This is a genomic window from Nocardia sp. NPDC004123 (assembly GCF_053603795.1).
The window spans coordinates 319250-434592 of record NZ_JBSGGG010000002.1; the positions used below are offsets into that span (position 1 = coordinate 319250).

At 69.6% G+C, this 115343-nt stretch carries 83 protein-coding genes and 1 pseudogene (1 of these 84 cut by a window edge); 21 read left to right on the forward strand and 63 right to left on the reverse strand.

Annotated features, from left to right (window positions below; all coding sequences use genetic code 11):
* Positions 1-972, reverse strand: a 972-nt coding sequence (locus ACWEQQ_RS03775) for a hypothetical protein (RefSeq protein ID WP_452347017.1), incomplete at its 3' end; no start/stop codon positions are given.
* 157 nt (positions 973-1129) lie between these two features.
* Between ACWEQQ_RS03775 and dtd the strand changes: the two genes are divergently transcribed.
* On the forward strand, positions 1130-1573 hold the full coding sequence (gene dtd / locus ACWEQQ_RS03780; protein WP_452338527.1) for a D-aminoacyl-tRNA deacylase: 444 nt from the start codon (positions 1130-1132) through the stop codon (positions 1571-1573).
* 12 nt (positions 1574-1585) lie between these two features.
* On the forward strand, positions 1586-2209 hold the full coding sequence (locus ACWEQQ_RS03785) for an AAA family ATPase (RefSeq protein WP_452347018.1): 624 nt from the start codon (positions 1586-1588) through the stop codon (positions 2207-2209).
* A gap of 9 nt (positions 2210-2218) precedes the next feature.
* Here the strand turns inward: ACWEQQ_RS03785 and ACWEQQ_RS03790 are convergent, their stop codons facing one another.
* The 12 genes from ACWEQQ_RS03790 to ACWEQQ_RS03845 all read right to left on the reverse strand — a co-directional run bounded on the left by ACWEQQ_RS03790 (position 2219) and on the right by ACWEQQ_RS03845 (position 10309).
* On the reverse strand, positions 2219-3037 hold the full coding sequence (locus ACWEQQ_RS03790) for an SDR family NAD(P)-dependent oxidoreductase (protein WP_452347019.1): 819 nt from the start codon (positions 3035-3037) through the stop codon (positions 2219-2221).
* Between the two features lie 52 nt (positions 3038-3089).
* A complete protein-coding gene (locus tag ACWEQQ_RS03795) occupies positions 3090-3503 on the reverse strand; it encodes a nuclear transport factor 2 family protein (RefSeq protein WP_452347020.1) in 414 nt (137 codons plus the stop codon).
* 264 nt (positions 3504-3767) lie between these two features.
* Complete coding sequence (gene map / locus ACWEQQ_RS03800) at positions 3768-4568, reverse strand: type I methionyl aminopeptidase (RefSeq protein ID WP_379381583.1); 801 nt, start codon at positions 4566-4568, stop codon at positions 3768-3770.
* Entirely contained in the window at positions 4569-5114 is a 546-nt protein-coding gene (locus ACWEQQ_RS03805; protein ID WP_379437318.1) for an adenylate kinase, read from the reverse strand.
* Entirely contained in the window at positions 5111-6433 is a 1323-nt protein-coding gene (gene secY, locus ACWEQQ_RS03810; protein ID WP_354830507.1) for a preprotein translocase subunit SecY, read from the reverse strand. The genes ACWEQQ_RS03805 and secY overlap by 4 nt, the downstream gene beginning before the upstream one ends.
* Positions 6434-6601: 168 nt before the next feature.
* Positions 6602-7045: a 50S ribosomal protein L15 gene (rplO, locus tag ACWEQQ_RS03815; protein ID WP_452343469.1), complete on the reverse strand. Its 444-nt coding sequence runs from the start codon at positions 7043-7045 to the stop codon at positions 6602-6604.
* Positions 7042-7227, reverse strand: a complete 186-nt coding sequence (gene rpmD, locus ACWEQQ_RS03820; protein ID WP_364605587.1) for a 50S ribosomal protein L30 — start codon at positions 7225-7227, stop codon at positions 7042-7044. Before rpmD ends, rplO begins: the two co-directional genes overlap by 4 nt.
* Before the next feature lies 1 nt (position 7228).
* Complete coding sequence (gene rpsE, locus ACWEQQ_RS03825) at positions 7229-7873, reverse strand: 30S ribosomal protein S5 (protein ID WP_452343470.1); 645 nt, start codon at positions 7871-7873, stop codon at positions 7229-7231.
* A 31-nt stretch (positions 7874-7904) separates the two neighbouring features.
* Positions 7905-8312 (reverse strand): 50S ribosomal protein L18, encoded by a 408-nt coding sequence (gene rplR / locus ACWEQQ_RS03830; RefSeq protein WP_452343471.1) that lies wholly within the window; start codon positions 8310-8312, stop codon positions 7905-7907.
* A gap of 3 nt (positions 8313-8315) precedes the next feature.
* Positions 8316-8855: a 50S ribosomal protein L6 gene (gene rplF, locus ACWEQQ_RS03835; protein WP_452343472.1), complete on the reverse strand. Its 540-nt coding sequence runs from the start codon at positions 8853-8855 to the stop codon at positions 8316-8318.
* A gap of 14 nt (positions 8856-8869) precedes the next feature.
* Positions 8870-9268 carry a 30S ribosomal protein S8 gene (gene rpsH / locus ACWEQQ_RS03840; RefSeq protein WP_213558035.1) on the reverse strand — a complete coding sequence of 133 codons (399 nt, stop codon included), beginning with the start codon at positions 9266-9268 and terminating at the stop codon, positions 8870-8872.
* Between the two features lie 264 nt (positions 9269-9532).
* On the reverse strand, positions 9533-10309 hold the full coding sequence (locus ACWEQQ_RS03845; protein ID WP_452347021.1) for an LppU/SCO3897 family protein: 777 nt from the start codon (positions 10307-10309) through the stop codon (positions 9533-9535).
* Between the two features lie 172 nt (positions 10310-10481).
* On the opposite strand from ACWEQQ_RS03845, the gene ACWEQQ_RS03850 reads away from it, so the two are divergent.
* Positions 10482-10850, forward strand: a complete 369-nt coding sequence (locus ACWEQQ_RS03850; protein WP_452347022.1) for an alpha/beta fold hydrolase — start codon at positions 10482-10484, stop codon at positions 10848-10850.
* 226 nt (positions 10851-11076) lie between these two features.
* Here ACWEQQ_RS03850 and ACWEQQ_RS03855 read toward each other — a convergent pair whose 3' ends face one another.
* Genes ACWEQQ_RS03855 through rplN form a run of 4 tightly spaced genes read right to left on the reverse strand, consistent with a single transcriptional unit; the run spans position 11077 to position 12519 of the window.
* Positions 11077-11262, reverse strand: coding sequence for a type Z 30S ribosomal protein S14 (locus ACWEQQ_RS03855; protein WP_029923637.1), 186 nt, complete (start codon positions 11260-11262; stop codon positions 11077-11079).
* A gap of 3 nt (positions 11263-11265) precedes the next feature.
* Positions 11266-11832, reverse strand: a complete 567-nt coding sequence (gene rplE / locus ACWEQQ_RS03860) for a 50S ribosomal protein L5 (RefSeq protein WP_354830525.1) — start codon at positions 11830-11832, stop codon at positions 11266-11268.
* Between the two features lies 1 nt (position 11833).
* Entirely contained in the window at positions 11834-12148 is a 315-nt protein-coding gene (gene rplX / locus ACWEQQ_RS03865) for a 50S ribosomal protein L24 (protein WP_040804283.1), read from the reverse strand.
* A 2-nt stretch (positions 12149-12150) separates the two neighbouring features.
* Complete coding sequence (rplN, locus tag ACWEQQ_RS03870; protein ID WP_033090674.1) at positions 12151-12519, reverse strand: 50S ribosomal protein L14; 369 nt, start codon at positions 12517-12519, stop codon at positions 12151-12153.
* Positions 12520-12864: 345 nt separating this feature from the next.
* On the opposite strand from rplN, the gene ACWEQQ_RS03875 reads away from it, so the two are divergent.
* Positions 12865-14904, forward strand: coding sequence for a M13 family metallopeptidase (locus ACWEQQ_RS03875; RefSeq protein WP_452347023.1), 2040 nt, complete (start codon positions 12865-12867; stop codon positions 14902-14904).
* Positions 14905-14982: 78 nt separating this feature from the next.
* Positions 14983-17037: a M13 family metallopeptidase gene (locus ACWEQQ_RS03880; RefSeq protein ID WP_452347024.1), complete on the forward strand. Its 2055-nt coding sequence runs from the start codon at positions 14983-14985 to the stop codon at positions 17035-17037.
* A gap of 30 nt (positions 17038-17067) precedes the next feature.
* Here the strand turns inward: ACWEQQ_RS03880 and ACWEQQ_RS03885 are convergent, their stop codons facing one another.
* From ACWEQQ_RS03885 to ACWEQQ_RS03895, 3 genes are read right to left on the reverse strand one after another with little or no spacing between them, the layout of a single operon-like run.
* Complete coding sequence (locus ACWEQQ_RS03885; protein WP_452347025.1) at positions 17068-17403, reverse strand: MmcQ/YjbR family DNA-binding protein; 336 nt, start codon at positions 17401-17403, stop codon at positions 17068-17070.
* Positions 17404-17438: 35 nt separating this feature from the next.
* Positions 17439-18803: a SagB family peptide dehydrogenase gene (locus ACWEQQ_RS03890; RefSeq protein WP_452347026.1), complete on the reverse strand. Its 1365-nt coding sequence runs from the start codon at positions 18801-18803 to the stop codon at positions 17439-17441.
* Positions 18800-19795: an ABC transporter substrate-binding protein gene (locus tag ACWEQQ_RS03895; protein ID WP_452347027.1), complete on the reverse strand. Its 996-nt coding sequence runs from the start codon at positions 19793-19795 to the stop codon at positions 18800-18802. Before ACWEQQ_RS03895 ends, ACWEQQ_RS03890 begins: the two co-directional genes overlap by 4 nt.
* Positions 19796-19985: 190 nt before the next feature.
* Here ACWEQQ_RS03895 and ACWEQQ_RS03900 point away from each other — a divergent pair, with 190 nt between their 5' ends.
* Positions 19986-21080: an AMP-binding protein gene (locus ACWEQQ_RS03900; RefSeq protein WP_452347028.1), complete on the forward strand. Its 1095-nt coding sequence runs from the start codon at positions 19986-19988 to the stop codon at positions 21078-21080.
* A gap of 97 nt (positions 21081-21177) precedes the next feature.
* On the opposite strand, the gene ACWEQQ_RS03905 is transcribed toward ACWEQQ_RS03900, so the two are convergent.
* From ACWEQQ_RS03905 to ACWEQQ_RS03925, 5 genes are read right to left on the reverse strand one after another with little or no spacing between them, the layout of a single operon-like run.
* Positions 21178-25770: an amino acid adenylation domain-containing protein gene (locus ACWEQQ_RS03905; protein ID WP_452347029.1), complete on the reverse strand. Its 4593-nt coding sequence runs from the start codon at positions 25768-25770 to the stop codon at positions 21178-21180.
* Positions 25767-30827: an amino acid adenylation domain-containing protein gene (locus ACWEQQ_RS03910; RefSeq protein ID WP_452347030.1), complete on the reverse strand. Its 5061-nt coding sequence runs from the start codon at positions 30825-30827 to the stop codon at positions 25767-25769. The genes ACWEQQ_RS03905 and ACWEQQ_RS03910 overlap by 4 nt, the downstream gene beginning before the upstream one ends.
* An 18-nt stretch (positions 30828-30845) precedes the next feature.
* Positions 30846-34175 (reverse strand): SDR family NAD(P)-dependent oxidoreductase, encoded by a 3330-nt coding sequence (locus ACWEQQ_RS03915; RefSeq protein ID WP_452347031.1) that lies wholly within the window; start codon positions 34173-34175, stop codon positions 30846-30848.
* Positions 34168-35475 (reverse strand): beta-ketoacyl [acyl carrier protein] synthase domain-containing protein, encoded by a 1308-nt coding sequence (locus ACWEQQ_RS03920; RefSeq protein WP_452347089.1) that lies wholly within the window; start codon positions 35473-35475, stop codon positions 34168-34170. The genes ACWEQQ_RS03915 and ACWEQQ_RS03920 overlap by 8 nt, the downstream gene beginning before the upstream one ends.
* Before the next feature lie 5 nt (positions 35476-35480).
* Positions 35481-36236, reverse strand: a complete 756-nt coding sequence (locus ACWEQQ_RS03925) for a thioesterase II family protein (RefSeq protein ID WP_452347032.1) — start codon at positions 36234-36236, stop codon at positions 35481-35483.
* A gap of 158 nt (positions 36237-36394) precedes the next feature.
* Here ACWEQQ_RS03925 and ACWEQQ_RS03930 point away from each other — a divergent pair, with 158 nt between their 5' ends.
* On the forward strand, positions 36395-37051 hold the full coding sequence (locus tag ACWEQQ_RS03930; protein WP_452343485.1) for a GNAT family N-acetyltransferase: 657 nt from the start codon (positions 36395-36397) through the stop codon (positions 37049-37051).
* Here the strand turns inward: ACWEQQ_RS03930 and ACWEQQ_RS03935 are convergent.
* Positions 37006-38322, reverse strand: coding sequence for a SidA/IucD/PvdA family monooxygenase (locus ACWEQQ_RS03935; RefSeq protein WP_452347033.1), 1317 nt, complete (start codon positions 38320-38322; stop codon positions 37006-37008). The genes ACWEQQ_RS03930 and ACWEQQ_RS03935 overlap by 46 nt on opposite strands.
* 136 nt (positions 38323-38458) lie before the next feature.
* Here ACWEQQ_RS03935 and ACWEQQ_RS03940 point away from each other — a divergent pair, with 136 nt between their 5' ends.
* A complete protein-coding gene (locus ACWEQQ_RS03940; RefSeq protein WP_452343487.1) occupies positions 38459-38923 on the forward strand; it encodes a hypothetical protein in 465 nt (154 codons plus the stop codon).
* 79 nt (positions 38924-39002) lie between these two features.
* On the opposite strand, the gene ACWEQQ_RS03945 is transcribed toward ACWEQQ_RS03940, so the two are convergent.
* The 3 genes from ACWEQQ_RS03945 to ACWEQQ_RS03955 form a co-directional block, all read right to left on the reverse strand.
* Positions 39003-40739, reverse strand: coding sequence for an ABC transporter ATP-binding protein (locus ACWEQQ_RS03945; RefSeq protein ID WP_452343488.1), 1737 nt, complete (start codon positions 40737-40739; stop codon positions 39003-39005).
* Entirely contained in the window at positions 40736-42730 is a 1995-nt protein-coding gene (locus ACWEQQ_RS03950; protein WP_452347034.1) for an ABC transporter ATP-binding protein, read from the reverse strand. Before ACWEQQ_RS03950 ends, ACWEQQ_RS03945 begins: the two co-directional genes overlap by 4 nt.
* A 94-nt stretch (positions 42731-42824) precedes the next feature.
* Positions 42825-43682 (reverse strand): DUF4190 domain-containing protein, encoded by an 858-nt coding sequence (locus tag ACWEQQ_RS03955; RefSeq protein ID WP_452343490.1) that lies wholly within the window; start codon positions 43680-43682, stop codon positions 42825-42827.
* 95 nt (positions 43683-43777) lie between these two features.
* Here ACWEQQ_RS03955 and ACWEQQ_RS03960 point away from each other — a divergent pair, with 95 nt between their 5' ends.
* Positions 43778-44746: an RluA family pseudouridine synthase gene (locus ACWEQQ_RS03960; protein WP_452347035.1), complete on the forward strand. Its 969-nt coding sequence runs from the start codon at positions 43778-43780 to the stop codon at positions 44744-44746.
* Between the two features lie 46 nt (positions 44747-44792).
* Positions 44793-45557, forward strand: coding sequence for a CPBP family intramembrane glutamic endopeptidase (locus tag ACWEQQ_RS03965; protein WP_452347036.1), 765 nt, complete (start codon positions 44793-44795; stop codon positions 45555-45557).
* Between the two features lie 133 nt (positions 45558-45690).
* On the opposite strand, the gene ACWEQQ_RS03970 is transcribed toward ACWEQQ_RS03965, so the two are convergent.
* From ACWEQQ_RS03970 to ACWEQQ_RS03985, 4 genes are all read right to left on the reverse strand, one after another.
* Positions 45691-46101: a hypothetical protein gene (locus ACWEQQ_RS03970; RefSeq protein WP_354830556.1), complete on the reverse strand. Its 411-nt coding sequence runs from the start codon at positions 46099-46101 to the stop codon at positions 45691-45693.
* Positions 46102-46312: 211 nt separating this feature from the next.
* A complete protein-coding gene (locus ACWEQQ_RS03975) occupies positions 46313-48475 on the reverse strand; it encodes an MMPL family transporter (protein WP_452343494.1) in 2163 nt (720 codons plus the stop codon).
* A 35-nt stretch (positions 48476-48510) separates the two neighbouring features.
* On the reverse strand, positions 48511-49074 hold the full coding sequence (locus ACWEQQ_RS03980) for an EXLDI protein (protein WP_452343495.1): 564 nt from the start codon (positions 49072-49074) through the stop codon (positions 48511-48513).
* 269 nt (positions 49075-49343) lie between these two features.
* On the reverse strand, positions 49344-50330 hold the full coding sequence (locus ACWEQQ_RS03985; protein ID WP_452347037.1) for a LysR family transcriptional regulator: 987 nt from the start codon (positions 50328-50330) through the stop codon (positions 49344-49346).
* 60 nt (positions 50331-50390) lie between these two features.
* Here ACWEQQ_RS03985 and ACWEQQ_RS03990 point away from each other — a divergent pair, with 60 nt between their 5' ends.
* The gene (locus tag ACWEQQ_RS03990; protein ID WP_452343497.1) at positions 50391-50810 is read left to right on the forward strand and encodes a DUF5997 family protein; all 420 of its coding nucleotides are present in this window, start codon (positions 50391-50393) and stop codon (positions 50808-50810) included.
* 59 nt (positions 50811-50869) lie between these two features.
* Here the strand turns inward: ACWEQQ_RS03990 and ACWEQQ_RS03995 are convergent, their stop codons facing one another.
* Both ACWEQQ_RS03995 and ACWEQQ_RS04000 read right to left on the reverse strand, forming a co-directional pair.
* On the reverse strand, positions 50870-54244 hold the full coding sequence (locus ACWEQQ_RS03995) for an FAD/NAD(P)-binding protein (protein ID WP_452347038.1): 3375 nt from the start codon (positions 54242-54244) through the stop codon (positions 50870-50872).
* A gap of 79 nt (positions 54245-54323) precedes the next feature.
* Positions 54324-54641, reverse strand: a complete 318-nt coding sequence (locus ACWEQQ_RS04000; RefSeq protein ID WP_452347039.1) for a hypothetical protein — start codon at positions 54639-54641, stop codon at positions 54324-54326.
* A 495-nt stretch (positions 54642-55136) separates the two neighbouring features.
* Between ACWEQQ_RS04000 and ACWEQQ_RS04005 the strand changes: the two genes are divergently transcribed.
* The 3 genes from ACWEQQ_RS04005 (at position 55137) to ACWEQQ_RS04015 (ending at position 58315) form a co-directional block, all read left to right on the forward strand.
* A complete protein-coding gene (locus ACWEQQ_RS04005; RefSeq protein ID WP_452347040.1) occupies positions 55137-55553 on the forward strand; it encodes an effector-associated constant component EACC1 in 417 nt (138 codons plus the stop codon).
* Positions 55554-55558: 5 nt separating this feature from the next.
* On the forward strand, positions 55559-57817 hold the full coding sequence (locus tag ACWEQQ_RS04010) for a caspase family protein (RefSeq protein ID WP_452347041.1): 2259 nt from the start codon (positions 55559-55561) through the stop codon (positions 57815-57817).
* Positions 57818-57919: 102 nt separating this feature from the next.
* Positions 57920-58315 (forward strand): VOC family protein, encoded by a 396-nt coding sequence (locus tag ACWEQQ_RS04015; RefSeq protein WP_452347042.1) that lies wholly within the window; start codon positions 57920-57922, stop codon positions 58313-58315.
* A gap of 66 nt (positions 58316-58381) precedes the next feature.
* On the opposite strand, the gene ACWEQQ_RS04020 is transcribed toward ACWEQQ_RS04015, so the two are convergent.
* From ACWEQQ_RS04020 to ACWEQQ_RS04080, 13 genes are all read right to left on the reverse strand, one after another.
* Entirely contained in the window at positions 58382-58972 is a 591-nt protein-coding gene (locus ACWEQQ_RS04020) for a hypothetical protein (RefSeq protein ID WP_433564532.1), read from the reverse strand.
* Between the two features lie 263 nt (positions 58973-59235).
* The gene (gene rpsQ / locus ACWEQQ_RS04025) at positions 59236-59532 is read right to left on the reverse strand and encodes a 30S ribosomal protein S17 (protein ID WP_354830578.1); all 297 of its coding nucleotides are present in this window, start codon (positions 59530-59532) and stop codon (positions 59236-59238) included.
* A complete protein-coding gene (rpmC, locus tag ACWEQQ_RS04030) occupies positions 59529-59768 on the reverse strand; it encodes a 50S ribosomal protein L29 (protein ID WP_040855205.1) in 240 nt (79 codons plus the stop codon). Before rpmC ends, rpsQ begins: the two co-directional genes overlap by 4 nt.
* The gene (gene rplP, locus ACWEQQ_RS04035) at positions 59768-60184 is read right to left on the reverse strand and encodes a 50S ribosomal protein L16 (protein ID WP_040804212.1); all 417 of its coding nucleotides are present in this window, start codon (positions 60182-60184) and stop codon (positions 59768-59770) included. The genes rpmC and rplP overlap by 1 nt, the downstream gene beginning before the upstream one ends.
* A gap of 3 nt (positions 60185-60187) precedes the next feature.
* Positions 60188-60994, reverse strand: a complete 807-nt coding sequence (gene rpsC, locus ACWEQQ_RS04040) for a 30S ribosomal protein S3 (RefSeq protein ID WP_354830580.1) — start codon at positions 60992-60994, stop codon at positions 60188-60190.
* A complete protein-coding gene (gene rplV / locus ACWEQQ_RS04045) occupies positions 60995-61396 on the reverse strand; it encodes a 50S ribosomal protein L22 (protein WP_040855202.1) in 402 nt (133 codons plus the stop codon). It lies immediately after the preceding gene.
* Positions 61393-61674: a 30S ribosomal protein S19 gene (gene rpsS / locus ACWEQQ_RS04050; protein ID WP_019931198.1), complete on the reverse strand. Its 282-nt coding sequence runs from the start codon at positions 61672-61674 to the stop codon at positions 61393-61395. The genes rplV and rpsS overlap by 4 nt, the downstream gene beginning before the upstream one ends.
* Positions 61675-61688: 14 nt before the next feature.
* Positions 61689-62519: a 50S ribosomal protein L2 gene (rplB, locus tag ACWEQQ_RS04055; RefSeq protein ID WP_452343505.1), complete on the reverse strand. Its 831-nt coding sequence runs from the start codon at positions 62517-62519 to the stop codon at positions 61689-61691.
* A 33-nt stretch (positions 62520-62552) separates the two neighbouring features.
* Positions 62553-62858 carry a 50S ribosomal protein L23 gene (gene rplW / locus ACWEQQ_RS04060; RefSeq protein ID WP_014981657.1) on the reverse strand — a complete coding sequence of 102 codons (306 nt, stop codon included), beginning with the start codon at positions 62856-62858 and terminating at the stop codon, positions 62553-62555.
* The gene (gene rplD / locus ACWEQQ_RS04065) at positions 62855-63526 is read right to left on the reverse strand and encodes a 50S ribosomal protein L4 (protein WP_379381510.1); all 672 of its coding nucleotides are present in this window, start codon (positions 63524-63526) and stop codon (positions 62855-62857) included. The genes rplW and rplD overlap by 4 nt, the downstream gene beginning before the upstream one ends.
* Positions 63523-64188 (reverse strand): 50S ribosomal protein L3, encoded by a 666-nt coding sequence (rplC, locus tag ACWEQQ_RS04070; protein WP_452343506.1) that lies wholly within the window; start codon positions 64186-64188, stop codon positions 63523-63525. The genes rplD and rplC overlap by 4 nt, the downstream gene beginning before the upstream one ends.
* A gap of 14 nt (positions 64189-64202) precedes the next feature.
* The gene (gene rpsJ, locus ACWEQQ_RS04075; protein WP_003938093.1) at positions 64203-64508 is read right to left on the reverse strand and encodes a 30S ribosomal protein S10; all 306 of its coding nucleotides are present in this window, start codon (positions 64506-64508) and stop codon (positions 64203-64205) included.
* Between the two features lie 494 nt (positions 64509-65002).
* Complete coding sequence (locus ACWEQQ_RS04080) at positions 65003-65425, reverse strand: hypothetical protein (RefSeq protein ID WP_452347043.1); 423 nt, start codon at positions 65423-65425, stop codon at positions 65003-65005.
* Between the two features lie 204 nt (positions 65426-65629).
* Here ACWEQQ_RS04080 and ACWEQQ_RS04085 point away from each other — a divergent pair, with 204 nt between their 5' ends.
* Positions 65630-66106 (forward strand): hotdog fold domain-containing protein, encoded by a 477-nt coding sequence (locus tag ACWEQQ_RS04085; protein ID WP_379381504.1) that lies wholly within the window; start codon positions 65630-65632, stop codon positions 66104-66106.
* 73 nt (positions 66107-66179) lie between these two features.
* A complete protein-coding gene (locus ACWEQQ_RS04090; RefSeq protein WP_452347044.1) occupies positions 66180-66725 on the forward strand; it encodes a hypothetical protein in 546 nt (181 codons plus the stop codon).
* Positions 66726-66806: 81 nt separating this feature from the next.
* Here ACWEQQ_RS04090 and ACWEQQ_RS04095 read toward each other — a convergent pair whose 3' ends face one another.
* On the reverse strand, positions 66807-67130 hold the full coding sequence (locus ACWEQQ_RS04095) for a hypothetical protein (RefSeq protein WP_452343509.1): 324 nt from the start codon (positions 67128-67130) through the stop codon (positions 66807-66809).
* 173 nt (positions 67131-67303) lie between these two features.
* Here ACWEQQ_RS04095 and ACWEQQ_RS04100 point away from each other — a divergent pair, with 173 nt between their 5' ends.
* Entirely contained in the window at positions 67304-68575 is a 1272-nt protein-coding gene (locus tag ACWEQQ_RS04100; protein ID WP_452347045.1) for a lycopene cyclase family protein, read from the forward strand.
* A gap of 21 nt (positions 68576-68596) precedes the next feature.
* On the opposite strand, the gene ACWEQQ_RS04105 is transcribed toward ACWEQQ_RS04100, so the two are convergent.
* The 4 genes from ACWEQQ_RS04105 to ACWEQQ_RS04120 all read right to left on the reverse strand — a co-directional run bounded on the left by ACWEQQ_RS04105 (position 68597) and on the right by ACWEQQ_RS04120 (position 72363).
* A complete protein-coding gene (locus tag ACWEQQ_RS04105; RefSeq protein WP_452347046.1) occupies positions 68597-69625 on the reverse strand; it encodes an SDR family oxidoreductase in 1029 nt (342 codons plus the stop codon).
* A 70-nt stretch (positions 69626-69695) separates the two neighbouring features.
* Positions 69696-70559 carry an ABC transporter permease gene (locus ACWEQQ_RS04110; protein ID WP_452347047.1) on the reverse strand — a complete coding sequence of 288 codons (864 nt, stop codon included), beginning with the start codon at positions 70557-70559 and terminating at the stop codon, positions 69696-69698.
* Positions 70556-71368, reverse strand: coding sequence for an ABC transporter permease (locus ACWEQQ_RS04115; protein ID WP_452347048.1), 813 nt, complete (start codon positions 71366-71368; stop codon positions 70556-70558). The genes ACWEQQ_RS04110 and ACWEQQ_RS04115 overlap by 4 nt, the downstream gene beginning before the upstream one ends.
* A complete protein-coding gene (locus ACWEQQ_RS04120; protein ID WP_452343514.1) occupies positions 71365-72363 on the reverse strand; it encodes an ATP-binding cassette domain-containing protein in 999 nt (332 codons plus the stop codon). The genes ACWEQQ_RS04115 and ACWEQQ_RS04120 overlap by 4 nt, the downstream gene beginning before the upstream one ends.
* 331 nt (positions 72364-72694) lie before the next feature.
* Between ACWEQQ_RS04120 and ACWEQQ_RS04125 the strand changes: the two genes are divergently transcribed.
* Positions 72695-74176: an aldehyde dehydrogenase family protein gene (locus tag ACWEQQ_RS04125; protein ID WP_452343515.1), complete on the forward strand. Its 1482-nt coding sequence runs from the start codon at positions 72695-72697 to the stop codon at positions 74174-74176.
* Between the two features lie 25 nt (positions 74177-74201).
* On the opposite strand, the gene ACWEQQ_RS04130 is transcribed toward ACWEQQ_RS04125, so the two are convergent.
* Entirely contained in the window at positions 74202-75452 is a 1251-nt protein-coding gene (locus ACWEQQ_RS04130) for a TetR/AcrR family transcriptional regulator (RefSeq protein ID WP_452343516.1), read from the reverse strand.
* A 129-nt stretch (positions 75453-75581) separates the two neighbouring features.
* Here ACWEQQ_RS04130 and ACWEQQ_RS04135 point away from each other — a divergent pair, with 129 nt between their 5' ends.
* On the forward strand, positions 75582-76376 hold the full coding sequence (locus ACWEQQ_RS04135) for an enoyl-CoA hydratase-related protein (protein ID WP_452343517.1): 795 nt from the start codon (positions 75582-75584) through the stop codon (positions 76374-76376).
* A gap of 9 nt (positions 76377-76385) precedes the next feature.
* On the opposite strand, the gene ACWEQQ_RS04140 is transcribed toward ACWEQQ_RS04135, so the two are convergent.
* The 7 genes and pseudogenes from ACWEQQ_RS04140 to ACWEQQ_RS04170 form a co-directional block, all read right to left on the reverse strand.
* Positions 76386-77636, reverse strand: coding sequence for an Nramp family divalent metal transporter (locus ACWEQQ_RS04140; RefSeq protein WP_452347049.1), 1251 nt, complete (start codon positions 77634-77636; stop codon positions 76386-76388).
* Positions 77637-77767: 131 nt separating this feature from the next.
* The gene (locus ACWEQQ_RS04145; protein WP_452343525.1) at positions 77768-78760 is read right to left on the reverse strand and encodes an alpha/beta hydrolase; all 993 of its coding nucleotides are present in this window, start codon (positions 78758-78760) and stop codon (positions 77768-77770) included.
* 417 nt (positions 78761-79177) lie between these two features.
* A pseudogene (locus ACWEQQ_RS04150) lies at positions 79178-93793 on the reverse strand (amino acid adenylation domain-containing protein); the annotation flags it as partial.
* A 325-nt stretch (positions 93794-94118) separates the two neighbouring features.
* A complete protein-coding gene (locus ACWEQQ_RS04155) occupies positions 94119-101474 on the reverse strand; it encodes an amino acid adenylation domain-containing protein (protein ID WP_452347050.1) in 7356 nt (2451 codons plus the stop codon).
* Positions 101475-101735: 261 nt separating this feature from the next.
* Positions 101736-109166, reverse strand: coding sequence for an amino acid adenylation domain-containing protein (locus tag ACWEQQ_RS04160; protein WP_452347051.1), 7431 nt, complete (start codon positions 109164-109166; stop codon positions 101736-101738).
* A gap of 216 nt (positions 109167-109382) precedes the next feature.
* Positions 109383-110363 (reverse strand): LuxR C-terminal-related transcriptional regulator, encoded by a 981-nt coding sequence (locus ACWEQQ_RS04165; protein WP_452343521.1) that lies wholly within the window; start codon positions 110361-110363, stop codon positions 109383-109385.
* Between the two features lie 59 nt (positions 110364-110422).
* A complete protein-coding gene (locus tag ACWEQQ_RS04170) occupies positions 110423-111262 on the reverse strand; it encodes a M23 family metallopeptidase (RefSeq protein ID WP_452343522.1) in 840 nt (279 codons plus the stop codon).
* A gap of 198 nt (positions 111263-111460) precedes the next feature.
* Here ACWEQQ_RS04170 and ACWEQQ_RS04175 point away from each other — a divergent pair, with 198 nt between their 5' ends.
* Both ACWEQQ_RS04175 and ACWEQQ_RS04180 read left to right on the forward strand, forming a co-directional pair.
* A complete protein-coding gene (locus ACWEQQ_RS04175) occupies positions 111461-112519 on the forward strand; it encodes a nitronate monooxygenase (protein WP_452347052.1) in 1059 nt (352 codons plus the stop codon).
* A 57-nt stretch (positions 112520-112576) separates the two neighbouring features.
* Entirely contained in the window at positions 112577-112969 is a 393-nt protein-coding gene (locus tag ACWEQQ_RS04180; protein ID WP_354830660.1) for an SCO5389 family protein, read from the forward strand.
* 80 nt (positions 112970-113049) lie between these two features.
* Here the strand turns inward: ACWEQQ_RS04180 and ACWEQQ_RS04185 are convergent, their stop codons facing one another.
* Positions 113050-114549: a protein kinase domain-containing protein gene (locus ACWEQQ_RS04185; RefSeq protein WP_452347053.1), complete on the reverse strand. Its 1500-nt coding sequence runs from the start codon at positions 114547-114549 to the stop codon at positions 113050-113052.
* A gap of 121 nt (positions 114550-114670) precedes the next feature.
* Positions 114671-115343 carry the final stretch of an acyl-CoA synthetase gene (locus tag ACWEQQ_RS04190; protein ID WP_452347054.1) on the reverse strand. The gene runs 947 nt beyond the window's last position, so only the last 673 of its 1620 coding nucleotides appear in the window; its start codon lies off the right edge, out of view — the gene reads right to left on this strand; the stop codon is at positions 114671-114673.

The following is a 115343-nucleotide window of genomic DNA, read 5'->3' on the forward strand; positions in this document are numbered from 1 at the left end:
GTTGTCCTGCACAGCAGTCGGCGACGGAACCACCGCCATCACGGAGGCGCAGTTCGACACGCCCGTGAGGTAGTCGTCTTGGAACTTATTGCGCTTATCGTCCAGGTCGTCATCGGAGCAAGAGCCCGTGTCCTGCTTCTCGTGGTCGGGCATGTCCACCATGGTGTTGCCCATCCACTGGGACGCATACCGGAGATTGACCGCGACCTCTTTCATCGTGTCGACCAGCGGTTTCAGGTCATTCGCATACTGGGTGGACGCATCCTTCGCACCACCGGCACCCGCCCCGGTCCAGTCGAGCGCTTGAATCTTGTTGTTGAATTCACCAACCCGCGTGTCGACCTCACCGGCAAGGTACTTCCACGTCTCTCCGGCGTAGTAGTAGTCGTTGATGGCGTCCGAAATGTTCTGGCCCAGATGGTAAAGGTCGGACCACGACTGCTTGTCCTTGTTCTCCAAGTGGATGGACAAGGACGCCTTCTTCTGGTCCTTCCACGGACCCTTCACGTCATCGTCGAAGCTGACGCCATTGGTGAAGTCGTCAAGGTCCTTCGGCGCGGTCAGGCCGAGGTTCGTCGCTGACTTGGGAATCGACACGTCGGCCAGCTTGTCGAACACGTCCTTCGACTGGTTTTCGGCGTGCGCGTAGGCCCGGCCCGCGGCCCGGAAATACTCGGCCATATCGGTCAGAGCGGCGGCGTGCATGTCGAAGGCATTGAGCAGCGCCTGACCCTGGTCGTTGAACCCTCGCGTCAGGACCCCCGACGACGAATACTGCGCCTTGGTGAAATCCTTCAGGCCGGCAAGGTTATTGGCGTCCGCGAACTGGCGAAACCCCTTCATCACACCCACCATGTCGGCGCACGCCTGAGCGCCGGTCACCGCCTGCGAGGAATCGAACTTCAAGGTTCCCGCTTCGGCCTGCGTCCGCAACCCCGCCCAGACCGTGTTGTCTTTAGTGTCAGATGCCATCGGTAACTACTGCCGCTCCGCCCAGTTTTCCGCTATCCGTGCCAGCACAGCCTACTGTCGTGAACTCCCGATGGCGCACAAGGAAATTCGGGGCATGCGCGGCCGTCCCAGGGTAGCCAAGCGAGCACGGCGCGGCCATCTGAGAAGATCGATGATCATGCGAGTACTGGTGCAGCGTGTGACATCGGCTCAGGTGACCGTCGACGGCGAGGTGGTCGGACGGATCGATCCGGCCGCGCACGGCGCGCCCCACGGGCTGGTGGCCTTGGTCGGCGTTACCCACACCGACACCGAGGACACGGCGAAAGCGCTGGCCGACAAATTGTTCCGATTGCGGATTCTGGACGGCGAACGCTCCGCCGCCGACCTGTCCGCGCCCATTCTGGTGATCAGCCAATTCACTCTCTACGCCGATACCGCCAAGGGCCGTCGCCCCTCGTGGAACGCCGCCGCCCCCGGGCCGGTCGCGGAACCGCTGGTGGACACGTTCGCCGCCACCCTGCGCACACTCGGGGCGACGGTCGCTACCGGACGGTTCGGGGCGCATATGCATGTCGAGCTCGTCAACGACGGTCCCGTCACCATCCTGCTCGAAAGCTGACCAGGGACAGCAATGCCCGCGGCTAGGGTGGCGGGCATGCTGCTGTGGATCAATGGGCCTTTCGGCGGAGGGAAGACGCACACCGCGTTCGAGTTGCATCGGCGGCTGCCCGGAAGTGTGGTGTGCGATCCCGAGGAGGTCGGGTTCGGGCTGCATCGGGTTATCCCCAAGGAGTTCCGGCCCGACTTCCAGGATCTACCGGCCTGGCGACAGGGCGTCTTCGAGACACTCGATCTGGTGTTGAGCAAACACGGCGGGCCGGTGATCGCGCCGATGACGGTGGTCGAGCCGGTCTACTTCGCGGAAACAGTGGGGCGGCTGCGCGAAAAGGGCCACGACGTACGGCATTTCGCGCTCATGGCGCGTCCGGAGACGGTGGTGCGGCGGCTGCGGGAACGGGCGCTGGGCGGGCTGCGGCACGAGAGCTTCGCCATCGACCGGGTGGATCATTGTCTGAATGCCCTGGCCCGACCGGAATTCGCCGAACACATCCACACCGACGAGCTCTCGCTGCGTGAGGTCGCCGACCACATCGCTGCCGCCTCCGGCCTCACCCTGACCCCGAACACCGACGGTAGACTCCGCAGCGAGCTACGTCGGATCCTGGTGGGGGTCAGGCATATTCGACTGTTCTGAACCCCGCTGTCAACGGACCCACTTCGAGGTCAGGCCCGCGACGATGGAACCGTCGAGGTCCGAGAGGCTGTCGGCGACGAAAGCCCGGGCGAAGTCCGAAGTCTGCCAGCGGAAGACGATCGGGTAGGCGGTGAGGGCGGACAGGACCACCTCGGCGACCTGGTCGGCGGTTTGGGCGGTGCGGTAGGCGCCGCGGGTGCGGTTGATGTAGGCCTCCAGCGCGGGGGCGTAGGGACCGGCGGCGTCGATGGCGGCGGGAATGTCGATTTGCGCGTTGTTGACGAATTCCGTTGTCACCGCGCCAGGTTCGATGACGCTCACCCCGACGCCGACCGTGGCCGCCACCGGCTCCAGGCTCTGCATGAACCCCTCGACCGCGAATTTCGCCGCGCAGTACGCCTCGTTGAACGGCTGGCCGACCGCGCCGCCGACGCTCGTCACCGTCACCACACGACCCTTCGACGCGCGCAGATGCGGCATGGCGGCCTTGGTCACCTCGACCACTCCGAAGTAGTTGACCTCCATGGCCCGGCGGATGTCCGCCATCGGCAGGTGCTCCAGGGTGCCCAGCACCGAGATGCCCGCGTTGTTGACCAGGGCGTCCAGCCGGCCGTAGTCGCCGACCACGCCCGCCAGGCACTCCGCGACGGAGACAGGGTCTGTGACATCCAGGCGCCGCACGTCGGCCCGGGTGTCCCGGACCCGCCCGGCCTTGTCCAGATTGCGCAGTGTCGCCACGGTCCGGTACCCCGCCCGCACCGCCGCGGCGGCGACCGCCAGCCCGATCCCGCTGGAGGTCCCGGTGATGAGAACAACCCTCTCGGCCATCACTTCATCGAACCAGAAGCCGCCCCGGGTCCCCGCCGCCACGCCCGACGGATCAGGACGTGGGCGTGAGCAGCTTCAGGACCCGCTCCACCAGGGCCGTGTCGCAGTGCTCCACCACCTCGGTGATCAGGCCGTTCGCCATGGTGAACAGCAGGCAGTAGGTCTGGTGATAGGGCTCGCCGGCGAGGGTGGTGGCGTAGCCGCGGGCCTGGACCACCACTCGGTCGCCGTCGGCCAGGATCAGATCCGCCTCCATGCGGTAGGCGTCGGCGAACTGGCCCATCAGGGGACGCAGGAGACCTTGCACCACAGCGGTTTTCGGACCCCAGGTGCCCGACCAGGACCACGATCCGGGAAAGGTCCAGCGGCAATCGTCGGCCATCGCGTCGGTCAGGGCGCGACCGTTGCCCAGGGCCAGCTGCTCGAAGACGACCCGGATGAGTTCTCGGTTGTCCGTGGTGCTCATACGCTCGACGCTACGGGCGGTGCGGGCATGCGAACAGCGAGAATCCCGCATACCCGGTATGACCGACCCGCATGGGTCGGACGCCGGAAACACCCTGCGGCAGAGCCGCTTCGGCCAATTCGATTGCGGAAACCGTTGGCAGACTCCGCGGATCGATCGCGTGAAGGGAGCCATCGGGGGACATCGGCCGGCAGAGCGGGCCGGAAACGACCGCACCCGCCTCGGCCTGGGGCTGAAGCGGGTGCGGAAAGTGTTGTGCGGAGCCTACTCCGGGCGCAGGGTCAGGATGCGCGGGCCGTTCTCGGTGACCGCGACCGTGTGTTCCCAGTGGGCGGCTCGGGTGCCGTCGTCGGTGACAACGGTCCAGTTGTCGTCCAGCTCATGGGTTTCCGTGGTGCCGAGGGTGAGCATGGGCTCGATGGCGAGGACGGAGCCGACGCGGAGTTCGGGGCCCTTACCGGGCGCGCCCTCGTTGGGCAGGAACGGGTCCATGTGCATTTCGCGACCGATGGCGTGGCCGCCGTAACCGGAGACGATGCCGTACTTGCGATCGTGCAGCTTCTCGGCGGCGTAGGTGCCCTGCTCGATGGCGTGCGAGACGTCCGAGAGCCGGTTGCCCGGGAGCATGGCGGCGATGCCGGCCTCCATGGACAGCCGGGTCGCCTCGCTGAGCAGGCGGTCCGCCTCGATGATGGTGCCGACGCCGAAGGTCCACGCCGAATCGCCGTGCCAGCCCTCGAGGATGGCACCGCAGTCGATGGACACCAGGTCGCCCTCGGCGAGGACCTCGTCCTTGGACGGGATGCCGTGCACCACCCGGTCGTTCACCGACGAGCAGATGGAGCCCGGGAAACCGTGGTAGCCCTTGAAGGACGGGATCGCCCCGGCCTCACGGATGACCTGCTCGGCCACCTCGTCCAGCTCCCAGGTGGAGACGCCGGGCGCGGCGGCGGCTCGCACCGCCACCAGCGCGCGGCCGACTACAGCGCCGGCCGCCGCCATGGCGTCCAGTTCACCGGCGGTGCGGAAGGGCACCACCCGCTTGCTCTTGCGTCCGAAGACCATTCAGCGGCCCAGGGCCTTCAGCGCCCGCTCGTTGACCTCGGCGACGTCGCCGATACCCTCGACCGAGACGACCTGGCCGTCGTAGTGCTCCAGCAGCGGCTCGGTCTCCTCGCGGTAGACGCGCATGCGGTTGCGGATGACCTCTTCGGTGTCGTCGCCGCGGCCGCGGGCCAGCATGCGCTCGACCACCACGTCCTCGTCGACCACGAAGGAGATGACGGCGTCGAGCTCCTTGCCGGCCTCCTTGAGCATCTTCTCCAGCGCCTCGGCCTGATCCACGGTGCGCGGGTAGCCGTCCAGGATGAAGCCGTTGACGGCGTCCGGCTCGGCGATGCGCGCCTCGACCATGCGGTTGGTCACGTCCGACGGGACCAGGTTGCCGGCGTCCAGGTACTGCTGCGCCTCGCGGCCCAGCGGAGTCTGCTCCGCGATATTCGTGCGGAAGAGGTTCCCGGTGGAGATGTGCGGAACACCGAGCTTTTCCGACAACAGTTCGGCCTGGGTGCCTTTACCGGCACCGGGCGGTCCGAGCAGTACGAGTCTCACTTCAGGAACCCTTCGTAGTTTCGGTTCATCAACTGGCTCTCGATCTGTTTCACGGTATCGAGGCCGACGCTCACAATGATCAGCACGGAGGTACCACCGAACGGCAGGCTGGACACGCCGCCACCTCCGGAGCCGATGCCCAGCAGCAGGTTCGGTAGCACCGCAACAGCGCCGAGGTAGAGCGAGCCGGGCAGGGTGATCCGGCTCAGGACGAAGTTCAGGTAATCGGCGGTCGGCCTGCCCGGGCGGTAGCCGGGAATGAAGCCGCCGAACTTCTTCATCTCGTCCGCGCGCTCCTCCGGATTGAAGGTGATCGCGACATAGAAGTAGGTGAAGAACACGATCAGGGCGAAGTAGATCGCCACGTAGACCGGGTTACTCGGGTTGACCAGGTACTTCTGGATCAGCTCCTGCCACTTGGCAGGGTTACCGGAACTCTTCTGGGTCAACTGCGCCAACAGGTTCGGCAGATACAGCAGCGAGGAGGCGAAGATGACCGGGATGACACCCGCCTGGTTCACCTTCAACGGCAGATAGGTCGAGGACCCGCCGTACATCTTCCGGCCGACCACGCGCTTGGCGTACTGCACCGGAATCCGGCGCTGGCCCTGCTCGACGAAGATGACGCCGACGATGACCACGAATGCGGCGAAACCGACCAGGATGGTGGTGAGCAGGCCACGGCTGTCGTAGATCTGCTTGCCCTGCGACGGAACTCGCGCCGCGATACCCGCAAAGATCAACAGCGACATGCCGTTACCGATGCCGCGCTCGGTGATCTGCTCGCCGAACCACATGACCAGGGCCGCGCCCGCGGTCATGACCAGCACGATGATGATCATGCCGAAGATCGAGGTGTCGTCGAGGATGTCCTTCTGGCAGCCACGCAGCAGCTGACCGCGGGAGGCGAGCGCGACCAGACCGGTCGACTGCAGCACGGCCAGCGCGATCGACAGATACCGCGTGTACTGGGTCATCTTGTTCTGACCCGACTGGCCTTCTTTGCGCAGTTCCTCGAACCGCGGGATGACGACCGTCAGCAGCTGGATGATGATGCTCGCCGTGATGTACGGCATGATGCCGATCGCGAACACGGACAGCTGCAGCAACGCGCCGCCGGAGAAGAGGTTGATCAGCTGGTAGATACCGGCGTCATTGCCGCCGTTGACCAGGTTGATGCATTCTTGAACGTTCTTGTAACTGACGCCCGGCGAGGGTAGCGACGCACCGAGCCGGTAGAGCGCGATCAGTCCCAGCGTGAAGAGAATCTTCCGCCGTAAGTCCGGGGTCCGGAAAGCCGACACGAAGGCGGAAAGCACAGATCCTCCTGGCTAACGACATGGGTCAGGCCACGGATTCAGCGATGGGCTGGTTTAGCCGAAAAACGCCGAGAACCATGACGGTGTTGGCAGACAACACTTGAACTCTAACAGCGGCACCGGGCGAGCTCGCGACTCGCCCGGTGCCATTGCTATTTCAGGTTACCGTCAGGCCAGCTCGGTGGCAGTGCCACCCGCCGCAGTGATCTTCTCCTTGGCGGAGCCGGAGAACTTGTCGGCCGAGACCTGAACGGCCACACCGATTTCGCCCTCGCCGAGCACCTTCACGAGCTCGTTCTTGCGAACGAGGCCGTTGGCGACCAGCTCGGCCTTGCCGATGGTGCCGCCCTCGGGGAACACCCGGGCGATGTCACCGACGTTCACGACCTGGTACTCGGTGCGGAACGGGTTGGTGAAGCCCTTGAGCTTGGGCAGACGCATGTGAATCGGCATCTGACCGCCCTCGAAGCGGACCGGGACATTCTTGCGAGCCTTCGTACCCTTGGTACCGCGGCCCGCGGTCTTGCCCTTCGAGCCTTCACCGCGACCCACACGGGTCTTCTCGGTCTTGGCACCGGGGGCAGGACGCAGGTGGTGCAACTTGATGGTCATGCGGAAACCTCCTCAACAACAACGAGGTGGCGCACGACGTTGATCAGGCCGCGGTTCTGCGAGTTGTCCTCGCGCACCACGGTCTGGCGGATACCGCGCAGCCCGAGGGTGCGCAGCGACTCCCGCTGGTTCGCCTTGGCGCCGATGCTGGACTTGATCTGGGTGACTTTCAGCTGTGCCATATCAGGCTCCCTGTCCCGCACGCGCACGCAGCATGCCCGCCGGAGCCACGTCCTCGATCGGCAGACCGCGGCGCGCGGCAACCTCTTCGGGACGCTGCAGCATCTTGAGGGCAGCAACGGTGGCATGCACAACGTTGATGGCGTTGTCGCTACCGAGCGACTTGGCCAGAACATCATGGATACCGGCACATTCGAGCACGGCACGGCACGCGCCACCGGCGATCACACCGGTACCGGGCGAAGCCGGACGCAGCATGACGACACCGGCGGCCGCCTCACCCTGAACCGGGTGGGTGACGGTGGAGCCGATCATCGGAACGCGGAAGAAGTTCTTGCGAGCCTCTTCGACGCCCTTCTGGATGGCCGCGGGAACTTCCTTGGCCTTGCCGTAGCCGACGCCGACGAGACCGTTGCCGTCACCGACGATCACGAGGGCGGTGAAGCTGAAGCGACGACCACCCTTCACGACCTTGGAGACGCGGTTGATCGCGACGACGCGCTCGAGCTGGTTCTTCTCGGCGGCAGTGTCGCGACGGTCGCCACCGCCGCGGCGGTCGCGACCGCCACCGCGCTGATCGCGGTTGTCGCTGCCACCATTCTGTCCGGCGGGACCGTTTCCGCCGTCGCGCCGCTGACGTCCCGGCATCAGACGTTCCTTCCGTTCGCAGTGTTGATCATCAGAACTTCAGCCCACCTTCACGGGCGGCGTCAGCGAGAGCCGCGATACGGCCGTGGTAGTCGTGACCACCACGGTCGAACACGACCGCCTCGACGCCGGCAGCCTTGGCGCGGGCGGCGATCAGCTCGCCGACCTTGGCGCCCTTGGCGGACTTGTCACCCTCGAGAGCGCGCACATCGGCCTCGATGGTCGACGCGGCGGCAATGGTCTTGCCGGCGGAGTCGTCGATCAGCTGGGCGTGGATGTGGCGCGAGGAGCGGTTGACCACCAGGCGCGGACGCGTGGTGGTGCCGACGACCTTCTTGCGCAGACGGAAGTGACGACGCGTCTTGGACAGGCGGCGCGCGGTCGAGGCGTCCTTGCCGATCGGCTTGCGAGCGGCCTTCTGCTTTTCGGTTTGTGCCATGGCTTACTTACCCGTCTTTCCGACCTTGCGGCGAACGACCTCGCCGGCGTAGCGGATGCCCTTGCCCTTGTACGGGTCGGGCTTACGCAGGCCGTGGATCACCGCGGCGATCTGGCCGACCTTCTGCTTGTCGATGCCGGACACCGAGAACTTGGTCGGGGACTCCACCGCGAAGGTGATGCCCTCGGGCGCGTCGACCGGAACCGGGTGGCTGTAGCCCAGGGCGAACTCGAGGTTCGAGCCCTTGGCCTGCACGCGGTAACCGACGCCGAAGATTTCCATCTTCTTCTCGTAGCCCTGCGTCACACCCACGATCATGTTGCTGATCAGGGTGCGGGTCAGACCGTGCAGGGAGCGGTTCTGGCGCTCGTCGTTGGGACGAACCACCTCCAGCTCACCGGACTCGGCCTTGGCGACGGTGATCGGCTCGGCGATCACGTGCGAGAGGGTGCCCTTGGAACCCTTCACCGTGATGCTCTGGCCGTCGATGGTCACCTCGACGCCGGCGGGAACCGGGATCGGCTTCTTACCGATACGCGACATTGTTCCTACCTCCCTTACCAGACGTAGGCGAGGACTTCGCCGCCCACGCCCTGCTGCTTGGCCTGACGGTCAGTGAGCAGACCCGAGGACGTGGAGATGATCGCCACGCCCAGGCCGCCGAGCACCTTGGGCAGGTTGGTGGACTTCGCGTAGACCCGGAGGCCCGGCTTCGACACGCGGCGCACACCCTGCAGGGAACGCTCACGGCTCGGGCCGTACTTCAGGTCGACGATCAGGTTCTTGCCGACGGGCGCATCTTCGACGCGGAAGTCGGCGATGTAGCCCTCGCGCTTGAGGATCTCGGCGATGTTCACCTTGAGCTTCGAGTGCGGAGCCTTCACCTGATCGTGGTACGCCGAGTTGGCGTTGCGCAGACGGGTCAGAAAGTCTGCGATCGGATCAGTCATGGTCATGTGTTTGACCGGTACCTTCCTGCCGCGGTTCCCATTCAGCACCGTCTGAGATCGGCGGTCGTGGGCCTACGACAATTCGGGGCGGTCCAGCCGGGAACGCCCGACTGGAGAAAACGCTTGCGCCCGGAGCAAAAAGGCCGCACACGCGAGGCGCATGCGGACACAGGTGTGCCCGAGCAACCGGTCTAGTGTAGACAAGGGCTGATCAGCGGCCAAATCGAGGCCGCCGTCACACCCGACGACGCCCGCTCCCGACGCCGCGGATCAGTGGGCTGCGCCGAGGCATAGAGCCTTGGGGATGTCGCCGGGGCGTTCGTATGAGTAGGTGGCGATGGAGCCCTTGATGTGGTCGCACATGGACTTGTCGAGGAGCGAGGCCAGCAGTTTGTATTCGGCGTCGGGGCTGGTACAAGGGGTGAGTTCGACATCGTTGGCGCCCGACTTCCGCAGGCAGTCGCCTTCCTTGGCGTTGTCGACGGTGCGCGTCGCGTCGGAATCCTTTGCGATCAGGCAGAAGACGATACCGGTGCCGAATGCTCCGATCCCCTTCTTCGCCTTCAGCAGGTAGCTGTAGGTGGTCTGGGTGCCGGGGACGTCCTTGCAGGCCATGTCGGTCATGAACTCGGACCCGTCGGGGCGGGCCAGGACGCGGTAGACGGCGGTGCGGTCGCCGCAGTCCACCTTCTGCACGGTGCTGCCGGCGGTGTCGGTGAGGCAATCGCCCTTCTGGGCGGCGTTCGCGGCGTGTGCCGGGTCGGCGCCCTTGATGCCGACGCAGATGGAACCGCTTCCCTTGTCGGTGTAGACGTATTCGGTGCCGGCGACGTCTACGCAGCGGTCGTGGGCCTTGCCGGTGCCGGCTCGGTCGAGCACGACGAATCCGACGTCCGATGCAGAGCAGGAGACCTTGTCGAAACCGTTGTCGCCGGCCTTCTTCAGGCAGTCGCCCTGCTGGACGGCGCTCGCGGAACCGTCGATCAGGCCGCATCCACTCGTGAACAATGCCAACAGCAGCGCGGAAACGGCCACCACCCAACGCATTCGGAATCCTCCCCCGATTCAAACCCGTCATTTCCGACGAATCGCCACGGTAGCGTGCTGCGGCGACGACCACCAATCGCCGATCCCCGCTCTGCCATGCCGCGCGAAGTGCGTGGCGGTTGATCTGACGGTTCCGCACGCGAATTCGATGGAATGACAAGGGGGTTGGCCGGTGCCCTATGTGACCACCGACGAGGGGACAACGGTCCACTACCTGGGCACCGAGACCGACGGACCGGCCCTGGTGCTGGGGCACGGGTTCTTCATGGACGGCGAGATGTGGCTGCCGCAGTTGGAGGGGCTGGCCGATCGGTATCGGGCGATCGCGGTGGATGTGCGGGGGCACGGCAGGACCGAGGATGCCGGGAATCCGTTCACCTATTGGGATCTCGCGTGGATGCGTGGAAGGTCGTCGTCGATCGGCACCGCGCCCCCGACCCAGCTCTCGAGGAGGTGGCCAGGCCTTCAGCCATGGCCACATGCAAGGGCTCGCAACAGGATTGGGCGGTCCGTAGCCCACAACCCCGCAAAATGGATTTGATGATCGCGGCCATCGCCTCGGCGAATGACCTGCCTCTGTTCACCCGCAATGCCGACGATTTCAAAGGACTGGAACCGCTGCTGACCGTCGTACCGGTGTAGGTGGCGATGGAGCCGGAAACGATGTCCGAACGACGTTGGCGCGAAGAACGCCGAAGGCCCCCGCCGAGTCGGAACTCGGTGGGGGCCTTCGGGTTTGGTATTACCAGGTCACCAGGACCGGTAAGTCACCAGGACGACTTGTGGACGCCCGGGAGTTCGCCGCGGTGGGCCATCTCGCGCAGGCAGACACGGCACAGGCCGAACTTGCGGTAGACGGCGTGCGGGCGGCCGCAGCGCTGGCAGCGGGTGTAAGCGCGCACCGCGAACTTCGGCTTGGCGTTGGCCTTGTTGATCAGAGCCTTCTTAGCCATGGATCAGTTCTCCTTGAACGGGAAGCCGAGGTGCTTGAGCAGGGCCCGGCCTTCTTCGTTGTTGGTGGCGGTGGTCACCACGGTGATGTCCATACCACGCGGACGGTCGATCTTGTCGACGTCGATCTCGTGGAACATGGACTGCTCGGAGAGACCGAAGGTGTAGTTGCCGTTGCCGTCGAACTGCTTCGGCGACAGACCGCGGAAGTCGCGGATACGCGGAAGCGCGATCGAGATCAGACGGTCCAGGAACTCCCACATCCGGTCGCCGCGCAGGGTGACCTTCGCGCCGATCGGCATGCCCTCACGCAGCTTGAACTGCGCGATGGACTTGGTCGCCTTGCGGATCTCGGGCTTCTGGCCGGTGATCAGGGTGAGGTCGGCGACCGCACCGTTGATCAGCTTGGCGTCACGGGCGGCGTCGCCGACACCCATGTTGACGACGACCTTCACCACGCCCGGGATCTGCATCACGTTGGCGTAGTTGAACTCGTTGTTCAGGGCCGGCTTGATTTCCTCGCGGTAGCGGGTCTTCAGGCGCGGCTGCACCTTGTTCTCAGTAGAAGTCATCTCAGATGTCCTTCCCGTTGCGACGGGAGATGCGGACCCGCTTGCCGTTCTCATCGGTGCGGTAGCCCACGCGGGTCGGCTTGCCGTCGGAGTCGACGACCATCACGTTGGAGGCCTGGATCGGCGCTTCCTGGGTGACGATGCCGCCCGAGCTGGCGCCACGCTGGTTCGCGGAGTTCGCGACGTGCTTCTTGATGCGGTTCACGCCCTCGACGAGGACCTTGCCGGTCGCCGGGTAGGCCTGGATGACCTTGCCCTTGGCGCCCTTGTCCTTGCCCGAGATCACGATGACCGTGTCGCCCTTGTGCACCTTCATGGTTACAGCACCTCCGGGGCCAGCGAGACGATCTTCATGAAGCGCTTCTCACGCAGCTCACGGCCGACCGGGCCGAAGATGCGGGTGCCACGCGGATCGTTGTCCGCCTTGATCAGCACCGCGGCGTTCTCGTCGAACTTGATGTACGAGCCATCCGGGCGACGACGCTCCTTGACGGTGCGCACGACGACGGCCTTGACGACCTCGCCCTTCTTGACGTTGCCGCCGGGGATGGCGTCCTTGACAGTGGCGACGATGATGTCACCGATGCCGGCATAGCGACGCGACGAACCACCGAGAACGCGGATGCAGAGGATCTCCTTGGCACCCGTGTTGTCGGCGACGCGCAGCCGCGACTCCTGCTGAATCACTTCAGCTCCTCCTAGACCTGGACGATATGCACGCCGGATTGCCGACCCGACGGGCATGGTCAGTTGCCCTTCAGCTGAGCCAATGGCCCGCTCCGCGGGTACGCGGGGCAGCGCCTGCCAGCGGTTTTTCACCGAACAGGAGAACAACCACTGTGGGTTCGCGGCCGAAGTGCGGGCATAGCTCCCGCAGGCAACCGGAACAGTTTAGCGAAGACCCTGCTCAGGGTGAAATCGGGGGCGGAGCCGATGGCTCGGCGCGGATTCAGATTTTCCTCAGTCGGGTCAACTAGCGTCGGCGCGAGCAACGTCCGAGCTGTTCCGATCATCCGGTAGAGGAGATTCGCGTTGTCCGAGCGCCCCATCGCTCTCGACCGCCGTACGTTCCTGATCGCCCTGGGCCTGGCGCCCGCGGTGGCCGTATTGCCCGCCTGCTCCCCGGAATCCCAGTCGTCGAAACCGCCGACGGGCCCGGACATGTCCGGGTCGGATCCGACGGTGCGGCCGCAGGACGATCTGTACCGGTTCGTCAACGGGAAGTGGCTGCAGGAGTATCAGCTGCCGCCGGACAAGTCGTCGTTCGGGACCTTCGACGACGTGCAGGAGCGCGTCCAGGGTCAGCTGAGGGAGATCATCGAGGGGATCCGCGATCCCAAGGCCGGGTCGGACGAGCAGAAGATCCGCGATCTCTACGACGCGCGGATGAACCGGGACGAGATCGAGACGCTCGGCATGACGCCGCTGCAGGATCTGTTCGATCAGATCGACAAGGCCGCGACCAAGCCGGATCTCGCGCATGTGATGGGCGGATTCACCAGTGTGGGTCTCATCGGCCTGAGCGTGGGCCCGGACCCGAAGAACTCCAATGCCTATCTCCCCTCGGTCGAGCAGTCCGGGCTCGGCATGGGCGAGCAGTACTACCGCAAGCCCGAATACGCCGCCCGGCTCGCCGCGTACCGGACGTTCATGCAGCGCCTCGCCGCCGGAGCCGGGTTCCCCGACCCGACGGCGATGGCCGACCGGGTGGTGGACCTGGAGACCCGCATCGCCGGATTCCATTGGGACAATGTCAGAACCCGCGACACCGACGCGACCTACAACCTGATGGCCTGGACCGAGCTGACCGCGCTGGGACCGCAATTCGACTGGGACCCTTGGCTTTCGGGGAACACCGACCGGCCGAAGAATATGTTCGACAAGGTCGACGTGGCCGAGCCGTCGTTCGTGACCGGCGCGGGGCAGCTGTGGGCCGGCATCGACCTCGCCGCCTGGCGCGAGTACCTGAAGCTGAGCCTGGTGCGCGCGTACGCGCCCTATCTGCCCAAGGCGATCGCCGACGCCAATTTCGATTTCATGGGCAAGGTGGTCCAGGGGCTGCGGGAACAGCCGGAGCAGTGGCGGCGGGCCGTGGAAACGGTCAACGGCGCCGTGGGCCAAGCGCTCGGAAAGCAGTACGTGGACAAGCATTTCCCGGCCGAGGCCAAGCAGCGGGCACTCGAGATGGTCGACGATCTGCGCGCGGCGTACCGGGAGAACTTCCAGAATTCGACGTGGATGTCGCCACCCACCCGGGACGCGGCCATCGCGAAACTCGGGAAGATCAACGCCAAGATCGGCTACCCGGACAAGTGGGAGGACTACTCCAAACTCACGGTCACCAGGGGCAGGCTGGTCGAATCCCTGCGCGCCGCAGACGCTTTCGAGGCGAAGCGGATGTTCGATCGGCTGGGGACGCCGGTGGACAAGTCGGAATGGGTCATGCCGCCGCAGACGGTGAACGCCTACTACAACCCCAGCGGCAATGAAATCGTGTTCCCCGCGGCCTTTCTGCAGCCGCCGTTCTTCGATCCGGATGCCCAGCCCGCGGTGAACTACGGTGCGGGCGGCGCGGTCATCGGGCACGAGATCGGCCACGGCTTCGACGATCAGGGCTCCAAGTACGACGGGGACGGCAATCTGAAGGATTGGTGGACACCGGAGGACAAGGCGGCCTTCGCAGCCAAGACCAATCAGCTGATCGCGCAGTACAACGCGCTGGTGCCGGCGGGCCTGCCGCCCGATCAGCACGTCAACGGCGAGCTCACGGTCGGCGAGAATCTGGCGGATCTGCGAGGACTCGAGATTTCCCTGTCGGCCTATCGGATGGCCGAGAAGCGCAAGGGGACGGATACTCCCGACTATCGGCCGATGTTCGAATCCTGGGGCCGGACCTGGCGCACCAAGATGACCACCGAGGAGCTGCAGAGTCAGATCGCGTCCGATCCGCACTCCCCTGCCGAATTCCGGTGCAATCAGGTGGTGCGGAATCTGGGCGAGTTCTACAGCACCTATCACCTGAAGGACGGCGACAAGGAATACCTGCCGCCGGACCAGCGCGTCACCCTCTGAGAACGCGACAACCCGCGCGAGGCCGCCGTCCCCGGTAGCCTCGCGTCGGTATCGCAGCTTCGGGGAGAGGTAGTGCCTGTGAGTTCGTCGGATCGTCCGGCCGTTATGGACCGTCGTCGTTTTCTGATCGCGCTCGGTCTCGCGCCGGCCGTCGCCACGCTGGTGGCGTGTGGCAGCGATACGAAGAACACGGTCACCTCGACCCAGCTCACCGGCCCCGACATGTCCGGGTCGGACGCGACGGTGCGGCCGCAGGACGACCTGTACCGGTTCGTCAACGGCAAGTGGCTGCAGGAGTATCAGCTGCCGGCGGACAAGGTGTCGTTCGGGACCTTCGACGATGTCGCGGATCGGGTCCAGGGCCAGCTGCGCGAGATCATCGAGGACATCAAGGATCCCAAGGCGGGCACACCCGAGCAGCAGATCCGCGATCTGTACGACGCCCGGATGGATGTCGACACCATCGAGCAGCTGGGCCTCGCGCCGCTCGCCGACATGTTCGCCGACATCGACAAGGCCGCGGGCAAGCCGGAGCTGGCCAAGGTGATGGGCGCGCTGCCGATCGGCGGGCTGATCGGGCTGGGCGTCTCGGTGGACCGGAAGAACTCCAGCGCGCACATCGCCTCGGTCGGTCAGTCCGGAATCGGCTTGAGCGAGCAGTACTATCGCAAGCCCGAATACGCCGACAAGCTGGCCGGATACCAGGCCTTCCTGGAGAAGATCGCGACCGGGGCCGGATTCCCGGACCCGGTGGCCATGGCGGGCCGGGTACTGGATCTGGAGAAGCGGATCGCGGCCGGATTCTGGGACAACATCAAACTGCACGACACCGAGGCCAGCTACAACAAGATGTCGTGGACCGACATGGTGGCGCTGGCGCCGCAATTCGATTGGGATCCCTGGCTTTCCGGGAACACCGATCGGCCCAAGAGCCTGTTCGCGACGGTGATCGTCGGCGAGCCCTCGTTCGTCACCGCGGCCGGACAGCTGTGGCACGACGTGGATATCGCGGTGTGGCGGGACTACTTGAAACTGGCGGTGGTGCGGGAGTTCGCCCGGTTCCTGCCGAAGACGCTCTCCGACGCCAACTTCGAATTCTTCGGCACCGTGATGAGCGGGCAGCAGCAGCGGCCGGAGCGGTGGAAGTCGGCGGTCGGCACCGTCGACAGCACGGTGGGCGAGCAGCTCGGAAAGCTGTACGTGGCCAAGCATTTCCCGCGTGAGGCCAAGGATCGGGCGATGGACATGGTGGCCGACCTGGTCGCGGCCTACAAGGACAACTTCACCAATTCGACGTGGATGTCGCAGCCCACCCGGGACGCCGCGCTGGTCAAGCTGGGCAAGATGGGCGTGAAGATCGGTTATCCGGACAAGTGGGAGGACTACTCCGGGCTGACGATCACCCGCGGCCAGCTCGTCCAATCCCTGCGCGCCGCCAATGTTTTCGGCGCCAAGAAGATGTTCGACAAGCTGGACAAGCCGGTCGACAAGACCGAGTGGGGTATGACGCCGCAGACGGTGAACGCCTACTACCAGCCGGTCAACAATGAAATCGTGTTCCCCGCAGCCTTTTTGCAGCCACCGTTCTTCGACCCGAAGGCCGAGGCGGCGGTCAACTACGGCGCGGGCGGCGCGGTCATCGGGCACGAGATCGGCCACGGCTTCGACGATCAGGGCTCCAAGTACGACGCCGACGGCAACCTGAAGGACTGGTGGACCACCGAGGACCGGGCGAAGTTCGACGCCCGCACCAAGAAGCTCGTCGACCAGTACAACGGCCTGGTCCCCGCGGGTCTCGACCCCGCGCACCACGTCGACGGCACCCTCACCCTCAGCGAGAACGTGGCCGACAACCGCGGCCTGCAGATGGCCTTCGCCGCCTATCGCATCAATCAGAAGCGGGCCGGCGTCGAGAACCCCGACTACCAGCCCATGCTCGAATCCTGGGGCCGCAACTGGCGGTCCAAGCAGACCTCGCAGTACACCGAGAATCTGCTCGCCAACGACTCCCACTCGCCCGACGAGTTCCGTGCCAACCAGGTGGTCCGCAACCAGGCCGAGTACCACGCCGCCTTCACCACCAAGGACGGCGACAAACTCTTCCTGGCCGAGGACCAGCGCGTCACCTTCTGACCCAACCCGATCGCGGCGGGGTCCGGCCGTTCAGGCCGTATCCACCAGTTCCCGGGGTGCGGCCAGCCGCCAGGAGTCGGTGACGATGGCCGTCAGTTCGTCGTGGTCGTCCAGGGCGGCGAGTCGCACCCGCACCCACGCGTTCCCGGCCTCGTGCGGGGCGATCCAGAATTTCTCCGGCTCGGCCTGCACCAGTTCGTCCCGATCCACGATGGGGCACCGGACCGCCATGGAGGTCTCGTTCTCGGGCAGGGTCAGGAACAGTTTCCCGGCCACCCGGAAGGTGGGCATCTGCCATTCGAACTGCTCGGTGGTGCGCGCCAGCGCGAGCGCCACCGCCCGCACCTGATCCCCGGTCGCCGTCATGATCTCGATGCTCCCAGCCGGGTATGACACCCGGACTAGCAGGTCCCGGCGGGGGTGCCGAGGATCATGCTGCCCACATTGCATTCCTCCAGTTCGTCGGCACCGGTGGCGGCGGTGAAGGCGGCGGTGTCGGAGAAGCCCTGGGCCACCGCGCCGAGGTTCATGGCGGTGGCGGTGAGATAGAGGGTCTGCATGAGGACCCCGACGTGTTTGAGGATATTGGCGTAGGCGACCGACTCGTAGGACCACATGACCCGGCCCGCCCGAGCCGAGATCAGCAGCAGCAGTTGGGGTTCGGCGGCGTTGGCGAGGGTGGCCGTGGTGGTGCGCAGGAGTCGCTGGACCGCGGGGGAATCGGCGGGGGCGACGGGGCGCAGGGCGTGCTCGAAGGAGTCGTAGTGGTACATGCCGGGGGCCAGGCCCTCGACAGTGCGGACCACCGGATACAGCTCCAGTTCGTGAACGCTGCCGCCGGAAGGGTAAGGGCGGGAAGGAAGTTCGCCGCCGTCCGGGGTGGACTCCACCGAGCGGGTGCGGGCGCTGCGGTAGAGCAGTTCGGCCAGCTGGGCGACGGTGATCGGCCGGGCGTCGTCGAAGGACCGGCAGGAGCGACGGTCCTCGAGGACGGCGGTCAGGGCCGGGTCGGTGGCGCGGAGGGCGGCGAGGTCCGGCGCCGGGAGCACGATCGGGGCGCCCGGGTAGGGCGCGCGCTGCGCCGGGCGTTGCGGGAACTCGTCTTTCGCCCATGCCGTGGGACCGAAGTTGTCCCAGCTGACGGTGCGGGAGCCGAGCGTGCTGCGCCGGTGGAACCAGAGGTCGGGGGCGCTCCAGCTGCGGGTGGTGAACTCGCGGTCCTCGGCGGTGGGGTCGGCGGTGAAGCCGCCCCAGCGCAGGTCGGCGGCGATGCGGGCCGAAAGGGACTCGGGCAGGCCGAGTTCGGTGGGATCGGCGCCGGCGGCGAGGGCCAGCAGGCGGGGGTCGTGGACGCGCAGGTCGCACCACGAGGTGGGGTGTTCCAGGACCAGGCCGTCCGGATCACGGTGGATGACAGTGAATTTCGAGAGGACCGTGCGCGGCGCGCCTCCAGCGCTCGGCCGCGCGGGCGGGGTGGCGAAGGGGCGCAGGGTGTAGAGGTCCCGGTCGCCGTCGCGGACGGTGACCTCCAGCCAGCCCGCCCCGGCCAACCGGTCGAGAAGGGTTGCCACCGAGTCGGATTCGGCCGCGAGCTCGCTCGTCGTCGCCGGACCCCGATTGAGGGTCTTCAGCGCCTGGCTCTGGGCCGCGGTGAGCCCGGTCAGTTTCTCGTTGTGCGGCGGGTTCAACAGGACCGCGCCGCCGGGGACGGTCAGGCAGGTGACGCCGGGGCGGAGGGCGTAGCGGATGTCGTCGGTGCGGATCATTTGGCGGCGTTGGCGAGAGCCGGTTCGAGCTTGTCGAGCAGGTAGGGCAGGGCCAGCGGGGTGGGCTGGTTGATGGCGCTGATCTCCTGGACGGTGAGGAAAACCGCCGAGTTCTTCTTGACCGAGGGCAGCGCGCCGAATCCCGGCAGGCCGCGGTACTTCTCGTCCATGCCGGGCGAGTAGCCCGCCAGCAGCAGGTCGGAGTCGAGTTCGTCGAGACGTTCGGGCGAGAGCGCCAGGCGGCCGCCGGAGCCGCCCTGGTCCACCAGGTGCTGCGGGATGGTCATGCCGAGCTGGGTGAACAGGCGGCCGGACCCGTCCTTGGGGTCGGTGAGCACCATGAGCTGCGACGGCCCGGCCAGCCAGGAGCTGATGAAGGTCTTGTTCTGCAGGCCCGGATTGCGTTGCGCGATACCGTCGATGCGGCCGTTCAGGTCGGCGATGAGCTTGTCGGCGGCGTCGGTCTTGCGCAGCACCTGGCCGAGCGCGCGCACCTGGTCGGCCCAGGGCGTGACGGCCTCCTTGGTGAGCCCGGGCAGGGTGGGCGCGACCTTGGACAGGTCGCCGTAGGTCTTGGCGTCGGCGATGAACGGGTCGGCCAGGATCAGGTCCGGGTTCAGCGCGGCCACCTGTTCGGCGAGGTTGCCGGTGGTCTGCAGCGCGGTGGACTTTGCCAACGCGGCCGGTTCCCACGGCGGTGCGCCCTTGCTGAGCACCGCGATGTTGTCGATGTAGCCGACCGGGGTGACGCCGAGCGCCTGCGCGGTGTCGAGCCACTGATTGCCCAGCGACACGATGCGGGCCGGGGTCCCGTTCACGGTGGTCTGCCCGAGGGCGTGGGTGATGGTGACCGGTTCGCCGCCGGCGGCGGCAGAGTCGTCGGACTTCGATCCGCAGGCCGCGAGCCCGAGGGCGAGCAGGCTCACCACGGCCGCAATCGCGGCTCGCGCGGTGATCGATCGCCCGCTACGCGCGGTGAACGCCGACTTCATCGTGACTCTCCTGTCTGCCGATGCCCGCCCGTTCGGGGTGAGCGGTAGGTGAGCCTAGCCTAATTTTCTCGAGGGGCGGGGACCGTTGTCGCCGATTCGATCCCCTACGGGGTGGTCGATCGTGCCCTTGATCGATTAGGTTAGGGTTGCATAAGTTAGAAACCGGGGGTTTGGAACGATGGAGCGAGCGGTGCCGGAAACCTTGTCCGCCGTCGAGCGTCATCGGCTCGTGGACGAATGGGCCAATGGCGTCGAACTGTACGACGTGCCGTCGGTCTCCATGCTCATCGAGTGCGGGCGCCGCGTGCCCTCCCTGCGGACCGCCGTGCGCTGCGGCGATCACATCCTCACCTATGCCGAGCTCTTCGAACGCCTCGACGGCGGCGTCACCGGGACCGCCGGGCCCACGCTCGACGATCTGGCCCGCGTGCTGTGCGATATCGCCGCGGCCGCCGAATTCGGCGCGGTGCTGGCCGAACTCGGGCCGCACGGCACCGGCATGAAGCCGGTCGCGGTGGCCGCGGCCGCCGACGATCGCCGCGCGGTTGCCGCCGATCAGCGCTCCTGCCCCATCGACCGGGCCTACGGCTCGCCGGATGTGCGGCTGCTGGCCATCCGCTGGGATACCACCGACGCCGCGGTGGAACTGCTGGCCACGCTGGCCGACGGCGCGACCCTGGTGCTGGCCACCGCCGCTCAGCGCGCGGACGCGGCCGCCCTGGCCGAACTGATCGCCCTGAGCGCCTCGACCCATGTGGTGGCCGACGCCGGGACCCTCGCGAACCTGGCCTTCCTGCCCACCCCCGCGCTGCCGACCGTGCGGCGCTGGGATGTGTTCGGAAACGACTGCCCGGCAGCGCTTTCCGCCCTGCTCCGCGAACTGGCCCCCGGATCATGCACCGGATTCGCCTACACCACACCGGAATACGCGGGCGTCGCGGCGCGCGGACCGCTGGACGGCTCCGGCCGGGTGCGGCCGATCCCGGGCGCGCGGCTGCTGGTGCTGGACGAGTCGCTGCGGCTGGTGCCGCCGGGCCGCTCCGGACGGGTGTACATGGGCGGTTCCGCGCTGGCGCTGGAATTGGACGGTGCCGCCGAGGGTTTCGTGGACGACCCCTTCGTGCCGGGCGGCCGGCTGGTACGCACCGACACGCACGGCGGCTGGACCGCAGATGGCTGGCTGCTGCTGGACATGATCGAATCCGTGTCTCCCGCAGCGCCTTCGGCCACCGAGCCGACCTCCGCACCGGGCCAGGACGACACCACCGGCTACGCCGCGGCCTGACGACCCGCACCTGTCCTCGGCCGGCCGCGCAGCTTCTCCTGCGGTACCGGCCGCCCGCCTGTTCTCCCGCGGCGGACGGCCCCTACCGCCCGGGTGATCAGGACACGGCGACTGCCAGGGCGGCCAGGCTGCGCTGCCAGAGTTCGGTCAGGCGGTTGGCTTCCGCTGCGGTGAACAGGGTTTCGCTCCAGCGCCAATTGGTGCTGAGCTGCGGGCCCTCCGGGGTCGAGCCGATGCCCGCGATGACATCCAGCGCGTAGCGCAGGGGTAGGTCGGGTTCCGGGTCCAGGGGCAGCGCCTCGTTGAGCGGGCCGGTGAGCAGGGACCAGGATCGGGGGTCCTGGCCGCTGAGGTCGACTCGGCCGAGGTAGTTGAACTCGATCTGGGGGTGCCGTGCGGTGGCCAGTTCGGGCACGCGGGCGGTGTAGCGGAGCAGGCCGTAGTCCAGGCCCTGGCCGGGGATGGCGGACAGGTACGCGGTCACCGACTCCAGGAGGGCGCGGGCCGCGGCCGGATCCTGTTCCGCCCGTTCGGCATCCACCGTCTCGCCCGCGCCGAGTCGGATCGGGAACACGGTGGTGAACCAGCCGAGGGTGTTGCTGGTGTCGGCGCCGAGCAGGTCGTCGGCGCGGCCGTGGCCCTCCAGGGCGAGCAGGGCGCCGTGGGAAGGATCCTGAGCGCGCTCGCGCCGCCAGCTCGCCAGGGTGATGGTGAGGGCGGTGAGCAGTAGTTCGCGCACCCCCTCGTCGCGGGTGAGCGCGGCGAGCAGGCGGGCGGTGACCTCGACCGGGGTCACGGCGGTGGCGACCCGGAGGGAGGACCAGGTGTCGGTGTGCGGGTAGGGGATGCGGCGCCCGATGGCGGGGTCGGGCGCGGCGAGCTGGTCGCGCCAATAGTCGTGCTGTGCGCGGACTTCCGCGGACTCGGCCCGCTCCGCCATGCGGCGGGAGAACTCGCGGTACGAGGTGGATTCGGGCAGCGCGGCGCCCTCGTTCAGGGCGGCGATGAGCAGGTGCCAGGAGACCACGTCCACCGCCAGGTGGTGGATGGTGAGCAGCAGGACATCGCCGTGCTCGGTGCCGGAGAACCAGACGGCGCGCACCATATCGCCGGTGCGCGGGTCGATCTGATCCATGACCGTCCGGGCCGCGGCGTGGACCGCCGCGGCGGTGTCGGCCGGATCGGCTGTGTGCGTGAGGATGTCGGCCGCGCGGACCGTGCCCGGCGCGGCCGTGACCAGACGCGGGCCGTCGTCGGTGTCGACGAGGCGTGAGCGCAGGGTGTCGTAGCCGTCGAGGACGGCCTGCAGCGAAGCCTCGAGGGTGTCGCGGTCGATGCCGTCGGGCAGCCGGAGCAGGGCCGTCTGGGTGAAGCGGCGGTAGTTGCCGTACTCGTACATCCAGGAGACGACCGGAAGCGGCTGCACCGCACCGTAATCCGCCATCCGCTCCGCGGCGTTCGAGTCCGCGGCGTCGAGGGCGGCGGCAAGTTCGCGCAGGGTCGGAGTGGCCAGCACCATGCGCGGGGTGAGGGTGAGGCCGCGGCGGCGGGCCTTGTTGACCAGGGAGATGGCGACGATGCTGTCCACGCCGAGGGCGAAGAAGTCGTCGTCGAGGCCGGGGGTGCGGCCGTCGAAGAGTTCGGCCAGGACCTCGGCGAGCTCCTTCTCGGTGGCGGTACTGGGCGCGGCGCCCGACCCGGTGTCGGCGAGGGCGGCTTCGGCGAGCCGCGTCAGCTCGGGACCGTCGAGTTTGCCGTTGGCGTTCACCGGCAGCCGCGGCAGGGCGAGCACGCGGGCCGGAATCATGTAGGCGGGCAGGCGTTCCGCGAGCGCGGCGCGGGTGCGCGCAGGATCGACGGACTCGCCCCGCTCCCCCACGACGAAACCGACCAGGCTCGCCCCGCCCGCGCGGCGCACCACGGTGACGGCGGCGGTGTCCACGCCGGGCAGTCGCCGCAGGGCGGTCTCGATCTCGCCGATCTCGATGCGGTAGCCGCGCACCTTCACCTGCGCGTCGGCGCGGCCCAGGTAGCCGAAGCCGCCGTGGGGGAGGCGGCGGACCAGATCGCCGGTGCGGTACATGCGGCGGCCGGGCCGGAAGGGGTCGGCGACGAAGCGGTCGGATGTGGTTGCGGCGCGGCCGATATAGCCCCGGGCCAGCTGCGGTCCGGACAGGTACAGCTCGCCGACGACGCCGCCGGGGACCGGGCGCAGCCTGGAATCCAGGACATAGCCGGACATTCCGGCGTTCGCGGTGCCGATGGTCGGGGTGCCGAAGTCCGCGACCGGGGCCACCACGGCCTCGACGGTGGTCTCGGTGGGTCCGTAGCAGTTGTAGACCGCGGTGCCGGAACGGCCTTCGGACGGGGCCAGAGCGCGCAGCCGCGCCCACAGCGCGGCGTCGATGGCCTCACCGCCCAGCGCCAGCACGGGCAGCTCGCGGTCCACCAGCCCGGCGGCGTTGAGCTGCGCGAACATCGACGGGGTGGTGTCGATCATGTCGATGTCGTGGGCGATCATGCCCGCACACAAGCGTTGCGCGTCACGCATTTCCGTGGCGTCGAACAGGTGGAGGGTCTGCCCGGCGAGCAGGCCCACCATGGGCTGCCAGGAGGCGTCGAAGCTCAGCGACCAAGCGTGCGCGATGCGCAGTGGCCGGCCCAGGCGGGCCATGGCGGGCCGGTAGACCCGGTCGCGATGGTCGGCGAAGTAGGCCATGAGGGCGGCATTGGTCCCGGCGACGCCCTTGGGTTCACCCGTCGAGCCGGAGGTGAAGATGAGGTACGCGAGCTGGTCCGGGTGACGGACGACGCGCGGGAGTTCGACCGGGGCGGCCGAGGGTTGTCCGGCGGCAAGGGGATCGCCGAGGAGCAGCACCGGCACCCGATGCTCGCCGACGGCTGCGACACCTGCACCGGACCACGGGGAATCGGCGGTTTCGAGCAGATCGCGGGTGTTGTCGTCGGTGACCACCAGCGTCGGCCGCGCCTGCCGGAGGATCGACTCGATGCGTGCGGCGGGCAGCGTGATATCCACCGGCACATAGGCGCCGCCCGCCGCGAAGGCCGCGAGCACCGCCACAATCGATCGCACGGTGCGTGGGAGCACCAGCGCTACCACCGTTTCCGGGCCGATACCCTGCGCGGCGAACTCGGCGCCGAGCCGGACGGCCGCGTCGTGCAGGGCGCGGTAGGTGTAGCGGGAGCCGGAGCTGTCCTGGAGTGCAACGGCTTCCGGCGTGGCGGCCACCTGCCGCTCGAACAACTCCCAGACCGAGCCGGCGGCGGTGACCGCGGTCGTGGACCCTTCCATCGTCGCGGCGGGCGAGACGGGACTGATCGGCGCGGCGGACATCTCCTGCTCCGACGCGGTGAGCACGCTGAGCGAATCGGGCGTGGCCGCACCGGTTTCCGGTAGCTGCCGCAGCAGCGCGAGCAGCCGCTCGCCCAGCTCCGCGGCCGGGACGTAGGGCAGCGCGGCGGGCATCACCTCGAGCTGGACCAGCAGCTCGTCGCCGCTCATGTGCGCGACGACCGTGAGCGGGTAGTGCGCGAGGCTCTCCATCTCGATCGGACGGAAGCAGGCGCCGTCGGGGGCGGTGACGGTGCGGATGGCGTCGTCGATGGGGGCGTTCTCGAAGACGAACAGCGTGTCGAATAGGGTGCCGTGCCCCGCGGCGCGCTGCACGGCCGACAGGCTCAGGAAGCCGATGTCGCGCATGGCGGCGCACTCGCGCTGCAGGCGGGCGCACTGGTCGGCGATGGAGGTGCCGGAGTCCAGCTGGTGGGCGACGGGCACGGTGTTGATGAACAACCCGACCATGCCCTCCACGCCCGGAAGCTGGTCGGGCCGACCGGAGATGGTGGTGCCGTACACGATGTCGCGGCGATCGGTGAGCCGCCCGAGCAGCACCGTCCAGGCGAATTGCACGGCGGTGTTGAGGGTCAGCCCGTGCGCACCGGCCCAGGTACGGACCCGGTCGGTGTCGGCGGCGGACAGCAGCAGGCGGGTCTTCTCCGGCACGGCGTCCGGGCCGACCGGCGCGCCGTCCGCCAGCATGAGCGGACCGCTCACCCCCGCGAGGTAGTCGACCCAGCGCTGGGTGACCGCGGCGGTGTCCTGTGCGCCCAGCCACGCGATGTAGTCGCGGTAGGGACGCGGTTTCGGCAGTGCCGCAACGGTTCCGCCGGACCGGTAGACGGCGAGCAGTTCGGTGAAGAACACCGCCACCGCCCAGCCGTCCATCAGGATGTGGTGGGCGGTGAGGATCATGCGCCGGGTGCCGGTGTCGGGCACAGTGAGCAGCAGGATACGCAGGGCCGGACCGCGGCTCAGGTCGAACGGCGCGTGTCGTTCGGCCGCGGCGATGGCGTCGAATTCCGCCGGCCGCGCTTGCTTTTCGGTCCAGGGGAGTTCGGCCTGTGCGGGCACGATCTGCACCGGCCGCGGCACGTTCTCGTCCCAGAAGGCGGCGCGCAGATTGGGATGCCGGTCCAGCATGGCCTGCGCGCTGCGCCGCAGCAGCTCGGTGTCCAGCGGTCCGTCGATATCGACCACGAACTGCATGGTGTACAGGTCGAGGCCGTCGGCGCTGAGGCGCGACAGCGAGAACAGCCCCTCCTGCAGCGGGCTCAGCGCCAGCACGTCCTCGATCTGCGGTGGCGCGGTACGGTTTTCGGTGGTGGTCATCGGCCCTGCCAGGACGAGGTGAGGGCGGCGAGGGCGTCGGCGTCGAGGCCGGAGGCGCTCATGGGGGCGGATTCCTCCTGCGGGATCGACTCCGCTTGTGCGGCACCGGGTTCGGCGGCGTCTACGGCGGCGGCGAGTTCGGCGATGGTGAGGTGCTCGAACACCAGCTGCGGGCTGAGCGGCAGGCCCAGCGCGGCGGCGCGGGCCGACCACTGGATGGAGATGACGCTGTCGCCGCCGAGGGCGAAGAAATTGTCGTCGGCCTCGACCTCGCTGATATCCAGCAGCTCTTCGAGCAGTTCGATGAGCGCGCGTTCGGTCCGGGCGTGGTCGCCGGTGGCGGCGGCGCGGGTCGCCGCGGCGGGGGCGGGCGCGGCGAGCAGCCGCGCCAGCCGGTCGACGGGCAGCACCTCGAGCTCGGCCACGGTGCGGTCGGGCGCGGTGGCGTACGCCTCCAGGGTGGTGGCCAGCGCGGTCGCGATGTGCTGCACGGTCTCCGGGTCGTACAGGTCGGCATTGGCGACCACGCGCACGGCCAGGCCGCCGTCACCGGTGACGTTCACGGAGACATTGAGGTCCAGGAAGGAGACGTCGAAGTCGACCGGCAGCACGGTGGCGGTGGTCGTGCCCGCCACGGCCAGGGTGGCGGGCGCCCAGTCCGCGCCGCGGAAGTGCAGCATGCTCTGGAACAGCGGGTTCCGGGAGCGCGAGCGCGGCGGGTTGAGCGCCTCCACCAGGCGTTCGATCGGAAGTTCCTGGTGCGCCTGGGCATCCAGGACCACGTCGCGGCCGCGCAGCACGGTGTCGCGCAGGGTCGGGGTGCCCGACAGATCGTTGCGCAGCACCGCCATATTGGCGAACAGACCGACGAGCGGTGCGGTCGCATCGTCGACGCGGCAGGCCACCGGGGTGCCGAGGGTGATGTCCGTGCCGCCGCCCAGCTTGTGCAGCAGGGTCGCGACGGCGGCCTCGTACACCATGAATTCCGTTGCGCCGCAGGCTTCGGCGAGTGCGGCCAGCCCGGAGCGCAGGGCGGCCGGCGCCGCGAAGGTGGCGACCTCGCCGCGCTTGCCGAGGACCGCGGGCCGCGGCCGATCAGGGGCGACATCGATCTGGTCCGGCACACCGGCGAGGGCGGCGCGCCAGAAGTCCAGCTGCGCCCGGCCGTAGTCGCCGGGCTGGCCATCCGCACCGGAGGCGAACGCATCGTGCTGCCACAGCACGTAATCCGGGTACTGCACGGCAAGCGGGGTCCACTGGGGCGCCCGCCCGCCCTCGACCCGCGCACGGTAGGCGGCGATCAGGTCCTCGAGCAGGATGCCCAGCGACGCGTGGTCGGCCACGATGTGGTGGACCAGCAGCGACAGCACGTGTGTGCCCGGGTCGAGGACCAGCAGGCGCGCCCGCAGCAGCGGCTCCGCTTCGACCGTGAAGGGGTAGCGGCCGATCTCGGCGAGCTCGTCCGTCAACCGGTCGGCATCGATGCCGGTGACCTCGAGATCGACCGCCCCGGCGGCTCGCACCACCTGGTACGGAACGCCGTCCTGCTCCTCGAAACCGGTGCGCAGCGCCTCGTGCCGCGCTACCACATCGGCGAGGGCGGCCCGCAGCGCGGCGATATCGATGCCGCCGTCGAAGCGGACGGCGAAGGGCAGATTGCCGACCGCGCTCGGGCCCTCCATGCGGTACTGGAACCACATGGCCAGCTGCGAGTAGGACAGCGGGAGCCGGTCCGGACGCGGGCGCGCGGTGACGGCCGGACGCCCGGAAGCCGGTGTGGTCACGGCGGTCTCGGCCGTGTCCACGTCGTCGTCCATGGCATCCAGGTCGATGCCGAACTCGTCGCGGAACCGCGTGACCAGACCGGCGGCCAGCCCGGCCGGGGTCGGGGTGTCGAACACGATCCGCACATCCAGCTCCACACCGAATTCGGCGCGGATCTGCGCGACCAGGCGCGCGGCCAGCAGCGAATGCCCACCCAGTTCGAAGAACGAATCATCCGCGCCCACCGTCGGAATCCCGAACAGCTGGGTGTAGATGGCGCACAGGCGGCGCTCGGTGGCGGTGGCGGGCGCGCGGTGCACCCGCTCCACCGCGGGCGCCGGCGCGGGCAGCGCCCGCTTGTCCAGCTTGCCGTTGACGGTCAGCGGGATCTCGTCGATGACGGCGAAAGCGCTGGGCACCATGTACTCCGGCAGCGCGGCGGCGGCGTGGGCGCGCACCTGGTCCACTTCGACCGTCGCACCGGCCGCGGGCACCAGGTAGGCGGCGAGCTGTGCGCCCACGGCCGGATCCTCGGTCACGATCACCACGCAGTGCCCGACGCTCGGATGCGCGGTCAGGGCCGACTCCACCTCGCCGAGCTCGATCCGGAAGCCGCGCACCTTGACCTGCTCGTCGGCGCGGCCGACGAAGTCCAGTTCCCCGAACTCGTTGCGGCGGGCCAGATCTCCGGTGCGGTAGAGCCGCGCGCCGGCGGTGAACGGATCGGCGACGAAGCGGCTCGCGGTGAGTGCGGGCCGGCCCAGGTAGCCGCGCGCCAATTGCGCACCACCCAGGTAGATCTCGCCGACCACCCCGGCGGGCACCAGCTGCAGGGCGTCGTCGAGCACATAGGCGTGCACGTTCTGATTGGGTACGCCGATGGGCACGATCCCGGTGCCCTGCGGGCCCGCCACCGGCTGATGGGTCGCGCACACCACGGCCTCGGTCGGCCCGTAGTGATTGCGCAGTTCGGCGTCGAAGACGGCGGCGAACCGGTCGGCCACCTCGCCCGGTAGCGCCTCGCCGCCCACTGGAACATGGCGCAGCGCACGCCATTCGCTCACCTCGGGCAGCAGCAGGAAGGTGCCGAGCATGGACGGCACCATGTGCAGCACGGTCACGCCGCGGCGGGTGATCAGGTCTGCGACATAGCGGATGTCGCGGAAGGCATCGGGTTTCGGCACGATCAGCCGCGCGCCCAGCGCCAGGGTGACGAAGATGTCCAGCAGGGAGGCGTCGAAGCTCACCGAGGACGATTGCAGCAGCCGGTCGTCGGCGGTCATGCCCCATTCGGCGGTGAAGCTCACCACGTGCTCGGCGATGGCGGCGTGCGAGACCGGAACGCCCTTGGGCCTGCCGGTCGAACCCGAGGTGTAGATGACGTAGGCCAGATTCGCCGGAACCAGCGGGCGGACGCGGTCGGTGTCGGTGGGATCGGTGTCCGGCAGCCCGGCGGCGGCGTCCTCGGCGGCGTCGAGTTCGACGCGGCCCAGCACCAGGCGCGGGCCCGCGTCGGTGATCAGGTAGTCGATGCGGTCGTCCGGGTAGGCCGGGTCGATGGGCAGGTAGGCCGCGCCCGCCTTGAGCACGCCGTAGACGGCCACGATGAACTCGACCGAGTTGCTCAGGCGCAGGGCGACGATGTCCTCGCTGCCGATGCCCTCGCGAATCAGCCAGTGCGCCAGGCGGTTCGCGCGGCGGTTCAGGTCGGCGTAGGTGAGTTCGAGGTCGTCGGAGACCAGGGCCAGGGTGCCGGGTCCGGCGGCGATACTGGCCTCGAACAGGTCGACCAGGGTGGCCGGACCGACCGGCACGTCCGCGCCGCGCGACTGTTCCAGGATGGCGAGCCGATCGTCGCCGCCCAGCATGTCGAGGTCGGCGAGCCGGCCGCCCGGGGTGCTCAGCGCCCGATCCAGCAGCCGCACATAGTGTTCGAGCATGCGCTGCACCAGTGGCCGGGGCAGCACGTCCACCTGGTATTCGGCCTCGAGCGCCGCGCCGTGCGCGCTCTCGGTCACGACCGCGACGGCCAGCGGGACCTGCGCGGTGGGGGCGCCCAGTTCGTCCAGCTGGGTCGAGGTGACGCCGTCCAGCGCGAAGCCGTCGGCGCTCTTGCGGACGCTGAAGCCCAGGCGCACCAGCTGATCCATGCCGTCCCGTCCGGCGACGCGCTCCGGGTTCACCTCGCGCACCACGCGGTCGATGCCGACGGCCTGATGGGCGAAGGCGTCCAGGCAGGTGCGTTTGGTGGCCGCGACCAGGCCGGTGAAAGTCTCGGCGGGGTCGAAGGTTTCGCGCAGCAGCAGGGTGTTGCCGAAGTAGCCGATGAGCTGTTCGGCGGCCGCCGACCGGCGATTGGTGACCGGGATGGAGACCAGGAAATCGCCGGCGGCGGTGTAGCGCTGGATCAGCGCGGCGTAGCCGGCGAGCAGCACCATGAACGGGCTGGCCGCCTGCTCGCGGGCGAAGACGTCCACCCGGTTCAGGAGGTCGGCCGGCAGCGCGACGGTGCAGCGGTCGGCCCGCTTCGACGGCGCGACCACGGCCGAGCCGGGCAGTTCGAGGGGTTCCGGCAAGGGGCGCAGGGTGTTCCGCCAGTAGGCGATGTCCGCCTCGTCCTCGGCCGGGGCGTCCAGGACCTCGAGATCGACGAACTGCGCGGCCGGGGCGGCGGTCCGGGCTCCGTTGTAGGCGGCATTGAGGTCGGTGAAGAACACGCCCCAGGCGTCGTCGTCCCAGCAGCTGTGGTGCGCGGCCAGCAGCAGCACCCACTCCGCGGTTCCGGTGTGCACCAGCGTGATTCGCAAGGGCAGCTCGGTGGCCAGGTCGAAGGGGCGGCCGAATTCCCGGCGGGCCAGCACCTCCACCCGCACCGGGCGGGCGGACTCGGCCAGGTCGGTCAGATCGTGCGATTGCCACGGCAGCGTGATGTCGTCGGTGAACACCTGGAACGGCTCGCCGTCCGCGTCCGTACCGAAGGTGGTGCGCAGCACGTCGTGCCGGGCGAGCACCGCCGCCACCGCGGTCCGCAGGCGCTGCTCGTCGAGCGCGCCGGTGAGCCGGTACGCCACACAGATATTCAGTGTGGTGTCCTCGGGGTCGCGCGTCTGCAGGAACCACATGCGGCGCTGCCCGGCCGACAGCGGACGCCGCTCCCCGGCCCGGGTGCGGCGCACCGGCGCGGTGGTGGTGGCGGCGAGGCCCTGCTCGGCGAGCCTGCGCCGCAGCAGTTCCCGGCGGCGGTCCGCGACGGAGGTTCCGGCCACGGTCACGGTGGCATCGGTGTCTGACATGAAATCTGGCCCCTAGCCCTAGTTGGTGTTCTCTGCCATCAGCAGCACGACATCGTCCAGCGACGCGCCGCCCAGGATCGCCGCGACCGGCAGCTCCCGGTCCAGCGACGCCTGGACCCGCTTGCGGAAGTCCAAGGCCTGCAACGAATCCAGGCCCAGTGCGACCAGCGGCGTGGAGCGGTCGATGGTGTCGCCGGCATCGACGCCCATCACCCGTTCGAGTTCGGCGAGCACCTGGTCCGCCAGCGGGCGGTCCGGCGCCGACGCCACCGGCTGGTGATCAGCGGCAGGTACTGGCGGATTCGTCTCTGCGACAGGCTGATTCGCACCCACCATGGCAGCTGCCGTATCCGCGATACGCGACGGCGCAATCGTCTGCGGCTCCTGCACCTCCGACAGCACAGCAGCCTGGCCGAAGGCTCCCATGACGTCACGCAGGAACGGCCAGTCGGCGGAGATCACCACCGCGTCGGTCGACTGCCCGGTGAACCCCGCGGCGATGGCGTCGGCCGGATTCATGGGGTACACCCCGGCGCTCTCGACCCGCGCCATACCCGCCGCATCGAGCGGACCCGCGACACTCCACAGGCCCCACTCCAGTGCGGCGCAATCGATCCCGCGCTCGCGCAGGCGGCGGGCGAGAATATCCAGCATCCGGTTGGTGACGGCATACAGAATCTGTCCGCGCCCACCGAGTGTCGCGGCCATGGACGAGCACAGCAGCACCCGGCCGTTCGGACGCAACGGCACCGCGTCGAGCACCGCCTCCAGGCCCAGCACCTTCGACTCCGCGGCGGTGGCGACCATCTCGGCGGTGATCTCCGCGATCCCGGCGTCCACATAGTTGACCGCCGCATGGACGAGCAGGCTCGCCGGCCGCTCCCCCAGCTCTGCCGCGAGGCGCGCGACCGCGTCCGCATCGCTGACATCACAGGCCGCGACCACGATCTCGGTGGCACCGAGCGCACGCAGTCGCGCCACTTCCGCGGCGGCCGAACCGGATTCGCCGGACCGGCTCACCAGCGTGATCCGCCCGGCGCCCTGCCGCGCGAAATGCTCGGCGAACAACAGCCCGAGCTTGCCGGTGCCACCCACGATCAGCACATGATCGAGCTCAGCGGCCTCCCCCGGCACAGACTCGTCCGCGACCAGCCGCTTGACGAACACCTTTCCGCCACGCAGCGCCACCTCCGGCTCACCCGTCGTATGCAGCGCCGCGACAACCCGATTCGCCTCCCCGGCCCCGGCATCGGCCGCGAGATCCAGATGCCGGAACAGCACCCCGGGCTTCTCCACTCCGACACATCGGAACCCGGACGCCACGGCCCCGTGGAACAGCTGCGGCACCATATCCTCCGGCACCACAACTTCACCCCCGACCGTCACCAGCCAGACCTCACCGCCCGCACGCACATCCGACACCGCGGACAGCCAGGTGCGCGCGGCGAAGAACTCCGTCAGCTCCATTACCGCCTCCACAGCGGTCGACTCGGGCAGCGCGGGCCACAGAATCACCACGCTGTCGAAGTCCGCCTGCTGCGGTGATTCCTTTCCGGTGCCGCGACCCGGGCCGGACAGCGTCGAGGCGGCTTCGGCGGCCAGCGACTCGCCGAGCGCGCCCGGACCGGCGTTCTCCGCGGCGACCGCCGCCATTTCGGCCAGATCCAGCACCGTGCCGATATCGAAGCGGCCGACCGCTGTGCGGCCCAGGGATTCCCGCTCGGCGCTACCGGAAGTCGCGGCGAGCGCGGCCGGCTCGAGGGCAATGGCCGTGGCGCCGTAGCGGTCTGCCGCGGCGAGCAGGGCAGCCACCTGTTCCGCGCAACGGCCGGTCGGATCGACGAAGGCCAGGCGTCGGGGCGGGGTCAGGGAGCGGCGCTCCCACGGGGTCCACTTCTCCACCAGGCGTTGAGGTTTGGGGACGGCCGGGGTCGGCGGGTCCACCGTCTCGGGTGCGTAACCCGGGTTGGCCCACAGGCGCTTGGGGTTCATGACCGTGTGGGGGAAGTCGCGCAGTGGGAGGGCCGGGGGCGCGTCGGTGCGCAGGGCGGTCCAGTCGTAGGCGAGGTCGTGGACGGCGATGACGGCCAGGTTGCGGGTGAATTCGCGCAGGGAGGTGGCGGTGCGCAGGGAGGTGCCGAGCACCTTGAAGTCGCGGGGGCCGCGGGACGGGTCGCGCGGGACCAGGGAGAGGTTCTCCTGGAGGGCCAGTTGCAGGACGGGGTGCTCGACGACCTCGATGAGGGTGTCGATGCCGTCGGTGGCGGCGGCGACCACGGCGCGGTCGAAGCGGACCCGGTTGCGCAGGTTCCAGTACCAGTACTGTTCCTGGATCAGGTCTGCGGTGATGGGGGCGCCGAGAGTCGCGCCGTAGCAGGGGATGTCGGTGTCCCTGAAGGCCGGGTCGCTCAGCTCGCCGCCGAGGAAGCCTTCGAATTCGGTGCGCAGCTCCGCCACGATCGAGGTGTGCGCGGGGTAGGCGACGCCGATCTCGCGGGCGAAATGGCCGCGTTCGGTGGCGGTGGCGACCATGTCGGCGATGGTGTCGCGGTCGCCGGAAATGGCCATGATGTGCGGGGCGTTCACCACCGACAGCTCGGCCCAGCCCGAGTGGCGGGCCAGCAGCGCCTCGCAGTCCTCGCGGTTCATGGCCAGCACGGCCATGGCGTAGCCGCGCGGCGAGAGGCGCTCCACCAGGCGCGCGCGGTGGGTCACCACCAGCACGGCGTCGCGCACCGACATGACCCGCGAGACCGCGCCCGCGGCCAGCTCGCCCTGGCTGTGGCCGATGGTGGCGGCCGGGCGTACGCCGGCGGCCTGCCACATGGCGGCCAGACCGGCCATGTGGAACATCAAGGCGGGCTGCACCTCCCACACGGTGTCCTGGTACGCGCCCGCGGTGCCGAGCAGATAGTGCAGCGGCTGATCGTGGCCGAAGCGCTCGGCGTGCACGGCCGCGCACTCGTCGACGGCGGCCCGGTAGTGCGGCGACAGGTCGTAGTACAGCGCGCCCATGCCGGGACGCTGGCTGCCCTGACCGGGGAACACGAAGCCGATCCGGCGCGCGGTGGCGGGACCGTCACCCAGCACCACCGCGGGATGCGAGGCCCCGTCGGCGACGGCGCGCAGGGCATCGAGCAGGTCCGCACGCCCGGTGACCATGGCCAGCGCCCGGTAGCGGCGGGCCGGGCGGGTGCGGAACAGCATGTCCGCCACCCGATCCGGGGCGACGGCGGGCCGCTGCTCCAGGTAGGCCAGGATGCCGGCGGCCTCGGCGCGCACGCCGTCGGCGGTGTCGGACGAGAGCAGGACGGGGATGCTGCCATCGGGCAGCCGGTGGCTACACATCGCTTTCCTCCAGCTCGGGCAGGCTCACGAGGGCATGGGCATTGGTGCCCGCGACACCGAACGAGGACACGGCCGCGTATCGCATGCCGTCCACGGACGGCCAGGGTTCGAGTTCGGTGGCGAGCCGCAGAGTGGTCTCGGCCCAATCGATTTCGGCGGTCGGCCGGTCGGCGTGCAGGGTGGGCGGGATCTGGCCGTGCACTCCCGCCAGCAGCACCTTGATCAGGCCCAACACCCCGGAGGCGGCCTGCGCGTGACCGGCATTGGACTTCACCGAGCCCAGCCGCGGCCCCGCAGCGGACGGGAGGCCGTAAGTGGCTGCGAGCGCCGCCAATTCGAGCGGATCGCCCACCGGAGTGCCGGTGCCGTGACCCTCGATGAGCCCGACCTGTCCGGCGGAGATCCCGGACACGGCCAGGGTGTCGCGGATGAGCCGCTCCTGCGCCGCGGTGCTCGGCACCGCGATCGGCGCGCCCTTGCCATTGTGGTTCACGCGCGAACCCAGCAGCCGCCCGTACACCCGATGCCCGAGCGCACGCGCCCGCGACTCCCGTTCCAGTACAACGACTCCCGCTCCCTCACCCCACAGCGTGCCGGTGGCGTCGGCGGAGTAGGACCGGCAGTGTCCGTCGGCGGCCAGCGCATTGTTCTTGGAGAACTCGTAGAACGCGCCCGGCGAACCCATGACGCACACCCCGCCCGCCAGCGCCCACTCGCACTCCCCCGCCCGAATGGCGGCGGCCGCCTGATGCACGGCGGTGAGCGCGGACGCGCACGCGGTGTCGACGGTGACCGACGGCCCGATCAGGCCCAGCCCGTGCGAGATCCGCCCGGCCACCGCGCCCAGCGCGGTGCCGGTGGCCCGGTACCCGCTGTACTCGTTGACCGAGGCCGCCCGCGGCCCGTACTCCATGACCGAGGCGCCCATCCAGCATCCGGCCGAATCACCGTCCACCGCACCGGGATTGATCCCGGCCTGCTCGAGCGCCCGCCAGGCCACCCGCAGGCCGACCCGCTGCTGCGGATCCATGGCCACGGCCTCGCGCGGCGTGATGCCGAAGAACAGCGCATCGAAGTCGGTGGCGCCGGTGAGGAACCCGCCGGCGTCCGGCACCGCGCCCCAGCCCTCGTGCCGGTCCAGGGTCAGCAATTCCGCCAGCGGCCATTCCCGATCACGAGGAAAGGGGCCGAGCAATTCCCGCCCGGACGCCAGGGCCGCCCAGAATTCCGGCAGGGTGTCGATGCCACCGGGCGCCTCGATACCCATGCCGACGATCACAATGGGATCGCCGGAATCCAGCGCGCTCACGCGACGACGCTCTTCTCGGCTGCCAGCAGTTCGGCGATGCCGTCGACATGGTCGTTGAGATAGAAATGCCCACCCGCGAACAGGGTCACCCGAATTCCGCCGCGGCTGTGGCTTTCCCATGCGTACAGGTCACGCGGCGCGACGAATTCGTCCTCGTCGCCGCCCAGCACCAGAATGGGCGCGTCCACGGCAATATCCTGCGCGCACGAATACGCGTCGAAGGCCCGATAGTCGGCCTTCATGACCGGCAGCGCCATGCGCAGCACCTCGCGACTGCCCAGCACCTCCGCACCGGTGCCGTTGAGCGCCGACATGTGGTCGAGCAGGGCCTCGTCCTCGGTGGGATGTCCCGGCAGCGCGGCGACCCGGGCGGGTGCGGCGGCCGAGGAGGCGACCAGCAGTCGCACGCTCAGCCCCACAGCCTCGGCCAGGCGGGCGAATTCGAACGCGATCACCGCGCCCATGCTGTGCCCGAAAATCGTGAAGGGAACACCGCTTTCACGCGCCGATTCCCGGAATTCGGCGAAGGCCCCGGCCGCGATGTCGGGCAGCGTTTCCAGGGCCGCCTCGCGGGCCCGGTCCTGACGGCCCGGGTACTGGAACACCACGACATCGAATTCGGCAGCCAGTGTCTTGGCGAAAACCCGATAGGCGGAGGCGCCCGCACCGGCGTGCGGGAAGATCAGCAGCGGTGGCGCGGATTCCGCACTCGGGGCCTGAAATTGCCTGATCCAGCCGAGTTCCCGTGGCATTTCCCGCATCTCTCCTACGCAACTGCCCGACCGCATTCGGCGTCGGTTCCGCTTGTCCCCCTTGCAATGTCCGGGCAACCGTAACACCACCTACTTAGTATAGGCTAGCCTTACCAAGCAGGGTGATCAAGCTAACCGACGAACGGAGCGCCACAGCGATGAACCGGACGACCTACGTCCTCGCGCGCGAACTCACGGACCTTCCCGACCACATCCGCCGCGCGCCCGCACCGGTGCTGCCCGAGTTCGCCGCACCGTTCACGCTGCGGCCGGTGGACCTCGACTCCCGCGATCCGGAGACCATCACCGAATGGATGCACCGGCCGCACCTGCTCGAGACCTGGGAACAGGCCTGGGACGCCGATCGCCGCCGCGCCGACTGCGCGGCCCAGCTCGCCGGAACCTTCTCCCGCCCGTGCATTCTCGAATACGACTTCGCCGCCCTGGACCGCCCCGACCTGGGCAACCGCGAGGTGGCCTATGTGGAGTTGTACCGCCCAGCCAAGGACGAGATCGCGCGCCTCTACGACGCCGATGCCCGCGACATGGGCTTCCACATCGCCACCGCGGACACGACGCTGCTGGGCCGCGGCGTCATGTCGGGCTGGATGCGCCTGCTGGGGCAGGCGATCCTGGCGGCCGAACCCGAATGCCGCCGGCTGCTGTGCGAACCCGATCATCGCAACACCCCCATGCGGAAGGCGTTGGAGAAGATCGGGTGGCAGCACCTGGGCGACTTCGACATCCGGCCGGATCGGCGCATCTCGCTCTACGCGCTGCCGCGCAGCGCCGCCGACCTGCCCGAGATCCGGTAGCGCGGCGCGGGATTCACCGCCGGTTGCAGGATCCGGTCCGAAAGCTCGCCCAGGCAGCTGAGATTCGGGAATCCCGGACCCTGCGCCATGGCGGCCATGTTCGGCAGGTACAGCTTGGCGTCCAGCCCGGACACCGCCAGGTCGAAGCCGATGGCCGCCTCGATGCGCGCGGTCTCCAACGGGCCGCCCACCGCCAGTTCGAGCAGATCGGTTGCGGCCGAATCGAACAGATCCAGGAACCACAGCGGTTGACCGCCGGTGGCGTCCACCACCAGATCGAAGGTGTGCACCTGATCGGCGCGCAGGTCGTTGCGCAAAGTGAGGGCGACCCGGTCGTCCTGGTCGGCGAGGTTCACCACCCGGCCCTGCAGATGGTGAACCCGGTTGTCCCCCAGCAGGCTTTCCTGCACCCGCACCGAGAACACCCCGCGATCGGTGCGCCGGATGACATCGCGGCGCTCGGCCATGCCCAGGCCCGCCCACTTGGTCGGATCGCTGTACAGCGAGTTCTCGAAATAGCTTTCACCGCGCGTGTACAGCGTCGCTTTGGGCGAGATCACCGAGACGGTGAGCATCTCGTGACGAACCAGTTCGTCCAGCGCCGAACCCGCGGTCTCGCCGCCGCCGATCACCGCCACCCGCGAGGACGGGGGCAGTTCGCGGCGGCCCGCCAGCTCCCAGAATTCGGAGATGCTGAGTACCTTCGGGTGCTCGGCCAAGGCCCGGTCGCTGCGGCCGGGTCCGGTGATCATCACCGCGTCGCAATCGATCTCGTCCAGGTGGCCGGCGGTGTCGTCGGTGCGGCCGGCAGTGTCGGCGACCGACACCAGCCAGCCGTCGGCCGCGGCGGCGATGCCGGTCACCGTGCCCTGGACCAGATCCAGGTCGATGCGCCGGGCCACCCACTGCAGGTATTTGGCCCACACGTGATGCTGCGGGCTGGGCCGGCCGCGGTCGATCCACTCGGCGTAGGTGCCGTGCTCGACCAGGAAGGCGGTCCAGCTGAAAGCCCGCATGGCGGCGTCGATCTCGCGGTTGTGGCCGCGCGCCCAGGTCGAGTGGTACGGGAAGCCGACATCCTTCTCGGGGCTGGTGCCCAGGCGGTGCCGGCCGTCGGTCCAGCCGCCGGTGGGTAGCCAGTTGCCACCGACCGTCTGCGCCTCGACCACGGTCACCCGCGGTGCGGGCAGGCCGAGTTCCCGCAGCACATGCGACTTGGCCGCTACCGCTAGGGCTTTCGGCCCCGCACCGACCGCCAGAAGTGTCTCCACCGCTTCTCCGTCCCAGTTGCTCACTGTTGTCTGCCTCGCACAACCCGCCAACCACTTTAGGTTTGCATAGCCTTACCTTATATTGCTTGGCAGCGCTTGCGAAGCGCTCGTGACGAAAACGATTGGACTGGAAACCATGCCCCGTACCTCGCGCCTCCTCGGTGCCGCCCTCGCCACCGCCGCCCTGCTCGCCGGAACCGGCGTCAGCGCCGTCACCGCCACGGCCGCACCGGCTTTCGCCCCCGTGCGCACCGCCGCCCCGAGCACCGGCGACCTGAAGGCCAAGCTGCAGACCGCCCTCAACACCGGCGCCCCGGCCGCCACCCGGGCCGCCGAGCTCGAGGCCGGCGAGGCCGGACTGCCGCTGCTGGACCAGATCGGCACCGCCATGAACGCCGCCCCGCCGAGCTTCCGCTGGACCATCCTGGGCCCGGTCACCGAGAACGGCGACACCCTCTCGGCCACCCTGCAGACGGCCGTCGACGGTTTCGATCCGTTCACCTTCCCGCTGACCTGGAAGCTCGTCGACGGCGACTGGAAGCTGTCCCGCGAGGGCGAGTGCACCGTCGCGAGCGTCGCGATGCTGCCCTGCAGCCTCTGACCCGTCGACATGACTCTGGCAATTCGAGAGTGACCACCCCGAACGGCCCCGGACTCGCGCGGAATCCGGGGCCGTCCGGCTACGCGGGTACCGGCGCCAGACGCCAGCCGGAGGCACGGGTGCGCTCGGTCCAGAAGGCGGCGTAGCGGCCGCCGAGCGCGAGCAGCTCGGCGTGCGTACCGCGCTCGACGATGCGACCACCGTCCATGAACAGGATCTGATCGGCGTGCGCGATGGTCGCGAGACGATGCGCCACCACGAGAACGGTTCTGTCACGGGTGAGTTCGTGCACACCGCGCACCACCGCCGCCTCGTTGTGCGGGTCGAGGGCGCTCGTGGCCTCGTCCAGCAGCACGATCGGAGCAGCTTTGACCAGGGCGCGGGCAATCGAAACACGCTGGCGCTCACCACCGGACAGCGCGGAGCCACCCTCACCGACCGCGGTCTGCCAGCCGTCGGGCAGCCGGTCGGCGATCTCGTCCACCCGTGCGACCCGGGCGGCCGCGAGGACCTCGGCCTCGGTCGCGTCCGGACGGCCCGCCCGGATGTTCTCCAGCACAGAGCGATCGAAGAGGTAGACGTTCTGGAAGACCAGCGCCAGCCGGCTCAGCAGGGTCGCCGCGGGCTGCTCGCGCACATCGTGGCCGCCGACCAGGACACGACCGGAATCGGTGTCGTGGAAGCGGGCGGCCAGGCGCAGCAGCGTGGATTTGCCCGCGCCGCTGGGACCCACGATGGCGGTCGTGGTGCCGGGCACCGCGGTGAACGAGATGTCCTGCAGCACTGTCTCGTCCGGGCCGTAGCCGAAGCTGACCCGGTCGAACTCCACCTGCGGGGCGCCCGGCGGCACCGGTGAATCCGGCTGCGGCAGTGCCGGTTCCGCCAGCAGCGCGCTCACCCGATCGGCCGCCGCGGCGGCGGAGCGCAGCGCGCCACCCAGCTGCGCGGCCTGGGTCAGCGGCTCGATGAAACGGGAGCTCACCGCGATCAGGGCGATCGCCGCGGCGGCGGAGAGCGCGCCGTCGGTGGCCCGGCCCACCACCAGGTAGACCAGTACCAGGAAGACGGCCTGCACCACCAGCGAGAAGACGATCAGGCCGGGCACCGCGGCGATCAGCAGGCCATTGGCGGCCCGGCGCTGGCGGGCCAATGCCGCGTCCAGCGCGCGATTACCCGCGCCGACCGCGCCCAGCGAACGCAGCACCGGTTGCGCCTGCGCGAATTCCAGCACCCGGACGTTCGCCTCGGCGGCGGCCTCGTGCATGCGCTCATCGGCGGCGACATAGGAGCGGTTGGCCCACACATTCACCACGAACAGCACCGGGGCCGTCACCAGCATGGCCAGCGAAATACGCCAGTCGACGACCAGCATGCCCACCGCCACACCGAGCGGAACCAGCACGCCGGTCAGCATTTTCGCCAGCAGGTAGGCGATCAGGCCCTGCACCTCGCGGACGTTCTCGACCATCACCCGCGACAGCTCCCCCGCGTGCCGGTCGTCGAACCAGCCCAGCGGCAGGGCATTCAGGTGATCACCGAGCCGGGTCTGCAAACCGTGCTGCATGCCCACGCCGACGCGCAGGCCCAGCACCGACTGCAGGTAACCGAACACCACGACCCCGGCCACGGCCAGCGCCAGCCACAGCGTCCACCACCAGGCCCGGCCCAGATCCCGGTCGAACAGCGCCTGCAGGACCGGCACCAGCAACACGTAGGCGGCGGCCTGCGACAGCGCCTGGGCCACGATGGCCAGCAGCAGTCGCGGTGTCAGCCGCGCGAATTCACCCGGCACCAGGCCGAGCACCCTGCGGATCATCGATTGCCCTCCTCAGCAGCGGCGGACAGGCCGGCCTTCGTCCCGGCCCGGCCATCCCCGAGATCGCTTGCCACCGTGTCGGTTCCGTCCGACCGTGCGCCCGAAGCCCGGTCGACACTCCCGGCGGCGCGGTCGGCGCCGGCAACGGCCTCCAGGGCCGCCTCATTGAGTTCCCAGAGCCGCTGGTAGAGGCCGCCGGCGGTGTGCAGGCTGGCGTGGTCACCCTGTTCGACCAGGGTTCCGTTCTCCAGCACCAGGATTCGGTCCACGCCGGTGATGGTGTGCAGCCGGTGCGCGATGACCAGCACGGTGCGACCGGCCACCAGTTCGGCCAGCGCGTCCTGCACCGCTGCCTCGGATTCGGGGTCGGCGAAGGCGGTGGCCTCGTCCAGCACCAGGATCGGGGTGTCGGCCAGCAGGGTGCGGGCGATCGAAAGTCGTTGCGCCTCACCACCGGACAGCACAGCGTCCACCCCGATCTCGGAGTCGTAGCCGCGCGGCAGCGCCAGGATGCGGTCGTGGATGCGGGCCGCGCGGGCCGCGCGCTCCAGGGCCGCGGCATCGGCGCCGGGGCGGGCCAGGCGCAGATTGTCGGCGATGGTGCCACGGATCAGGCGGACGTCCTGGAAGACGAATCCGACCGTGCGATAGAGCTCTTCGCTCGGGAAGTCGCGAATATCGCGGCCACCGAGGGTGATCCGGCCCGCACCCACGTCGTAGAAGCGCGGCAGCAGCTTGGCCAGCGTCGACTTGCCGGAACCGCTGGGGCCCACCAGAGCGGTCATGGTGCCGGGCGCCAGCTCGAGGTCGAGGTCGCGCAGCACCTGATGGTCGGCGCGGTAGCCGAAACTCACACCCTCGAAACGGATCAGCCCGGCGGGAGCCTGCCGCGGTGCGGAATCGCCCGTGCCGGACGCCAATTCGGCGGTCTGCAGCAGATCGTGCAGCCGCAGCGCCGCGTCACCGGCCGTGCGCAGCGCCTGGGTGCCGTAGCCCAGACCCAGCAGCGAACTGCCCAGCCCGAGCCCGACCAGCAGGAACGGCAGCACATCCAGCGGCTCGATCCACTCGAGGCCCACGCCCGCGAGCCCGGCCACCACGACCAGCAGCATGACGAACACCGGCGAGACCACCGTGTCCGAGATCGACTGCACCGTCATCACCGGCAGTTTCAGCCGCCGCAGCCGCTCGGTCTGCTCCTCGACGGCGGCCCGGAACTCGCTGTGCGCCCTGCCCGCTCGCCCGAAGGCCCGCACCACCTGGATGCCGTCCACGAATTCGACGGTCGCGGCACGGGTGCGCTGCTCGGCGGCGTTGTAGGCCAGCAGGCGTTCGCGGCCGGGCTCGTCCAGCATCGCGCGCATGCACAGCGCGTAGACGACCAGCGGCAGCAGCAGGATCAGCGTCAGCCGCCAGTCCACGGTCGCCAGGTAGACCAGGGTGACCAGCGGGACCGTCACCGAACCGATGAAGTCCAGCCGCGCATGCGCCACCAGATAGTGCAGCGCCTCGACATCGTCCTGGAGGTACTTCTTCACCTCGGTGGAGGTGCGGGCGCCGAACCAGCCCAGCGGCACCCGGGTCAGCTTGTCGGCCAGCAGCCGGCGCAGGGTCAGCTGGTAGCGGGCGTCCACGGCGTGCGACCAGGTCAGCGCGACCGCCTGCAGCACCGCTCGGGCCACCAGCACCAGCACCGCGATCAACAGCAGCCGCCACACCCGGCCGGTGTCGGGCGTATCCCGCAGCAGCTCACGGCAGGCCGAGACGATCAGCAGGAACGGCAGCACCGAGCACACCGCGGCCACCGCCACGATCAGCCCGGCCACCGTGAGCGGCCCGCGCACCGGGGCGAGAATCTCCTTGCGCGCGGCGGCCTCTCGCCGCCGGCGCGCCTTCACCTCCGCTTTCGCATCGGGCCCGCCCGTGTCGGCTGCCGCCGGGCCCGGATCGATGGCGTGCGCCTCGACCGCGGGCGGTGACTCGACCGTCATCAGTCCGCCTCCCACCTTCCTCGGTCCGGCGCTCCCACGAACACCGGCGAGAAGATAGGTTAGGCTAACTTTTGCTGAACGACCATACCGTCGGTCAGCGCGGCACCTTTCCGGTCAGCTTCTTGCCGCTCGCGTCGTGGACCATGCACGTCGCGCGGCCATTGAGCTTGTTCCACTGGGTCTCGTTCGCCGGGTAGAGAATGAAGGTCTCCAGCTGGTCGTACATCGAGCTCTTGCTCAGCTGTTTGTCGATCTCGTCCAGGCAGGCGTCATTGGCCTGCTGGAACGAGGCATCCAGCGAACCCGGCCAGGAACCGGTCAGATGCACCTGGGCGATCACCTCGGCATCGTGCGCGGAATCGCAGGGCAGCACCGTCACCTTGCGAATGTGGTTGTTCTCCTCGACGGTCTGCAGGCAGTCACCGACCTTCACCTCGTCGACCGAGATGGAGGTGGGCGAATCCGGCAGGGCCGAGGTACGGGTCGTATTGTCCTGTGACGCAGAGGTATCCGGGCTGTTCACCGCGCCGACGGCGAGCAGGATCACGACGATCAGGGCCCACACGCCGGAGGCGGCCAGGCCGACGATGGCCAGCCCCTTGCCGCTCTGATTGCGCTGCTTGATCTGGGTCAGCGCGATGATGCCGAACGGGACGGCGAGCAGACACGCGCCGAGCAGACCGAGGATCAGCGTGGCGATGGCCAGGCCATTGGTGCCCTGCGGAGGCGCCGGCGCCATCGGATAGCCCGGCGGCATCGGCTGATACCCGGGCGGGTAGCCGGGCTGACCACCCTGGCTGTAATCCCACTGACCCGGCTGGCCGTAGGCGGGCTGGGCGTATCCCGGCTGCGGCTGGCCGTAGTCCGGTTGCGGGGGTTGTGGAACCTGGCCGTAGTCCGGCTGACCGGGCTGGCCCGGGTACCCTTGCGGCTGTTGGTCGTTCGGGTACACGAGACCCCCCGATCACTCGTTTCGACCCGGACATTCCGGGCGTTGGCCAACCGTACCCCCTGGTCCGGACAAACTCGGGGACTAGGGTTTGGCGAGTGAGACGCAGGCAGCAACCACCGCTACCCAAGCGGCACGGGCTGGACCCGGCCCGGTTGCGGCTACCCGAGGACGGCCACTGGACGACCATTCGCGACCACCTCGTGGAGCGATTGCCGCGGGTGCGCCCCGAACGCATCGACGAACTGCTGTCCACCGGCGGCATCGTGGATCTGGACGGCCCGATCACCCTCGACACGCCCTACGCGCCCGGCGGCGCGGTGTGGTTCCACCGCGATCTGCCGGACGAGACCGAGGTTCCGTTCCCCATCGGCATCGTCTACCGCGACGACGACATCCTCGTCGCGGACAAGCCGCACTTCCTCTCGACCATCCCGCGCGGGCAGCACATTCTGCAGACCGCCCTGGTGAAACTGCGCCGCGACCTGGACCTGCCCGATCTGGTGCCCGCGCACCGGCTCGACCGGGTCACCGCCGGGCTGGTGCTGTTCATCGTGAATCCGGCGGTGCGCGGGGCGTATCAGACCATGTTCCACAAGCGGCTGGTGCACAAGGAATACGAGGCCGTCGCGCGCTTCGATCCGGAGCTCGCGCTGCCGCGCACGATCATCAGCCGGATCGTCAAGGAGCGGCAGGTACTGCGCGCCTACGAGACCGCGGGCGAACCGAATGCGGAGACCCTCGTCGAATTGACCGAGCAGCGGGACGGATTGGGGCGCTACCGGCTCCGGCCGCGGACCGGGCGGACGCATCAGATCCGGCTGCACATGAACAGCCTCGGGGTCCCGATCCTCGGTGACGACTTCTATCCCGAACTCACCGACAAACCGGTCGACGACTACACCCGGCCACTGCAACTGCTGGCCTCGGCACTGGAGTTCATCGATCCGATCACCCGGGAGCCGCGCCGCTTCGACACCGCGCGCACGCTGCAGGCCTGGGACGATCACGAGGGCTGGGCGAGCGGACGGGCGCCGGCGGCCGGGTATTCCGCACAGCGGGATTAACCACAATCGAAGGCCGTTCCAAGAATCCACTCGTAGACTGGCCGGGATGTCGCGAAACGATAACGGCGCGGTCGCGGTGCTCCCTGACCCGCCCCCGCTGCCCGGCCACAAGCTGCACGCCTACCTGGATGTGGCCGTCGTCGTTGTGGTCCTGATCTGCACGAATCTCATCGCGCACTTCACCAACCGGTGGGCCAGCATCTTCACGGTGCCGATTGCCGCACTGGTGCTGGTCGCCCTGGTGCGCCGCCGCGGGCTGGGCTGGGAGGACCTCGGCCTGTCGCCGCGACAGTGGCGGCGCGGGTCGCTGTGGGCGCTGGCGGCGGTGGGCGTGGTGCTCGCGGCCGTCGCCATCGGCGCGGCACTGCCGATCACCCGGCCCTTCTTCCTCAATGACCGCTACGCCGCGGTCTCGGGCGCGCTCATCGCGTCCATGATCGTGATCCCGCTGCAGACCGCGATCCCGGAGGAGCTCGCCTTCCGCGGCGTGCTGCACGGCACCCTGGACCGGGTGGCCGGGGCGCGCGGGGTGTTCGCGGCGGGATCAATGCTGTTCGGGCTCTGGCACATTGCCTCGTCGCTGGGATTGACCAGCGGGAACAAGGGACTGACCGGATTCCTCGGCGGCGGCCCGGCCGGACAGCTGCTCGGCATCGGGCTCGCGGTCCTCGCGACCGCCGGGGCGGGCGTGGTCTTCACCTGGCTGCGGCGCCGCAGCGGCAGCCTGCTCGCGCCCATCGCACTGCACTGGGCGGTGAACGGCGCGGGCGCGCTGGCCGCGGCCGTGGTCTGGCACGTGACCGTGCACTGACCGCGGCCGGGCGCGCGAACGGAGAGGGGGCCGGCTGACCTGGGAACAGAGGATTATGGTCAGCCGGCCCGGGGACGGTTCGGCGGGTCGGGCCCATACCGAACCGAGTCTTTTACGAGCTCGGGAAGCTCTGCTACGAGCCCAGGAAACCCAGCGGGCCCGCGCCGCAGGTGGCGCTGCCGGTCAGGGTGGGCTCGAGGACGTTCACCTTCAGCTCCCAGGCCGAACCCTGCAGGGTCGACAGGGTGTGGGTGCCCGCGCTGTGCGGGGTCCACTGAATGGTGGCCTGCCCGTTGCTCGGGGTGATCGGGCTGCCCGAGATGATCGCGCCATTGTCGTAGAACCAGGCCTGGATCCAGCTGTCATAGGTCGCGGTGATCTGGTACACGCAACCCATATAGATATTGCGGGCGTTCACCGACAGGCCGGTGGGTACGGCCGAGGCGGTGGAGGCGGTCAGGCCCACGGAACAGGCCATCGCAGCGACGGCGGTGAGGCCGACGCCGGCCCGCCGGGCGATGCGCTTGCTCAGGGACACTGTCATGTCTTCAACTCCTTGGTGCCAACCCGCTTCGATGCGGTCCGGCGAACTGTATCGGTTGTCCAGTTCATTGCGTGGCACTTTTGAGAAAATACTGAAACACGTTTCTGTCAGACGCGGTCCCATGCAGGTCAGCGGCATGATCGCAGCAACGAGATCGGCCCGCCTCCCCGGAGGAGAAGCGGGCCGAACCGTTCGGAGCAAACTCTGATCGTCAGCGGCGAGCGTCGCTCACCACATCGGACGGCGTCCATTCCGTATCCCACTGCGGCTGCTGTTCCGCATCACCGCCGTGGCCCGGCCACCAGGCGCGGCGGCCGATCAGCGCGGTCACCGCGGGGGTGAAGAACATGGCCATGACGAACGCGGCGATGGCGATACCGACCGAGATGGCGAAGCCCATCTGCGACAGGGTGTCGTTGCCCGCCAGCATCATCGAGGCGAAGGTGCCCGCCAGGATGACACCGGCCGCCGCCACCGTCGGGCCGGTGTGGCGCAGGGCCAGGGCGGCCGCGCGGTGCGGGTCGTTGCCCTCCCGCGCCTCCTCCCGCAACCGGGCGACCATGAGGATGTTGTAGTCCGTCCCGAGGGCGACCACGAACAGGTACATGATCAGCGGCAGCGTGAAGATCAGACCCGAATCCCCCTGCAGATGCTGGAAGACCAGCACCGCCGAACCCAGCGTCGCGGCGAAGCCGAGGAACACCGACGCCATCAGGTACCAGGGCGCCACCACGCTGCGCAGCAGCAGGGCCAGCACGATCATGATCAGGATGGCCGCCACCGGGAACACCACCGTGTAGTCCCGGTTCATGGCGTGCTGGAAGTCGACGAACACCGAGGTCATGCCGCCCACCACCGCCGAGGTGCCGACCGGGGCCGCCGCATGCGCGGCATCCCGGAGCGGACCCTTCACGGTCTTCAGGGCCGCATCGGATTCCGGCTTGTCGGACAGCGTCACCTGATATTCGGCGACCGTCTTGTCGGCCGACAGTGCCGGCTGCGGACCCACCTCGCCCACACCGTGGACGCCGCGCAGTGCCGCGCCGAAGGCGTTCAGCTCGTCGGCGCTCAGCGCGCCGTGCTCACTGCGCAGATACACCTGCGAGGGCTGGGTGCTGCCCGCGGGCATGCCCTTGAGCAATTCCTTGCCGTAGACCACGGATTCGGAGCTGCCCGAGGTCGAACCCGAGCTCAGGTCGAAGGTCGGATTGAAGCCGAAGGCGAAGACGCCCAGGGCGATCAGGACACCACCGGACGCCACGGCGAACAGACCCGGCCGCTTGCCCAGCGCGCCGCCCACGGCCGCGAACCGCGCACCCGTCGGCTCCACCTGCCAGGCCTTCGAGGGCCAGAAAACCTTGGTGCCCAACAGGGAGACGATCGCGGGGATGAGCGTGAGCCCGGCCAGCAGCGCCACCGCGACCGCGATGGCCAGGGCGATACCCATGGACCGGAACATGCCCAGGGTGGACAGCGTCAGCGCGCCGAAGGCGATGATCACCGCCGCGGCCGCCGAGGTGATGGCCTCACCGACCCGGGTGACCGCGCTGACCACAGCCGTCTTGGCGTCCTCACCGGCGCGCAGGCGCTCCCGGAAGCGGAACATCAGGAAGAGGATGTAGTCGGTACCGACGCCGAAGAGCACCACGACCAGCAGCGACTGCACCGAGCTGTCGATCTTGAGGTCGAAGGTGTTGCTGGCGATCGCGATCAGACCGCTGGCCAGCGGTGACACCGCGATGAAGATGACCAGGATGGGCAGCAGCGCGATGATCGGGCTGCGGAAGATGAGCAGCAGCAACACCAGGATCAGCACCACGGTCGACACACCGATGATGATCAGGCCCTTGGTACTGGAATCCTGCTGATCCAGGGTCTGGGCGGCGGTGCCGGTGATGCCGGCCTTCAGGTCGGTGCCGTTCACCTGTTCCTTCAGCGCGTCCCGGAGGGACTTCACCGCGTCGGACTGGTGGGTGTCATTGGCGCTGGTGACCTTGGTCATCTGCACCGCGACCACCTCGATCGACCGGTTCTCCGCGGGGGGCACCGCTTGGATTCCGGTGACATCCTTGATGTTCCGCTCCGACAGCTTGGTCGCGGCGGCGGCCACCGCGGTCGAGTCGGCATCGGTCATCGGGGCTCCGTCGGAGCGTTCGAAGACGATGAGCGCAGCGGGGGTATTGCTGCTGGGAAATGCCTGCTGCTGCAACTTCGCTGCCTGGATGGATTCGTAATGCGAAGGCAGGAAGTCGGATTGGTCGGTGGTGGCGGTGAGCTTCGGCGCGGTGGCGACGACCGCGACAATGGCGATCAGCCACGCGGCGATCACCAGCCACGGGAATCGGACGACGAAGCGTCCCAAGCGGGAGAACATGCGGGAGAAGTCCTTTCCGGGTTCGGCCGCGTTATTCAGATGTCGAGGACCTGCGAGGAGGGGTTCTCCACCACGTCGGCGACGATGCGATAGACCTTCGCCGGAATGCGGTCGCGCAGTTCCGCGAGCGAGTCCACGATCTCCAATGTGAAGTCGCCATAGCCATCCTCACCCAGGCCGAGGAGTTCGCGCCAGTTCTTAAATCCCTTGGCCCAGTTCGTGAATACCGCAAGGTCCGACTGGTCGGAACTGTTTCGGGCGGTGCGGAACTCCTCCTTCCGCTCGCGCGCGGCGTTCTTGGAGGCCTGGGCGAAATCCGACCACTCGACATAATGCCGGTGAACGACCAGCTTGCCCTTGCGGCTCAGGAAGACCTGCACGGACTCGCTGCCCTCCTTGGTCACGTGCTGGGCCTCGGCCAGCAGCCGGCCGACGAAGCGCTGGGTGCGGCCACCGCCGGGGCCGACGCGCAGCGTGATCTCGCGCATGCCCTCGGGCAGCGGGTCCGGCACCAGCTCGGTGCCGGTCGCGGCCGGGGCCTCCGGCGCCGGGGCGTCCTGCGGGTCGGCGTCGTTGGACTTGTCCATATCGAGGGCCATGGGGTGCTCCAAATCATCAGTGAATGCGCATATGGGCATGCGTGTACATCACGGCCCTGTGGGTCGATACCCGCTGCGCCGCTGCACTTCTCAGGGTTCCGGACGGTCATTCCCCGTCTTCAGCCACTATAAGTAGACGTATACGTATAGCGCAACCCTGACTCGACCCTGAACTTTCTCCAGATGCTTCCCCGAGCATCCGGACACGAAAGGGCCCGCCTCCCGAACGGGAGGCGGGCCCTCGTGGGTCGTCCACGCGGAGCTGCTCGCTAGCGCCCGCGCCGCTTGCCCGGCTTCTTCGCACCGCCCTGCTTCGACTTCGCGGCGGTCTGCGGCTTCTTCCCCCCGGCCTGACTGCGCGCCCCGCCCGCCCTGGCCGCACCCGTCCGCTTCGGCGAATTCTGTGGCCCCGCAGCCTTGTCCGGCTGCTGACCGGACGGCGAACGGGAACTGCGCTGGGAGCGGCCGCGCACCACGCCCACGAACTCCTCCACCAGCTCGGTGGTGCGGTCGGCGGGCCAGGCCAGCACGATCTCGGTCTCGGGCACATCGGTGACGGTCCGGTAGACCAGGTCCTTGCGGTGGTGCAGGCGGGCGATCGAGTGCGGCACGATGGCCGCCCCGCTCACCGCGGCCACCAGCTCCATGGTCATGGCGGCGTCGTCCAGGTCGGCGGCGTCCTGCATGCGCTCATCGGCCAGATCGGCCGTGGCGACCTGATCGAACAGGGCGATCGGATGATCCTTGGGGACGACCACGACCGGGACCTCACGGTAGAGCGGAATCGCGCTCACCCCATCGCGATCGATGGGCAGCCGCACGAAACACATGTCGACCGCGTCCGTGCGCAGGGCCTGCTCCTGCTCCTTCATCGGGATCGGCGTCAGCTCCAGCGCGACCTCGGGGAACCGCTCGCGCCAGATGCGCTCCCATTTGGTGACGGTCACGCCCGGGACGAAGCCGACCCGCAGGCGGTCCGCCGCGGCCGGCGCCGGCGCCCGCTCCGCGGCCGCGGCGGCCGCGATGAGGGCGCGGGCCTCGTCCAGCAGCACCCGCCCGTCCTCGCTCAGCTGGGTGGGCTGCGCGCCCGGTACGAACAGTCTGGTTTCGAGCTCTTCCTCCAGCTCGATGACCGTCCCGCTCAAGCGCTGCCGCGAAATACCGAGGCCACGCGCCGCCCGGGCGAAATGCAATTCCTCGGCAACCGCGACGAACCAGCGCAGGCGCGTCAGATCGATGGACTCCAACCGGCTCATGGCGTCCACGGTATTGCACCGGCCAGCAGGTTCACCCCACCCGCCCGATACCCTTGATCGGTGAGCCCGGACAAGAACCCCCAGACCATGAAGCCGCTCACCGCGGCGAACAAACTCGGCATCTACCTCCCGGCAACCCCCGCGGAGTTCCGGAACTCACCCGTCACCCGCGCTCAGCTCGAGGAACTGCGCACCGATCCCCCGCAGTGGCTGCTCGAGCTGCGGGCCAACGGCCCCTTCCCGCGCGATGTGGTGGCCCGCAAGCTGGGCATCTCCAACTCCGGTCTGGCCCGCGCCGGCGTCGCCGACGCCCTCACCGCGGACGAGATCGCGGCCCTGCTCGCCGACCCGCCCGAATGGCTGCTCCGGGAACGGGAGAATCTGGTCGCCGTCCGCAAGGAAGCCGACCGCGTCAAGGAGAAGGAGGCCGCCCGCCGCGCCGCCTCCAACCGCCCGCCCAAGAACCGCTTCGGCAACTGAACGCGACGCCCCGGCCCGGTCATCCGCGCTGAACTCCCTTCCGCCACCGCCGAATCGGATCAGATCCGGCGCAGTACCCGGTCGACCAGGTCGGGGGCCGCGCCGAGATAGTTCTCGGGGCGGAGGAGTTCGGCCAGTTCGGGTTTGGTCAGATGCAGGGCGATATCGGGGCATTCGGCGAGGATGTCGGCCAGCGGCCGGGTCGTGGTCCGGGCCTCGAAAGAGGCCGCCTGCAGGGCCTTCTTGGCGATCGGCTTGCCGAGCAAGGGGGCCAGGCGGATCGAGAGGCGCTCGGCGACGATCTGCCCCTCGGTGAGCGAGAGGTTCTCGGTCATGCGATCGGCATCGGCCATCAGGCCCGCGGCGAGTTCGACCGCGGTGTGGGCGGCGCCGCCGACCAGGAGCAAGCATTCGCGCAGCGGCTGCCATTCGGCGTGCCAGGCGCCGGCGGGACGCTCGTCCTCGGCCAGCAGCGCGCCGAACAGCGTCGAGGCCAGCGCGGGGACCTGCAGCGCCGCCGCGCGAATCATGGTGCTCAGCACCGGGTTTCGCTTCTGCGGCATGGCCGAGGATTCGCCGCGGCCCGGGGCGGCGGGCTCGAGCAGTTCGGCGGTCTCGTCGCGGGACTGGGAGATCACGTCCACGGCCAGCTTGCCCAGGGTGCCGGAGGTCAGGGCCAGCGCCGCGGCCAGATCGGCGATCGGCGTGCGCACGGTGTGCCAGGGGGTGGCGCTCACGGTGAGAGAGAGTTCCGCGGCGAACTCGCGGGTGAGGCGCTCCATGATCTCGCCGGCGGGCGCCTGCGACAGTTCCGACTCCGCGCAGCGCGCGCATTCGATATAGGACGCCAAAGTGCCCGCCGCGCCGCCCAATTGGACCGGCAGCGTGCCGCGCACGCGGTCCAGGCGTTCGCGGGCGTCGAGCAGGCCCTGCATCCACACCGCCACCTTCGCGCCGAAGGTCGTCGGCACCGCGTGCATGGCGAGGGTGCGGCCGGCGATCGGGGTGGTGCGGTGGCGGCGGGCCAGCTCGGCCAGGGAGCCGACGATGGTGTCCAGGTCCGCGATCAGCACGGCCAGCACCCGGGCGGCGATCACCATGGTCGCGGTATCGAGAATGTCCTGGCTGGTTGAGCCGTAGTGCACGTAGTTCGCACTCACCGGATCCACGTCCGCCACCGCGTCGTGCAGGCGCTCCACGAAGGTCACCACCGGATTCGCGGCGCCGCGCGAGGCCCGCGCGATCTCGCGGGCGTCGAACGCGTGCTCGCGCACCGCCACCGCCAGATGATCGGTGACGATGTCGGGCACCATGCCCAGGCGGGCCTCGGCGCGCGCCAGCGCCAGCTCCACCTCCAGCATGGCCTCGATCCAGGCGTCGTCGCTCAGCAGGGACTCCACCGGCGTGCCCACCCCGACGGGTGCCAGCAGACCACATTCCAGCGCCATGTCATCGTGCCTTTCACTGTCGTGCCGGAGTTCGAAATGCCGCTGCACCCCAAGCTGATTCGGCGGGATCGCCGGGCCCTCGTACCGGTGGGCGGTGAGGATCTCGCGGGCGATGGCATCGCCGTCGGCCAGCGTCACCGAATTGACCCCGGGGCGCGCGCCCGCCGCCGTCACCCAGCGCACCGCCTCGGTCGGCACTCCGAAGGCGTAGCGGCGCGGGTGGATTCGCCCGAACGTGTCCACCGGATGGAACGAACCCGGCGCGAGCGCCAGGCCGCCGGTGCGGTAGCGGCTGCCGTCCGGAGAGGCGATGACGTAGCCGCGCACCTCCTCGCGATGCAACAGGTTGCGCAGCAACGGATCCGCGGTGCGATGCAGGTCCGGTGCGGGCATCCAGGCATCGATGAGAGTCTGTGCCGACGCCACCGAATCACCCACCAGGGGTGAATCGGCGACGAAGCACTCGTGCCCGGTGTCCGCCCGGACCCGCATGCCGGGACCGGCGACTCGCACCACACCCGCGCGAATCAGTGCCGCCAGTTCCGAAATCCGGTGCGCCGGTGGTCCGATGGAGAGGAAGGCGTTCATCGGTGTGTACCAGCGATCCAGGTCGTCGCGGTAGGAGGAGCCCGCGATGCCGCCGTGGTCGACGACCAGCCGGACCTCATTGCGGAGGTCGCGCAGGACATCCAGCGCCGCCTTCACCGGGCCGTGCACATTGCCCAGGCGCGCCTGCCGCACATCGGCGTCGAGGTAGGCCAGCAGCCAGGCGTGGAAATCCCCGGGATCGGTGAAGCAGCGGCCGCCGGTGGGGTCGGCGAGTGCGCTCCAGTCCCAGCGGTCATGCGGGGGCACGCCGAAGCGGTTCAGCAGTTCCCCGGCGTCCTCGGCGGTCGGGGCGATCAGGTAGCGGTCGCGGAAGGAGGCCAGGCGGTGCGGGCTCACCCGGTCCGCGATCAGGCGGGTGTAGTAGACCGATTCGACCTCGCGCGCGATATGCGGCCAGACGTCGCGGCGGAAGGAGACGTCGCCGAATTTCCGTGCGCGGTGGCGTAATCGGGCGATGCGGTCGGCGTTGAGCAGCAACGGCTCGTAGCGGCCGGCCACCCCCTTCTGGTGCTCGCCGCGCGCGTGATGCGGGATGCCGCGGCGGCAGCCGGTGACGATGAGCGGCTCCCGGCCCGAGGCGACGTACTCCAGCCCGGCCTCGGACTCCTTGAACCGGCCGCCGCGGCCCGCCGTCAGCAGGGCGAGGTAGTCGAAGAAGGTCAGGCCCAGGCCGCGGATGATGACCGGGTCGCCCTCGGGAATGCGGTCCAGATCCACATCGGCGGCATTGCCGGGCGGAATGTAGGTGAGGCCCAGGCGATCCGCGGTGTCGGCGAGCGAACCGGACGTGCCGGGCGGCGCTTCGGCCAGGTGGCCCTGGGTGAGCACCACCGCGTGCAATCCGCGCAGGCGTTCGCCGGTATCGAGTTCCAGCTCCTGGAATCCGCCGGGGCCGTCGCGCATATCCACCACGGTTGCCACGATTTCGCTCACCCGCACCCAATCGGCGTATCTGTCGCGGGTGCGCTCGAAGGCCCAGCGCAGGTAATGGCCGTAGAAGGCCCGTGGTGGATAGCTCTCCGGGGAAATCCGCAGGGCCGCACCGTAAGCATCGCCGGGCAGGCTCGCGAAATTGCCGATCTTCGCCAGAAAGTTCGACCATTCGTAGAGGCTGGGGCCGCGTTCCACCGGGCCCGCCATCTCGACGGTGTCGTCGGTGAATATGGTGACCTGCTCGGCGACCGTGTTCATGAGCAGGTGCGCGGGCTGGTCGGTGCGCCAGACCGCGCCGGTACCGACCCGTGTCGAATCGATGAGCACCAGTTCGACGCCGGCCGAGATGCCTAACTGCCGAGCGTTGGCGCAAATGCGTTCGAAAACATTCAGACCCCGCGGTCCCACTCCAACTATGGCGATCCGTAAAACATTGTCGAGCATGCAAACTCACCGATCGCGCTCGATTAGCCGTGACCGAATCCGGGCACGTCGGCGAGGTTAGCGCGGCGCGGACAAGCGCTCAAGAATGGACGGTACGGTACGCCTGGTTCGTCTGAAATGTCGAAAGCTGCTGTGCGGCACGGCGCTCCAGCGCCTCCGACAGGCAGGCCCGCAGCAGCGCCGAAACCGCCAGCGCGGCACCGACCCAGTTCGATGCCGGGTAACCGAATCCGGCCGCGATCACCAGCCCGCCCAGCCACGCCGAGATGGCATTGCCCAGGTTGAACGCACCCAAGGCGGCCAGTTCGTGCCGCAGGTGCACGCCCTCCGGCCTGGGCAGGTCCGGCACCAGTTTGGCCACGCCCAGCAGCCCGGCCACGCCCAGCGCGGCGACCACCGTGACGTGCTGCGCCAGCCGACGGTCGGGCCCACCAGGGTGCCCAGCGGCACGCCCACCACATTGGCGACGGTGAGGCCGGTGAACATCAGGGCCATGGCCCCGGGCCCTCACCGCGGTCTCCCGCAATCCAGAACTGGCACCGCTCGTCCACACCCTCGAATCGCTCCGCACAACAGCCTGATTCTCAGGACCGACCCGCGGCGCGGAGCCCTGCTATAGCTGTCCGCAAGTAGTCGGCTACCTACAACACGCAGCGAAGGGTCGACTCGTGGGTTGTCGATCTTGTTGTGCCACAACGGACTCGGCGCGCCGCGGCGGCGATGACCGGCTCCATCCCACTGCGGATGATGGCATGGCGCGAGCCGCATTGCCCGTTTTGCCAGGTTCGGGTAGTCGCGTACGCGTGAGACGCCGGATACCAGCGATGAGAATCGGTCTTGTCGATTCGCATCCTGGTCGGCGTCGGCCGCCCAGGCGGGAAAGAGGCTTCCGATGGGTATCGCGCAGAACGACCACCGCGGCGTGACAGTTCGAGTATCGATGGCCGCCACGGAGATCGACGACGAGCGCTTGGACCGGCAGACCCGGATGCTGCGGGCGGAGCTGGCCGCGCTGGACGGCGTCGAATCGGCGGCGCTGGCGCGGGACAGCGCCGGAACGGCGCCGGGTACGAAGGTGGCCGACCCCATCACGATCGGCGCGATCGTGCTGGCGCTGAGTGCTTCCGGCGGGGTGTTCACCACCCTGATCGAGACGGTGCGGGACTGGCTGGGCCGCCACCCGGGCACCCACCGGGTGACGGTCACCATCGACGGCGAGAGCATCGAGCTCGAGGCCGCGAGCGGCGACCAGCAGCGCGCACTGGTCGACGCCTATATTCGCCGCCACGGCGGCGTCGTGGCGGGGTGACGGCAATGACCGGCCGATTCGCCCTGGTAGTGGCGACCTACACGTTCCACGATCCCGGATTGCGGCAGTTGACCGCACCCGCGCACGATGCCGAGGCACTCGCCGAGGTGCTGGCCGACCCCACGATCGGCGGGTTCGAGGTCACCACCTTGATCAACCAGCCGCACCACGTGGTCGGCGCGGCGATCGGCGATTTCTTCTCGGACCGGCGGCGCGATGATCTGACGCTGCTGTACTTCAGCGGGCACGGACTCAAGGACGACGCCGGCAAGCTCTACCTCGCAATGACCGACACCCGCCCGCTCAACCCCCTGTTCACCTCGGTCCCGGCCGATCAGATCGACTACGCCATGACCGGATGCGACTCCAACCATCAGGTGCTGATCCTGGACTGCTGCTACAGCGGCGCCTTCCCCGTCGGCACCATCGCCAAGGCCGACGACCAGGTCCATGCCCTGGAAACCTTCAGCGGCCGCGGCCGGACCGTGCTCACCGCCTCCGACGCCACCCAGTTCGCCTTCGAGGGCAACACTCCGCACGGACAGGCGACGCAGTCGGTGTTCACCCGGCACCTCGTCGCCGGTCTGCGCGACGGCGGCGCCGACCTCGACCAGGACGGCGACATCACCGTCGACGAGCTCTACAGCTACGTACACGACCATGTCGTCGCCGAACGCCCCCGCCAGCGACCCAAGAAGCAAGACAATATCGAAGGCCGCACCCTCCTGGCCCGCAACCGCAATTGGCAAGTACCGCAACATATTCGAACCGCACTCGAGAGCCCGGCCGTCCGCGATCGGCGCAACGCGCTCGATGACCTGGACCAGCTGCACCGCACCGGCGGCGCCATTGTCCGGTCCCGCGTCCGCGACGCCATCACCCGACTCCTGGACGACGACAGCCGCGCCATCGCCGCCGCGGCCGCCCACTGGCTCGACGCCAACCCCACCGGCACGGCAACGCCGCCGGCCGATGACGCCACCGACACAGCCATGGAGCCCGATCCCCACCCGGTCGGCGAGAACGTCCCGACAATGTCGCCGGTGCGCGGCACCGACGCCGCGCAACACGAAGACGCGCCGACCATCGCCCAGGTGTTCAGTGAACCCGAGCCGCTTCTCTCACCGGAACACCGGACAATCGAACGCGGCGACGGCCGGGGCCGGCGCAGACTCCGCGACCGGAAATGGGCCATATCCCGGAAATGGGCCATACCGATGACAGCCGCCGCCGTGACGATCGCTTGCGCTGTCGCCGTGGGTGGCTGGCACGTCGCCCGTACCGGCGTAGCCGGGCACCCCATCGCCGACGAAACAGCACTTCGAGGGGCCGACATCGACCTGCTCGAGCTGATCAACTCGAACGGCAGTCACCGCAGCAACTGCTACCACTCCGACCCCGACCCGGGCCAGATCGCCCATATTGTCTGTGAAACCACCAAGGCAGCGGGCGCGCCCTTTTCGCAGTTCTACCGATTCTCCAGCGTCGACAAACTCACCGACTTCTTCCAGACCATCGGCCGGACATTGCACACCGGCAACTGCCCGGGCGACCCGCCAGGACCAGACGCACCCGTCTTCGACAATCTGCACAAACTGGTAGGGCGCAAGACCTGCGGCCTCGACGCTTCGGTCAGCCCCGCCGCGTCAGTGCTGACCGTGACCGACGAACCCGACCTCGCGATCGCCAGTTTCGCCTACCTGCCCACCGACTGGACATCACCTCTCGCTGAAGAACTACGCGACTACGACGCGGCGCGGGGCTACCGACAGTTCCTGGCGCCGGACGTGGCGAACGACCCGGACGTATTCACCGCCGCCGACAGAAACCTACTGTCGCTTCTCGGACCAGACTTCACCCCCACGAACTGCCGACACACAGACCCATCACAACCCGCGAATGCGGAAATCGACTGTGACACACCGGTGAACTACCCCACAGCAGGGTTCTTGAGCTATCCCACCGCCGACACAGCGAGAATGATCTACCAAACAATTATCAACGTGCACTCGGGGCACGCCTGTGGCGGTCGGCCGGGACAGGACAGCATCTGGACCCGAAACAATCAACCGATCGGCCGGTTTACCTGTTATCCGTTCCCCGGCGATCCGCTCCACCCCGACGACCACCAGCCCTGCCTGCTGGCGGCCCTCGACGGCCACCCCGTCGTAGGCGTGTACTGCGCCAAGGCCGCGGGAGCACCCCCGACCGCGATCACCACCGAGCCAGACCTGCTCGCCTGGTTCCAGAAAGAGGCCGGCTAATACCGCAACGGAACTCGGGACTCCTTCGAGTCGGTATCTGCAGCGGCGGTACTGCGACCAATTCGGGACGCCCGCAACAAGTTCCGGACGTAGGTTCGGGGCATGCCTCTAGGACATCTCGGGATCAATGTCAGCGATCTGGCGGGTGCGCGGAAGTACTACGACGAACTGATGCCGCTGCTGGACTATGCACCGCTGCTGGCCGACGACACCCAGTTCGCCTACTGGCCCGCGGCCCGGAAGACCGGCACCTACGTGTTCTTCTACCCGGCGACGGCGGGCGAGTATTCGCGGGCGCTGCCGGGACTTCAGCACCTGGCGTTCCTGGTGCCCACGCGCGCGGCGGTACGACGGGTGCACGAGTGGGCGGCCGGGCGCGGGGACGAAATCCTGCACGCGCCACAGGAATTCCCGCAGTACCCGCCGCCCTATTACGCGACGTTCTGGACCGGCTTCGACGGGATCATGCTGGAGGCGGTCTGCCACAAGGACGCGTGACGACTCTGGAAACGCGAAGACCCGCTCCGGGGGAAGCGGGCCTTCGAGTTCCGGCTCGACCGCGCGTCAGCAGTAGTAGCAGACGCCGTTGGCGGGGAGTTCGGTGAAGCAGGAGTTGCAGACCGCCTTGCGGGCCTCGGGCTCCGGCTTCGGGGTGGAGACCGGACCGGCCGGAGTGACCCGGCGGGGCGCGCCGCCATTGCGCGGGATCAGAGGCGGGATACCGCCGTCGGAGGGGATGTCCGCGCCGTAGGCCGCGTAGCACTGCCAGCGGGCGTAGGCGGCATGGACCTCCAGGTCGGCCGGGACGGGCAGGTGCGCCAGCTCCAGCACGTACTTGTAGCTGTCGCTGACCTTGTGGTTCTGCTTGACGCACAAGGCCGTCAGCGGCGGCTCGCCGGCATTGTGGCAGCGGCGGGCGACCTTGCGCAGGATGGCGTCCATCCAGGTGCGGGTGGGGGCGTCGGTACGGATGCCCGACATCTCCTGCGCCCGCTCGGCCAGCTCATTGATGGTCACGAAATGGCCGTAGCCGGAGGCGCATTCGGCCAGCACCTCGTGGGCGGCCAGAGCCCAGGCCACCGCCGCATCGCGGAATGTCACCGCGGTCCGGTCGTCGATCCGCCAAGCCCCGGAAGTTGTTGCAGCATCCCTCATAGCCAGACAAAACTAGCGCCTCACCGGGGCGACACGCCAATTCCGTTCGGATATACCGGGTTTCGGTTTGATCACACTCGAGCGCAGGCACGCATAGAACCTATCGACCCACAGAAAAACAACCACACATATGCGACGTACTCCTCGAACCACGTGTCCCCAAGGGCAGCCGAGTCCACCCACACCCACAAAACACATTGGCCCGCTTCCCTTTCGGGAAGCGGGCCAATGTTCTATGACTTGTTCAAAGTCATGGAGCAGGCTTACTTGGCCTTCTCCAGGACCTCGACCAGACGCCACCGCTTGGTGGCGGACAGCGGACGGGTCTCCATCAGCTGCACGCGGTCGCCGACACCGGCGATCTCGTTCTCGTCGTGGGCCTTCACCTTCGAGGTGGTGCGGATGATCTTGCCGTAAAGCTTGTGCTTCACGCGATCTTCCAGCTCGACCACGATGGTCTTGGTCATCTTGTCGGAGACGACGTAGCCGATGCGCACCTTGCGCTGGCCCCGCTCCTCCTGCTTGGCCGGCGTCTTGGCCGGGCCCTTGGCGTCACTCATGCCGCGTCTCCCTTGCCTTCAGGACCGGAGGCCAGGCCGAGCTCGCGCTCACGCATGACCGTGTAGATGCGCGCGATCTCGTGGCGGACCACACGCAGGCGCCGGTTGTTCTGCAACTGGCCGGTCGCCATCTGGAAGCGCAGGTTGAACAGCTCTTCCTTGGATTCGCGCAGTTTCGCGACGAGCGCGTCATTGTCGAGCTCGCGGAGCTCTGCGGCCGGATTGGCAGTAGCCATCAGAACTGCTCCTCTCGGGTCACGATCCTGCACTTCATCGGGAGCTTGTGCATCGCGCGGCGCAGGGCCTCGCGAGCGGTCTCCTCGTTCGGGTAAGAAAGCTCGAACATGACCCGACCGGGCTTCACGTTCGCGATCCACCACTCCGGCGAACCCTTACCGGAACCCATTCGGGTTTCGGCCGGCTTCTTGGTGAGCGGGCGGTCCGGGTAGATGTTGATCCAGACCTTGCCGCCACGCTTGATGTGGCGGGTCATCGCGATACGAGCGGACTCGATCTGACGGTTGGTCACGTAGGCGGGCTCCAGAGCCTGGATGCCGAACTCGCCGAACGAAACCGCGGTGCCGCCCTTGGCCATACCGGAGCGCTTCGGGTGGTGCTGCTTACGGTGCTTGACCTTGCGGGGCATCAACATAGGTCAGCCCTCCTGGTTCTCTGCCGGAGCCTCCGCGACAGCAGTCGCGGCACGCCCGGCCTCAGTGCTGGTCGCGGTGGTGCCCTGGGCTCCGCTGCGACGGGGACGGCTCGGACGCTCGCGACGCGGGCGGTCGTCACGCTCGCGGCCGGACGGGGCCACCGCGGTGACCTCACGCTTGCCGCCGACGATGTCGCCCTTGTAGATCCAGACCTTCACGCCGATGCGGCCGAAGGTGGTCTTCGCCTCGTACAGGCCGTAGTCGATGTCGGCGCGCAGCGTGTGCAGCGGCACCCGACCCTCACGGTAGAACTCCGAGCGCGACATTTCCGCGCCGCCGAGACGGCCGGAGCACTGCACACGGATGCCCTTGACGTTCGGCGAACGCATGGCCGACTGGATGGCCTTGCGCATCGCGCGACGGAACGCCACACGGTTCGAGAGCTGCTCGGCCACACCCTGGGCAACCAGCTGCGCATCCGACTCGGGGTTCTTGACCTCGAGGATGTTCAGCTGAACCTGCTTCTTGGTGAGCTTCTCCAGCTCGGCGCGAATGCGGTCGGCCTCGGCGCCACGACGGCCGATCACGATGCCCGGGCGCGCGGTGTGGATGTCCACACGCACGCGGTCACGAGTGCGCTCGATCTCGACCTTCGAGATGCCGGCCCGCTCCATGCCGGTGGCGAGGAGCTTGCGGATCGCGACGTCTTCCTTCACGTAGTCCGCGTACTGCTTGTCCGCGTACCAACGCGACTTCCAGTCGGTGGTGATACCGAGGCGGAAGCCATGGGGATTGATCTTCTGTCCCATTTACTTTGCCCCTCCCTTCCGGCGGCTACGAGTGGCAGCGCCGGCGGTGGGCACGCTCTCGACCTCGATGGTGATGTGGCTGGTGCGCTTGCGGATCCGGAACGCGCGGCCCTGGGCACGCGGCTGGAAACGCTTCATGGTCGCGCCCTCGTCGACGTACGCGGTCGAGATGACCAGCGTGGCCGGGTTCAGGCCGAGGTTGTTCTCCGCGTTGGCGGCGGCCGAGGCCACCACCTTGGCGACCGGCTCGCTCGCGGCCTGCGGCGCGAACTTCAGGATGTTCAGCGCATCCTCGACACGGCGGCCACGGACCAGGTCCACGACTCGGCGGGCCTTCATCGGCGTCACGCGAACGTGCTTGGCGGTCGCGCGCGCGGTCGGGTTCTGAGTTTCAGTGCTCATCGCCGCTTGCTCTTCCGATCTTCCTTGACGTGGCTCTTGAACGTGCGGGTCGGCGCGAATTCACCGAGCTTGTGTCCAACCATGTTCTCGGACACGAACACCGGCACGTGCTTGCGGCCGTCGTGGACCGAGAACGTGTGGCCGATGAAATCCGGGATGATGGTGGAACGACGCGACCAGGTCTTGATGACCTGCTTCGTGCCCTTCTCGTTCTGGACGTCCACCTTCTTGAGGAGGTGTTCGTCGACGAACGGGCCCTTCTTCAGGCTGCGTGGCATGTCTAACCTCCTCCTTAACGCTTCTTGCCGCGGCGGCGGACGATGAGCTTGTCGCTGGGACGGTTGGGCTTACGGGTGCGGCCCTCGGGCTTACCCCACGGGGAGACCGGGTGGCGACCACCGGAGGTCTTACCCTCACCACCACCGTGCGGGTGGTCGACCGGGTTCATGACCACACCACGGACGGTCGGGCGAACGCCCTTCCACCGCATACGGCCGGCCTTACCCCAGTTGATGTTCGACTGCTCGGCGTTGCCGACCTCGCCGATGGTGGCGCGGCAGCGCACGTCGACGCGACGGATCTCACCGGAGGGCATACGCAGGACGGCGTAGGCGCCTTCCTTACCCAGCAGCTGGATGGACATGCCCGCGGCACGAGCCAGCTTGGCGCCGCCGCCCGGACGCAGCTCCACCGCGTGGACGGTGGTACCGGTCGGGATGGAGCGCAGCGGCAGGTTGTTGCCCGGCTTGATGTCCGCGCCGGCGCCCGACTCGATCTTCGTGCCCTGGGCGATGCCCTTGGGCGCGATGATGTAGCGCTTCTCGCCGTCGGCGAAGTGCAGCAGCGCGATGTTGGCGGTGCGGTTGGGGTCGTACTCGATGTGCGCGACCTTGGCCGGGATGCCGTCCTTGTCCAGTCGACGGAAGTCGATCAGACGGTAGGCGCGCTTGTGGCCGCCACCCTTGTGACGAGTGGTGATGCGGCCCTGCGCGTTACGGCCACCGGTCTTGGTGAGCGGACGCAGCAGCGACTTCTCGGGGGTCGCGCGGGTGATCTCGGCGAAGTCCGAGACCGAGGCACCGCGGCGGCCCGGGGTTGTCGGCTTGTACTTACGGATTGCCATGAGTTCTTCTCTGCTTTCTGGAGCTCCAGCCGCTTACGCGACCGGGCCTCCGAAGATCTCGATGGGCTTGCTGTCGGCCGAGATGGTCACGAGCGCGCGCTTGGTGTCCTTGCGCTTGCCGTAACCGAAGCGGGTCCGCTTGCGCTTGCCCTGACGGTTGGCGGTGTTGACGCTCGTGACCTTCACACCGAAAACCTTCTCAACGGCGATCTTGATCTGCGTCTTGTTCGAGTCCGGGTGCACCAGGAAGGTGTAGGTGCCCTCTTCGATCAGTCCGTAGGACTTCTCGGAGATCACCGGCGCGAGCAGGATGTCGCGGGGATCGGCGATGGTGGTCACTTGCTCTCCTCCTGTGCAGCTTCGGCGGGGCCGTGCACGAAGGCGTTGAGCGCCTCGACCGAGAACACGATTTCGTCGCTCTTGAGAACGTCGTAGGTGTTCAGCTGGTCCGGGGCGATCGGGTGCACGCCCTGCAGGTTCGCCACGCTCTTCCACGCGGTGACATCTTCACGGCCGACGACGACCAGGATGTTCTTCCGCTCCGACAGCTCGGCGAGGAAGGACTTGGCCGACTTGGTCGACGGGGTCTGTCCCGCAACCAGTTCGGTGATCACGTGGATGCGCTCGTTGCGAGCCCGGTCCGACAGAGCGCCACGCAGCGCGGCGACCTTCATCTTCTTGGGCAGGCGCTGGGTGTAGTCACGCGGCTGCGGGCCGTGGACGGTGCCACCGCCGGCGAACTGCGGCGCACGGGTCGAACCCTGGCGCGCACGGCCGGTGCCCTTCTGGCGGTACGGCTTCTTGCCACCACCGCGGACCATGCCGCGGGTCTTGGTGGCGTGCGTGCCCTGGCGAGCCGCGGCCTGCTGGGCCACGACGACCTGGTGCATCAGCGCGATGTTCGCGGTCACGTCGAAGATCTCCGCGGGGAGCTCGACGGTGCCCTCGGTCTTGCCGCCAGCGGCCTTGACCGTGAGCGTCAGGTTGGTCTTGGTCTCGGTGCTCATGCCCGGGCACCACCCTTCACTGCACTCTTGACGATCACGACGCCGCCGGTGCGGCCCGGGATCGCGCCCTTGATCAGCAGCAGACCGTTCTCGGCATCCACCTTGTGGACCGAGAGGTTCTGCGTGGTGACGCGGTCGTTACCCATCCGGCCGGACATGCGCATGCCCTTGAAGACACGGCCCGGGGTGGAGCAACCACCGATGGAACCCGGACGACGGTGCACGGCCTGCGCGCCGTGCGAGGCACCCTGGCCACGGAAGCCGTGGCGCTTCATGGTGCCCGCGAAGCCCTTGCCCTTGGAGGTGCCGGTCACGTCGACGTAGGCGCCTTCTTCGAAGACGTCAGCGTTGAGCTCCTGGCCGACCTCGAGGTTCGAGACATCGGCGAGGCGGAGCTCGGCGATGTGGCGGCGCGGGGTGACGTTGGCCTTGGTGAACTGGCCGGAGACCGGCTTGTTCACCTTGCGCGGGTCGATGGCGCCGTAGGCGACCTGGACGGCGGAGTAGCCGTCACGCTCGACCGTGCGAATCTGGGTAACGACGTTCGGGCCCGCCTTGACGACGGTCACGGGAACGACGCGGTTCTTCTCGTCGAAGACCTGGGTCATGCCGAGCTTGGTGCCCAGGATGCCCGCGGCCGGACGGCTCTTGTTGTCAGTCATATTCGAAGTCCCCGTCACTGAATGTTGACGTCGACGCTGGCCGGCAGGTCGATACGCATCAGGGCGTCAACCGTCTTCGGCGTCGGGTCGAGGATGTCGATCAGCCGCTTGTGCGTACGCATCTCGAAGTGCTCGCGCGAGTCCTTGTACTTGTGCGGCGAACGGATGACGCAGTACACGTTCTTCTCGGTGGGCAACGGCACCGGGCCGACGACGCGGGCACCGGTACGGGTCACCGTCTCGACGATCTTGCGCGCAGACGCGTCGATCGCCTCATGGTCGTAGGCCTTGAGCCTGATGCGGATCTTCTGTCCCGCCACGCTGAGTGTCCTTTTCTCCGCTTACGTTGTGGTCCAAGAGCTTTCGCTCTCACACCACCCTCATTTGCACAGCCCGAACACACGAAGACGCATCAGCCACCACACGACCGGCCACCTGGGCCCGATCCATCGCCGCTGTTCATCTGTCATGGTTCATCCGGTCCACGCGGTCGGGCGTGTCGCTCCGCCGCCCATTCCTCAGCCCGGACCAAAATCCTGTAAGCCTCGGAACATTGTTCCGGACGCACCCACGCCGCAATCCAGCGGGGTGCAAAATTGGGTCTTGCTCACCCACGACCAGCGCCGATCCAACGGAAAAGACGCAACCCGGTGTGGGCAACCCGAACAGTATGCCTCGAGTCCCCAGCCCACTTCAAATCGCCCCCTCCCCACCGCGAACCCGATGGCCCTGGTCACACCGGGTCGCCGGAATGGCACGAAGCCGAGCGGCCGCCACGGGAAGGGTTCCCGTGACGGCCGCTCGGGGCACTCGGTCAGCGGAAGGTCGAGCCGTGCTGGACCGGGCTGGGGAGGACCTGGACGACACGGAAGAACGCGCCGTCGTTGCGGGACGGATCGTAGATGCCCAGGGCGACGACGCCGTGCCGAATGGCGGCCTCGGTGGTGATCTCGCTGATGTCGGCGTAGACGTAGGTCCCGTCCCAGGGCAGGACCGAGTCCGGGTCGAGCACGAAGTACTGCTGGTCCGCCGGAAGGACGGAGTCCAGGAACCCCGGAATGGGGCTGTTGGCGAGAGCCGCGGTCTCGCTCTGGTTCAGGATGACGGCGAGGTAGATGCCCTTGCCCGGATCGATGATCGGCGTGATCGCCGAAGCCGACCCGGCCGTAGCGGTGGCGCCGAACGAGGCTACGGCGACTGCGATGCCGAGCGAGGCCACCGCGGTACGAATGCGCATGATGTCGAGAACTCCAATATCGAGCGATGTCGGCAGATCTGAGGCCGACTCCCAGCCGCGCCCCCGGCGCAACCCACCCAGCTAACAATCAACCGCACGGTCTCGCACCGCCGAACCCGCCACCCGACCGATTCGCCGACCTATTCGGCAGCCCCCGGGAACGCCACGCTTCCGGTTAACTTACTTCTGAGTAAGATAGTGGGCATGGCCAAAGAGACCGCTACGTATCGCGGGTGGAAGAAGCTTCCCGACAATCGGATCGGGCACACGTTGTTCTCGCTCGGGATGGTGGCGCGGGTGCCGTATTTCGGGACCGTGCTGCCGAGCGTGGTGCGGCTGGAACCGGGGCTGTGCGAGGTGACCGCACCCAAGTGGTTCGGGATTCACAATCATCTGGGGACGTTCCACGCGATCGCGGCGTGCAACCTCGCCGAGGTGGCGATGGGCATGCTGTCGGAGGCGACAGTGCCGGAGACGCATCGGTGGATCCCCAAGGCGATGAACGTGCAGTATCTGGCGAAGGCGAACTCGGGACTGCGGGCGGTCGCGAAGTTGCCGGAGGTTCCGGATTTCTCGCAGATCACCGAGGGGCAGGATCTGGTGGTGCCGGTGTCGATCTTCGACCGGGCGGGCCTGGAGGTCGTGCACGCCGACATCACCACCTGGGTGACCCCGAAGTAGTCACACCCGACTGGAAGTGACTCACCAGCCGACGCCGAGGAACCTCACAGCCACCGTCAATAGCGTTGCGGCCATGACAGATTCAATTCCCGCCGCAGACAGTTCCCACCCTCTTCCGGGACGACGCCGACCCGGTCGCGTCACCCTCTCCGTGGCCGGCGCGGCGCTGGCCCTGGCGGCCACGCTGGGCCTGGCCGCCTGCGGGTCCAGCGATCACAACTCCGCGGGCGGCGGCAATCAGCAGCAGGAACCCGGCGGACACCATGGCGACGGCCAGGGTGGTCAAGGCGGCCGGGGCGTCGGCGGCAAGATCACCAGCGAAGGCTCCGGATCCTGGGTGATCACCAAGCAGGACGGCAGCACCGAGACCGTGAACATCTCCTCCACCACGGAATTCGGCACCAAGGCGAAGAGCGAGACCGCCGCGCAGTTCGCGGTCGGCGATCAGATCATGGTGCAGGGTCAGGAATCCAACGGCGCCATTGCCGCGACCCGCATCGCTCACGCCCGCGAGCACGCCAATATGAATGGGACGCCGCCGAATTCGCCCGGCGCCACCCCGCCGGCCGCACCCGGCGGTACCCCGCCCGCGGCGCCGTCGCCGACGCCGGCCGCGTGAGCCGTTCCGTCACACCGAACCTTCGATGGCCGGCAAGTCCGTTGTGCTGCAATGGACTTGCCGCCCCTGCCCCCGGTTCTTTCATTGGCCGACCGGGGTACTCATCAGCATGACCAGGGCCGCGAGACCCAGCCCGATCGGCACCACCGCCAGCACGATGCGCACCGCCCACGGCGCCCAGTAGGCGACGACCCATTGCGCGGTCACCGCGAGCAGCCCGAACAGCAGCAGCTGCTGCGCGTCGTCGAGGTGGCCGAAGGTATTCGGGCAGGAGTCGCGGCCGTTGCACGAGTCGGTGGCGAACCCGCTGAGCACGAAGAGCGCGAAGTAGACGGGCAGTCCGAACCCGAACAGCACCGATGACGCGGTCGGCGGCACCCACCAGTACCGCTTGCCGGTGTTCATTCCGTCTCTCCCCCACCGCGTCGCATCCGCCGGGTCGCCCACGGCACGCACGATAGCAAGCGGCAATAACCACCGAGGGGTGCCGCGCGCGGCGAGGATTCGGCCGCACAGCGCGGGGGTGCGAAGTCGGAGTCGGCCTGGCGGGCCCGGGACGCGACTGTTTGAATGCGGGTATGAGTGGCCGTGAGGTCGGCGGGGCGGCCGACGTGTGCGTGGTGGGGCTCGGTCCCACAGGGCGGGCGCTGGCGCATCGCGCCATGGCGGCGGGTATGCGGGTGGTCGCGGTGGATCCGCGGCCGGCACGGCTGTGGGCGCCGACCTTCTCGTGCTGGGTGGACGAGCTGCCGGAGTGGCTGGGGCACGGCGCGATTGCCAGCCGTATCGAGGCGCCCGCGGTGTGGACCACCACCGAGCACCGGATTCCCCGGCCCTACTGCGTGCTGTCCAAGCAGGGCCTGTTCGACGCGCTGCCGCTGGACGACGCGACGGTCATCGCGGGCCGCGCGCGCACGGTGGAGGCGCACCGGGTGGAGCTGGCCGACGGCACCGAGGTGCGCGCCGCCACCGTGTTCGACACCCGCGGCCAGGCCGCGCCGGGCGCCCGGCGCACCGCCAGCGCACACGGCATCTTCGTGGACGAGGACACCGCGGCCCCGATGGTGACCGCCGGCGAGGGCCTGCTGCTGGACTGGCGCGACGAGAACGGTGCGGGCCCGGACGAGCCGCCGTCGTTCCTGTACTCGGTGCCGCTCGGGGACGGCACGGTGATCTTCGAGGAGACCAGCCTGGGCCTGCGCGGCGGCATGCCGCAGCACGAGCTGCGGCGGCGCGCGCTGAATCGGCTGGCGGCGCACGGGATTCGGCTGCGCGGCGACGAGCCGACCGAGGCCGCCCACTATCCGCTCGACGAGCTGCCGCCGAAAGCCGGTCGCGGCCGGGTGATTCCGTTCGGCTCGCGCGGCGGCATGATGCATCCGATCACCGGTTACTGCGTGGCGGACTCGCTGGCGCTGGTGGACGCCGCCGTGGCCGCGGTGCGCCGCGGCGACGATCCGGTCGAGGCGCTGTGGCCGTGGCAGGCGCGCCTGGTCTATTGGATGCGCATGCGGGGCGTGTACGGCCTGGGCCGGCTGACGACCGCCCAGTCCATCGCCATGTTCGACGCGTTCTTCACCCGCCCGCCCCGGCAGCAGCGCGCGCTGCTGTCGGCGCACGATGACTACTCGGCGCTGGGCACGGCGCTGTTCATGACGGTCGGCACCACCCGGCCGTTCCGCTGGCGCTACGACCTGGTCGGCTGGCGGAACCGGAACCGCTGGGTGGGTTGGGATTACGGCCGCCCGCGCCCCCTGGACGACCTGTTGCTACCCCGGGAGGATCTGCTGCTACCCCGGGAGGATCTGCTACCCGGGGAGGATCTGCTACCCGGGGACACCGCGCAGTAGCACGCCGGACCGAGGCAGGGCTCAGACCCAGTTCTCGATCCAGTACTTCCAGACGATCGCGGCGTAGGCGGCCAGTGGCGGCACCTTGATATCGGTGCCGGCGAGCGCGGCCGCGGCGTGGCGGAAGTCGAAGCGGCAGGACAGTTCGGTGTCCTCGATGACGTCCATGGGGATGCCGACCTGGCGCAACACCCAGCCCATGCCGGGCACACGCAGGGTGAGGTCGAGGGTCTGCTTGGGCATGACCTGGATGAGGTGCGGCGCCCCGGCCTCGTCGGCGAAGAGGTTGAAGACGTCGGCGACGCTCTGCTCGCGCGGATCCACCAGGTGGTAGGTGCCGGGTGCGTCGCCGGGCCGGTGTGCGATGTGGTCGAGGGCGCGGGCAACGAAATCGACCGGCACCAGATTGGTTTCGCCGAGTTCGGGCGCGATCACGGGCAGGATGCGGGGCAGCTGCGCGGCCATCCGCAGCAGCCGGAAGAAGTAGTAGGGGCCGTCGATGCGGTCGATCTCGCCGGTGCGGGAATGGCCGATCACGATGGCGGGCCGGTAGATCCGCCACGGCACCGCGGTCTGCCCGCGCACGTCCTGTTCGGCCCGCAGCATGGCCCGCTGGTAGTGGGTGGGCAGCAACTGCCCGACATCGGTCATGTCCTCGGTGAACAGGCCCTCCCAGGCCCCGGCGACACGCACCGTCGAAACATGATGCAGCCGTCCGGCTTCCAGCGCCGCCGCGAGTTCGGCGACCCGCCGGGTGCCGCCGCCCGCGCTGCGGGTGTCGAAGCCGGCGGCCAGGTGGAAGACGTGGTCGATCGAACCGCGGTGCGCCGCTATCCAGCCCGTGTCGATGCCGAGCCCGGGCGCGCCGAGGTCGCCGCGCACCGGGCGCACCCGGTCGGCGGCGCCCCAGTCGCGCAGACAGCGGTTGAAACGCAGCACGGAGTCTTCGCCCGGGCGTACCAGGACGTGGACGTCCGCGCCGCGTTTCAGGAGTTCGGGAAGCAGAAATCGACCGATGAACCCAGTTGCCCCGGTAACCAGGTAAGTCATGGCGCCCACCTTAACGTGACGCGCGCCACTCGAACTCCGGTGCGGCCCCGGGGAAACGGGTCGGGCGTGTCTAGGCTCCGGTCTCGGCCGCCCGCCGGTACCCGCGGATCGCGGGGTAGGCGAACACCACGATCATGCCGACCGACCACGCCACGGTCTTCCACAGCGGTGTCGCGATCGGACCGTCGTAGGACAGTCCGCGCATGGCGTCGATGGCGGTGCTCATGGGCTGGTTCTCGACCGTCTTCTGCAGCCACACCGGGTAGGCGAACACCGGCACGAAGCCGGAGTTGAAGAACATCAGCAGCGTCTGCACGATGCCGACGACCGCCACCAGCATGACGCCCTCGGTGAGCGTGGCCAGCGCCGTCACCAGGACCGCGAACCCGATGGCGAACAGGATCGGAATGGCCAGCATGGCAATCGAAGCCGCGGGCCCGTACCAGAACCGGAAGCCCAGCGCGAGGCCGACCGCCAGCACGAACAGCGAGGTGATCAGCACGCGCACGGCCTCGGCCAGCAGCCGTCCGGTGAGTCCGGCGGCGCGGTGGATCGGCATGGTGTAGAACCGCCCGAGCAGTCCGGTGGCCTTCTCCGCCTTGAAGCCGAGCGCGCTCACGATGGATCCGGACATGGCCGCCACCAGCATGACCATCGGCACGAAGCCGTAGATGGCGGGCATGCCGGTGGCTTGTTCGATGGAGTCGCCCAGCACGATCCGAAACATGATCAGCGTGGCCGCGGGGAACACGAGCGTCTGAATGGTGGTGGAGGGATCACGCATCCAGCCGATGAGCAGCCGCTTACACTGGATGAAGCTCTGCTCCACCCAGATCGCGAGCGTGCGCTCGGAGCGCGGTTCCACCGTCGGCAGCGGCTGATGCCCCGCCCACGAATCCTGTTCCGCCACTTCTGCCGTGGTCGTCGTACTCATGACCGCCTCACACTCGCCCAGACCGCGAACGGCGTGAAGACGACCGCCGCGCCGACCAGCCACACCAGTGGCACCCAGAACACCTGCCACGTCACCCCGTGGTCGGCCATGTCCCGCAGGGCGAAGGAGAACTGCGAGATGGGCTGATTGCGCACGAACGGCCGCACCCACGCCGGGAATCCGGACTCGGGCACGAAGCCGCAGGACAGCATGCCGAAGATGAGCGTCGGCAAAGTCAGCGCCTGGCTGAGGGATTCGGGGCTCTTGGTCAGCGACCCGAGCCCGTCCGCGCCGATGGCCAGTACGGTGCCGACCGCGAGCGAGAACACGCAGAACAGCACGGCCTGACCCCACCCGGCGACGAACCGGAAGCCGATCATGTGGCCCCAGCCCAGCGCCGCGACGAGCGACACCACCGACCGCACGAAGCCCGCGGACTGCCGCGACACCAGCGGCACCATCTTGCCGATGGGCATGGTCTGCATGCGGGTGTTGAGTCCGGTCATGGCCTCGAACGCGGCCAGCTGCGCGTTCGACATCATGGTGAAGGACATGGTCTGCAGCACGATGATCGGCATCACGAACTGCTCGTAGTGAATGCCCTTGACCTGCATGACGAATTTCAGCGGCAGGTAGAAGCCGAGGGTGAAGACCAGCGGGATGATCACCGCGACGATCAGTTCGCCCTTGGTGGCCATCACCCACACGATGCGTCCGGTCAGCGCCCGCCACTGCGCGAAGCTGTTGGGCCGGGCCGGGGGCACGCCGGCGAAGAGGTCGGCGGCGCGTTCGCTTTCCACTGCCGTCACGATTCCTCCGCCTCCTTGGTCCCGGAGTGCCCGGTGAGGGTGAGGAACACGTCGTCGAGCGAGGGGCGGCGCAGCCCGATGTCGGCAAGTCGCACCCCGGCGCTGTCGAGCCGGCGCAGCGCCTCCGACAGGGTGTCCGCGCCGTCCGGGGCCGGGATCGAAAGCCGGTCGCCGCCATCGAGTTCCGCGCGCACCGCCTCGGGCACCAGGTCCCCGAGCGCGTCGGCGGCGGTGGTGAGCTGTTTGGGATCCAGCGGCACGACCTCGCAGTAGCTGCCGCCGGTCTTCTCCTTGAGAGCGTCGGCGGTGCCCTCGGCGATGACCGTGCCCTTGTCGATCACGATGATGTTGTCGCTGAGCACGTCGGCCTCTTCGAGGTACTGCGTGGTCAGCAGGACGGTGATGCCCTGGTTCTTGAGGGCGGTGACGAGATCCCAGACGCCCTGGCGGCTGCGCGGATCCAGGCCTGTGGTGGGTTCGTCGAGAAACACCACCTCGGGCCGGACCACCAGGCCGCAGGCGATGTCGACGCGGCGGCGCATGCCGCCGGAGTAGTGACGCACCGCGCGGCGGCCCGCGCCCGTGAGGTCGAATTCCTCGAGCAGATTGTCGGCGCGCTGCCGGGCGGCCTTGCGCGGCAGGCCCATCAGGCGGCCGAAGAGCTCGAGGTTCTCGCGACCGGAGAGGTTCTCGTCGAGGGCCGCGTACTGGCCGGTCATCATGATCGATCGGCGCACCGCGGCGGGGTCCGAGCGCACGTCGTGCCCGGCGATGCGGGCGATGCCGGAGTCGGGACGCAGCAGGGTCGACAGGATCTTGACCGTGGTGGTCTTGCCCGCCCCGTTGGGGCCGAGAATGCCGAGGACCTGTCCGCGGGCGGCGGTGAAGCTGATCCCCTGCAGCGCGTGCACCTCGCCGAAGGACTTACGGACGTCTTCGACGAAAACGGCCGGATCATCGGGTGCTCCGGGTTGCGGTCTGTCCAAGCTGGGCATCAACTCTCCACTATCGGCTGGTCGGGCTGAACGATGTCGCCCCGTGCGGCGGATCCCACATCCCGCGAGGATAGGTCGTTACCGCCCGCCGGGATGATCCACACCGCCGGGCGTGATGTTACCGGCGCATCCCAAACAAGGCCGTTTCTTTGTCGAAGCAGCATTCTCCAAACTGTGTGCTTGGTCACAAACCAGCGGGTTCCGGCATAGCTGCTGATCCAGGCGCAGACCGGCCGGTATGCGGCAATTTCGCTACCTTGTCGCATCTGCGACTCGAACCATAGTCTGGCGTTGGCGGGGAGAGACATTCACAGGCCACGAGAGGTTGACCATGGCCGAGTCGGCGCAGCCGGCAACAGGGCGCGCCGATGCGCGCCGATCCAAGGTGCTGACATCCTTCGACCCACGGACCGGGGAGGTCGTCGGCGAATACGCCAGCATGGGCGCGGGCGAGCTCACCCGGACCGTCCGCTCGGCACGCAGTGCCGAACAATGGTGGGCGGCACTGGGATTCGACGCGCGCAAACGCTGGCTGCTGGACTGGAAACGCAGCCTGGCCCGCGGCACCCGCGATCTGGTCGAGCTGATCAGCAGCGAGACCGGCAAGCCGCGCATCGACGCGGCCATCGAGGTGACGCTGGCGGTGGAACATCTGGATTGGGTTGCGCGGCACGCGGAGAAGACGCTGGGCCGCACCACCCGGCTGGGCGCCGCACTGCGCCGCGAGGCGGGCGGCACCGTCGGCTACCTGCCGCTGGGCGTGGTCGGCGTGCTCGGCCCCTGGCAGAATCCCGTTCTGACACCGATGAATTCGATCGCCGGTGCGATGGCGTCGGGCAATGCGGTGGTGTTCAAACCCAGTGAGCTGACCCCCGGCGTGGGCGCCTGGCTGGCCGACACCTGGAACCATCTGGCCCCGAATCAGCCTGTGCTGCAGGTGGTCACCGGTGACAGCGGCACCGCCGCCGCCCTGTGCCGCGCCCGCGTGGACAAGCTGGCCTACGCCGGATCCGGCGCGGGGGCCCGGGAGGTGGCCACGCTGGCCGCGCAGGCGTCCACCCCTCTGCTCGTCGAGCAGGGGGGACGCGGGTCGATGGTGGTCCAGGTCGACGCCAAGCTCGATACCGCTGCGGCGGCCGCGGTGTACGGCGCCATGGCCAATTCCGGTCAGCAGCCCGCGGGCGTGCAGTGCGTGTACGTGGCCGACTCGGTGTACGAACCGTTCCTGGAGCTGGTGGCCGATCAGGCCCGGCGGCTGCGCCCGGGTGCAGATCGCCGCGCCTCCTACGGCCCGATGATCCTGGACGCCCAGATCGACGTGGTGCGCCGCCAGGTGCGCGACGCCGTCACCCGGGGCGCGCGGCTGGTGGTCGGGAGCCTGGAGTCGATCCGCGAACCGTATATCGAGCCGATCGTGCTCACCGAGGTACCCGAGGTGAGCACCGCGGTCACCGGGGACGCGGTCGGGCCGGTGCTGGTGGTGAATCGGGTGGCCACCATGGACGAGGCCGCCGATCGGGTGAATGCCGCCGAAAGGCCGCGCGCCGTCTCGGTTTTCACGCGTGACACCCGCAGCGTCCCGGAGTTCGCGGCCCGGCTGCGCAGCGAGCTCATCACGGTCAACGCGGCCCCGGTCTACGGGGTCAACGGGCCGGGCCGCATTCGCGATCCGCGCACGCTGCGGGAATTCGCGCGGCCGCAGACGATCACCGAGAAGCATCCGCCGGACCAGATCACCTCGGGCACCTTCGAGAAGCATCCGCGCCGTCTGCGGGTGGCCCGCGCGCTGTTCCGGATGCGGCACCGGGTCTGACGGTGGAAGTGGCTGCCGCCGGAGACTATTCGGCGGCGGGCACGCCCAGCAGCACCGCGCGCATGAGCGCGCTCACCCGGGCCAGGTTCTCGGGACGCCCGTCGAAGCGGATGCGCCGGCCCACATCGATGACCTGGGCGATGGCCGCGTGCACCCGGAAGCGCGCCTCGACCTGGTCGCCCTCGAGCAGGTTGGCCCATTCGAGCACGTTCTGCCGCTGCACCGAGCGCAGCCGATGCTGTTCGGAGGCGGGCAGATTCGAGAATTCGGAGAAGTAGACCGGCAGGATCTCGGGCATGGCGAAGGTCATGCGGGAGAACCGGTCGGCGATCCGCACGGCCGCGTCGGCGCGGCTGATGGCCTCGGCCAGCGCCTCGTTGTTGCCGATGGCGACCCGTTCGCCGGTGCGGTGGAAGGCGGCGGCCAGCAGGTCGGCCTTGCTGGCGAAGTAGCGGTAGACGCTGGAGGCATTGATGCCGGCGGCGGCGCCGATCTCCTCGATGCTGGCCTCGTGGTAGCCCTGCCGTCCGAAGATGCGGATGGCCTCGGTGAGCAGCTGCTCGCGCTTGGAGATGACGGGCAGGCCGCGCACCAGCGGGTCGCCGGTGGCCGGGGCGGGCGCGGGCGGCAGGTCGCAGCGCAGCAGGTCCCAGCAGATCTCGGTGATCAGGTTGACCAGGCGGGTGGTGGACAGCGCGGTGCGGTGCGCGGTGATGGAGCCGATGGCGCTCAGTACCGCGGCCGCGCGCAGCTCGATGTCGGCGGTGTCCGCGTCGGGGTACAGCTCGGCGATGGCGGCGGCGAGGGTGGCGCGCAGTTCGTTGTAGATGACGCGGATGCGGTCGCGGTCCGCGCGTTCCAGGTAGCGGCGCTCCCACCGGTACAGCCCGCCCTCGCGGCGCACGTCGATGGTGTACTCGGCGATGCCGCGGATCAGCGCGGTGAGTCGCGGTTCCGGTTCCAGCTCGGGATGGTCGGCGGCCTTGGCGGCATCCAGCAATTGCTGTGCGCCCATTTCCGCGGCGGCCACCAGCAGCGCGTATTTATTGGTGAAGTGGCGGTACAGTGCCGGACCGGAGATGCCGACCTCGGCCGCGATCTCGTCCACCCCGACCGGGTGGTAGCCGCGTTCGGCGAACGCCCGGGCCGCTACCCGCACGATTTGGGCTTTGCGATTCTTGGGGCGGCGGCGGGGACCGGGTTCGCTGTCGGATGGCCCGGAGCTACTGTCCGGTCGCGCGGAAGCGAGGGTTGCCTCGCTGCGATCGGCGACCATACAGTTTCTCCTTCTCGACGAACACCGGCTGTTGACAGTGCCGGACGAACCCCCCTAAGTTAACCACAATTCGCAAAGCCGAACACAGTCTGCGGCATCGCTGCCGCATATATATCTGGGGAGCGCCCGATGACGAACATCGCGACCACGCCGGGGTACACAGCGGTTCAGGACGGGCGGGTACTGCGTATCACCATCACCAATCCCAAGCGTAAGAACGCGCTCAGCTACGACACCATGGCCGGTTTGGGCGATACCGTGCTCGCGGCTTCGCAGGATCCGGCCGTGCGGGTCATCGTACTGACCGGAGCGGGCGGCGACTTCTGCACCGGCGCGGATCTGGCCGCCGCCCCGGGCGAGAAGGAACGCGGCATCACGCCCGAGATGACCATGGACGTGGCCAACCGGATGATCAAAGCGATCGTCGACTCCCCCGTTCCGGTGGTCGCCCGGGTCAAGGGCGCGGCGGCCGGGGTGGGCGTGGCCTTCGCGCTGGCCGCCGATCTGGCCTACGCGTCCGAGGACGCCTACCTGCTGCTGGCCTTCATCAATATCGGCCTGATGCCCGACGGCGGCGCGGCGGCCCTGGTGGCGGCCGCGGCCGGTCGCCCGCTGGCCGCGGAGATGGCACTGCTCGGCGAGCGGCTCCCGGCGCGAAAGGCCGTGGAGCACGGCCTGATCGTGGGCGTGTACGGCGACGAGGAGCTCGACGCCAAGCTGGAGGCGGTCGTTGCCAAGCTCGCGCACGGCCCGCGCCGCGCCCTGGAGCTCACCAAGCGCGCCCTCAATGCGGCGGCGCTGACCTCGCTCGACGCCGCCCTGGCCGCCGAGAAGGCCGGCCAGTGCGAACTGCTCGGCTCGGCCGATTTCGCCGAGGGCGCGGCCGCCATGCTGCAGAAGCGCCGGGCGGTCTTCGCCGAATAGCGTGGCGCGTCAGCCCTTTCCGGCGACGGTCAGGTAGATCAGCACCACGTTCAGGGCGGTGATGACCGCGGCCACCAGCCAGGCCAGGCCGGTGGTGACGCGGTGGTTGACGTTCGCGCCCATGAGCCCGGCATCGCTGGTGAGGCGCACCAGCGGGACGAGCGCGAACGGAATGCCGAACGACAGCACCACCTGCGAAATGATCAGGGCGCGAGTGGGATCGACGCCCAGCGCGAGCACCACCAGGGCGGGAATCAGCGTGATCACGCGGCGCACGGCCAGGGGAATGTGCCGGTCCAGCAGGCCCTGCATGATCATGGCCCCCGCATAGGCCCCTACCGACGTGGACGCCAGGCCCGAGGCGAGCAGGCCGACCGCGAGCAACAGCCCCGCCGCCGGGCCGAGCACCTGCTGGACCGCGGCGTGCGCGCCCTCGATGGTGTCCACCCCGTCGCGGCCGCGCAGCGTGCTGGCCGCCATCAGCAGCATAGCCAGGTTCACCGTGCCCGCCAGCAGCATGGCCAGGCCGACGTCGTACCGGGTGACGCGCAGCAACCGGTTTCGTGAGGCGCCCACCTCCGGATGCCCGTGCCGGTCGCGGGCCATGCCGGAGTGCAGGTAGACCACGTGCGGCATGACGGTCGCACCGATCATGGCCGCGGCCAGCAGCACGCTGCCGGAGCCGTCGAAGCGGGGCACCAGGCCGCCCACGGCTTCCGAGGCCGACGGCGGCGAGAACACCAGGGAGGCAAGGAATCCGATCGCGATGATGCCGAGCAGGCCGATGATGACGCGCTCGAAGGGCTGCTGCCCGCGGAGATTCTGGATCAGCAGCAGGATCATCGACACGATGCCGGTGATGATGCCGCCGATCATGAGCGGCAGTCCGAACAGCAGGTTCAGCGCGATCGCCCCGCCCACCACCTCGGCGAGATCGGTGGCCACCGCCACGGTCTCGGCCTGCGCCCAGTACGCGAGCCGCACCGGACGGCCGGACTTCTCCCGCACCACCTCCGGCAGCGACTTGCCGGTCACCAGGCCGAGTTTCGCGGACAGGAACTGGACCAGCCCGGCCATCACATTGGCCATGACCACCACCCACACCAGCAGGTAGCCGTACTGCGCGCCGGCGCTGATGTTCGAGGCGACATTGCCCGGATCGACGTACGCGATGGCGGCGACGAAGGCCGGGCCGAGTAGCACCGCGGCCGACCGCGCTCGCTGGAACGGGCTGCGCTGATAGGCCAGGCTGGTACTCACACACCGAGTTTACGGGTACCCGAACTTTTTGTTTAGCCCCTCCTGCCAAGCTGTGACCACAGCCATAACGCGCAACAGCCCGGCACCGTGCCGGTGCCGGGCTGTCTTGCGTTGTCCGCGTGGACTTTCGGTCAGATACCGAGGCCCTGGGCGAGGACCGGCCACGAGTTGATGAACTCGTCGTTCCAGTAGCCCCACGAGTGGGTGCCGGTGGCCCGGAAGTTGTAGGTGGCCGGGATGCCCAGCGAGTTCAGCTTGTTCGCCAGGTTGTGGCTGCAGAAGTTGGTGCCGGCCTCGATCACGCCACCGATGATGATCTGGTTGGCCAGGCCGTAGGCGCCGGGCAGCGCGTACTGGCCGTTGAGGGTGTCGTACACGCCGGGCAGACCGCTACCGGAGGAGATGTAGAGGTTGATGCCGCGCAGCTTTTCGGCGTTGATGACCGGATCGTGCTGGGCCCACTCGGGCGAATCCGCCGGGCCGTACATGTTCTCGAGCTTGCCGCCGCCCCAGGTCTCGACGGTCAGGCGCATGAACTCCTGGCCCTGCGGGTCGGCCATCTGGGCGCAGCCGGAGTAGGCGGCGACGGACTTGTACAGGTCCGGCTTGGCCTCGGCCAGCGTGAGCACGGTGGTGCCGGAGGTGGAGATGCCGGCGATGGCGTTGACGCCGTTGGTGCCGAGGGCGGCGTCGATCAGCGGGGGCAGTTCCTCGCTGAAGAAGGTGGTCCACTTGTTGCGGCCGAGGACCGGATCGTCGTTGTCCCAGTCCTGGTAGTAGGACCACTTGCCGCCGATGGGCTGCACGACATTGACGTTCTTGTCGCCCAGGAAGCCGTTGACGATATTGGTCTTCTTGACCCAGGAGGCGTCGTCCTGACCGCCGCCCGCGCCATTGAGCAGGTACAGGGTCGGGCGCGGCACCGAGGTGTCCGCGGGCCGCTGCACGTCGACCGGGTAGGTGGCGCCCATGGCCGCGGAGTAGACGTAGAGCCGGATGTTCCGGTCGTCCTTCATCTCGGCCTTGGTGATCTTCGAACCATCCGCCGAGACCGGATCGGCCAGCAGCTTCTTGCCGTCGATGATCGGGTCAGCGGAGGCGGTGCCGCCACCGACGCCGGTCATCAGACCGGTGAGAACCGCTGTGGCAGCAAGGAAGGCCGCGGCTCGCAGCCCGCGCCGCCCGTTCCGGACATGTCGACGAATCAATGTTTCGCACCTTCATCTCGTGTCGAATTCAGCTGATACTACGGGTCGGTCACACCGCGGGCGTCAGCGCCCGTGCTCGGCGAGTCCACCCAGCGCCTGGACCCAGCCCTCCACCAGTTGCTTGACCTGGTCCAGGCCGAGCACCGTGCCCACGAAATCGAAGCGGGCGATCAGGCCGTCCTGGCTGGTGTCCACGGTGACGTCCAGGTACAGGTCGTCGGCGACCGGTTCCGGGTAGACCCGGGCCGGGCGCAGGTCACGGTAGCGGAAGCCGATGCGGCCCACCGGGAGTACGGCGATCTCCGCCACCGTCTCCGGGTTCAGGTGCCGCAGCAGCCCGAAACCGACTCCCTGCGAGGGTACTTCGCGGGTCCGGTCGCGGATCTGCTCGATCACCGCGCCCGCGGTCGGGCCGCCGGCCCGCACCTCGGTGAGGTCGACGCCGTCCAGGCGCAGCGGGAACGGGTAGGTGGTGCTGAACGCGCCGACCGTCCGCACCCCGGCCGGATCGCCGGGGGTGCGGCCGTCGGCGATCAGCCGCACCACCGAACCCAGTGTGTCGCGCAGGGTTTCGGCAGCCGGGTCGAGCAGGGTGGCGGCCAGGGCGGCCAGCAGCACGTCGTCGATGCTGGCGCCGTAGCGGCGCGCCACGCCGTCGACGGCCGCCGCGCCCTCGCCGGTGATGGACACCGAGACCCGGCCGCGGGCGCCGGAATCGGCGTCGCCGAGCACCAACTCCGGCGACACGCCCTCCGCGACGTCGGCGAGCTGGCCGCGCCACCAGTCCAATTCGTCGATGGTATCGGCGTCCACGGCGCGTTCGGCCAGCGCGCGGGCGATGCCGAGCGGGTGGGCGTCCGCGCTGTGCGGGGTGGCGTGGCCGCCGGACCAGGAGGCGGTGAGGTCCTCGATGACGGTGCGCCAGGAGGCGTCGTCCACGACCAGGCCATTGGCGACCACGACGAGCACGGCGGCGGGCCGGTCCTGCGGGTCCTCCGCCGGGTCGGTCGCCGCGTTCTCCACCAGCACGAAGCGCATGTTGTACCCCTTCTCGGGGTCCAATTCGGCGGCGGCGGCGTGGATCACGGCCTCGATGGGGTCACCGACGGCCTCCAGGTTGGGGTCGATCTGCCAGACCACCGCGGCGCCGCGCGGCTGGGCCGCCGGGATGTCGAGCGCCACCGCGTCGCCATTGCGGCGCAGTCGCGCCCACAGGCCCGGATGCCGGTCCAGCAGTCCGGCGACCGAGCGGCGCACCCGGGTGCCGGAGATGCCGGCGGCGATATCGAGGGTGATGGCCCGGACCCAGACCCCGGACGGCTCCACCTCGAGCAGGCCCATGGCGCCCGCGGGCAGCGGCGAAACCTCGCCCACCGCACTGAGTCTCGGCCCCATGACCGGGTTCTTGACAGCCACGCGCGGCGGCGCGGCCGGTGCGGTCTCCTCGGGTGCGGCCGTCGCGTCCCTCTCCGGCGTGACGGCGGTGACGGCGGCGGCCGGGCGCACCGGCTCGGGCTCGGCAACCGGCCGGAACGCGATATCGGGATCCGGCCCGGACTCCCGGACCGATTCGGGTTCGGCGGCCTGTTCCGGATCGCGCAGCCTCACCGACCGCTCGAGGTCCTCGGGCCTGATCACCGGCAGCACCGCGGTGGTGGCCCAGTCGACCTCGAGTTCCTCGGACTGCCCTGCGGCGGACGTGGATTCGTCCGTGGCGGACACCGGCTCGCCGGTCGCGGACACGGCGGCGTCGCGGGTGCCGGTCACGGGCCGGGCGCGCAGGTCCGCGGCGGCGATGACCCGCACGTCCGCGGGGACCGCCGGGGACAGGGCGTCCCGCACCGGTTCGGCGAGGACCAGGTGGGTCACCGCCTCGCGGGTGAGCAGCTCGCTGAGTTCGCCCGGCTCGTAGGCCCGGTGCTGCGCGACCACCAGGGCGGCGGCAGCGCCGAGCGGCAGCAGCGGTTCCAGCGGCGACAGGCTCGACCCGGCCGCCGCGAGATAGATCGCCCGCGCCTCGCCGTGCAGGCCGAAGGACAGCGTCCGGGTGGCGATCGCATACAGGTCCGCCTGAGCGAGCACCACTTCGCCGGAGCCGTCGGCCGGGCGATCGACCCAGGCCGCGTCGCCGGGCGCGACCGGTGCGCGGCGGTCCGAGTCGGCGACCGGTGCGGGCGAACGGGATTCGACATCCGCGCCGACGCGCGGATCGTCGACCACGAGCCACTCCCCGCCGGCGGCCAGCGGAGGCAGTGCGGCCGCCGCGGCGCTGAGGGTCAGGCCGTGCGTGGTCCGGTTGTCGATCGCACCCGTGTCACCGGTGGCCGGATCCACCGGCAGCACGGTCGCACCGGTTTTGGCGACCGCCCACACCGCGAGGATGAGCGCCACCGAGCGGGGCAGCGCCACGGCCACCCGGGTGCCCGGGCGCGCGCCCTGATCGATGAGAACCCGTGCCAGACGCGAGGATTCGGCATCGAGCTGGGCGTAGGTGAAGGCACGACCGCGGATGATCACCGCCGGGCCGTCCGAATTCGCCTCGACGGCGGCGGCCATGAGCTCGGGCAGGGTGCCCACCGGCTCGGCGGCAGCGGCGGTATCGCCGGCCGGTTCGGTGTCGGCGCGCTCGATGAGGCCGGCCAGCACCGGGCCGATCACGGCGAGGGCTTCCGCGGTGGTCATCAGCTGGTGGGTGCCGGGCACCGGGTGCTCGCCCACGGTCCCGCTGACGTAGGGACGCCAGTCGGCGGACGACTTCGCCTGCGGGACACCGGCGCTCAGGAACTCGGCCCGGAACAGCTCGACGCGGCCGTCGAAATGCCGCGGCCGGTACTGCGATTCAAGCTCGAGGCTGCGCACCGCGCCGCGGTAGATACGGCGCAGGCGGTCCAGGGTGAGGACGCCGAGGTCCGGCGGCACCGCGCCGTGCAGCGCGCTGAGCGCTTCCTCGCTCAGGTTCAGCAGGTCGCCGTCGGGGAAGGCCTCGGGGCCGACGCCGATGGTGGCGAACTCGTCCAGGATCGAGGTCCGGAAGTCGGACTTCGACTCCGGGTAGGAGTCCAGGATGGCGACCAGGTCGACCTGCTGTCCGGCGGCCTGCAGCTCGGTGGCGATGGCGTAGGCCAGGATGCCGCCGAGCGAGTAGCCGAGCACCCGGTAGGGGCCCTCCGGCTGGATGGCGCGCATTTCGGCGGCATAGCGGCGGGCCACATCGGCCAGGTCGGCCGGGTCGTAGTCGGCCTCGGTGAGGGCGGGCGACTGCAGGCCGAGCAGCGGCTGGTCCTCGGGGAGGAAGCGCGCCAGACCGGCGTAGCACCACGACATTCCGGACATGGGCGGGGCGCAGAAGATCGGCGTCCGGGTGCCCGTGGCGCGAATCGGCAGCACGACCTGAAGTCCGGCTTCGGAATTCGAGTCGAAGTCGTGTTCGCCCTCGAGCGCGGCCAGGATCTGCGCGGCGAGTCCGGCCACGGTCGGCGCGGTGAAGAACCACGCCACCCGGACCTCGGCGCCGGTCAGCGTGCGCAGGCGGCTCGCCACCTGGGTGGCCAGCAGCGAGTTGCCGCCGAGGGTGAAGAAGTCGTCGTCCGCGCCGACCCGCTCCAGGCCGAGCACGTCGGCGAAGACCTCCGCCACGGTCTGTTCCAGGGCGGTGGCCGGGGCACGGAAGACGGCCGCCTCGAATTCGGGGTCGGGCAGCGCGGCGCGGTCCAGCTTGCCGTTCACGTTGAACGGCAGGGCGTCGAGGACCACGAAGGCGGCCGGGACCATGTACGACGGCAGCGCCGCCGACAGGGCCGACTTCACCTGCGGCACCTCGATATCCGAGCCGGACGGGACCAGGTAGGCCACCAGCCGGTCGCCGGTCCTGGCGTCGGTCTTGGCGAGCACCGCGGTCTGGGCGATCTCCGGCTGCGCCAGCAGCGCCGCCTCGATCTCGCCGAGCTCGATACGGAAACCACGGATCTTCACCTGGAAGTCGGTGCGGCCCCGGTACTCCAGCTCGCCGGTCGAGTTCCACGCGACCAGGTCACCGGTGCGGTACATGCGCTCGCCGGTCGCGAACGGGTCGGCCACGAAGCGATCCGCGGTCAGATCCGATCGCCCGAAGTAGCCGCGCGCCAATTGCGCACCGGCGAGATACAACTCGCCCGGCACCCCGGCGGGCACCGGCCGCAGCCGGGCGTCGAGCACGTAGACGCGGCTGTTCCATTCCGGCGCGCCGATCGGCACCGAGACGCGGTCGGCGGCGGTGACCTCGTGGTTGGTGATGGACACCGCGGCCTCGGTCGGGCCGTACAGGTTGTACAGGCCCACCGCCGGGAAGGCGGCGCGGAACCGCTGCGCGAGCGTCGCGGGCAGCGCCTCACCGATGGCCAGCACGCGCCGCAGCGCGCCCAGTCCGACGGCCGAATTCGATTCGGCCAACAGCGCGTCCAGCATGGACGGCACCGTGTGCAGCACGGTCACGGCCGTGCGGGCCATGAGCGCGTTCAGGTACACGGGGTCGCGGTGGCCGTCGGGCTCGGCGATGACCAGGCGGCCGCCCGAGACGGCGGCGGACCAGAATTCCCACACCGACAGGTCGAAGGTGGACGCCGTCTTCAGCAGTACCGCGTCGTCGACACCGAGATCGAATTCCGCTGTCTTCCACCGCAACTGGTTGACGATCGCCGCGTGCGGCACGGCCACGCCCTTGGGGCGGCCGGTCGATCCCGAGGTGAAGATGACGTAGGCGGTGTTCGCCGGCCGCAGGGGCGCGACCCGCTCGGCGTCGGTGATCGGCCCGGCCGCAACCGAATCCGCCGCCAGCTCGTCCATGCGGACCATCGGTGCGAGACCGGTCACGAAGCCGGTCGCGCTGGTGGTGAGGACGCACACCGGCGCCGCCGATTCCAGGATGTGGCCGGTGCGCTCGGCGGGCTGATCCGGATCGACGGGCACGTACGCGCCGCCCGCCGCGGTGACCGCGTACATGGCCACCACCAGGTCGGTCGAGCGCCGCAGGGCCAGCGCCACCCGGGACTCGGGGCCGACGCCCAGCGAGATCAGGTGGCGTGCCAGGCGGTTGACCCGCTGTGCGAGTTCGGCGTAGGTCAGCTCGCCCTCGCCGTCGGCGACCAGGGCGGTCCGCCCGGCGTGGGCGCTCGCGGTCCGGTCGAGCAGGGACGCCAGCGTGGCGCGGGTGTCGACCTCGTGCCGGGTGTCGTTCCAGCCCTGCAGGATTCGGGCCCGCTCCGCGGTGGCGAGCAGCTCCACCTCGCCCACGGGGGTGGCCGGTTCGGCCACCACACTGGTCAGCAGCCGCACGAAGCGCTCGGCGAACCCTGCGACGGTGGCCTGGTCGAACAGGGCGGTCGCGTAGGTGAAGTGGCCGAGAATGCCTGCGGGCTCACCGGTTTCGCTGTAGCGGTCGGCGGCGATCAGGTGCAGGTCGAACTGCGACAGCTCGGTGTCGATGTCGAGGCCCGCGACGGTCAGCTCCGGCAGTTCCAGACCGGCCTGGCTGTGGTTCTGGAAGGACAGGCCCACCTGGAACAGCGGGTGCCGGGCGGTGGAGCGCACCGGGTTGAGCACCTCCACCAGGCGCTCGAACGGGACATCGGCGTGTGCGAAGGCGGCGAGGTCGGTTTCGCGCTGCCGCGCCAGCAGTTCGGTGAAGCTCGCGCCCGCGTCCACCCGGGTGCGGAAGACCAGGGTGTTGACGAACATGCCGATCAGGTCGTCGAGCACCTCCTCGCCGCGGCCCGCGATCGGGGTGCCGATGGCGATGTCGTCGGTGCCCGAGAGCCGGGCCAGCAGCACGGCCAGCGCGGTGTGCACGACCATGAACAGCGTCGCGCCCTCGGCGCGCGCCAGCTCCACCAGCGCGCGGTGGCCGGCGGCGTCGATGCTGAGCTCGACCTTGCCGCCGTGGAAGGACTGCACGGCCGGGCGCGGCCGGTCCGAGGGCAGGTCGAGCTGGTCGGGCAGTCCGGCCAGGGCCTGCTGCCAGTAGCCGATCTGGGCGGCGGCCACCGACTGCGGATCGTGCTCGTCGCCCAGCAGTTCGCGCTGCCAGATGGCGTAGTCGGCGTACTGCACCGGCAGCGGCTGCCAGGCCGGTTCCAGATCCATGGACCGGGCGGCGTAGGCCACCATGAGGTCCCGGGTCAGCGGGGTCACCGACGAGCCGTCGCCGGAGATGTGGTGGATCACCAGGGCCAGCACGTATTCGCCCGGGGCGTCGGTGATCTCGAACAGCGCGATGCGCAGCGGCACCTCGGTGGTGACGTCGAACAGGTGCGAGGCCACCGCGAGCACCGCGCCCGGAACCTCGCCGGAGGCGACGGCGCGGACCTCGAGGACGGGCGTCGCCTGCGCGACCGGCAGCACCACCTGCACGGGGCCGTTGTCGGTCTCGGGGTAGATGGTGCGCAGGATCTCGTGGCGCGCAACCACATCCGCGACGGCCGCGCGCAGCGCAGCCACGTCCAGGGCGCCGGTGAGCCGGACCGCGGCGGGGATGTTGTAGGCGGCGGACTCGGTGTCGAAGCGGTTGAGGAACCACATGCGCTGCTGCGCCGGGGACAGCGGAATGCGCTCCGGGCGCGGACCGGCCACCAGGGCGCGGCGGCCGGTGCCGGTGGCCGATTCGAGGGCGGCGGCCAGCGCCGCCACCAACGGCGCGTCGAAGAGGATGCGGACCGGGACGCGGGTGTCGAGGGCCGCGCCGAGGCGGGCCACCACCTGGGTGGCGACCAGGGAGTTGCCGCCGAGGGCGAAGAAGTCGTCGTCGCGGCCGACCGGGTGGCCGAGGCCGAGGGTCTCGGCGAAGACGGTGGCGACGGTCTGCTCGACCGGGGAGACCGGGGCGCGGAACTCGCGGGCCTCGAATTCCGGTGCGGGCAGCGCCTTCCGGTCCAGCTTGCCGTTGGCATTGACCGGCATGGCGTCCAGCACCACCAGGGCGGCGGGCACCATATAGGACGGCAGCCGGGCGGCCAGGTGCGCCTTCAGCGCTGTGCTCAATTTGCCTCCGCTGCGCTCCGGCGGGTTCGCGGCGCTGAAGTCTCGTTCTTCCCTCCTCCGCTCCTCCGCTTCGCTCCCCCGCTCCAAGCGCGGGGAGGCGGAGCGCAGTCCAGAACGAGACGCGCCGCGAACCTGTGTGTTCGACCTCTCGGGGACCACGTAGGCCACGAGCTGGTCGCCGAGGTCCGAGTCGGAACGCATGACGACGACGGCCTGGTCCACGGAGGCGTGCGAGGTGAGGGCGGCCTCGATCTCGCCGAGCTCGATGCGCAGGCCGCGCAACTTCACCTGGAAGTCGGTGCGGCCCAGGTAGACCAGGTCGCCGTCGCCGTTCCACCGGACCAGGTCGCCGGTGCGGTACAGGCGCTCGCCCCGCGCTCCACCTCCCTGCGCTTGGAAGGGGCTGGCCACGAACCGATCCGCGGTCAGGTCGGCGCGGCCGACGTAACCGCGGGCCAGCTGCGCGCCCGCCAGGTAGAGCTCACCCACCAGGCCGGGGGCGACCGGGTGCAGGCGTGAGTCCAGCACGTAGGCGCGGGCGTTCCAGACCGGGCCGCCGATCGGCACAGCGCCGGAGACGTCGCCGGCGACCGGCGCGTAGGTGGCGTGCACGGTGAATTCGGTGGGGCCGTACAGGTTGTGCAGCTCCGCCGGGCTGATCGCACGGAAGGCGTCGACCGCGTCGGAGGTGAAGGCCTCACCGGCCACCAGCAGCGCCCGCAGCGATGTCAGCAGCGCGGGATCGGCGGCCGCCGAGAAGGCGCGCAGCATGGACGGCACGAACGAGGTGAGGGTGACCCGTTCGGCGGCGATGACATCGGCCAGGTACAGCGGGTCGCGGTGCCCGTCGGGCGTGGCCACGACCATACGGCCGCCGGTGGCCAAGGGGCCGAACAGTTCCCACACCGACACGTCGAAGGTGGCCGGGGTCTTGAACAGCACGATGTCGTCGCCGTCGAGCGCGTATTCGGCGGTGATCCAGCGGATCTGGTTCACGGCGGCGGCGTGCGGCACGGCCACGCCCTTGGGGCGGCCGGTGGAGCCGGAGGTGAAGATGACGTACGCGGTGTTCTCCGCGCGCAGCGACGCACGGCGTTCCACGTCGATGACCGGATGATCGGCGTAGCCCGCGAGGATGGCGGTGTCGATCTCGAGCACCGGGTGCGCGCCCGCGTCGAAGGCGTCGCGGGAGGTGGTGAGCACGCACACCGGTTCGGCGGTGTCGAGCACGTGCGCGATGCGCTCGGCGGGCTGGTCCGGGTCCAGCGGCACGTACGCGCCACCCGCGGCCAGCACGGCGTAGACGGCCGTCACGAAGTCCAGCGAGCGCCGGATGTGTAGGGCCACCAGCGATTCCGGTCCGACGCCCGCGGCGATGAGGCGCCGGGCCAGGCGGTGGACGCGGGCCGAGAACTCGGCGTAGGTGAGCTGCTCGCCGTCATGGACCAGGGCGATGGCCTCGGGGGTGCGCAGCGCCTGGGTCTCGAACAGCGACACCAGGGTCGCGGTGGCCGCGCGGGGCATCCCGGCCGCGACGTCGACGGCGGTGGCGTTCCAGTCCGACAGCACCCGCTGCCGTTCGTCCACGGCCAGCAGGTCGAAGTCGCCGACGGCCCGCTCCGGGTGGGTGGCCACCGCGACCAGGGTGCGGCGCAGCCGCTCGGCCAGCCGATCCAGGGATTCCGGATCGAACAGGTCGGTGGCGTAGGTGAACGCGGCCGAAATGCCCTGCGCCACACCGTCGGCGGTGATCCGCTCGACGAGTGTCAGGTCCAGGTCGAACTTGGCGACCGGCACGGTCAGGTCGACGTCGGAGACGGTGACGCCGGGCAGTTCGAATACGGCCGGGGTCATGTTCTGCACGGTCAGCGACACCTGGAACAGCGGGTGCCGGGCCTGCGAGCGCGGCGGATCCAGCAGCTCCACAATGCGTTCGAACGGCGCGTCGGCGTGCTCGAAGGCGGCCAGGTCGGTCTGCCGCACGGCGGCGAGCAGTTCGGCGAAGCTGGCGTTGGGGTCGACCTCGGTGCGCAGCACCAGGGTGTTGACGAACATGCCGATCAGGTTGTCCAGCTCGGCCTCGCCGCGGCCCGCGATGGGCGCGCCGATGGCGATGTCGGAGGTGCCGGACACCCGCGCCAGCAGCACCGCGAAGGCGGCGTGCAACACCATGAACAGCGTCGTATTGTGCTGCTGCGCAACCCGGTTCAGGGCGCCGTGCACGTGCGGGTCGATATCGAAGGCGTGCACCGCGCCGCGCCCGGAGGCCACCACCGGCCGGGGCCGGTCGGTGGGCAGCTCCAGCTGATCGGGCAGTCCGGTCAGGGCGGCGCGCCAGTAGTCGAACTGGCGGGCCAGCAGCGAGCCGGAATCGTGTTCGTCGCCGAGGCTTTCGCGCTGCCACAGCGCGTAGTCGGCGTATTGCACCGGCAGCGGCGTCCAGGACGGTTCCTGCCCCTGCATGCGGCCGAAGTAGGCGGTCATCAGGTCGCGGGTGAGCGGGCCGCCGGAGAAGCCGTCGCCGGCGATGTGGTGGACCACACAGACCAGCACGTGGTCCTCGGCATCCAGGCGCAGCAGCCGCAGCCGCAGCGGCGGGGCGGCGGTCACGTCGAAGGGCGCGAAGGCGGCCTCCGAGACCACCTGCGCCACCTCGGCTTCGGTGACCGGGACGACCGGCAGCGAGGGCATGGCGTCGGGCTCGTGGACGTCCAGGATCACCTGGTGGCCGACGCCCTCGTGCTCGGGATAGTAGGTGCGCAGCACCTCGTGCCGGGCGACCAGGTCGGCCACGGCGTCGCGGAGCGCGGGCACGTCGAGCGGGCCGGTGACGCGCAGCGCGATGGGCAGGTTGTAGGTGGCGGCGTCGGTGTCGAGGCGGTTGAGGAACCACATGCGCTGCTGCGCGTAGGACAGCGGCACCAGCTCCGGCCGCGGCATCGGTCGCAGCGGCGCGACGGCCGAATCATCCAGTGCGCCCAGCGAATTCGCGAGTTCGGCGACGGTGGGCGCCTCGAACAGGGCGCGCACCGGCACCCGGGTGCCGACCGCGGCGCCCAGCCGCGCCACCACCCGGGTGGCGTTCAGCGAGTTGCCGCCCAGCTCGAAGAAGTCGTCGTCCGCGCCCACCCGGTCCAGGTGCAGCACGGTCGCGAACACCTCGGCCACCGTGCGCTCGGCGGCGGTGGCGGGCTCGCGGTATTCGCGAGCCTGGAACTGCGGCACCGGCAGCGCCTTGCGGTCCAGCTTGCCGGAGGCGTTGAGCGGCATGGCGTCCAGCCGCACCACGGCGGAGGGCACCATGTAGGACGGCACGGATTCACGGGTGTGCGAGAGCAGTTCGGCGTCGGTGACCTGCGCGCCGTCCTCGAGCACCAGGTACGCGACGAGGCGGTCGCCGCTCGCGCCGCGCACCAGCGAGACCGCGGCCCGGTGCACGGCCGGGTGGCCGAGCAGCACGGTCTCGATCTCACCCAGCTCGATGCGCTGGCCGCGCAGCTTGACCTGGAAGTCGCTGCGGCCCAGGTACTCCAGGGCATGCGAGGCGCCGGCCGCGGGTTCGGCACCGCCGACGTGGATCCAGCGGACCACGTCACCGGTGCGGTAGAGCCGCTGCCCGTCCTCGTGGGCGACGAAGCGTTCGGCGGTGAGCGCGGGCGCGCCGAGGTAGCCGCGCGCCAATTGCACGCCGGCGACATAGAGTTCACCGGCCGCGCCGAAGGGCACCGGCCGCAGCTGCCGATCCAGCACCAGCACCCGGGTGTTGGCGACGGGGCTGCCGATCGGCACGGCGACGCCGTGGGTGCGCTCGGCCGGGTGCGCGGTGACCACGGTGGCCTCGGCCGGGCCGTACCAGTTCACCAGCTCGGTATCCGGCAGCGCGGCAGCGAATTTCGTGGCGCTCTCCGCCGTGAGGGCCTCACCGGCGGCGAACACCCAGCGCAGCGAGGGGTGCCGCCGGGCCGCGCCGTCGAGGTAGGCGTCGAGCATGGACGGCACGAAATGCACGGAGGTGACGGCGTATTCGTCGATCGTGCGCGCGATGTAGGCCGGGTCGCGGTGCCCGTCCGGTTCGGCCACCACCACGGCCGCGCCGGTCTGCAACGGCCAGAACAGCTCCCAGGTGGAGATGTCGAAGGTGATGGGCGTCTTGTGCAGCACCACGTCGCCCGCGCGGTGCGGGTAGGTGCGCTGGGCCCAGCGGAACTGGTTGGCCATCTGCCGGTGCGTGATGACCACGCCCTTGGGGCGGCCGGTGGAGCCGGAGGTGTAGATGACGTAGGCGGCATTGTCCGGGCGCACACCCGCGGGGGCGACCTCCACGAACGGATCCGCGCCCGCGAGCGCGTCCACGAAGAACAGCGGTACGCCGGAGGCGGTTTCGAAGTCGTCGGCCGCGCGGGTGAGCACGCACACCGGCGCGGAACCCGCGAGGACGTACTCGTTGCGCTCGGCCGGGTGATCGGGATCCACCGGCACGTACGCGCCGCCGGAGCGCAGCACCGCGTAGACGGCGACCACCAGATCGATGCCGCGCCGCATGGCCACGGCCACCCGGGATTCCGCGCCGACGCCGCGCAGGGTGAGCTCCTGCGCGAGACGGCGGGAGCGGGCGTCCAGCTCGGCGTAGGTCAGGGTGGTGCGGCCGAAGATCACGGCCGGGGCGTCCGGGGTCCGCGCCACCTGCGCGTCGAACAGGGTGAGCAGCGTCGAATCGTCCAGCAGCTCGGGCACTTCGGTGGCATTGACGGCCGCCAGCTCGCGGCGCTCGCCGTCGAGCAGCGCGTCCACCGCGGCCACCCGCGCCCGCGGGTCGGCGGCGATGCGGGACAGCAGCGCCGAAAGCCGGTCCGCGATGGCCTGGGCCGCGTCCGCCTCGAAGAGGTCGCGCAGGTACTTCACGCCGAAGCCGAGGCCCTTGCCGCGCGGCTGCACCATGACGGTGAGCGGGTAGTGGGTGCCGTTCACCGCGGACGCGCCGAGAATGCCCGCGCCGTCGATGGGCGCGGCGGCGTCGTCGAGGGACTCCTCGTCCACCGGGAAGGAGGCGAACACCACGATGGAGTCGAAAAGCCCGTCGACTCCGGCGATCTCCTGGATCTCGCCCAGCCCGACGTAGTGGTGGTCGAGCAGTGCGGCCTGCTCGTCCTGCAGCGCCCGCAGCACCTCGGTGAGCGTGCTGCCCGGTGTCAGCCGCACCCGCACCGGGATGGCGTTGAGGAACAGGCCGATCATGGTCTCGATGCCCGCCAGCTGCGGCGGACGGCCGGACACGGTGGCGCCGAAGACGACATCGTCGCGGTCGGTGCTGCGGCCGATGAGCAGACCCCACGCGGCCTGCACGACGGTATTGAGGGTGACGCCCGCCTCGTGCGCCACCCTGGTGAGCGCGGCGGTGTCGTCCTCGGACAGCTGGAAGGCGACTTCGCCGATGCCCGAGGTGATCTCGCGCGAGGGATCGACGGCCGCGAGCGGTGTCGGCTCGGTGAACCCGTCGAGGGTCTCGCGCCACGCCTCCCGCGCCGCGGCGTGATCGCGCGCGGCCAGCCAGGCCAGGTAGTCGCGGTAGGACCGCACCGCCGGGATCTGCGCCGCGTCGCCGCCGGCCGCGTACAGCAGCAGCATGTCCTGGATGAGCAGCGGCATGGACCAGCCGTCGATGAGGATGTGGTGGCTGGTGACACACACCCGGTACGCTCCACCTCCCTGCGCTTGGTCGGCGGCCGTGCGGTACAGCGCCACGCGCAGCAGCGGCCCGGCGCTCATATCGAAGTGGCGGGCCACGTCGAAGGCCATCAGGCGGTCGGTCTCGGCCAGCGCCTCGGCGGGCACCCGGTCACTGAGATCCAGGTACTGCCAGGGCAGTTCGACCTCGTCGAGGACGACCTGCAGCGGATTGCCCGCGCTGTCCTCGGCGAAGACCACCCGCAGGTTCACGTGCCGGTCCAGCATGGCGCGGGCGGCGGCGTGCACGCGCGCCACGTCGATCTCACCGGCCAGGTCGAGGGCGAACTGGACCATGTAGGCGTCGACGGAGGATTCGGCCAGCCGCGCGTGGAACAGCATGCCGGTCTGCAGCGGGGTGAGCGGCCACACCTCCGACAGGTTCGGGTAGCGCTCGCGCAGCCGCGCCTCGTCGTCGGCGCTCAGCTCGACCAGCGGTCCGGTGGCGAGTTCCTCGGTGGCGGCTTCGGTGTCGACCGGCACCGCGAGCTCGGCCAGCGCGGCCACGGTGCGGGCGGCGAACATCTCCTTGGGCTTGAAGCCCAGACCCCGGGCCCGGGCCCGGGACACGATCTGGATGGCGGTGATGGAATCCACGCCGAGGCTGAAGAAGTCGTCGTCGAGGCCGACCCGGTCCAGGCGCAGCACCTCGGCGATGACCTCGGCCACCGCCTGCTGCGCCGCCGTCTCCGGGGCCCGGTACTCGGTGACCTCGAGCTCCGGCTCCGGCAGCGCGCGGCGGTCCAGCTTGCCCGCGGGCGTCAACGGGATGGTGTCGAGAACGATGATGGCAGCGGGCACCATGTGCGCGGGCAGCGTCCGCTCGGCCAGCTCCGACAGCACCGCGGTGTCCACCGGGAAGCCCGGGGCCGCATGCACATACGAGACCAGCGCGGTGGCGCGGCCGTTCACCTCGTGACCGACGGTGACCGCGAAGTCGACCGACTCGTGCCCGGCGAGCACCGCGTCGATCTCGCCCAGCTCGATGCGCAGGCCGCGGATCTTCACCTGGAAGTCGTTGCGGCCCACATACTCCAGCTCACCGGCGGCATTGGCGCGCACCAGGTCACCGGTGCGGTAGAGCCGGGCGCCCGCGCCCCCGTCGAACGGGTTCGCGACGAAGCGGGCCGCTGTCAGTTCGGGCCGGGCGTGATATCCGCGCGCCAGCAGCGCACCGGCGATGTACAGCTCGCCCGGGGTGCCGACCGGCACCGGCCGCAGCCATTCGTCCAGCACGTACGCGCCGGCGCCGCGAATGGGGGCGCCGATGGTCACCGGCCGGTCCGGGGACAGCGGATCGGAGATATTGGTCGCGATGGTCGCCTCGGTCGGGCCGTAGGCATTGTGGAAGCGGCGCCGACCGGACGGGTCGCCGGACCAGCGGCGCACCAGCTCGGCCGAAATGGCCTCGCCGCCACCGACGATGGCCTCCATGGTGGTGAGCTGATCCGGGTCCAGCGAGGCCAGCACCGACGGCGTGATCAGGCCGTGGGTGACCCGCTCCCGGGCGATCAGGCGGCCCAGTTCGTCACCGCCGTACACCTCGGGCACCGCGACCACCATGGTTGCGGCCGCGCCGATGGCCATCAGCAGTTCCATGATCGAGGCGTCGAAGGACGGGGTGGCGACCTGCAGCACCCGCGACTCCGGCCCGATGCCGAAGCGTTCGCGCATCTCCGCGGTCAGCGCGGCCAGGCCGGTGTGGGTGACCACTACGCCCTTGGGCAGGCCCGTCGACCCCGAGGTGTAGATGGCGTAGGCCGGATGCTCGGCCCGCAGCGGGCGCGCGCGGTCGGCGTTGGTGACCGGTTCGGCCGGATAGCCCTGGGCGGCGGCCGCGATCTCCTCGGTGTCCAGTTCCAGCCAGGGCAGCGTGGTCGGCAGGCCCGAGCGGGTGTCGGCCACGGTCAGGCCCAGTACCGCCCGCGAGTCCGCGATCATGTGCCGCACGCGGTCGGCCGGATAGTTGGGGTCCACGGGGACGAAGCCCGCGCCGGTCTTGGCGACCGCCCACACCGCCACCACCGACTCCAGCGAGCGGCGGATACCGACCGCGACCAGATCCTCCGGGCCGATGCCGCGGGTGATGAGCAGGCGCGCCAGCCGGTTCGAACGCTCGTCGAGTTCGGCGTAGCTCAGCGCGGCCAGGCTGCGGTCGGCGTCGGCGACCGTGACGGCGAGGCCGCCCGGATTGGCCTCGACCGCGGTCGCCAGCAGCTGCGGCAATGTCGGAATGTGGGGTCCACGGCGGGTCCGGGTGGGACGTACGCGAGCCGTGCGGGTCATGCGGCCACCGCCACGAGCTCGATCTTCCGGTCCCCGACCACCCGAATCATGCAGCCTGTCCTCATCCTGTCCGTCATTGCCCATACCGCCGCGTGCACCGACATTGTTCATCGGGCTCACGCAGGCCGCGTTACTCGACCCTGCTGGTGGCAGGGCTGTCGGTCCCCCGCCGAGGGACCGGTCACGCGCGCTTCCCCAAAGGAGTATTCAGTCCTGCGGGCGGGAGGGCCACTCCGGGCCGCTCACCAGGCGCTCATCGGGCGGTGGCGGCCCCCGGGACGGCGACGACGGTCAGACCCGACCACCGCGCGGGGACGGGCAGCCCGTCCACCACGAGGGCGGTGAGATCATCCAGTTCCGCGGGGTCCGGCCCATCGAGCCGGGACCGGTCGGCGAACAGGTGGGTGACCCATTCGTCGGCGAGGGTCTCGGTCAGATCGGCTCCGGCCTCCGCCAGGACCATTGACGCCCCGACGCCGCCGGCGGCGACCGGTTCGATGAGCGCGAGGGGGTGATCCGCCAAACCGGACCAGTAGGTGCGTGATTCGAAGATGAGCTCGGACTCGGCCCGCACCCGATCCACCATGGCCGCGACCTCGTCATAGCTCAGCGACGCCCGGCCCGGCGCCGCGAAGGCGGTGTCATCGCCGCGCAGCGCGCGAATGCGGTGCGCGTAGGTGACCGGCCGGGCCGATTCGGTGGCGACCTCGGCGGCCACCCCGGGATCGTCCAGGGCGAGCCAGTCGATGCCGGGCACGGCGACCGGTTTCCCGGCGGTCAGGCCCACCTTCACGTCCAGTCCGCTGGGCGGCAGCCGGTCCAGACCGGCCAGCGGCACCACCGCCGCACCGGTCTTGAGCACGGCCCAGGTGGCCACGGCCAGGTCGGCTCCCCGGTCCAGCCGCACGGCGACGCCGGTGCCGGGGCCGCAGCCGCGCCCGATCAGGAAGCGGGCCAGTCGCGAGGAGCGGGCGTCGAGGTCCCGGTAGGACACCGTCTCCTCACCCCGGACCAGGGCCGGACCGTCGGGGTCGTCCTCGACCGCGGCGGACAGCGACTGTGGCAGCGCCGTGCCGTGCGCGGTGGTGGTCACCGCCGGGGCGGGCGCGGGCAGCGCCCGGGCGCGGGCGCGCTCGGCCGGGCTCAGCAGGTCGATGTCGCCCACCGGCACGTGCGGATCGGCGGCCACCGCGGCCAGGATGCGCACCAGGCGCGCACCCAGGGCCTCGATGGTGGACTCGTCGAAAAGCTCGGTGGCATAGGAGAAGACGACGGCGAGGTCGCCCGGGGTGCCGTCCGCGGCGAGCGGCCCGGCCTCGACGCCGATCTGCAGGTCGAACTTGGCGGCCTCCAGCGCCGCGTCCACCCCGGAGACCGACAGCGCTCCGCCTCCCCGCGCTTCGGGCAGCTCGAGCTCGGCCACCTCGTTGTGCTGCAGCGCCAGCACCACCTGCAGCAGCGGATCGGCCTGGCCACGGCCGGGCGCGACCGCCTCCACCACACGCTCGAACGGCACGTCCGCGTGCGCGAAGGCCGACAGATCGGTTTCGCGGGCGGCGGCCACCAGATCGTCGAAGGAGGCGGCGGGATCGACCGTGCTGCGCAGGGTGAGGGTATTGACGAACATGCCGACCAGGCCGTCGAGCACCTGCTCGCCACGCCCCGCGATCGGGGTGCCGACGATGATGTCCCGGCTGCCCGACTGCCGCGCCAGCAGGACCGCGACGGCCGCGTGCATCACCATGAACAGTGACGCATTGTGGCGGCGCGCAATGCGATTCAGCTCGGCGTGGATCTCGGCGGGCACCACGTAGTCGACCAGCGCGCCCGCCATGGACGGCGTCGGCGGGCGGGGCCGGTCCAGCGGCAGCAGCGGCCGCGCGGGCAGGCCGGCGAGCTGTCCGCGCCAGTAGTCCACCTGCGCCGCGGCGACGGAGTTCTCGTCGGTGTCCGAGCCGATCACCGCGTGCTGCCACAGTGCGAAGTCGGCGTACTGGACGGGCAGCGGCGCCCAGCCGGGCGTCTCGCCCGCGGCGCGCGCGGTGTAGGCGATCATGAGATCGCGGGCCAGCGGCGCGAAGGAGGCGCCGTCGGCGGCGATGTGATGGGCGACCAGGATCAGCAGGTAGTCGTCGGGCGCGTCCCCGGTGAGCAGTCGCATGCGCACCGGAACCTGGTGCGCGACATCGAATCCGGCGTAGATGAGCTCCTGCACCCGCGCGCCGATGTCGTGGGCGCGCTCCGTCTCGAGACCACCCGCCAGCGCCTCCGCGACCGAGAGCACCTCCTGATAGGGAGCGCCGCCGGGGCCCGATTCCGGGTACCGGGTGCGCAGTACCTCGTGGCGGGTCAGGACGTCCTCCGCCGCCCGTGCCAGCGCGGGCACGTCGAGGATGCCGGTGAGGCGGATGACCATCGGGATGTTGTAGGCCGGGGATTCCGGGTCCAGCTGATTGAGCACCCACATGCGCTGCTGTGCCAGCGACAACGGCACCCGCGCCGGCCGCTCCCCCGCCACCAGCGGCGGACGCGCACCGGTCGCGGTGCCCGGCACGATCCGGGCGGCCAGACCGGAAACCGTTGCGGTCTCGAAGAGTTCGCGCACCGAGACGGTGGCTTCCAGCGCTTCGTTGATCCGCGAGACCGCCCGGGTGGCGATCAGCGAGTTGCCGCCCAGCTCGAAGAAGTCGTCGTCCGCGCCGACCCGGTCCGCGCCGAGCAGATCCATGAAGACGCCCGCCACGATCTCTTCGATCGGGGTCGACGGCGCGCGGAAACGCCGGGGCTCGAACACCGGGGCGGGCAGGGCCCGGCGGTCCAGCTTGCCGGAGGCGTTGAGCGGGAAGGCGTCCATGACCGCGATCGAGGAGGGCACCATGTAGGCCGGAAGCAGCTGCGTCAGAGCGGCTTTCACCTGGGTAGGATCGACCTCCGCGGCGGGGTCGCGAGCCACGTAGCCGACCAGCTGCTCACCGCCCTGCGCGTCGGCGCGCACCACCACGACCGACTGGGCCACCCCGGGCTGGGCCAGCAGGGCCGCCTCGATCTCGCCCAGTTCGATGCGCAGGCCGCGCAGTTTCACCTGGAAGTCGGTGCGGCCCAGGTATTCCAGTTCGCCGTCGGCACGCCACTTCACGAGGTCGCCGGTGCGGTACATGCGCGCGCCGTGACCGAAGGGGTCGGCGACGAACCGGTCGGCGGTCAGGTCCGGGCGGGCCACATAGCCGATGGCCAGCTGGTCACCGGCCAGATACAGCTCGCCCGGGACGCCGGGGGCGACCGGTCGCAGCCGCGAATCCAGCACGTACAGTGCGGTATTGAAGACCGGCCGGCCGATCGGCACCGACACGGTGTCGGCGTCGGTCACCTCGTGATAGGTGACGTCGACCGCGGCCTCGGTCGGACCGTAGAGGTTGTGCAGTCGGGCGGTGGTCAGCTCCCGTAGTCGCTGCGCCGTCGGCGCGGGTAGTGCCTCGCCGGAGGCGAACACCTGACGGAGTTCGATTGCCCTCCGCTCCGCTCCGGGCGGGTTGCTCTCACCCAGTGCCGCAAGGAAGACCGCGAGCATGGACGGCACGAAATGCACGGTGGTGACACCCTGTTCGGCGATCACCCGGGCCAGGTACACCGGATCGCGGTGCCCGTCCGGGGTGGCGAGCACCAGGCGTGCGCCGGTCTGCAAGGGCCAGAAGAACTCCCACACCGAGACGTCGAAGGTGGCGGGAGTCTTCTGCAGCACCACGTCCGCGTAGGTCAGGCGGTACCGCGCCTGCATCCAGACCAGCCGATTGACAATGGCGGCGTGACTGACGGCCACGCCCTTGGGCCGACCGGTCGAGCCCGAGGTGAACAGGACATAGGCCGGGTGCCCCGGCCGCAGCGGACGGGTCCGTTCGGCGTCCGAGATCGGGGTGCTCGTCCACCTCCGCGCCCGTTCCTCGGCCTCCTCGACGAAGCGGGCGGGAGTGCCGCTCCCACTGTCGAAGCCGTCCCGCCGGGTGGTCAGCACCAGGCGCGGCCCGGCGGTGCCGAGAATGTGCTCGTTGCGGTCGAGCGGCTGTTCGGGGTCCAGCGGCAGGTAGGCGGCGCCGGTCATGAGGACCGCGTACATGGCCACCACCAGCTCGGTGGAGCGCCGGATGGCCAGGGCCACCGAGGTTTCCGGCCCGACCCCGTAGCCGTCGATGAGTTCGCGGGCCAGTCGGCGGGCGCGGTCGGCCAGTTCCCGGTAAGTGAGGCGCTCGTCCGCGCAGACCAGTGCCACGATGTCCGGAGTGTCGGCGACCTGCGCCTCGAACATCGAGATCAGGGTCGGCGCGACAGCGTTCGGCAGGCCGGCCGCGGCGGTGACGTCGAAGCCGGTGGCGTTCCAGTCGGTCAGGACGCGTTGGCGTTCCTCGGGTGCGAGCAGGTCGAGGTCCCCGACGGGTGCACCCGGGTCGGCCGCGACCAGTTCCAGCACGCGGGCGAAGCGGCGGGCGAACGACGCGATGGTCGGCTCGTCGAAAAGGTCCAGCGCATAGGAGAATTCGGCCGCCATCCCGGTGCCGTCGCCGCGCTCGTCCACCGTCTCCTGCACGGTCAGCTGCAGGTCGAACTTGGCGAAGGGCACCTCGAGGTCGGTGCCGGAGACGGTGAGCCCGGGTAGCCGGAATTCGGCGGGCGCCAGGTTCTGGAACGAGAGCATCACCTGGAACAGCGGATTGCGCGCCTGCGAGCGGGCCGGGTCGAGCAGGTCCACCAGTCGTTCGAAGGGCACGTCGGCGTGGCCGAAGGCGCGCACGTCGGTGTCGCGCACCAGGTCCAGCAGGTCGGCGAACCCGGCGGCGGGATCGACGTCGGTGCGCAGCACGAGGGTATTGACGAACATGCCGATGAGGTCGTCCAATTCGGCCTCGCCGCGCCCGGCCACCGGCGTGCCCACGGCGATGTCCCGGGTGCCGGACAGCCGAGCCAGCAGGACCGCGAGTGCCGTGTGCACGACCATGAAGGTGGTGCCGTTGTGGCCGCGGGCCAGCCGGCGCACGGCGGCGTACACGTCGTCGGCGAGTTCGAAGCGGTAGGTGCCGCCGCGATACGAGGCGACCGGCGGGCGCGGGCGATCCGACGGCAGCACCAGTTCGTCGGGCAGTCCGGCCAGTGTCTCGCGCCAGAAGGCGATCTGCCGTGCCAGCGTGGAGTTCTCGTCGTCCTCGGCGCCGAGTGCCGTGCGCTGCCACAGGGTGTAGTCGGCGTACTGCACCGGCAGCGGAGCCCAGTGCGGCGCGGCCCCGGAACTGCGGGATACGTACGCGGTCATCAGGTCCCGGGTGAGCGGGCCCATGGAGAAGCCGTCGGCGGCGATGTGGTGCACCACGCCGACCAGCACCTGCTCGCCGGGTCCGAGGCGCAGCACCCGCAACCGGATGGGCGGGGTGGCGGTGACGTCGAAGCCCGTCCCGCCGAGAGCCATCACCCGGGTGGTCAGCTCCGCGGCATCGATGTCCTCGACCGGCAGGTCGGGTATCGCACGGGGATCGGTGAGCGGCAGCACCTGCTGATAGCCCTCGCCGTCCACCTCCGGGTAGACGGTGCGCAGCACCTCGTGCCGCTCGACCAGGTCCCGGACGGCGGCGCGCATGGCCTCGAGGTCGAGTTCGCCCGAGAGCCGCACCGCGAGCGGCACATTGTCGACCGCGCTGCCGGGCGCGAACCGATTGAGGAACCACATGCGCTGCTGCGCATAGGACAGCGGCACGCGATCGGGCCGCGGCCCGGATACCAGTGCGGGGGCGGTATTCCCGCTCGCCTCCCCGGCCAGCAGTGCGGCCAGGTCGGCGACGGTGGACGCCTCGAACAGCACGCGCACCGGAACCCGCAGGCCCAGCGCGGTACCGATGCGGGCCACGGCCTGGGTGGCCAGCAGCGAGTTGCCGCCCAGCTCGAAGAAGTCGTCGTCGGAGCCGACACGTAGCGGCTCGGCGCCGGGCGGGGTGAGCAGGCCGGAGAAGACCTCCGCGACAGCGGCTTCGGCGGCGGTGGCGGGGGCGCGGAAGGCCCGGGTGGTGAAGACCGGTTCCGGCAGCCGCTCGCGGTCGACCTTGCCGACCGGGGTCAGCGGGATCTCGTCGAGCACCATGATGGCGGCGGGAACCATGTACGCGGGCAGCGATTCTCCCGCGAAGGCCGCCAATTCCGCCGTGTCCAGAGCGGTTCCGGGGCTGGGCAGCACATAGGTGACCAGGGCGGCGGCGCCGGTGGGCAGGGTGGTGCCCAGGGTGACCGCGAAGTCCACGCCGGGGTGCGCGGTGAGGGCGCTGTCGATCTCGCCGAGTTCGATGCGCAGACCGCGGATCTTGACCTGGAAGTCGGTGCGGCCGTGGTGTTCGAAGTTCCCGTTCTCCAGGCGTTTGACCAGGTCGCCGGTCCGGTACAGCCGCTGCCCGGGTTCGCCGTAGGGTCCGGCGACGAAGCGTTCCGCGGTCAGCACGGGCCGGTTCAGATAGCCCGCGGCCAGTGCCGGTCCGGCCAGATAGAGTTCGCCGACCACGCCGGGCGGCACCGGCCGCAGGCCCGCGTCCAGCACGTACGCGCCGATGCCGGGCAGCAGGGTGCCGATGTGCGTGCCGCCGCCGGGCGGCAGCGCCGCGGTACCGGTGGACAGCGCGGTGACCTCGGTCGGACCGTATTCGATATGGAAGTCGCGGTCGGGGGTGATCCAGCGGTCCACCAGGGCGGGCGGCACCCGCTCGCCGCCGCACATGATGGCGCGCAGGTCCTGCGGGACAGCCGGATCCAGCGATTCCAGCACCGCCGGCGTGATGCAGATGTGGGTGATCCGTTCGCGGCGGAGCAGCTCGGACAGCTCGTGGCCGCCGAACACGTCCGGCGGCACCACGACCAGGGTGGCGCCCGCGGTGAAGGCGTACAGCATCTCGACGATGGAGAAGTCGAAGCTCGGGGTGGTGAGCTGGGTGATGCGGGAATCCTCGGTCACCGCACGGCTTTCCCGGCGGGCGGCCAGTCCGGCCAGCCCGGAGTGGGTGATGGCCACACCCTTGGGCTTGCCGGTCGAGCCCGAGGTGTAGATGACGTAGGCCAGGTGCTGCTCGGTCAGCGGCCGGGTGCGGTCGGCGTAGGAGATCGGGTGCGCGGGCCGGGCCGCGATGCGCTCGGCCCGGGTGGGATCGTCGAGCTCGATCCAGTAGGCGGCGGTCCCCAGCCCGGCCCGGTGGGTCGCCAGGGTGACACCGAATTTCGCACCGGAGTCGGTGAGCATGTGCTCGATCCGGTCGCCCGGATAGGTCGGGTCCACCGGCAGATAGGTGGCGCCGGTCTTCACGATGGCCCACATGGCCAGCACCGATTCCACCGAGCGCGCGATACCCATGGCCACCACGTCACCTGGGCCGATGCCCAGGGCTATGAGTTCGCGCGCCACCCGCGAGGACTGCTCGTCGAGCTCCCGGTAGGTGAGTTCACGCTGGTCGGAAGGATTTCCGGTGGGATTGAAGCTGATGGCGACGGCATCGCCGGCGGATTCGACTGCCGCGGTGAGCAGTTGACCGAAGAAGGGGCTGCCGGACCGGCGGCGTCTGCTCCCACGGACTGATCTACGGGTTGTATCCATCCGTGTTGTCCACCTCACACGTCCAGCAATCCACACACGTCGAATTTCTTCGACAGCCCGGGCCGAGAAACCGACTCGCCCGGGCGAACCGGCACAGCATAGCCGCGCACAGCAGCTACGGCGGCTCGAACTGGAGGGACTATCGGCGGCCCGGCCCCGGCGTTGCACCATGTGACCTGCGCCATAGCGATTGCTTTTCGCTACCACTCGCGCCGCCGGGAGGTGGATCCGGCGGCGCGAGCACGGCCCGCTAGCGCTCGGCTACTCGGGCAGGACGAGCACGGCGGCGTCGGTCCAGCGCTCGGCGGCCGTCGTCGGCGCGTCGAGCACCACGGCCCGAAGATCCTCGAGCGGAGCGGGATTCAGCTCGCCGAGGCGATCGTGGTCGGCGAAGACGTGGGTGACCCACTCGTCGGCCAGCGTCTCCGAGAGATCCGGTCCGGCCGAATCCACCAGGACCACAGAGGCTCCGACCGCGCCCGCCGCGACCACTTCGATCAGGGTCAGCGCCGAGTCGGCCGCACCGTGGTGGAAGGTGCGCGACTCGAAGGTCAGGTCGAGAGCGCGGGCCCGGTCCACCGCGGCGGCCAGGCCGTCGTAGGTGAGGGTCCGGTCCGCCGCCGCGTAGGCGATGTCGGTGCCGCTCAGTGCGCGAATCCGGTTGGCGTAGGTGACCGGTCGCGCCGATTCGGCGGCGATCTCGGTCGCCGTCTCGGAGTCGTCGAGCGAGAGCCATTCGATGCCGCGCACGCTGTCGGGCGCGGTGCCGACGGTGATGCCGACCTTCACATCCCGGCCCGGGACTTCCGCGGCCGCGAAGGGCACCACCATGGTGCCCGCCTTCAGCACCGCCCACGCGGCGACCACCTGGTCGACGCCACGGTCCAGCCGCAGCACCACGCCGGTGCCCGGACCGCTGCCCCGGGCGATGAGCACCCGGGCCAGCCGGGAGGAGCGGGCGTCGAGTTCCTGATAGGTGAGCGCCTCGTCGCCCCACACCAGCGCCGGGCCGTCCGGGTCGTCCTCGGCGGTGGTGGTGAGCACCTGGGCCAGGGCGGCACCACGCACGCCGAGCCCGGCGGGTTCCGGCGCGGGCTGCGACAGTGCCTGCACCGCAGCGGATTCCGCGGCGTCCAGCAGCACGATGTCGCCGACCGGCAGCTGTGGATCCGCGGCGACCGAGGTGAGCACCCGCTCGAGGGCCCGGCCGAAGGACGCCATGGAGGATGCCTCGAACAGCTCGGTGTCGTAGTTGAGGATCACGGCCAGCTCACCCGCAGCGCCCGCCGCGTCGGGGCGCGGTTCCACGCTGATCTGCAGATCGAACTTGGCCGTCGCCAGCTGGGTATTGACCGCCGCCACCGTCAGGCCCGGCAGCTCCAGCACCGGGGTATCGGTGTTCTGCAGCGAAAGCACCACCTGCAGTAGCGGATTCGCCGCGGTTCGGCCGGGCGCGGCGAGTTCAGCGACCCGTTCGAACGGCACATCCGCGTGGGCGAAGGCCGACAGGTCGGTCTCGCGGGCCCGCTCGACCAGCTCGTCGAACGGCGCGGCCGCGTCGACCCGGGTGCGCAGGGTGAGGGTATTGACGAACATGCCGACCAGATCGTCGAGCGCACGCTCGCCGCGCCCGGCGACCGCCGTGCCCAGGACGATGTCGGCGCTGCCCGACAGCCGCGACAGCCAGGCCGCCACCGCCGCGTGCACCACCATGAACAGCGACGCATTGTGGTTGCGCGCCAGGCGATTCAGCCCCGCGTGCACCTCGGCGGGCAGGGTGAAGTCGAGCAGCGCGCCGCGCATCGCGGCCGCCGCCGGGCGCGGCCGGTCCAGCGGCAGGATCGGGCGGTCCGCCAGTCCGGCCAGCTGCTCACGCCAGAACGCGACCTGCGCGGCGGCGGGCGAGTCCGCGTCGTCCTCGACGCCGATGGCCGCCCGCTGCCACACCGCGTAGTCGGCGTACTGCACCGGCAGCGGCGCCCACGCCGGGGCCTCGCCGGCGGCGTGCGCGAGGTAGGCGGTCATCAGGTCGCGGGCCAGCGGGGCCATGGAGGCGCCGTCGGCGGCGATGTGGTGGGCCACCAGGACCAGCAGGTAATCCTCCGGGTCGTCGCCGGTGATCAGGCGCACCCGCACCGGAACCCGCTGGGCCACATCGAATCCGGTGCCGACCAGCTCGGCGACCCGGCCGCCGATATCGCCGGACCGCTCCACCTCGAGGCCGTGCGGCAGCACATCGGCGACCGAGAGGATCTCCTGGTAGGCCGGTGCGCCCGGAGCCGATTCGGGGTAGCGCGTACGCAGCACCTCGTGGCGGGTCAGCACATCCTCGACGGCGTGCCGCAGGGCGGGCACATCCAGTGCGCCGGTGAGGCGGACGACCATCGGAATGTTGTAGGCCGGGGACTCCGGATCCAGCTGATCGAGCACCCACATGCGCTGCTGCGCAAGGGAGAGCGGGACGCGCGCCGGACGCTCCCCCGCCACCAACGGCGGACGCACGCCCGTCGCGGCCCCCGGCACGATACGCGCCGCCAGACCGGAAACCGTTGCGGTCTCGAAGAGTTCGCGCACGGCCACATTGGCGTCGAGGGCGGCGTTGATGCGGGCCACCGCGCGGGTGGCGATGAGCGAGTTGCCGCCCAGCTCGAAGAAGTCGTCGTCCGCGCCCACCCGGTCCGCGCCGAGCAGTTCGGCGAAGACATCGGCCACGCTCTCCTCGATCGGGGTCGAGGGCGCGCGGAAGGTCCTGGCCTCGAACACCGGGGCCGGGAGCGCCCTGCGGTCCAGCTTGCCGGAGGCATTGAGCGGGAACGCGTCGAGCACCACGACGGCGCTGGGCACCATGTAGGCCGGAAGCGCCCGGGCCAGACCGGCTTTCAGCTCCTCGGCGGTGGCCTCGGGGCTCACCACGTAGCCGACCAGCTGATCGCCGGTGTGCGCGTCCGCGCGTACCACCACGACCGACTGCGCGACGCCCGGCTGCGCCAGCAGCGCCGCCTCGATCTCGCCCAGCTCGATGCGCAGTCCGCGCAGCTTCACCTGGAAGTCGGTGCGGCCCAGGTACTCCAGTTCACCCGCAGCATCCCACTTCACGAGATCGCCGGTGCGGTACAGCCGTTCACCCGTGCCGAACGGATCGGCCACGAAGCGGTCGGCGGTCAGATCGGGCCGTTCGACGTAGCCGCGCGCCAGCTGCACACCGGCGAGATACAGCTCGCCCGCGACACCGACGGGCACCGGATTCAGGCGCGAATCCAGCACGTAGACACGGGTGTTGAAAACGGGGCGGCCGATCGGCACCGACACCGTGTCGGCATCGGTCACCTCGTGATAGGTGACGTCGACCGCGGCCTCGGTCGGACCGTAGAGGTTGTGCAGCCGCGCACCGGTCAGCTCCCGCAGCTGCCGCGCGGTGGGTGCGGGCAGCGCCTCACCGGAGGCGAACACCCGACGGAGTTTGATTGCCCTCCGCTCCGCTCCGGGCGGGTTCGCGGCGCCGAAGGTCTCGTTCTTCCCTCCCTCCGCTCCTCCGCTTCGCTCCCCCGCTCCACTCAGTCCAGAACGAGACGCGCCGCGAACCATCTGGCCGGCTTCACCCAGTGCCGCAAGGAATACCGCGAGCATCGACGGCACGAAATGCACCGTGGTGACACCATGTTCCGCGATGATCTGCGCCAGGTACACCGGATCGCGATGCCCGTCCGGTTTGGCGACCACCAGGCGCGCACCGGTCTGCAAGGGCCAGAAGAACTCCCATACCGACACGTCGAAGGTGGCCGGGGTCTTCTGCAGCACCGCGTCTTCCGCGGTCAGCGCGTACTCGTGCTGCATCCACACCAGGCGATTGACGATGGCCCGGTGCTCGACGGCGACGCCCTTGGGGCGGCCGGTCGAGCCGGAGGTGAAGATGACGTAGGCGGTGTGTTCCGGCCGCAGCGGCCGGACGCGCTCGGCATCGGTGATCGGCGCGCCGCTGTGCGACCGCGCCGCGGCCTCCGCCCGCTCCACCATTACGGTCACGACATCACGTGCACCGGCGTCGAATTCGTCCCCCTCGGCAGTGAGCAGCAGACGCGGGCGCGCGGTGTCGAGAATGTGGCCGATGCGGTCGAGCGGCTGGTCCGGATCCAGCGGCAGGTACGCGGCGCCGGCGTGCAGGACCGCGTACATGGCCACGACCAGTTCCGTCGAGCGCCGCAGAGCCAGCGCCACCAGTGACTCCGGCCCCACGCCCTCGGCGATGAGCAGCCGCGCCAGGCGATTGGCCCGTTCGGACAGCTCGCGATAGGTGAGGGTCTCCTCCGCGAAGCTCAGCGCGACGGCGTCCGGGGTGGCCGCCACCTGCGCCTCGAACCGCGAAACCAGGGTCGCCGCAGCGCCTTCCGGCAGCGTCGCCGCCACGTCGAAGGCGGTGGCGTTCCAATCGCCCAGCACCCGCTGCCGCTCCCCCGCGGAGAACAGCGCGAGATCGCCGACCGGAGCGGCCGGGGCGGCGGTCACCGCGGCGAGCACCCGCTGGAAGCGGGCGGCCAGCTCGGCGACCGTGGCGGCGTCGAACAGGTCCAGGGCGTAGGAGAATTCGGCGGCCAGGCCGGTGGCGTCGCCGTGCTCGTCGTGCGACTCCTGCATGGTGAGCTGCAGGTCGAACTTGGCGAACGGGATCTCGAGGTCCGCGCCGGCCACCGTGAGCCCGGGCAGTTCCAGGCGGGTGGGCGCCATGTTCTGGAAGGTCAGCATGACCTGGAACAGCGGATTGCGGGCCTGCGAGCGGGCCGGGTCCAGTAGTTCCACCAGGCGCTCGAACGGCACGTCGGCGTGGCCGAAGGCGCGCACGTCGGTCTCGCGCACCCGTGCCACCAGGTCCGCGAAGGAGACGGCCGGGTCGATGTCGGTGCGCAGCACCAGGGTGTTGACGAACATGCCGATGAGGTCGTCGAGTTCGGCCTCACCGCGTCCGGCCACCGGCGTGCCGATGGCGATGTCGCGGGTGCCGGAGAGGCGGGCCAGCAGCACGGCCAGCGCCGAGTGCACCACCATGAACAGGGTGGTGTTGTGCGTCTCGGCGAAATGCCGGGCGGCCGCGTAGATCTCGTCGTCGATGCGGAAGGCGTGGGTGCCGCCGCGGTAGGAGGCGACGGCGGGCCGCGGCCGATCCCAGGGCAGCACCAGCTCGTCGGGCAGGCCCGCGAGAGCCTCGCGCCAGTAGGCGATCTGGCGGGACAGCGCCGAGTCCGGATTGTCCTCGCTGCCCAGCGATTCCCGTTGCCACACCGCGTAATCGGCGTACTGCACCGGCAGCGGGGCCCACTGCGGCGCGCCGCCGCGCATGCGCTCGGCGTAGGCGGAGACCAGATCGCGAGCCAGCACGCCGATCGAAACACCGTCGGCGGCAATGTGATAGATCGCGGCCACCAGCACGTGCTCGTCGGGCGCGAGCCGCAGCAGGCGCAGCCGCAGCGGCGGCGCGGCGGTGACGTCGAAGCCGGCGCCGACCACCTCGGCCACCCGGGCCGGGATCTCGGCGGCGTCGATGTCGACGACCGGCAGTTCGGGTAGCGCCCGCGGATCGCCGGCCGGCAGCACCAGCTGGTAGCCCTCGCCGTCGACCTCCGGGTAGATGGTGCGCAGGACCTCGTGGCGCGCAACCAGATCCGCGGCCGCGGCGCGCATGGCGTCCACGTCGAGGGCGCCGGACAGCCGTACCGCGAGCGGCATATTGTCGACCGCGCTGTTCGGGTCGAAGCGGTTGAGGAACCACATGCGCTGCTGTGCGAACGACAGCGGCACCCGGTTCGGGCGGGGCAGCGAGCCGAGCGCCGGTCCGGCGGTGGCCGGGGCCGATTCGCCGTCGAGCCGGCGGGCCAGCTCGGCCACGGTCGAGCCCTCGAACAGCGCGTGGACCGGGACCCGCACACCGAGTGCGGTGCCGATGCGCGCGGCGGCCTGTGCGGCCAGCAGCGAGTTGCCGCCGAGTTCGAAGAAGTCGTCGTCCGCACCCACCCGCGCGTCCGGATTGTCCGGAATCAGCAAGGCGGCGAACACTTCCGCGACGATCTCCTCGGCGCGGGTGGCGGGGGCGCGGAACTCGCGGGCCGCGAAAACCGGTTCCGGCAGGGCATTCCGGTCCAGCTTGCCGACCGGGGTCAGCGGAATCTCGTCCAGCACCAGCAGGGCGGCGGGCACCATGTAGGCGGGCAGCGATTCGCCGACGTGCGCCGCCAGCGCCGCGGTGTCCAGGGTCGCGCCCGGCCGCGGCAGCACGTACGACACCAGCGCGGTCGCGCCGGAGGGCAGCGTCTTGCCCAGTGTCGCAGCGAAATCCACGTCGGGGTGCGCGCTCAGCGCATTGTCGATCTCGCCGAGTTCGATGCGCAGGCCGCGAATCTTGACCTGGAAGTCGGAGCGGCCCAGGTACTCGATGACGCCCGGGTTGTCCGATTCGGCGGGGGTGCGGCGCACCAGGTCGCCGGTGCGGTACAGGCGCGCGCCCGGCGTGCCCGCGGCCTCGCCGAAGGGACTCGCCACGAAGCGTTCCGAGGTCAGCCCCGGTCGCCCCTTGTAGCCCTGCGCCAGCGCCGGACCCGACAGGTACAGCTCGCCGACCACGCCGTCCGGCACCGGCCGCAGGCGCGAATCCAGTACGTACGCACCGACACCCGGGATGGCGGAGCCGATGGTGATCGGCTCGCCGGGCAGCAGCGGGGCGCTCGAGGTGGCGAGAATGGTCGCCTCGGTGGGGCCGTAGCCGTTGTAGAAGGAGCGCTCGGCGGTCGCCCAGCGCGACATCAGTTCCGGACCGAATTTGTCACCGGCCACCACCACGGTGGTCAGCTCGGTCAGCCCGGCCGGATCCACCGATTCCAGTGCGCCCGGGGTGATCAGCACATGGGTGACGGCCTCGCGGCCCAGCAGCTCGGCCAGTTCCACGCCGCCGAAGACCCCGGCCGGTGCGATGACGAGGGTCGCACCGGCGGTGAAGGTCAGCAGCAGTTCCAGCACCGAGACGTCGAAGCTCGGCGAGCAGACGTGCAGCACACGCGAATCCGCGGTGACCGCGTAGTGCTCCCGCTCGGCGGCCACCAGCCCGGCCAGGCCGGTGTGGGTGACCACCACGCCCTTGGGCTTTCCGGTCGACCCGGAGGTGTAGATGACATAGGCCGGATGCTGCTCGGTGAGCGTGCCCGGCCGGTCGGCGTAGGAGATGGGGTGATCCGGGTGCGCGGCGATACGCTGCGCGTGCGCCGGATCGTCCAGTTCGATCCACTCGGCGGCGGTGCCCAGCGCGGCGCGGTACTCCCGCGTCGTCAGGCCCAGCACCGCGCCGGAGTCGGTGAGCAGGTGTTCGATGCGATCGGGCGGATAGGCCGGATCGACCGGCACGTAGGCGGCGCCCGTCTTGGCGATGGCCCAGACCGACAGCACCGATTCGATGGAGCGGGTGATGCCGATCGCGACCATGTCGCCGGGGCCGACGCCGCGGCCGATCAATTCCCGGGCGAGCTGCGAGGATCCGGCATCGAGTTCGCGGTAGCTGATCTCGCGCTGGTCGGCCGGGTTTCCAGTGGGATTGAACCGGATGGCGACGTCGTCGGCGGCGGACTCGACCGCGGCGGTGAGCAATTGCCCGAAGAGTGGGCTGCCGGACCGACGCCGACGATTACCGCGAGCTGTACGGCGGGCAGTATCCATTCGCGTGCATTCACCTCTCGGGTTCATCTTTTCCGCAGGCCGAAGACACTCGGCCCGACCCACGAAAAATGGCGTCTTGTTCCCTATGGATCGCCAACGGGTGAGCGGATCAAACAATCATATCGATGCTCGCGCGCGGCCTCGAGCGGCCCGAGCACAGTGACTATCGCTGAGCAGCAATGATTGTTGCTATGAAGTGACTTGCACCACAGCGGTTCAGAGCCAGCCGCGGCGTGTCGCCTGCACGCCGGCCTGGAACCGCGTGCTGGCGCCCAGGCGCTCGAGCAGACTCGCGGTGCGGCGCACCACCGTTCGGCGCGAGAGGCCGAGCCGGCGGGCGATGGTGTCGTCGGTGGCGCCCATGCTCATCAGCGTCAGGATGGCCTTGTCGCGCTCGTCGAGGGCTTCGGCCGGGTTCACCGAGATCGGCGTGGCCATCAGCCACAGCGAGTCGAAGGTCTTGACCAGCAGGTCGAGCGTGGGCGACGGGCCGACGCGCACGCCCATGGGGTCGCCGCGGCGCTCGTCGGTGTGCAGCACCAGCACCGCGCGCCGATCGTCGGCGACGATCAGCTTCATGGGCGGGTCGGGCAGCGTACGCGCTTGCGCCCCAATCGCATTGGTGGCCAGGACGTGGCGCAGCCGCTCCGGGTCCTGGTAGATGGTCTCCTGGTACAGGGTGCGGTAGGCGATGCCCGCGGTGATGCGCGAGGACTTCAGCTCGAACATCCGCTCCTCGGTCTCCACATCGGAGAGGAACGGGCCGCGCTCCACCACCTTCACGCAGGCGTGCGCGGTGTGCTGCAGGTCCTCGAAATCGGCCAGCAGCTGGCGGCGTTCATAGACCGCCACCACCGCGCCGTCGGCATCGGCGGTGCGGCGCACCGAGCGGAAGGTCTCGCCCAGGCGCGCGGCGGCCGACTGCATGCGCAGCATGTCCTGATTACGCCGGCGAGTCTCGGCCTCCGACAAGGCTTCCGGCGCATGCGCGTCGAAACGCACCACGCCCTTGCCGTCGGTGAGGCGCACCGCGGCCTCGAGCTGGCACAGCGCCTCCAGCGCGGCCTCGGCCGCGCGCGGCGGGATGGTCAGCCGCTCGGCCACCTCGAGCACGGTCGAGCGCGGGTGCTGCACGAGCACCGCGTAGGAGCGGCCGGGCACGGAGGCCGGGTCGAAGAGGTCGTCCAGTGTCGTCACCGCACCCACCGGCGGGCGCCGGTCCGGAAAGCGTCCGGTCGAGGGCAGCGGTGAACGGTCTACTGGTCCGGTCCCCACTGCTGCTGCATGAGAACGCCCTTGCTGGCTAGCCATGGCAGCGGATCCATCTTGTTGTCGGCGGCGTCCCAGATCTCGAGGTGCAGATGGGGACCTGTGGAGTTTCCGCGGTTTCCCACGGAGGCGATGACATCGCCGGTGTTCACCCGCTGGCCGACGGTCACGTACATGTCGTTGACGTGGCCGTAGACCGCGGTGGTGCCGTCGTCCTGCTTGACGCGCACCCAGAGGCCGAAGCCCGAGGCGGGGCCGGCGGAGATGACCTCGCCGCCCATCACCGAGTGGATCGGCGTGCCGATCGGGTCGGCGAAGTCGATGCCGTAATGCATTGCGCCCCAGCGCATGCCGAAGCCGGAGGTGAGCTGGCCGTCGACCGGCTTGACCACGTTCGGGCCCGGGTTCAGCTGCTGCTGGAGGTTCTTGAGGGTCTGCTCGGCCTGCTGCAGCGGCGCGGAGATCTCCGGCGGCAGGTTCTGCAGGCCGAACGGGGCCGGGTCGGGCGTGGTGGCCGCGATCGGCTGGGCCTGCGGGGTCTGCGCCGCGGGGGCCGAGTCCCTGGCCTGCTTCAGATCGAGGTCGGCCTGCTCGGCCGGGGCGACGTCCTCGCCGATGGTGGCGGGCTTCTCGTCGTGCGTGGGTAGCAGCGGCGCGGCGTGCGCCAGGGCCGGGACCAGCTGGGTTCCGGTGCCGATCAGGGCGCCGGCGGCGACGGCCACGCCCGCGGCGGTCTTCACACGCTCGGCGGTGGAGGGTTCGGCCCGGTGGCGGCGGCGCGGCATGGTGACAGTGCTGCCCGCACCGGAATCACCGAGCAGATCCATGACTGTGACAGAGTTCGCGGTCGTTCGATGGTGCGGCACTGCAAGTCCTAGCGTTCGGTGGGTCCGGTAACGATTCGGCATCGCTGTGACGGAAACAGTACTCGCTCGTGACCAATTCGCAACCTTTTGTGCGATAACGCCAGGTCGAGTGCTCGAACCCTTGGTCACAAACCGTAACCGAAGGCGCACACTGGCGAGATGGTTCTCGACGAGTTGGATACGCCGATCGTTCTTGCCCCCATGGCGGGCGGACCCTCCACCCCCGAACTGGCCGCCGCCGTGACCGAGGCCGGCGGGCTGGGCTTCGTGGCCGCCGGATACCTGCCCGCGAGCGAACTGGCCGCCCGGATCAAGGCCACGCGGGCGCTGACCTCCGGGGCGTTCGGGGTCAATCTGTTCTATCCCTCCGAACCGAGTCCGACCGATCGGTTCGATACATATATAAGGACGCTGGCGGCCGAGTTCCCGGTCGGCGAGGCCCGCTACGACAGCGACGACTGGGCCGCCAAGCTGGATCTGCTGATCGCCGATCCGGTGCCGGTGGTGTCCAGCACCTTCGGCTGTCCGTCCGCCGGGGAGATCGCGCGCCTGCACGCGGCCGGGTCCGAGGTGTGGGTGACGGTCACGACTGCGGCCGAGGCCCGGCAAGCGGTCGCCGCGGGCGCGGACGTGCTGATCGCACAGGGCGCGGAGGCGGGCGGGCACCGCGGCGTCTTCGTCGACGATCCGGCCGACGACCTCACCGACCCGCTGGGGCTGCTGACGCTGCTGCAACTGCTGCGCGCCGAGATGGCCGCGCTCGGGAACGACACGCCGATCGTGGCGGCGGGCGGCATCGCGACCGGGGCGGCGGTCGCGGGGGTGCTGTGCGCGGGCGCGGCGGCGGCGCAGCTCGGCACCGCGTTCCTGCGCTGCCCCGAGGCCGGGACCGCGCCGGTTGTCCGGGACGCCATCGCCGAGCCGACACCGACCATGCTGACCCGCGCCTTCACCGGGCGGCGGGCGCGCGGGCTGCGCAACCGGTTCATGGTGGAACACCCCGACGCGCCGGTCGCCTACCCCGAGATCCATTACGCCACCGGGCCTTTGCGAGCGGCCGCGCGGGCGGCCGGCAATGCCGACGAGGTGAATCTCTGGGCCGGTCAGGCACATTCACTGGCGCCCGAGCTACCGGCGGGCGAGCTGGTGCGCACACTGTCGGCGGATGCGAAAAATGCTCTGGAACGGGTACTTTCGCTGCGAATTCAGAGTTATTGACAACGTTTTTCATCTACAATCGGCTGACACCTTCCGCCATCCCATGAGGAGAGCGATATGTCCCTCGACGTACCTACCGCACTACTCGAGCGCGCCGAACGCGGTGAAGTCAGCGACGCAGAGTTCGTCGAATGCGTCCGTAATTCGCTGCCCTACGCCTACGAGGTCGTCAGCCGGGTAGCCGCCGACCTGCGTTCCGGCACGGCGGAATACGCCGACAACACCATCCCCCCGCCGGACGAGACCGCCCGCGGCCAACTGCTGCGCGCCATGGCCTCCGACGCCATCCGCGGCGGCCTGGAACGCCACTTCGGCATCAAGCTCGCCTTCCAGAACTGTCACCGGGTGGCGGCCTTCCCACTCACCTCGGTCGGCGGCGACACCTACACCACCTTCATCTCCACCCGCGCCCAACTGCTCAACCAGAGCCCGGAACTCCGCAACTGCTGAGCGCACCACCCTGATTCGGCGCGACCGGCCAACCCGGCCGCGCCGATCCGCGTTCGTACCCGGCACACCCCGATCCGGTTTCAGCGGCGGCGCGAACGAAACCTCTTGACCTCACGCCACCCCAGCCACACGAACACCGCCAGCGGTGCGACGAATACCACCAGCGCGACGATGGTCGCGACGAAATCCGACACACCGCCCTTGGTCTCGGTGATCAGCACGTCGATACCCGCCGCCGTGAAGAGCCCGAAGAACGCGATGAGCAGCACCAGCAGGATCCACCACAACACCCGACCGGCGCTGATCGGCACGGGCCGTACCGAATTCCCCGCGCCAATGGCGGGACTCCCCGTTGCCGCGCCGTAGGCCGGCATGCCGCCATCGGGCAATCGCGCGACGACTCCCGGATGAGCCGTTGCGCCCCAGGACATTCCGGCGGAGGCGACCGGCGGCTGTCCTGCATGGGGTCGAGGCACACGGTCGGGGACCGGCCCGGCCATCGATCCCGGCATACCGCCGGGCGGCGGCGTCGCGCCCCAGACCAGGTCACCGGAACCGCCCGGGATTCCGCGGTGCGGGGTCGCGCCCGCGGACAACCCACCCGGCGGAGGCGTCAGCGCGGTCGGGATGCGGTTGCCGGGCGAGGATGTGGGAGCCCCGGGCGGCGTCGGATACTGCCGCCCGCCCGCCGCGCCATAGCTCGGAAACGGTTCCGGGCTATCCCATTTGGCAGTCGGCGGGGCCGGGCCGGTGCGCGGGGCGGGCCGGGAGTCCAGAGCGGCGCGGGCGGCCGCTGCCAGGGCTCCGGCGCTCTGGAAGCGGCGGTCCGGGTCCTTGGCCAGGCCGCGCGCGATGACCGCGTCGAGGGCGGCGGGGATCAGCGAGTTGTGGTCGCTGGCGCGGGGCGGGTCGGTGGTGAGGTGGGCGGCCATCTGCTGGACGGGATCTGCCTGGGTGAAAGGCTTGGCGCCGACCAGGATTTCGTAGAGCAGGCAGGCCAGCGAGTACACGTCGGAGCGGAGGTCCTCGGTGCCGGAGTAGCGCTCGGGGGCCATGTAGGCCCAGGTGCCCACTGCCACACCGGTACTGGTGATGGTGGCCTGGCCGACGCCGCGGGCGATGCCGAAGTCGATGAGATAGGCGAAGCCGTTGGGCAGGGTCAGGACGTTGGAGGGCTTCACATCCCGGTGCACCAGGCCCGCCCGGTGCGCGATGTCGAGGGCTTCGGCGATCTGAATGATGAGGTCGACCGCGCGGTCGGGCGGGAGCGCGCCCGCCTCGCGCAGGGTCTTGCTCAGATCGGCGCCCTCGATCAGCTCCATGTCGATGTACAGGCGGCCGTCGAGTTCGCCGAAGGCGTGGATGGGCACCACATGCGGTCCGCGCAGTCGCGCGGCCAGCCGTGCCTCGCGTTCGAACCGCCGCCGGTAGTCCTGGTCGGTGGCGAGCTCGGCGGGGAGCAGCTTCAGCGCGACTTCCCGTTCGAGGTGTGTGTCCTCGGCCAGCCACACCTGGCCCATGCCGCCCCGCCCGATCAGCTCGACGAGTCGATAGTGGCCGAGATTGCCTGCCCCCGGCACCTGTCCTCCCCCATGCTCTGCCGCGTACTGCGAGATGCCCAGCATACGACCCCGGGCAGGGAATCACACGGTTCCGAATCCCCCGAACACATGGGGCCGAATCCCCCGAATCGCTGTCGGCTCAGGCCTCCTGGAGCTTGCGCTTGAGCACCTTGCCGGTGGGGTTGCGGGGCAGTTCGGTCAGGAAGACCACCTCGCGGGGGACCTTGTAGCGGGCCAGATTGGCCTTCACGAAGTCCTTGATCTCGAGCTCGCTGAGCTGGTGGCCGTCGTGGACGACCACGAAAGCCTTGAGGCGCGCGCCGAATTGCTCATCGGGGACGCCGAGGACGGCCGCCTCCCGTACCGACGGGTGGGTGTAGAGCAGTTCCTCGACCTCCACCGGGAAGACGTTCTCACCACCGGAGACGATCATGTCGTCGTCGCGGCCGTCGATGAAAAGCCTGCCCGCGCTGTCGAAGTGGCCGACATCGCCGGAGGACATGAGGCCGCGGACGACCTCCTTGTGGCCGCCGCCGGTGTAGCCCTCGAACTGGATGGTGTTCCCGACGAAGATGCGGCCGGTGGCCCCGGCCGGCACCCGGCGGCCCCGATCGTCGAGGATCTCCACCCGCGCCCCCAGCACCGGCCGGCCCACACAACCGGGCTCCTCGGCCAGGTCCTCAGGCGTGGCGATGGTGGCGTAGGCGACCTCCGTCGAGCCGTACAGGTTGTAGACGACCGGTCCGAAGGCCGCCGTCACCTCCCGGCACAGGTGCGCGCCCAGTTGGGAGCCCGCGACGAAAATAATGCGC

Coding starts and splice junctions, on each gene's coding strand:
- dtd (WP_452338527.1), top strand. CDS start 1,130: ATGCGAGTACTGGTGCAGCGTGTGACATCGGCTCAGGTGACCGTCGAC.
- ACWEQQ_RS03785 (WP_452347018.1), top strand. CDS start 1,586: ATGCCCGCGGCTAGGGTGGCGGGCATGCTGCTGTGGATCAATGGGCCT.
- ACWEQQ_RS03790 (WP_452347019.1), bottom strand. CDS start 3,037: ATGGCCGAGAGGGTTGTTCTCATCACCGGGACCTCCAGCGGGATCGGG.
- ACWEQQ_RS03795 (WP_452347020.1), bottom strand. CDS start 3,503: ATGAGCACCACGGACAACCGAGAACTCATCCGGGTCGTCTTCGAGCAG.
- map (WP_379381583.1), bottom strand. CDS start 4,568: ATGGTCTTCGGACGCAAGAGCAAGCGGGTGGTGCCCTTCCGCACCGCC.
- rplO (WP_452343469.1), bottom strand. CDS start 7,045: ATGACCATCAAGTTGCACCACCTGCGTCCTGCCCCCGGTGCCAAGACC.
- rpmD (WP_364605587.1), bottom strand. CDS start 7,227: ATGGCACAGCTGAAAGTCACCCAGATCAAGTCCAGCATCGGCGCCAAG.
- rpsE (WP_452343470.1), bottom strand. CDS start 7,873: ATGCCGGGACGTCAGCGGCGCGACGGCGGAAACGGTCCCGCCGGACAG.
- rplR (WP_452343471.1), bottom strand. CDS start 8,312: ATGGCACAAACCGAAAAGCAGAAGGCCGCTCGCAAGCCGATCGGCAAG.
- rplF (WP_452343472.1), bottom strand. CDS start 8,855: ATGTCGCGTATCGGTAAGAAGCCGATCCCGGTTCCCGCCGGCGTCGAG.
- rpsH (WP_213558035.1), bottom strand. CDS start 9,268: ATGACCATGACTGATCCGATCGCAGACTTTCTGACCCGTCTGCGCAAC.
- ACWEQQ_RS03845 (WP_452347021.1), bottom strand. CDS start 10,309: ATGCGTTGGGTGGTGGCCGTTTCCGCGCTGCTGTTGGCATTGTTCACG.
- ACWEQQ_RS03855 (WP_029923637.1), bottom strand. CDS start 11,262: ATGGCTAAGAAGGCTCTGATCAACAAGGCCAACGCCAAGCCGAAGTTC.
- rplE (WP_354830525.1), bottom strand. CDS start 11,832: ATGACTTCTACTGAGAACAAGGTGCAGCCGCGCCTGAAGACCCGCTAC.
- rplX (WP_040804283.1), bottom strand. CDS start 12,148: ATGAAGGTGCACAAGGGCGACACGGTCATCGTGATCTCGGGCAAGGAC.
- ACWEQQ_RS03885 (WP_452347025.1), bottom strand. CDS start 17,403: ATGACGGCGACCGGGGATCAGGTGCGGGCGGTGGCGCTCGCGCTGGCG.
- ACWEQQ_RS03890 (WP_452347026.1), bottom strand. CDS start 18,803: ATGATCCGCACCGACGACATCCGCTACGCCCTCCGCCCCGGCGTCACC.
- ACWEQQ_RS03895 (WP_452347027.1), bottom strand. CDS start 19,795: ATGAAGTCGGCGTTCACCGCGCGTAGCGGGCGATCGATCACCGCGCGA.
- ACWEQQ_RS03905 (WP_452347029.1), bottom strand. CDS start 25,770: ATGACCACCACCGAAAACCGTACCGCGCCACCGCAGATCGAGGACGTG.
- ACWEQQ_RS03910 (WP_452347030.1), bottom strand. CDS start 30,827: ATGTCAGACACCGATGCCACCGTGACCGTGGCCGGAACCTCCGTCGCG.
- ACWEQQ_RS03915 (WP_452347031.1), bottom strand. CDS start 34,175: ATGTGTAGCCACCGGCTGCCCGATGGCAGCATCCCCGTCCTGCTCTCG.
- ACWEQQ_RS03925 (WP_452347032.1), bottom strand. CDS start 36,236: ATGCCACGGGAACTCGGCTGGATCAGGCAATTTCAGGCCCCGAGTGCG.
- ACWEQQ_RS03930 (WP_452343485.1), top strand. CDS start 36,395: ATGAACCGGACGACCTACGTCCTCGCGCGCGAACTCACGGACCTTCCC.
- ACWEQQ_RS03940 (WP_452343487.1), top strand. CDS start 38,459: ATGCCCCGTACCTCGCGCCTCCTCGGTGCCGCCCTCGCCACCGCCGCC.
- ACWEQQ_RS03945 (WP_452343488.1), bottom strand. CDS start 40,739: ATGATCCGCAGGGTGCTCGGCCTGGTGCCGGGTGAATTCGCGCGGCTG.
- ACWEQQ_RS03950 (WP_452347034.1), bottom strand. CDS start 42,730: ATGACGGTCGAGTCACCGCCCGCGGTCGAGGCGCACGCCATCGATCCG.
- ACWEQQ_RS03965 (WP_452347036.1), top strand. CDS start 44,793: ATGTCGCGAAACGATAACGGCGCGGTCGCGGTGCTCCCTGACCCGCCC.
- ACWEQQ_RS03970 (WP_354830556.1), bottom strand. CDS start 46,101: ATGACAGTGTCCCTGAGCAAGCGCATCGCCCGGCGGGCCGGCGTCGGC.
- ACWEQQ_RS03975 (WP_452343494.1), bottom strand. CDS start 48,475: ATGTTCTCCCGCTTGGGACGCTTCGTCGTCCGATTCCCGTGGCTGGTG.
- ACWEQQ_RS03980 (WP_452343495.1), bottom strand. CDS start 49,074: ATGGCCCTCGATATGGACAAGTCCAACGACGCCGACCCGCAGGACGCC.
- ACWEQQ_RS03985 (WP_452347037.1), bottom strand. CDS start 50,330: ATGAGCCGGTTGGAGTCCATCGATCTGACGCGCCTGCGCTGGTTCGTC.
- ACWEQQ_RS03995 (WP_452347038.1), bottom strand. CDS start 54,244: ATGCTCGACAATGTTTTACGGATCGCCATAGTTGGAGTGGGACCGCGG.
- ACWEQQ_RS04005 (WP_452347040.1), top strand. CDS start 55,137: ATGGGTATCGCGCAGAACGACCACCGCGGCGTGACAGTTCGAGTATCG.
- ACWEQQ_RS04010 (WP_452347041.1), top strand. CDS start 55,559: ATGACCGGCCGATTCGCCCTGGTAGTGGCGACCTACACGTTCCACGAT.
- ACWEQQ_RS04015 (WP_452347042.1), top strand. CDS start 57,920: ATGCCTCTAGGACATCTCGGGATCAATGTCAGCGATCTGGCGGGTGCG.
- ACWEQQ_RS04020 (WP_433564532.1), bottom strand. CDS start 58,972: ATGAGGGATGCTGCAACAACTTCCGGGGCTTGGCGGATCGACGACCGG.
- rpsQ (WP_354830578.1), bottom strand. CDS start 59,532: ATGAGTGACGCCAAGGGCCCGGCCAAGACGCCGGCCAAGCAGGAGGAG.
- rpmC (WP_040855205.1), bottom strand. CDS start 59,768: ATGGCTACTGCCAATCCGGCCGCAGAGCTCCGCGAGCTCGACAATGAC.
- rplP (WP_040804212.1), bottom strand. CDS start 60,184: ATGTTGATGCCCCGCAAGGTCAAGCACCGTAAGCAGCACCACCCGAAG.
- rpsC (WP_354830580.1), bottom strand. CDS start 60,994: ATGGGACAGAAGATCAATCCCCATGGCTTCCGCCTCGGTATCACCACC.
- rplV (WP_040855202.1), bottom strand. CDS start 61,396: ATGAGCACTGAAACTCAGAACCCGACCGCGCGCGCGACCGCCAAGCAC.
- rpsS (WP_019931198.1), bottom strand. CDS start 61,674: ATGCCACGCAGCCTGAAGAAGGGCCCGTTCGTCGACGAACACCTCCTC.
- rplB (WP_452343505.1), bottom strand. CDS start 62,519: ATGGCAATCCGTAAGTACAAGCCGACAACCCCGGGCCGCCGCGGTGCC.
- rplD (WP_379381510.1), bottom strand. CDS start 63,526: ATGAGCACCGAGACCAAGACCAACCTGACGCTCACGGTCAAGGCCGCT.
- rplC (WP_452343506.1), bottom strand. CDS start 64,188: ATGACTGACAACAAGAGCCGTCCGGCCGCGGGCATCCTGGGCACCAAG.
- ACWEQQ_RS04080 (WP_452347043.1), bottom strand. CDS start 65,425: ATGCGCATTCGTACCGCGGTGGCCTCGCTCGGCATCGCAGTCGCCGTA.
- ACWEQQ_RS04085 (WP_379381504.1), top strand. CDS start 65,630: ATGGCCAAAGAGACCGCTACGTATCGCGGGTGGAAGAAGCTTCCCGAC.
- ACWEQQ_RS04090 (WP_452347044.1), top strand. CDS start 66,180: ATGACAGATTCAATTCCCGCCGCAGACAGTTCCCACCCTCTTCCGGGA.
- ACWEQQ_RS04095 (WP_452343509.1), bottom strand. CDS start 67,130: ATGAACACCGGCAAGCGGTACTGGTGGGTGCCGCCGACCGCGTCATCG.
- ACWEQQ_RS04100 (WP_452347045.1), top strand. CDS start 67,304: ATGAGTGGCCGTGAGGTCGGCGGGGCGGCCGACGTGTGCGTGGTGGGG.
- ACWEQQ_RS04105 (WP_452347046.1), bottom strand. CDS start 69,625: ATGACTTACCTGGTTACCGGGGCAACTGGGTTCATCGGTCGATTTCTG.
- ACWEQQ_RS04110 (WP_452347047.1), bottom strand. CDS start 70,559: ATGAGTACGACGACCACGGCAGAAGTGGCGGAACAGGATTCGTGGGCG.
- ACWEQQ_RS04120 (WP_452343514.1), bottom strand. CDS start 72,363: ATGCCCAGCTTGGACAGACCGCAACCCGGAGCACCCGATGATCCGGCC.
- ACWEQQ_RS04125 (WP_452343515.1), top strand. CDS start 72,695: ATGGCCGAGTCGGCGCAGCCGGCAACAGGGCGCGCCGATGCGCGCCGA.
- ACWEQQ_RS04130 (WP_452343516.1), bottom strand. CDS start 75,452: ATGGTCGCCGATCGCAGCGAGGCAACCCTCGCTTCCGCGCGACCGGAC.
- ACWEQQ_RS04135 (WP_452343517.1), top strand. CDS start 75,582: ATGACGAACATCGCGACCACGCCGGGGTACACAGCGGTTCAGGACGGG.
- ACWEQQ_RS04145 (WP_452343525.1), bottom strand. CDS start 78,760: ATGACCGGCGTCGGTGGCGGCACCGCCTCCGCTGACCCGATCATCGAC.
- ACWEQQ_RS04155 (WP_452347050.1), bottom strand. CDS start 101,474: ATGGATACAACCCGTAGATCAGTCCGTGGGAGCAGACGCCGCCGGTCC.
- ACWEQQ_RS04160 (WP_452347051.1), bottom strand. CDS start 109,166: ATGGATACTGCCCGCCGTACAGCTCGCGGTAATCGTCGGCGTCGGTCC.
- ACWEQQ_RS04170 (WP_452343522.1), bottom strand. CDS start 111,262: ATGGATCTGCTCGGTGATTCCGGTGCGGGCAGCACTGTCACCATGCCG.
- ACWEQQ_RS04175 (WP_452347052.1), top strand. CDS start 111,461: ATGGTTCTCGACGAGTTGGATACGCCGATCGTTCTTGCCCCCATGGCG.
- ACWEQQ_RS04180 (WP_354830660.1), top strand. CDS start 112,577: ATGTCCCTCGACGTACCTACCGCACTACTCGAGCGCGCCGAACGCGGT.